Origin of the sequence: Sanguibacteroides sp. AM78-02pH3A, from assembly GCF_027666085.1 — a bacterium.
Taxonomy (GTDB): Bacteria; Bacteroidota; Bacteroidia; order Bacteroidales; family Marinifilaceae; genus Gabonibacter; species Gabonibacter massiliensis.
The window spans coordinates 173,014-253,997 of record NZ_JAQEHX010000005.1; the positions used below are offsets into that span (position 1 = coordinate 173,014).

Sequence of the window (80,984 nt, forward strand, 5' to 3'; positions counted from 1 at the left end):
CGCCATGTCAAACAACCGCCTCCTGCATGAACTGCCAAAGCAGCGATCGCCTTTGCAACACCTGGACTATCACCGAAAAGTCTTTTCCGCCCAAACGAATTAAAATCATCCTGATCAATGAATCTTTAGGTTTATAAAACATGCATACATATCTATTCGAATTAGAAATGAAAGTACGTGACTACGAGTGCGATATTCAAGGAGTAGTCAACAATGCCAATTATCAGCATTATTTAGAACACGCCAGGCATGAATTTTTGGAATCCACCGGTAAAAGTTTCTCCGATCTTCACGCTCAAGGGATAGATGCCATGGTCTCAAGAGTGGATATCTCCTACAAACACTCTCTCAAAGGAAGCGACCGCTTTTCGGTAAAGATCGCCTTAAAACGGGAAGGAATCAAACTGCTCTTTTTTGAAGACATCTATAAAATTCCTGATAACCAACTTTGTGCAAAAGGATGTGTCGAAGTCATATGCTTACAAAACGGGAAACTAACCCGAGGAGAACCATTCGACACGCTTTTCAGCAAAGAATTAGAGAGATCGGAAAAATAATTTTTCGATAAAAAATTCTTCATTTCTTTTGACAAATTAAAAATATAAATTAAATTTGCACCGCAATTCGATACACGGGCGCTTAGCTCAGTTGGTTCAGAGCATCTGGTTTACACCCAGAGGGTCGGGGGTTCGAATCCCTCAGCGCCCACAAAAAGAGGTTCCAAAAGGACCTCTTTTTTATTCTCCAAAAATTTACCCGTAACATTCAGGGATTCCGACGAAGGAATAAAAAAATTCTGTGATTCAATGATTCCGTGAGTAAGAGATTAAAAAGATAAATAGGCGTAATGACTTAAATAAAAAAGTTTAGGGTAATCTTGTATGTAGGTGCCTAAATTAATTTACGATAATTGTTACCTTTTACGACAAAAAAACGTAAATAGACATCGGATAACAAATAACAATCAGATGAAAAGAAATAAGAAAAATTACTGTATTTACATACTTATGCTCCTTATATTCGGAGTATTGATTTACGAAGCATTACTTACCGGAGAAAAATTTACCGGGCAAACCGATACGGAAACAGTTGCGGATTCGGGAGACAATGCTTTCAACATGTTTAAAAATATCATCATCGGCAACCTTCAAGGCCCGTTAACGGTTTTACTCTTTCAAATCATCATCATCCTGTTTTCGGTAAGAATTTTTTCTTACCTGTTTAAATACATGGGCCAACCGGGTGTTATCGGTGAAATCATAGCCGGAATCGTATTAGGCCCATCGGTTTTAGGGTTGTTTTTCCCGGATTTCTTTCACGCCTTATTTCCGGCAGACTCTTTAACAAACTTAGAGTTACTCAGTCAAATCGGATTAATCCTGTTTATGTTTGTCATCGGCATGGACGTTGATTTCAACCTCTTAAAAAACAAAATGAACGAAACCCTCGTGATCAGCCACGCGGGAATCATCGTTCCTTTTTTCTTAGGAATAGCCGCCTCTTTTTGGATATACGAAGAATACGCGGCCCATCAAACGGAATTCCTGCCGTTCGCCCTGTTTATAGGAATATCGATGAGTATAACGGCTTTCCCGGTACTGGCCCGTATCATACAGGAACGCAACATGACCAAAACTCCTATCGGGGTATTAGCCATCGCTTCCGCCGCTAATGACGACGTCACAGCTTGGTGCTTACTGGCTATCGTCATAGCGGTCGCCAAGGCGGGAACCTTTCTCAGTGCATTATACACGGTAGGTATAACGATACTATTCATAGCCTTCATGTTCGGCATTGTCCGGCCTTTTTTGCGTAAGGTCGGAGATTCCTACATCAACGCTGAAGTCATCAATAAAACATTCGTGGCTTTTATCTTTTTAATTTTAATCGCTTCTGCCGTTACGACCGAAATCATCGGGATCCATGCTTTGTTCGGTGCTTTCCTTACCGGCGTCGTCATGCCCACCAATCCGGGATTTCGAAAAGTAATGATGGAAAAAGTAGAGGATATCGCCTTGATTTTCTTTTTACCGCTCTTTTTTGCTTTTACCGGTCTTCGTACGGAGATCGGCTTAATCAATACACTCGAATTGTGGATGGTTTGCGCCCTATTGATTTTCATCGCCATATTGGGTAAACTGGGCGGTTGCACGATTGCCGCCCGTTTGGTCGGAGAAACATGGAAAGATAGTCTCACCGTCGGTACACTAATGAATACAAGGGGATTAATGGAACTCGTCGCCCTGAATATCGGTTATGAAATGGGAGTCCTCTCCCCGGAAATATTCGTCATTTTAATACTAATGGCTTTGATTACCACGTTTATGACCACTCCGATATTGAAAACGGTCGAAAAAATCTTCCAGACCACTTCTGAGGTCACCACGAATAAATTCAAACTCCTACTCTCTTTCGGGCGCCCCGAAAGCGGTAAACTTCTGCTCTCCGTCGCCGCACACCTATTCGGCAAACAATTAGAAGATACGGAAATCATTGCCGCCCACTACACGATCGGAACAGACGTGAACCCCCGGAAAGCCAAACAATATGCAGAGGAAAGCTTCGTTCCTCTCGAACAAGAAGCTTCCCGTTTAAACCTAAATGTCGATAAACGCTATAAAGTTACGGACCATCTGATCCGGGAAATAAGCCAACTGGCCAACAAAGAAAAAGCTCATCTATTACTTATCGGAGCAGGCCCGCAATTTTTGCAACCTGAAACATCACCCCCCGCACAAAATCAGGCATGTACGCTCTCTCAACGTACACTGAAAAACATACGGCAACGCTTTTTTCAATTACCTGGCGGGCTGATGAAAGACAAATTACAAGAGGTGATCAAAAATACGGACAGCCCCGTGGCCATATTCGTCAACAGGGGATATACGCGTATTCGCCGTCTATTTATGCTCCTCCTCGATGAAAAAGACTTTTCACTGCTACCTTACATTCAGAAATTATTCGCGGAAAACGAAACCGTCATCCATCTCTGTTTTTTAACACCCGTCCCACCGTCACCGCATCTGGAAGAGAACATGGAAAAAACAGTTAAGGCAACGCGACTATTCACCCGGGATCAAGCCCTCGTAAACAATCGCCAAATCAACCGGCCGGACAGCTTACTTATCGTAAGTTATTCCAGCTGTATCGAATTAACGCGTGACCCATCACTGTTTACCTCGTTACCTTCTTTACTCGTCATGAATCTACCGGAATAAAAGCAATCGAAAATATTTCAAAAGGGGCTTGGACAGCCCCTTAAATCATGTTTCTACAGGTTGAAAATAATAACGTATTCCTCACGGAAGAAACTATTTCGATAAATTCGTTCGTGTTTGTCAGAGTAATACATGAAAATAGGGTCCGTATACCCGATCTTCCTTATTTTATCCTCGGGAAATTTCCTACTTATTTTGAACTATTCTCCATTGTATTTATATTTGTTGATAATAAATGATCGAATATGAAATACATTATAATACTGACCGTATTTTATTACACGATTCCGGCATTCGCCCAAGAGATCACGGAAGAAAACTATTTGCAGGAAGATTCCCTCGTCTGGGAAAAGTACAAAGTCATCGAAACACGAATGTTCCAATTAACGGAAAAATATCCCGAGAAAAGAGACAGCTTACTTACCGTATTGTATGAAAAAGAACTTCCCTCCATCCTACGCGAAAGCCGGAATTTAGCCCTAAAATACGCGGCTGTCCCAAGCGGTTTGAAAAGGTTATTCATAGTAAGATTAGAGATCCCCAAAGATACGCTATCCCGCGTTCTTAAATCGCTCTCCCCGGAGATACGGGAATCCTTCTACGGGAAATGCCTGCATCGACATATCATCACGAAACAAATCGAAGAGGGAGATCTCTACTTCGATTTCCAAGGCTCAAAAGAGAACGGAACGGAGTTTCACCTCTCCTCATTAGCGGGCAAACGGATTCTACTTCTCTATGGAGGATTGGGCTGTATGGGAGAAAAAGGACGTACTTACTTGGCCGACCTCCATCAAAAATATTCCGACGACAATTTCGAAATCGTCGTTTTCTGGCCTTGTTCCTCTTTAGAGGAGCTAAAAGAGTACAAAAAACGGTATCCTTTCCCTTATACTTTTGTCTCCGACTTTTTTGAAGACCTGAGTCCGGTGAAAATCACCTACGGGACACAAGCAACTCCCACCTGCTTTTTTATCGATTCGCAAGGTATCGTCAAAATGAGATCCGAAGGCTTCAACCCGATTCTATGCGAACAATTGTTAAAAGAATAAAACAAACGGAACTCTATAACTCCGTTTGTCCTATTATCGCTTCTGTTTTTGTGTTCGTTTATCCATGGCAACACCCATGATAAAAGGCAACCCTTGAGGACGCACTCCACGTGCTATTCTGTTTTAAAGTAAAATAGTAAAGAGAGAGAAAGTATTATTACTGACTATTTATAAATTTCGTAAAATATATTATCCAACTACTCTTCCTTTCTCCAGAGGAATGTCATTCCCCGAGCCTCCTGTACAGAAGGGGTAGTGGCTAAACTCAAGGTATTCATACCCCTTACTCGTTCTCGCCCTTCCCCGCTCTGGATTTTTATTCCACTCTGATCCTCGTTTGTGACTAAAATCTCATCCGATTCCGGACCGGGTTGTCCAACACCATAATAATTTTCAACACTTACTCTAAAAACATACGTCCTTCCCTCTATTAAACCCTCAGGGGTATAAGGCGTATTTACATACTTTCCACCGACCCTCGGTACAAGAACTGTTCCATTTTTCCAGCTACACTCTTCATTTATTTCCCTGTATTCAACATGATAAACCATCAAACGGGAACCGCCATCCCGAAGCGGGGGGATGATAGTTAAAGTAACCTTACCCGCGGCAAACGCGATATTCGATACCAGTACCAAAATCAACACGATAAAAAATTTACTTGTTTTCATGATTTCATTTTTTTATTTGATCTCTCTCTAACTATTCAGTTCCAAACGATTCGATATTCCCGGCAACACGAGTCCTTTAGCACGACCCCGCCATCCCTTGTTCCCCCGGGGAGTATCTCACGATTACTTGACTTTTACCCATTTCACGGCATCCGCGTACAGGTATTGATGCCGATCGACGCCTTTCCCGCGCAGGGTAACCCTTGCCTTCCCGGCGGGAAAGCGATACCTCCCGAGCGATGCCCAACCGTCTTCCGCGTGCAACAGGTCGAGATCGACCTCTTTCACGCCACCGGCATGGACAAAACGGTATTTTTGCACCGGGTTTCTTTTTTTCTTCCCGCGACTGTAAAAAGAGACCATGTTCTTTCTATCGGCAAGAAGCTTGTTGTTGTAAACAAACAACTCGTACGCCCCGGCCTCCGGCAAGTCCACCTCCCACTCGACATCGGAATCTCCTTTCCCGGACTTTTTCTCTAAATAACTTCTGGAAAGTTCTCCATATGCGCCCTGACTAGTAGTCCAACGCCAACGTGTATTTTTATAACTCGTTTGCCGGCGCAACTTCTGCATAGCCCGGCTATCCTCGAGCACCCGGCAACCCGGGTCGTCGTTATCCACGATATACACGCCCGGTTCCGGAGCGAAAGCAAAGGTATCGGCGTCAAAAAATCCGTCTACAGGTTCTTTAATCCTACCTTTTTTAGCAAAAGGCTCAAAATCATAATGCGAAGGAACATTCTGAGACCCGTTTGTCTCTACCATGATTATCCAACGATCACTGGGTCCCTCGAAATAAACCTTGATCTCCTTGCAGGCTCCCGCCGGGACAAGATAATGGCGTCCTTCATTGACATACCTGCGTCTTATCGAGAGGATACCGCTACAGTTTCCCTTATTCCACGCTTTTATACTGAACACGAAACCCTCCTTTCCTCCCGGGGCTTCCACGTCGTCCACCCGGGCATCCCTGAAATAGTACGCGGGCAAACCTCGCTCGCGATACAATTCACGGGTTAACTCCAAAAGAGATACGCCGAATCGTTTCTCCAACTCTTCGCAATACTCTTCATAACTAAAGCCCCGAAACAGGTGACTTTGAATAAACCCAGTGTTAAAACGTTCCAATTCCTCGCGGGAAACACTACATAATATATACTTTAAAAAATTGTACCCCTTGAAAAATAGCACACGTTTCACGCCCACTTCATTATCCGGGGTCTGCAACGCGTCTTCCAGGCTCCGGTTTAAAAGATACCGGGCTGCCATTGAATTACCACTCCCTCCCCAACTGACAAAATCCGAGTCAAACCCCTCTTGCATATAGTGAAACAAGAGATTGATCCCGGCAAACTCGGGAGAGTACACGTTGTAATGATACTTTTGCAGCAAATAGGAAATATCACCTTCATTTCTCACGTTGCTTCTCCCGCTTTTCCCGGTCAATTGATTAAAAAACACGTTTCCCGCCGGGACGTATCGCTTATCACCGGTTAATTCCCTCATGTACATGTCCAAAAAACCACGCGACGGGCTAATCGTCCCGTTCCATTCAGTTCCCATTTTAAACGCCCGGGAGAATAACGCCTCCCTTTCCGGACGAAACACGATTTCCGGTTGTACCAGCTCGCTATTGGTCTTCCAGTCCCGGCCGTAAGCGCAAAAATGAACAGGCGTCTCCACGAGACACAGTTTATCGAAAGCGTACGTTACCTTGTTATCTTTCGACCTGTACCTGCACATGCCTTCCCAGAAGTCGACAGCTTCTTCTGCGGTTGTTTCCCCGGGAACGAGGTATTCATGCCCCTTGAATAAAAAGAGTTCATACCAAACGCCGCTTATTCGAGCGCTCTTCCGGGCATAATCGCCGGCACAAAGCGTTAAACCGGGCAAGGCAACCTTGTTCACGAAACGAGTGTCATCTCCTTCCCTCGTCTCCTTTCCCTGGGAGATCACCGCTCTCGAGCGTTCCCCTTTTACCCGTAACGTGAAACGAGTGTAATCCTGACCCGACAGGTAGGGAGAATTGACGTTAACAGGGGGTATACTCAAGGGATACCACAAGCATTCTGGCGTGAGCAAGGTATAGTCCGGTTGAAGGTAAAAACAATGTTGCCCCGTGTTGTACATGTAATAGCGACGCGTCGTGGCGAGAGAATCGATATTCGTTACTTCGGGGTAACAAACAGCCGGGGAGATCGAGCCCCCGTACTCGATCTCTACTTGTCTCGCCTCTCCCGCCTCCAGCACTAACGGGAGAATCAAAACCTGTCGCTCACGACGAAAGGGTAAAACCTCCCCTCCCGTGGTTAATTTCACGACCTTTAACCCCGGGTTTAAATACAAAACAACGGAATCTATCTTTTGGTTATGAATATTCTGCAAGTTTAGCTTGCTACACGCCGAGTAGGTGTAACCCTCCTGTTTAAACTCGATAGCATGATCGGCCACGCTAACCTTGGGCACGGACTCGTACCTGGCAAACGCATCCCGAACCGCCTTTCGCTCCCGGTCGCGACAAGCAAAATTTCCCGTGTAAAAACAGGAAAAAACGACGCCTAATACGAATAACCATAATCCCGGCCGACCGGATGCGAAATTACTTTTCGTCCCGGGAGGAAGACGGCGAACGAAAGTGACACTCAAGACGATCAATCCCCATCCAAAAACTAAAAAGGAGACCCGTTGCAACAGGTAACTCCCGAGACCGGCGAATCCCGTGACGTCGGAGAAAGTGTTTGGCAACGTGATGGCCAGCACGTCGAACACCCCGTGAAAGAGTTCACGGCCAAAATCCAAAAAGAAAAACAACAAGCCGAGCAATAAAACGCAAGACAAGGCCATGTTACCCGCCATCCCTTTAATGCCCGTCGTCAATCCCGTGAAAAAAAAGAGCAACGGGCAAGTCAACGTGAAAAAATAAAAAACATAAGGATAAAGAGCGAAAGGAGAGTCACTAAACAACAAGTGAATTAACATCGCAACCACTACAAGGAAAACGCTCAGGCCAAACATCAAAACTAAAAAACCCGCTGTTTTACCAAACGTCAGTTCCAGGTTCGAGAACGGGCGTGCCGACAGGGCCGCGTTAGCTCCCTCCACGCGACTTTTACGCTGAAAATTACCGGCAAAAAACACGATCACGATAAACAGGAACGCGTTTACCAGGCAAGCGTTCGTGTAAGGGATGGCCGAGGGTAACGACACGGTAACCCACTCCGGTTCCACCAGGTTACTTTGCGTGATCACGTGAAGAAAAATCATGATCAGCGCGACAAGTGCCGTGACCATTTTAAAACTCCACTCTCTCGAGATCGCTTTTATCTCGTAAAAGGCTATCAAACTAACATTCCTGGTATTCATATCTATAATCCTGACAAGGTGTTTAACATCAAAACGAATCAATCATCACGACAATATTGTAATCAATATTTTACAATAATATCATTCAATTTGCAAATATAGTATAATAATGATGACATATTGCAATATATTTCACAATTATAATATAAAATTCAGTTTACACCTCGATATGGAAGTTTATTGAAAACCATGCGGGAATCAGAAAAAACCACACAGGACTAAATCACGAAATAAAATATTAATAATCAGATATTTAAAATTATAACACCGAAGAAACACACGCGTAAACCTATAATCCAATATAGACAAATTAACGTTCGGGCCCCAGGCCATCCCGACCTGTTTTTGATCGATTCGCGAAGGATCGTCAAAATGAAAAACCGAAGGTTTTAACCCGATTCCACGCAAACAATCACGAAAAGAATAAACGGAGCTTAAAAGCTCCGTTTAATATCAAGATTTTTGTTTTCGTTTATCCATGGCGAAACTGATGATAAAAGGTATGGCGAAAAAGACCACGGTTCCGGTAACGACCAATCCCGTATAGAATGCCGGACTTCCGACAGGCAGCTGCGACGGGGGAAAAAACGTAACGGCAAAAGAGAAAAGAACGGCAAGGAAACCGATTCCCGCTATCAGCCACATTCCCAGGTTACCTCCCGGAATCCTGTAATTTCTCGGTAAATCGGGTTGAGTATATCTCAATCTTATCCCCGAGGCATACATCATCATGTACATCAACAAGTACAGGCCGATCGTCAAGGCACTCAACAGGAAAAAGGCCACACTCACGTCATCCATAACCATATACAACGACGATAAGACAGTAACGATACATCCCTGTATAATTAAAATATGAACCTGTATTCCGTTCTTGTTCGTCTTTTGCATAAAATTCGGCAGTTGCCCGTCCCGGGCCGTCCACAACAACCCCCGGCTGGGACCGGATATCCAGGACATTACCCCCGCCAATGCTCCGAACGCGACCAACAGTCCCATCACATTCGTCAACCAACCGATGTGATAATGATTGAATAACTCCTGAAACGTCACCAACAAACCGGCCTGCAGATTAATCTGATCGTAAGGTGTTACAACGGCCACGGCCAAAGAACCGAAAGTAAACAAAGCAAAAGAGATCAACGCGGCTAAAAACATAGCGGCAGGAAATTGTTTTTGCGGATTTTTCATCTCCTGTGCATGCACCGCGTGTACCTCCACTCCCGCAAATAAAAGTAAGATCCCGGCTAAAAAAGCGATATCGCTCATCCCTGATATATGAGGAAACAGTCGGGGATGTACGTGCTGTGCGGCATCCACGCTAACAACCTGACTTACCGTGGAGGGTATATGCTCGAAAGATACCGGATTTTTCCCGACAATCCAGATAATGGCCATAACAATAATCACGACACCCGGCAGTACCGTTCCCAACAAGAACCCCTGACTGGTTATCCGGGAAACGATAGAGGTTCCTTTAAGAGTTACCCAAGTTGCAAACCAATACATGATAATGGAAAACAAACCGACAAACATACCGTTTTGCGCCAAATCGGGTCTTCCGATCATATAAGCGATGGAAGCAGCCGCAAAACCTAATACCGTCGGATACCAAACCACATTTTGTATCCATTGCAAAAAAATAGCCGCAAATCCCATCCTTCGGTTAAAAGCTTCCTTTACCCAGGTATAAACTCCTCCGCCTTTATCAGCGAAAGCACTTCCCAACTCCGCTCCCACCAACGCCGCGGGAATAAGGAACAGAAAAGTAGCAAAAAATATATAAAAAAACATCGTCAGCTCTTCTTGAGCCATCATGGGTAATCCCCGCAAACTGATCACCGCGGCAGCCGTCATTAACGCTAATTGCCACGTGGAAATATTCCTTTTCCGTTTTTCCATCATCATAATTTTAAGTTAAATGCTAATTAGACTTCTAATTACAGAGTAATAACGTAACAGCACTTTTTTTTGTTTACCCTCCTCCCGTTAATAAATGCGGCGATCTAAAAAAAACAGGACCCTCAAAAATTGAAGGTCCTTGTTTTTTAATGGTAAGATAGGATTCTCATACATTATAAAATTTCGTAAACGCCTTAATTACGTAAAAATGATCCATCACCCCTCCGGTCTCCCGTACCGAATGCATTCCCCACATCGGATTACCTATATCAACACCTCTCATCTCCATCTGCGAAAGCAAAATATTGCCCAAGGTAGATCCTCCAGCCATATCCGAATGATTCACAAACTTCTGGCAAGGCACATCTGCCATCTTACAAATCGTTTCGAAAACAGCGGCAGAATCACCATCCGTCACATATTTTTGATTGGCATTAAATTTTATGACAGGACCACCGTTTATCACCGGATGATTCGTCGGGTCATGCTTCTCCACGTAATTCGGATGAAGGGCATGCGCCATATCGGCTGAAATCATAAATGAATTATGAATAGCCCGATAAAGATCTTCCGGAGTACCGCCTAATCCAAAAACGATCCGCTCTATGATCGTTCTCAAAATCGGCGAACCGGCCCCCTGTTTGGTTCCGCTACCCACCTCTTCATTATCGAAAATAGCTAACACCTTGGTTTTCGAACATTTTTCAGAAGCTAAGAATGCTTTCAACCCGGCATGAGCCATTGCCAAATCGTCTAACTTGCCGCAAGAGATAAATTCCTCGTCGATTCCCACCAAACAACCTTTTTGATACTCGTAAAGGGTTAAGTCGAAATCAAGAATCTCTTCTTTACCCACTTTCATCTCTTCAGCTATCAAACCCAACAAATAATTATCTTTTTCAAACGTGTCGTTGATCATTCCCAATACGGGCAACATATCCTTTTGCTTACTCAACGGATTCCCTTGGTCATTCACGGCACGATTAAAATGAATGGCAATATGCGGGATCACCAACACGGGACGCTTAAAGTTCACGAATTGAGTCGCGGGTTTCAACGGATTCAAACTCCGCAGCATAACTCTTCCGGCCATAGATAAAGGACGATCGAACCAAGTATACATGATCGGTCCCCCGTAAACTTCCGTGTTCAACTTCAAATATTTCCCGGCAACAAGCATTTCTGCATTCGGTTTTATTCTGAACGTCGGGGAGTCGCTATGCGCACACACCAACTTAAAACCCTCTTCGGCAATCTCACCGCTACCAATCTCAAAAGCAAAAAGAGAAGAGTGATTCTTCGTTACAAAATATTTTCCACCTTTTTCTATATGCCATGCCTCACCTGAAAACAGTTGCTTGAAGCCGTGATTCAACAACTCTTTTTTAGCATTCGCCACTACATGAAAATTGGTCGGGCTTTCATGTATAAATTCAATTAATTCTTTTGCTACCTGTTTTTCCATTTTATCCTGTTGTTATTATTTATTTCCCGATTTTTCACCCAACTGAAAATCATAAAAACGGGTATCTCCCGCCATAATCAAATCATGAATCCGTTTACTGAACATAATAAACGGAGGGCTTAACATATTCTCTTTATTATATACCAAATTTCTTCCGGTCTCCAAGTTCAGCACCACTCCTCCCGACGCTTCGACGATAGCATGACCGGCGGCCGTATCCCACTCCGAACATTTCCCGAATTTAGGACATATATCCATCTCCCCCTTAGCGATCATCACCTGCTTCAAAGAAGCTCCAAAGGGGAACAACTCGACTTCATATCCCAAACCCTTTAGATAATCGATATATTGAAATTCGTTTTCCGTCATATTGAATCGGCTGACCGCAACTTTCAATTTATTTCCTCCGGCCACGGAAGTTTTTAACTTTCCGACCCCTTCCCCGTCTTTAATTCCACACTCCACATCCGCACCTCCCCACACCAATTCCCCATCATTCACGTTATTTATCATTCCGAATACGGGAACTCCGTTCTCCACCAATGCAATATTCACGCAAAATCTCCCGTTCCGGTAAATAAACTCTTTCGTTCCGTCCAAAGGATCGACTATCCACAATTCCCGCCACCCGGAACGAATTTTATAATCCGGCAACGGAAGTTCCTCACTCACCACCGGAATCCCGGGAAAAAGCTTTTGTAAAGCCGACACGACATATTCACTCGACACCTTATCCGCCTCCGTCAACGGCGTCAAATCACTTTTCAACTCCACAGAAAAAGACTGCTTATTGTATATATCCAATATCAAACGCCCCGCCTCTTCTGCAATCTCTTGGATTCCAGCTATTTTACTTCCTATTACCATAACCTAATCTTAATACAAACGGTTTTATAAACTTACGAATAATATTAATTACAACCATAACAATCTATCATTTAATTAACAAAAAAACAATCCATTTCACACAGTCAAATTAACATTTCGCTATATATCAACAAGATGACTATTATTAGGTCAAAAAAACACAAAAAAATAAGTCCAAGATATTAAACAAGATTAACTATACATATAATATTTATTAACAATAAATATTATACCACAATAGAGATTGGCATTACCTTTGCAGTGTCTTTAAGAGATTGAAGATTTTTCATAAGTTTGTATGGTTTAGGTTAGTAGTTAGTAATGTAATCTTAAGAGTCGACATCCTGTCGACTCTTTTGTATTTAAAAAAAGGAGTAAAGTTATCATTTTTTTGTAAAGTAAATACACATGGAAGGAATTATTGAAATCGAAGGAATGGAATTTTTTGCTTATCATGGCTGTTATGAAACGGAGCGTAGTGTAGGCAACAAATTCAGGGTTTATGCCAAAATCATCGCAGACTGCGGAAAAGCGGCGGCAAGCGATGACATCAACGATGCCCTCAACTACTTCTCTGCCTATGAAATTATCGCCCGGGAAATGATGATCCCGTCCCATTTATTAGAGCACGTTGCCAAACGGATCATCGATGCCCTATACCTGGCTTTTCCCGAAATCCAAAACGTCACCATTAAAGTATCCAAATTAAACCCTCCCTTAGGAGGAAAAATCGCTGCAACCAGCGTGACTCTATCAAAATAATTACGGACAAGATTTGTATATTCCGAAAAACCCCTTATCTTTGCCACGCAAAATCGCGACAGGGTCGGTTGGCCGAGCGGTTAGGCAGCGGTCTGCAAAACCGTGTACAGCAGTTCAAATCTGCTACCGACCTCACAAAATCAGTCACTTACAAGGTGACTGATTTTTGTTTATAACCCTTTTTTGTCGTTTCCACTTCCTTCATCGCTATCATTATCAATTATTTATCACTTAATTTGCAATACAAGGCCGGTGAATATTATTCTCATTAGTTAATATACAATAAACTGATACCTTGGGTAAATTCAAACAGGTTATCATTGCCTCTATCATAAGGAAAAGGCGTTTAATATTTTTAGGATTCTCTCTCTCATGAACCAATATTTTATCCTGTTCTGCCGATCCTTTAGCGAAATCTTTCAACTACCCCTCTTCCACCAAATCAATTTCCTTGTGCAGAAGAGATCGTAAAACATTCACGATTCCGATATACTTGAAATAATTAATATTCGCATTCTTGTCAAAGCGTACAAGTATATTAATATCGCTTTCTTTCGATTCTTCTCCACGCAAGTAAGAACCAAACACCCATGCTTTCTCGACGGGTTGTAGCGCGAAAAACGTTCTTAGTTTGTTAATAAGAGCTTGTTCCATATAGGCTTTTCTGACAAAAGTAGTGAATGCTGACGAGAAATCTTTTCCTCCCACTCCGAGTTTCCAGTCCCTCCATCACTCTATCTTACCATTTATAAAAGTCATCTTAGTAGAAAAAACGACCTGTGTAAAGTATTTCTAATTAACAGAACAATTATGATAAGATTTGTTTTTTTTGAAAATATTTTTATTTTTGTAAAAATACAGAAAGTGATTTTGTCTTTACATTAATATGAACCTGCACGATATTTTTCATGTTGCCCGTTACGAAGCTAAAATTCAATCCCGGGATTGGATGCTTCGGGTTTTAGCTATCCTCACGCTATGCGGAATCACTTTCTTTCAATTAGGACTGCAAGGCAACGATATCATACCCCGCTGGAACATGATCGCCCTTCCTTCTTCAATGCCCTTTGTCAACGCTTACATGTTCAATATCGTGCAATCATTCATTGCCATTTTCATGGGAACAAGTATTTTTTACAGGGAAAAACACTCCGAAAGTTTAGAAAGCCTCTATCCCCGGCCTTTTGAAAACAATCGCTATATCATAGGAAAATTCTGCGGCATTCTTTCCATATTCGTGTTATTCAATATTTTTTCCATATTTATCAGTATATCTTTAAATCTCTTTTACAGCTTCTCTCCCTTTAACCTGTTTCTATACCTGTTTTATTTTTTCACGTTAACCTTACCGACTGTAATCTTCATTTTAGGCCTGGGATTCTGGTTATCAGGAATTTCCTCCTCGCGTCCTCTTGCACAGGTCCTACTATTAGGAGTCCTAACCTTTTCTCTGATTTTCGCTCCTTCATTCTCCCACGGTACCCTCGATTTTTCCGGAAACTCCTTGCCGAACCTGTTCAGTGCGATAACCGGTCACGTGAATTTAAAATTTTATCTGCTCCAAAGGTCTATCTATCTTCTGCTGGGAATGGGATTCCTGTTGTTAAGTACCCTGTCGTTCCACCGGTTGGTAAATTCCCCCTCCCAAACCCCGCAAATAACAAAAAACGGGATCTTTTTTCTTGTTTTGGGGATAGCGAATATTATCTTTTTAGAAGGCCTATACGCCAACGACGAACACGTTCGAAACGAGTACCGTAACAGCTTCACCCGTCACTGGGACCCCGTCACTTGTAGAATCACAAAACACTCTATCACATTAGAACAAAAAGGAAACAAACTGTTCATGGAAAGTAATCTCGTGGCGTATAACCCGAACAAAGAAACTTTACCCGAGCTGATTCTTTTTTTAAATCCCGGTTTAAAAATTAAAAAAATAACACAGGAGGGACATGAGATCGGGTGGGATCGGGATCAGCAGGTATTGAGGGTCAAAAAATCCCTTGTCCCGGGGGACAGTATTATTCTCGACATTGACTACGAAGGAAAAATAGACGACCGCTTCTGTGAACTCGGTTTAACCGAAAAGCAGCGACTGAATACGGACAGAGAAGACGAGTTTTTTAAGTTCGGCCGTAAAGGCTCTTTCACGAGAGGCAATTGCCTGCTGTTGACCCCGGCAGCCGCTTGGTACCCCGTGGCCATCCCACCGGAAAACCCGGTAACGCCCGTGCTGTCCCATTTAGATTTCACCCTGTTTAAATTAAAAGTGATTCATCCTCTGCAGCAAGTGATGATAGCTCCCGGCATCCCACAAGTAAACAAGAACAGGGACACGTTTTACTTCTTTCCCTCTTATCCCCTGCAGGGATTAACGCTATGCGGGGGCGATTACGCTTCAAAAAGAATAAAAATAAAAGACATCACTTTCCTTCTCTACTATTTTAAAGGACATGATTTTTTTACCCGACTTTATCCCTCCGCCAAACTCAAGGAGATGCAAAAATCTTTGCATCAAGAAATGCAAGATTTGATTTTTCGAAACTTCCCACAAATCTACTTGAGAGCGGACACGTTAAATATAAAACGGGTTTTAGCCCGCCGTCCCTGGTACGAACCTGAACTGCGTCAATTAACGTTTATAGAGACCCCCCTCGCTTTCGATTCCGACTGGCAAAACTGGAAAGGAGGCAACAACCGGTTACAACCCGGTCTCGTTTTATTACCGGAGTATGGCGTCGGCCTAAACTTCTTATATCGAAGTCCTCAAGTCAGGAGACGCAATCGTTGGGACGATGAATTCATCGATAATAGCTTGGTAAGAACTCTATTTCTCCAAAATCTATCTTCTCCTTACCTGAATATTCCTGCCAGTAACCCGTTTTTCCGGGTAATCATGAAGCCCAAGGGAAGGTTCGGGGAGAATCGTTTAAAGTCCCCGAGCAACCCGTACTATCTTTACCCGTTATTCGCCGAGCCGGAATCCTCCGTTTATTCGTTCGATTATCCTTTAATAGATATAGCCCTCAAAACAATACTACGGGAAAAAAAAGAATTATTATCCGGAGAACAATCTTATGACAAACCACGCACTCAAAAATTTTCGGCAGTTCCTTTTAGTAACAAACGGGACAAATCTGTTCCCCGTTCCTATCTACAAGGATACACCATCGAGGAAGTCATTCAAAACCGGGAATTACCGGAAGAGATTCTGCGTGCCATTTTCTACGTCAAATGCGAGGAACTATTAAATCGAATGACCACGTGTTCCAGACAGACCGTTTTTAGCTTTCTAACGGACTTTTACTCCCGTCATCGACAAGAAGTCCCTTTCGAGATCCTCGTAAAAGAGGCCCGGGAAAAATTGAATATCGACATGGAAAAGATTGTCCGGGAGTGGAGTACCTATCGGCATGACGCGCATTTCCGCCTGAAAGATTTATCAGGAATACGCTATTGTACCAACAAGCGGCTTCTTTTCCGCTTCAAATTATTTAACGATGGCGAATCCCCGGGAATCGTGACTATTCAATCAGGAGAGAATTACGATGATTTTAAAACACTATCCCTTGCCCCGGGAGAGGCAAAAGCTATCGAATTCATTGAAGAATACCGCTACAACCCGTATTCATGTGTTATCAACCTGGGTAACTCATCTCATCTACCGGACAAGTATACTGTAAAAACATCGCAAGAAATAGATCTCCCGGGACCTGAAACTGCTTTTTTCATCCATGATATCGATACCGTGGAGTTTGTTCGTCCGAATGATGAAATCATCGTCGACAACGAGGATCCCGGATTCCGATTAATAGAACCGAAACTAACCGTTTTACAAAGTCTCTGGAACAACGATCAACTATCGGGGAATCGATGGAATAGATTTATAAACGAACAGTCGTTCGGGGACCCCGTAAGAAGTTATCACTCCAAGCAAGGTAGCAATGGAGAAACGAAAGCTGAATGGAGTGTAAACCTTCCTGAAGCCGGTAAATACGAGGTTATGGCTCTCGTCTATCATAATCAATGTTATGCGGTCTGGGACTCGTTAGGTGATTACACGATTCCTCCCGGAAGAATCAAAGAGAGTTTAAAATTCCACTACACGATTTCACACGGTCCCCACGAGACGGCTGTCGAGATGGAAACAATAAATTATACCCCGTCAGGAAGCGCAGGTTCGGACAGAATATATACCGATGTTTCCAGCAGGTGGAAATACTTTTATGTCGGGTGGGAATCGCTCGGGGTATACGAGTTCCCTGAAGGGAAAGCGACCGTCGTCCTTGATGACCGGGGCGAACCCGAAGATACGATTATCGCCGATGCCGTAAAATGGGTTAAAATGTAGATGTACTTTCGTTAGCGAGTTAGCCTCTCTTGTATTTTCTCAAAAAACCGCGATAAATGTTCGCCGTCGACAAAGGCATGGTTCACATATACGGAGAAGGGCATAACCGATTGTTTTCCGCGTCGTATAACTTTACCCATCGTACTTAAAGGGTGAGTACATCCGTTCCCCGCTTCATAGATTGTATAAGTTATCGAGGTAAAATACATTTTGGGAACAGCACTTAAATGCATGACATCGAAATCACCTTTAGCGTACAGCTCTTTTTCCACACCGTAAGGATCTCCGTCAGCCTGAACATGGGAAATGAGTTCCCGTGCTTTGACCTGGAAGCGTTCGAAGTCCGGGTCGTAAGGGATTCTGACGGTCACGAACGTCTTTCCGGGAATCGCTACCGGAGTAATCATATCGACCGTATCATGCAGGACAACCCGTCCCTCTTTGTCGGTTCGATAACGTAATGCCTCAATCTCATTCGCGGCACATAATACGGCATGCAGGTAGCGCAAAAAGAACGATGTTCCGGTACTCTTCGCCGTAACGAACGCTTCCGTACACTCTATTTCGGTCGTTACCGAGTACCATGAGTTAACATACGAACGGAAAAAATTGAAATTATCTACACGTTCCCAATTTTCCAAATCAATCAAATGCTTCATGCTTTTTGTATTTTATACGAGAATCTTTTATTCCGTCCATTTATCACGCGGATTATACCGGAAATAATCACAACGAATCATCAAATCGGAAATCTTCCACGCTTCCTTGGCCCATTCGATTTCGCTCTCCGGCACGCCGGCGATATCCCCGTAAACCTGCATTTGAGGGCTTACCGCGAAAGCCTTTTTATCCGGGTCCAGAATACTCCGTCCCAAACCCGTCCATGAACAATCTCGCAGGCCTAACAAATCCAGCAAGGTCGGGTACATGTCGATTTGTCCCATCACTTTATCGTAACGCATTCCGACAGGAGAGTTCACCACGATAAAAGGGACATAAGGATCCGAAGAAACCACGTCTTTACCCTTCTCGGAACAACACAATGTTCCCCGGCTGTTGGCCAACCCTTCGTGATCACCCGTGATCACGATCAATGTTTTGTCAAACTTTCTTTGAGAACGCAAAAAGGCGATAAAATTTCCTATTGCCCGGTCCGTGTAATTCGCCATGGTCATGTAATCATTCATCCGCTTGGGAATTTTATCGGAGAAGGAGACCCTTTTCAGCTCTTCCGGCAGGATAAAAGGATTATGTCCGGAATAGGTGACGCATTGAAGGAAAACGAACGCGGAATCCGGCCATAGTTCCGGAGAAGAGATTTTCTCCCCGCATTGACGTAAAAAAGAGAGATCCCCTAATTTTTTCCGCGGCCCCACCTTTTCATCCAAAACGAAACTACGTCTCGAAATCAAAGAATCGAAACCCAAGGCCGGACAGATCACCTTCTGATTCCAAACGATCTCTTTATCTACCATCATCCCGTAAATTTTCGCATTTTCCGCATTCTTGAGGTATTTCAAAAAAGAAGGATAGAGGGAACGGGGAAATTTCGTACTGTAAGAACCATTACCGATGGGCAATAAACCGGAATACAACAGAAGTTGGGCATCAATCGAACGACCTCCTTTTACTTGCGTGAGTACTTTAGAGGCGTAAAGCGTCGACTTTTCTTTCAATAAGGCATTCATACAAGGGGTGATCTCCACTCCTTCCACCGTCTTTTCCAATACCCAACTCTCCAACGACTCTGCAAGAATCAATATACAACCGTTACGCTCTTCCAATTGAAAGGGTAATGTTTTATGCCGGGGGTGAAGTTTTAGCCAGGCTTCGATCTGTTGTTTTATTTCAGGCGTATAAGCTATGTTTTCTAACAGATAATCGTAATAAAGAGATCCGAAAACGGTATATATCGGGGTATCACAGGTATGTTTATTGGCCCCTTGCAAAGATTCGTAAGCAGCCTTAAAACCTCCCTTCGACCAGATAAAAGCACCCGAAAATAAGGTTGCGACCAAGATCAACAACAAATAACGTCCGGCCCTTTGCCGTTTTTTCCAAACGGGGAGGATAACTTTCTTTTGCTTATATTTTTTATAATAGAGGATGGCCGTCAAAAGGGTAGAAAGCGGAAAAACCGCATCGATCCAACACACCGAATCGTATACGCTCGCGGTAAAATCTTTCAGATTACCAACGAGTCCGTAGCTATCCAAAGGTATTGCCGTAAAATAGGTCCTGAAATACATCAAATTGACGATAAACAAAATATCCAATAAAAAAGCGATAAAAAGAGTCCATTTTACAGCACGGAAGCAAAATAACGGGATAAGAAAAAGCAGGGTAAACCACAGTTTATTCAAATATCCCTCCAAAAAAGAAAACGAAGTAAACGTGGTCTGCGACGACCAGATCAGGTCGAACAAAACAAACTTGAAATAAATGCAAATGAAAAATAGTAGATACGCTTGCCGATTTACTTCTTCCGGGAAAAAATAATTTACAACCTTTTTAAAAAATACTTTCATACAACCGTTTTACCTCATATATAATACGGAAGGCAAAGGTATAAAAAACAAACATTTTAATTGTAAACAGCAAATTTTTAATTGCAAACCGATATTTAAATCATAAAAATCATTACTAACACGTTTCAACACCCAAACGATTTATTCCGCCCAAGGCGAATAAAATAACTTTATACCCTTACGTTACCGACTAAATAACAACATATTAAACGTGATCCTATAATCCGGAATCAAACAAAACGGACAATTTCGGGAACCCTGTATCGAATTTTACGTTTGATTACAAAATCAAAATAGAATGATATGAAAAAAAAGAGTTATAAAATCTGGCAAGTCATCGGCGTTATCATCGCCATCGTTTTATTGATATACTGGCTATTAGCCGTAACCGTCTTAGAGGAAGACGAGAACGTCATCCCCGTGTTAGACGGCACGGAACAAACCACCTTCTAAAGGGATCAGTCATCCGTATTCCGGATGTTTACATTCCAATGCTTGGAAATCAGGGTATCCAAAGCGTAACGTCCCCCTCCGGTAAAAAAGAGTACCACGTATATGCCGAAATAGAGCAGCGGTAACTCTTTTACTTGAAACGGATCGCTGCCATGCACGACAAAAATGACGACAAGCATGGAAAATATCAAGGGTAAGGTAGCCAAGCGGGTAAATGCCCCTAATATCAACAAGACGGAGCAACCGACTTCCGCACCAATAATCATGAGCAAAGAGAGGGAATTTCCCAAGCCGATCGGATCGGGGAAGGTAGCCGACAGCTCTCCGAAAGAGAGCAATTTAGCAACACCATGGGTCATCATGGTTATTCCTACCAAAAAACGCAGCAACAAAAGAATCGTATCCGGGAAGCGACTTTCCGAAGAGAGGGTACGGGCAATTATTTTTTTCATAGTAAATTGTTTTTATTTCTTAAACGTTAAGGAATAGGACAAAGTTACAAAACACTTATCGCATACCCGGCCAATTGAAAAATTAATCGTACTTTTGCCGTAAAGAACAAAAAGTTATGATTATTGTTATCGGATTAATGGTATGCGGCATTGTCCTCGGATATATCTTCCGTGAAAGAAATTTGAAATTCGTGCATAAAGGAATCAACTATGCCATCTACCTACTGTTGTTTTTGTTAGGGCTTAGCGTCGGAGCCAATGACGATATCATGAATAATTTAGAGACGATCGGGTACGATGCGTTACTGATTACCTTGGGAGCCGCGGGAGGTAGCGTACTATGCGCATGGGCCGTTTATAAATTCTTTTTTACCGCCACTTCTAAATAAAAGGACCCGATAAAATGAAAGGAAGTATAACCATCGTTGCATTTTTTATAGCAGGCATCTTAATCGCCCGTTTTATCGATATTCCCTCTTCCGTTACGGGAGACGAACTTACGGTATACGCCCTCTACCTGCTTATGTTTATAGTAGGAATCAGTATCGGAAGCGATAAAAAAGCGTTACAGGCATTAAGGCAACAAGACCTGAAACTCGCACTCGTTCCGTTAGCCACAATCTTGGGAACCCTTGCCGGTTCCGTTCTGATCAGTTTCGCATTACAAGGCAGGAGTATCACGGATTGTTTAGCCGTGGGGGCCGGTTTCGGCTACTACTCCCTCTCTTCTATTTTTATCACCCAATACAAAGGTGCGGAATTGGGAACGATCGCTTTAGTATCTAACATCATGCGGGAGCTTATCGCTTTATTAGCCGCCCCTCTGCTGGTTCGTTACTTCGGGAAGTTAGCTCCCATATCGGTCGGGGGAGCCACGACCGCAGACACCACGTTACCGATCATCACTAAGTTCAGCGGAAAAGAGTTTGTCATCATCTCCATCATCCACGGGATCACGGTAGACCTAAGCGTACCTTTTTTGGTCACGTTTTTCTGTACAATCTGATCAACGTTTGGGCTTAATCAGTAACAGATTCCGTTTCACACTATAAGTATATCGCGTCTCCCGTAAGCATTGTTTCAGGGCCCTTTTCACCGAAACCTCCTTAAAGCTCCCTGAAATCAATGGGACTTGCTTTATCTCTTCGTCACAATATAAAAAACGAAGTCCCGTCTCTTCCTGAAAAAATTCCAATACCTCCGTTATCGGGGTATTGAAGAACTCCGCACTTATCCGTTTTTCCGTCTCCCAATAACGAAAAGACAACAAAGTTCCCGACAACAAAATTCCTGTCAACAACACGAAACACATTCTCTTTTTACTTACCACTTTCTTCATACTCTCAATTACAGGTTTAAAATACCCGAAAAGCATTTTCCACCGGAATACATCCACCCAACTTCCTCCGCGTACTCCCATTTTCAAACACTTCCCGGGCTTACTTCAAAACTATTACTATCTACACTCGATTCCCAATAATCATATTTTTATCCCTATTCTTTTCTCAAAACATTATACTGAATTATGCCAATAATCGTTTCAGCATAATCTATCTATTCATACCGGTGCTCGATTCGAATGATCTCCCCGTTCGGATCACGGAACGTGTCCCTCACGTGTTTTAAAGGGCGTGTTTTATGATATTGAACGGTTTTTATCTGCCGTTTCTCCTTCTCGGTAAGAGTATCATAATTTTCAATACAGACAGTACCTCCAAATTCTATATAAAAAACTTTACCAGTATCCTTCCAAATAAATACTTTAGCAGAATAAACTCCCCAAAATATTTCCTCTTTTTTATTATAAGGATATTCTACAGTGTAATAGGAACGACCTTTATACTTTTTTCTTAGGTTAATCCGCAAATCTCCATTTTTATCCGATACACGTTGACTTTTAATTACCGGAGGTTTATACTCTCTATAAAAACCCGGTCCATGCCGTAACACCACCTCTTTTGCCAGTTTTATCAGCTTTTTATTACGTTTTTTCGTGGACAAAGAATCCAAATTCTCTGCCGTAACCACCTCCGATAAACTTAATAAGCCTATCGTCATACAAAATAATAGCAATAATCGTTTCATAACCTATCTATCTAAATTTAAGGGGTTGCTCGCCGTTCTTTACCATAAGTATAATATTTTTTAGGATTATTCTCCATATCTACAGGGTCATTTGCAAATATTTTATCAGCATAATCATATACAATTCCCGGTAGTTCACATTCATGATCCTTTTCAGACGGTCCGACATTTCTTACAAGACCACCTTTTGCCCAAGTCAACGGATAATGCGAATGGATACATCCCACGACCAATAAATTGGCTTCCGTGGGGTCCGGGGTATGTTCGGGATACACAAAATTAACAGTAGCTGTCACATCACGATCCAGCGTTACCTCTTCTCCCAACACGTCCTCTCCCGTGGAATATTCGCCGGTTGCCGTGTTCAGGTAGATCAGGCTTCCGTATTCCCGAACTGTTCGAGTCTCTTTATTAGCAGTAGCAAACGCCACCGTTTTATTCCAAAGATCGACGGCCCGGGATTTCACCGCGGCATGATCTTTAAATTTAGCGATTCCAGGGTATTTTTCCTCCACCCTTACCACATTGGAAAATAGAACACTACCGCTCGGAAGACGAACTTCAGCCCGCACTTCAAAAAAACTGGGAGATATAGCCGTCCTTCTACAATCAAAAGGATTACGGTTAGGTTCCTCTGCAATGACCTGCCATCGCGGCATGCCCTCCCGCCGCATCATCACCTCGACATGAGCCACCGACGGATAAACATTCCCGGAAGGCGTACGAGTCATTACTTCAACTTTTATGTCATATCTTTCCATCAATTCAACAGAGGTTATATTAACATTCAGCACCACTTGAAGATTTTCCTCTCCCCCGCCGCCGGTCCCCGGGTCCGTAGTTGTACCGCTACCGCTTCCCCCGGAACCGCCAGAAGACCCACCGCCTTCATCTCCCGGATCGACAGGATCGCCGCCACCCACACCGGGATTCGTTGTCGAACCTCCTCCGCCACTGCCATACACATCTATAACATATAAAACATCCGAAACCCCATAGACAGATTTAAAATCGTACCTACATCTTTCCATATAATTTTGAAAGGTCTGAATGACCTTTTTCCTTTCAACATAATGAAATGAAAAAAAAGTTACATCTAAAAATTCCATCTCAACATAAATTTCCGGATATTTTACACTTCCGGCATATTCAAAAAGAAATTTACCGTGACGTCTAAAAATTTCACTTCTATCCTCCAAAGAAATGCCGTTAGCACAAGGTTCGTCCTCTCCACTCTCCATTCCGTTATAAATCTCTATATAATAGTCGATATGCCCCCTGTATTCCAAAGGCTCCGTTGAAGCCTGCACAACATTCTCATTTTCGGCTGTTTGGGTTTTCACTTTTGTACCCACATTTTCGATACTCAAATCCTGAGAAACACATAACAAAGAATCAACCTTTAATCCGCGTTGTTTCCATTTCCTGAAAAAAACAGAGCGCATCTCTTTTTGGACGGAAGGCAATTTTACAAACATCCCCCTATCCACCAAGCGGGGAATACCGAGCAGAATCTCCGGTTGCGGATTCCCCGCTATATCCGTAATCACGGGAAAGATTACACAAGCGTCGATTACTCCGGATTTTTCACTTTGAACCGGAATAAGGTAATGAAATCCCTCTCCAAAACCGACACCGTATTGGACATAGTCCATTACCAACTTTCCTCCGCACGAATCGAGTAACTGTTTTATCTCTTCTTCCTTATTCTGTTCGTTCACCTTCTCTATGAAAGAAAGCCCCACCCGGTTCTCGCCTTTATAATTCAATCCTACATCCGTATCTATAATCTCTATGTCATCGTTACATCCATATAAAAACACTTCTATCAGTACAATGCAGCACAAATAAATTAATTTTTTCATACTAAATTTTTATAATAATTCGAACTTCATACATTCATCATTATTACTCGTTTGTCTTTTTCCAAATAACAAACACAAAAAAATTAGTACACAGTATATTACAACAACTAAAAGCATACATACAGTAGCTTTTTAATAAAAGCTACCGTAGTTATATTTCTGGTCGATTCCCCTTTCGTTCACATGAATCCCCTCTTTCATCCAGCGAGGCATAGGAAGTCCTTTCAAATAGTGATCGAAGAACTGTTGCATGCGGAAGGTCCAGTCCCGCTCTGCCGCTTTATTGTAGAGGAAATGGCGTTCACCCTTGTAATTCAACAGCCAGGCCGGTTTTTGCAGCCTCCGCATGGCTAAGAACAAGTTGAGTCCTTCCGCATAGGGCACGGCCTCGTCCGCATCGCAATGGAAAATCAACAGCGGGGTCTGAATCCTATCGGCGTACAGGATCGGAGAGTGTTTGATATACATCTCGGGGTCCTCCCATAAGGATTTTCCCAAACGGCTTTGTGTCTCTTCGTACATAAACATACGGGGCATACCGCTACCCGTACGGATTCCCGTGTAGGCCGATATCATACTGGAAACCGCCGCTCCGGGACTGGCACATTTAAACATATTCGTCCGGGTTACCAAATAGGCCACCTGATAGCCGGACCAACTGTGTCCCTGTATCCCGATACGATCCTTGTCCGCTATTCCCCGGTCGATCAACATCTGCGTCCCGCTGACCACGGCATTGTAACTGCTCTCCCCGGGATTTCCCACGGTGAAATGCACGTCCGGCATAAACACCACATACCCGTTGCTCACGTAAGTCACGACATTGATCATCCCACTACTTAAAGCAGGAACGATATAACTATGCAGATCGCCCGAGTGCGTCTCGTAAAAATTCACGATCGTAGGATAGGTCTTTGTCGAGTCGTAATTTTCAGGCAAATAGAGCAATCCGGCATTCTCCTTCCCCTCGAAATTGTTCCACTTCACTAACCTCACGTTTCCCCATTTATAGTTTTTCTGCTGCGGATTAGCGTCCGTGATCCGTCGGGGATGTTTGAAGTCGCTCCTGCTCCACCACAAATCCCGGAATTCCGTGTAACTCTGTTTCGTCCAGATACAATTTTTTCCATCTTTCGAAAGCTGATAGACATTGACGGAAAACGGCCCCTCTATCAGACGGACGAATTTACCTCCGGGAATAAAACGGTATATCCCCTGATCCCCGTTATCCACCTTGGTGAACTCCAACAAAAGGTCTTTTTTCAGATCGACGATCTTTTCATCGTAATCCCGTTTCAACCAACGGAATGTTCTTTGGGTCTCCCGGCCGTATCCCTTTGTCAAACAATACGTCTCTGCATTTCCCGTCAGGTCCACCACCCACAAATCGTAACGATCGTAAAGGATCACCCGGTCTCCGTCGGCCGTCCATCCCGCGATACCGTAGGGATCGGCAGGTTTGGGCAGATCATGCAATTCGTTATGTACCGGATGACCGATAGCCTTGGAAATATTCTCCTGTTTCCCGGTTTTCGGGTCCACCTTATACCACGCCTTCTCTTTCGCGTGATAAAGCACGGCATATTTCCCGTTCGGACTCCAGACGGGCTCGGTTTCAAAATCCTTTTCCAAAACACGGGCCTCTCCGGTATTCAGATCTATCAGGTAGATATCGGCATTGACATCGCTCTTCCAATCTGCAAAACGTTTGTAAGGTCCCCTGTCCACGGCAAAAGCGTAATCGTAATAAGTACTCGCGGGAAGGATCAGTTTCTCCATGTTCTGTGTCGTGATCCGGTAACATTTTCGACGTTCCACATCATAGGCGAACTTGACGTTACTCGGATTATAGCTGCTTTTACTTTGCTGCAAGGAAGAAACCTCATCGTTCCACGTCCATAATTCCAACTCAAAACTCGTATCCGGTCTCTCCTCCCTTTTCCTTCTTCTTGAAGAGATCGTATCCACATCGATAATTACCCGGTTCCCTCCGTTCGACAAACGGTAGGGACGGTTCCGGGCAATATATTGTTTGGGTATTCCTATTTTCGTGTAATCCAACAAAAAACGCACGGTCCCGTCCCGTAACGAAAAAACATACAATAGATCCGGATTTTTGATCCTCGAGGTATCCGAGGCTGCCACAAAAGAGCCTTCCGCATTTTGGGGTTGTAAAGTAAAATCCGTAACGAAGGCTTTCGCATCATTAAAAAGCACCGCGTGACGACCTTTTAAAGGACCGTAATACAGAATCCCCTCTTTTACATAAAGGACATTTTTTCCCTTGTCCAACAGCTTATAATCGCCGATACTATCTATCGCTACCGTATCTCCGGTTTCTATATTCCAACATACCAATCGTTTGGGAGCATCCTTTTCCTCCGACAGTTTATAAGTATAGGTAACTAAATGGCAACCGGAAGATTCCGAAAAATCATACTTCCGGTTCCAGTATATTTTTTTCATATCCCTCAAACGCAGTAAAAAGGTCGAATCCTGCATTCCCGTGGTATCGGCTTCCGGCTTCATCACCGTGTACTTTAACCATTTTCCCCCGGCAAAAAAATTCGGACGGGTCACGCGAGGAAGTTCCCGGGTCTCGCGGGTAACCGTATTATATAAAAAAGTCGTCGGATCTTTCGGATTGTAATCGCTATCGATAAAAGTAAACTGATAGGTGACCCATTTCCCGTCTTCGGACATGTTCTGGGCATCCACCCGTTTCCACAGCTTATAATCCTCCATCGTCAACCTCTTTTTCTGGGCATACCCCTGAAAGCAACAAGCCGTCATCAAAAGAAATAAAAAGATATTTTTTGTCTTCATCAACGTGAATTATTGTGCCCGATTTAAGATCGTACCACGGGAATAAAACCCGTGGTACGAATCGGACTATTATGAAAAATGGATTAACTAATTTTTCTTCAATGCTTTTTTTATTCTGTAAAGCATCAATTCATAATGCAATTTGGTTTCGCCGGAGCTGTTTACGAGAGCCCGATTAATCAAATCCCTCGTTTTAAACAACATTTCCAGATAGATATGCGCCGTGGAGCCGTTTAAGGCTTCAAAATAAGGAATAGACGAATATCCGGCGATCTCCTCTTCCGAAGAATGATCGAGAGCAAAACGGTTTTGCTCGACAGACTGCATCCGATGAACCAATTCCGTTTCCCAAGGATTCAGCGAACGAAGTCCGTCGGAGAATTGCGGGGCAAAAACAGTTGCCGGAGCATCCACGCAGGAGGTGGCGATAATACTGGCTAAAAACAATTGTTCCATATCCATATCGTGTTTCGTCAACGGACGGTTCCGGATGGTATTTTTCCACACCTCGTCATAAATATCCTGAATAAACTCCTCCTGAGTATAATCTCCTCCCGATTTCTGGGCTGCAATTCCCACGTAACGGAAACGGGACATAATACCGTTGAAAATTTCATTTCTCATCTTCAAGGAGGGGAGATCGCTGATCTGCATTTGGGTCAACACCTCTTTGTTGTCGATCCAGGAGAGATCTTTCGACAAATCGAACAGGTACTTCAACACCTTTCTTTGTGTCGCTTTCGGGATAACCTTATAGCTTGGCGCCTGATCCCCCTCTTCCACGTCGAAGATCTCGATACCTCCGATATAGATCATCAAAGGGCGGATGGTCGTTGTAAACAAACCCGTCAACTCCATGTTGAACAGACGACGGGCCTCCATATCCAAATCCCCCTCTTTATACCATTCAAAGAAGTTTTTGATAGCCCCTTTCATATTGGGCAACATATAATTCATTGCCTTAATCGGGTCGTCGCCCAAATCTCCCCGGACTACCTTCGGATCGAACTTGGCCCAGGAATCGGGATTCCGTCTATAAACACAATAGGGTTTTGCCTGCATCTCTTTGATCCATTTCTCCAACACGGGCTTTTCGGCCTTTACCTCTTTTACTCCCGGTATCGGCTTATACAAATACTTAATCACCTCGTAATCGTACTCGCCCAAACGATCCTGTACCAATAAAACCCCGTTCTTCACGTCTTCCGGCTGAGCAATACGGTTACAGGGAAAATCATCCATGACGGAAGGAACGATTCCGTATTTTCTCGTGAAAGAAGCCGAACGTAACGAATCCACCGGGTAGGCTGAAGAGGCGGCATAATTATCGGTCAACCCCAGGCAACGCCCGATGACCTGCATCATTTTCGCTTTAATCATCTCCCCGGTCTGTTCGTCGGACAACCGTGCTTTCCGCACGCTCGGGTCTGCCACCATGGTCTCTTCCGTGCGCGATGTATAAAAAACGGAAGCCATATTGGCATGCATATACACGGAGGCATTCAGAATCTCTCCCGTCCGGGGATCCGTATGCATGGAAGTTTGCGGGAAATACATCCACAAAGGAGAGTACCGGATGGTCGAATTCCTGATGTTATTGGCATCGAAAGAGGGATCTTTCGGAAATTCCACGGCTTGTATCGCATTTTTCAAACCGATCTTTTCAAAAGCGTCATTCCAGGCTTCGGCTCCCTCTTTCACGTATTTTTTCCAGGCTTCAGGCATAAGCGTGTCGATATAAAAAACGATCGGTTTCTTCACGTCCACCAACTCTCCCCGGCTATACCTCTCCTCGTCAACCGGCTCCAGTCTCCACCGTTTCGTGAGGTAATCCTGTTTAATTCCCTCGCATACTCCGCGCAACTCCGATTGTACGACAGGACTCACCCCGATGCGGGAATCGGCTAACCGAGGGCGCATGGGCTCCTCCGGCAGTATCAACAGAATTTTGTTTACCGTAACGGAAACGGGAACGTCCTTCGCTTGCAGAAAAGCACCAAAAACCAAGCGATCCACGTTAAATCCCAAGTTACAGGTCACCACGATATTGTCTTCATTCGCTTTTATTCCCAGTAATCCGGAACGGTGTTCTTGAAATTTATGTACCCGCTGTATAAAACCGAACAACGAATTGCCGGCATAACCGGAAAAAGGATTGGTAAAGCGGGAACTCTCCATAAAGAATTTGGTCATATCCACCACGACAGCAGTACTATCGGGTGTATAAGCCTCGATCTTGTAGCTCTGGAAAATACCGGGAGTATTGGAACGTTCGATCATATCGTCGGCATTCTCTCCCATTCCCAGGTTCTTCACCTTACGGCGCAAGACCAACCGGGCTTGCAGCAGCGAATCCAGTTTCGTAAAACGGAAATGGTTGCCCCGGCCGGCAAATTGACCGACAACCCCCTCCCCGTTATCGCTGATATCTTCAATAGAGGAGGTCAACATCATATCCTTATTCAACAAATTCAAAGGGAACTCCACGTACACCTTTCCATTCATCAGGTGCATCTTCATGAGCCCGTCTGCCGTAACCGCCTTTTTCCCCTTAAACAGCTTGTCGTAAGCCGTCAGGGTCTCCTTTTTTTCCGCCTTCTTTTCTCCTTTTTTCTTTCTGGCCCAAGCATCATGGCTTACACCTATCAATAAAAGAGAAATAAAGCCTATATACATCAATTTTTTCATCTAATTCTCGTTTTTGATTTATGATTGACAAATAACCCGTTTCAAATATTTAGATTCTAAAAGTATCGGACTATTTCTCCAACGCCTTTTCAATCTTATAAATCAACAATTTATAATGTTGTTTCGTATCTGTCGATCCCGTGCCGGCTTTACTTTTCAACAAAGCCAATGTTTTTTTCAACGTATCGAAATAGATATGATCCGTTGCGACATAGGGAGCCGTAATCCCCAGGAAAGAACCGAAGCCCATTTGTTCGGCTTTCTCTATCAACCGTTCGGAAATTTCCGGAGCCTCTGTTTTCCGGTTGGTATACATTCCCACAAACTCTTCGGACAAAATTCCGTAAGTCGCCCGGCTTTGTTCTTTCACGAACTCCGGAATGCGAATCATATTCGTTGTCAAGGCGAAAGGAGTCGCTTTCTGAACCGTAGCGATACCTGCCTTACCCATAATCGTACTCAACAAGCCGACCTGAAGATTTTTTTCCAACTGGCTCAATGTTTTACCCTGCCGGGTCGGCGCCCACACGAAATCATAAATATCCTTCATGTACTCCTCCGCCGTGTAAGGATTATCGAACGTCTTGCTGGCACAAACCATCACGTTAGCCGTCTGTTGGATCAGGGCAAAAAACATCTCATCCTGTATATAGGAAGCGATGTTCCCCCGTAAAGGATAACCCTCCTGCATCTCCTTGGCGTCCAACCAATCCATATCCTTCAATTGGGACAACAGGAATCGAACGGCGCGTTTCTGTTTCTCCTTAGCCACCGGAGCATAACTCGGCAGAGCGTCACCGTCATACCGCTCGTTGATATAGATTCCCCCGATATTCATCAACACGTTATTCAGGTAACGGAAGTATTGATACAAGACCTCGTTGTACATATTCAAACGGTATTTATACTCCGGATCGTCTTTTCCTACCCACTCATTCAAATGAGCCAAAATGACCTTCAGGTTTTTAATACCGTAAGCACCTGCCCTCATCGCATCGTCTCCCAAATCCTCTTCCAAAGAGCTCGGATCGATGCGCGTGCGGAATTGTTGTTTGCCGTAACGATAGATAGGATCTCCCGATTTTTCAGAAATCCATTTAGCCAAAGTCGGAACCTCGTCTTTCGGAGTTGCGGCGTCTAAAAGAGGAGTATACAGCCAGGCGATAGAAAAATAATCGTATACGCCCAATTCAGGCGGTGTCAGTTTCACTCCTCTCTCCTTATCTCCCGGCTGTGCCACGTAATTATTCCGGGCATAATCCATGATGGAGTAAGTCGTACCGTATTTCCGAGTGAAAGAGGGAGAACGCAACGAATCTACCGGAACCGCGGCAGAAGCAGACATATCGTGCATCAAGGAGAGACAATGTCCCACCTCGTGAGAAACGACATAACGAATACAATCGCCGATCACATCGTCATCCAAAATCACCTTTCTCACGTCCGGATCAACAGCGGCCGTGTGCAAGAAACGCCAATCCTGCACCAACTTTATCACGTTGTGGTATACATAAACCGAAGCATTGATGATCTCTCCCGTCCTCGGGTCCGTCCAGGAAGGGCCCATAGCATTGGCAACCGGAGAAGGCGAATAGCGAATACAGGAATATTTCAAATTATCCGGATCGAAATCCGGATCATCCGTCGGAAAATCTTTGGCAACGATGGCATTCTTAAAACCGATCTTCTCGAACGTCTTTTGCCAGACCTCCACAGCCTGTTTCATGTAAGGCTTCCACATTTCAGGAAAGGCACTGTCGATATAAAAAACAATCTGTTTTTTAGGTTCCACCAATTCACCCCGACGATAGGCAGCCTCATCTTTCGGTTCCAATCTCCAGCGATTGGCATAGTAAAGAGGTTTCATGCCGTTTCCCTCGTTACTGAATTCCGATCTCCCCTGCCAGAAAATATTGATGCGGGGATCGGCAATCCTCGGACGCATCGGCTCTTCCGGCAAAAGCATAAAAGTACGGGTCATCACAGCCGTGAACGGCTCCTTGTACCAGTAATAAAATTTTCTATCCCTTAAGCTAACTAAATAAGTCAAGGAGGACTGTACACTGATATTATCATCAAAAGCCTTTATTTTAGCAATTTGAGAATCTCCCTTTTTAAACTCCTTTTCAACCCAGGCACCGCCCCACGTGATAGGTGCATAAGGAGAGAAGGGATTCAGCTGACCGTTATCGCTCAACAGGAAATCGGTCATATCGATCACCACGGCCGTACTGTCGGTATTGTAAGCCTTAATCTCAAAATTTTCGATAATGGCCGGAACCGTACTGGTCGCTATCCGCTCCATCAGGTTTTTATCTTCCGAGGTATACGCGCAAACTACCTGGCGCAGGTTAATCGTAGAGTCCATCTTAGTAAACCGGACGTGCATCGGGTCATGCGGCTTTTCTCCCACGTTCGCAAAACCGTTATTGGTGATTTCCGTCACGGTAGAACCGATCAACATATCCTTTCCCAATATATTCAAGGGCAATTCGAAATAGATCTTATTATCCATCTTGTGAAGGGTTATCAACCCTCTCTCGGTCTCACACTTTTTTCCCTTGAACAATTTGTCGTAAGAAGTCTCTTTCTTCTTCTCTACTTTTTCCTCCTTGTTATCCTTTTTCTTTTTTCTGGACGCCCCGTAAACCGGTATCACAGCACTTTGGACAAGCAAAAGGCTCGCTAAAAAAATGACCGTTTTTAGTCTCATAATAACTACATTTAATGATTTTATATAAATTACAATACAAACTTTATCGCTTCATGAAATAATCCAGATCGGTCTGATAACCGGCCGAATCGTCACCCAAAAGGTATTTGGCAAAGTGATGCCACAACTGGTATTCGAAAAAACGACCGGCATTACCAAACCCGTGATTACAGCCGGGAAGAACATACATATCGAAATTTTTCCGGGCTTTGATCAAGGCATCAGCCATCCGTAAAGTATGAGCCGGATGAACATTATCGTCCATATCGCCTGTCACAAGCAAAAGATGGCCTTTCAGATTTTCGGCTAATGCCTGATTGATAGGGACACTCACCGTGTATTCAAATTCTTTCTCCCGCATCATTTGTACGTCGATCATCTCGTGGGCAGGACGCAAGCGTTCCCATCCCCCGGACTTTCTTTTTTGCTTTTTCTCCGGTTCCATCCCCCGACGAGTCTCTTTCACCCCGTGATGCGTTTCCACCCATCCCGAATTATAAATCCGGTTGTCGTGATTACCGGCAGAAGAGACTGCTGCGGTGTAAAAATCCGGATAGGTACAGATGGCAGCTACCGACATAAATCCTCCTCCCGAATGGCCGTAAATTCCCACCCTCGAAGCATCGATAAAAGAATAACGATCGGCCAGTTGCTCAATAGCATATTTATCGTCGGCCAAAGGGTAATCGCGCAAATTCCCGTATCCGTAGCGGTGGTAGAATTTCCCCCTCAAAGGACTTCCTCCCCGATGTCCCATAGCCACCACGATAAATCCCAGTTGTGCCAGCTCGGTATTATACCCGTCATCCAACGAGAATGTCGTATTTACATACTCGAAAAAAGGGCCCGGATAGACAGAAGAGATAATCGGGTATTTCTTGTCGGGATTGAAGTCCGCCGGTTTCCACATGATACCGTAAAGGTCGGTCATGCCATCGGCAGCTTTCACCGTAAAACGTTCCGGGGCCCGCCATCCCATCTCGTACAGACGCCGTAGATCGGGTTTGGCCAACTCCATCATGACTTTGCCTTTCCTATCCCGCAAAAGGATTTCAGGTTCGTCGCTTACCGTCGCGTAAATATCTACAAAATAGCGATGCGTGGGAGAGAAAAAGGCCCGATGCCGGGCGTTTTCTCCTCCTAACAATTTAACATTTCCCTTGTCGATGTGCGCCCGGTAGATCAGACTGTAATAGGGATCTACCCCTTTTTCGCGGCCGTAGCCGTAAAAATATACCTCTCTTCTCAACGTATCGACGGAAATTATCGTCCCGGCAACCCAATCGCCGGCCGTGATTACATTCTTCAACACCCCATTCCCGTCGTAATGATAATAATGGCCCCATCCGGTACGTTCCGAACGATAAAGGATATCGTCCCCATCATGAAGAAAGGTGATGTTTTTCATCTGATAATCCACGAACGGCCGATCCTCCTCGTGGATCAGCACTTTCACCTCTCCTGTCTCCGTATCGGCCACACACAGCTCCACCTGGTCCATCGTCCGTTTATACCGTTCGAAATAAATTCTATCGCCTTTCTCCGCCGCATACACCACCTGTATCTCCTGATCCTGCCATTTATCGGCTTTTACCTTCACCACCTGACGTTTTTCCACGTCGACGATAACCAGTTCCGGCTGAGAAATTTCTTTTGCCCCGGCCATATCGTATTTGTAGCGTTTTAATACCGGACGAGACTTCGAAAGGACATCAACTAAAAACAGCTCTTCCACCCGTCGGCTGTCGTAACGCACGATATAAGCCTTTTTAGAATTTTTAAACCAACGGACTTTACTCTCCTGCTCCCCGTCTCCTGTTTGCGAACCGTCCTTGGCATAAGAAAAATAAAGCTCCCCATCCACGGTCAACTGTGTTTCCGTCGTATCTTTCCCCTTTTCCGGTATCCCTTTCATGTACAGGTTATGCTCTTTCGCGTATAAAATACAACTGCTATCCGGAGCGATAACCATCCAGGAATAACGCTCTCCATCGGCCTGTTCAGGCCTGGCTATCCGTTTTAGCTTCTTTGTCTCCAAATGATACTCGCAATGAAGCGTGTCCAGCCTGAACGTGATCGTTTTTCCGTCCGGAGAGAATTTCAAACCGGAAATTTCCAGTTCCCGCGCATGGTAAGCCACTCGGGTAATCTCACTCGCCTGTCGTGCCACATCTTCATTTTCAAACAGGAGTCGTTTTACCCCTTTTACCGGGTCCACGTAATAAAAGCTTTTCCCTTCCTCCGTGGTAAAATCAAACCAGAAACGATCCGAATTATTGATATACCTCGGGTACATGTCTAAACTAAACTTGGACAAATGTCCGAAAGAAAGATTCCGAAACTTCTCTGCCAATTCGTAATTGGCCTTTTGCTGAGCCGTAACCGTCAAAACCATCCCCAACAGCAAAACAGATATTAAAATTCCTCGTACCATATAAATTATTTTTGATTCTGCGATTAAGTGATTCCGAGATTGAGTGATCTAATCACAGAATCTTTTAATCGAATAATCACAGAATCTTATCAATTTTTATATTCTTCAATCCCGGAAAAGTAATCTCCGGAGGTATCCTTCAATAGGTATTTTGCAAAATGGAACCATAATTTCCGCTCGTAAAACAGTTCGGCATCGCCACTGAAACCGTGATCCTGTCCCGGCAAGACGATCATATCGAAATTCTTTCCGGCCTTAATCAAAGCATCTGCCATCCGTAACGTATGAGCCGGATGGACATTATCATCCATATCGCCCGTCACCAAAAGCAGTCCGCCTTTGTAGTTTTTAGCCAACTCCTGATTGGTACGTACCTGGAATTTAAAAATATGCTCTTCCCGGTCGCCGTTCACGCTATCCTTAATCGCCTTTTTCTCTTCCGTTACCCCGTTATGGGTTTCGGTAAACCATTTATTATAAATCCGATTATCGTGATTACCGGCTGCCGCCACGGCGGCCTTGTAAAAATCGGGATAGGTACAAATGGCTGCCGTCGACATAAATCCTCCCCCGGAATGACCGTATATACCGACTTTTGTCGCATCGATAAAAGGGTAACGATCGGCCAGTTGCTCGATGGCGTATTTATCGTCGGCCAAGGGGTAATCCCGCAAATTTCCGGCGCCATACGTGTTGTAATACTTTCCTCTCATAGGCGTTCCTCCCCGGTGTCCCACGGCAATTACGATAAAACCCAGCTGAGCCAATTGGGTATTCCGGTCATGAATAACAGCAAATTGAGTAGGCACGTATTCATAAAAGGGCCCGGGATAAACCGAAGAGATAATCGGATAGTGTTTGGTAGAATCAAAATCAAAAGGTTTCCACATCACCCCGTACAAATCGGTTATCCCGTCGGCCGCTTTTACTTTAAAACGTTCAGGAGCCTTCCAGCCCATCTCTTTCACCCGGGAAATATCGGCTTTACCCAAGTCTATTATTTTTTTCCCTTTTTTATTCCTCACGACGAAGTGAGGTTCCATATCCACCCGTTGATAAGTATCCACAAAATAGTTAAAGGTTTTAGACCAATCCACCATGTGCGTGGCATTGTCAAAAGTCAACTGTACCACCCGATCAGGTTTATCCAAGTCCGCTTTACACAACGTATAATAGTAAGGATCGATATGCTTATCCTTGCCTAAGGCGTAAAAATAAATCGTACGTCCCACGGTATCGATCTCCGCGATAGGCCCGGCAGTCCAATCTCCGGCCGTAACCGTATTCTTCAGGTTTCCCTCGCCGTCATACAGGTAATAATGTCCCCACCCGGTACGGTTGGAACGAAATAATATATCCTGACCGTCATTCAAAAAAGAGACGCTTGCCATCTTAAAATCCAAAAACGGTTTATCCACTTCATGAATCAATACTTTCACTTTTCCCGTCTTAGCATCGATGACGCAGATCTCTTTTTCATTGAAAGCCCGGTTGACCCGCTCAAAATAAATTTTCTCCGCTTTCTTATCGGTATACAAAACATCCACGTATTGATCGGGCCATCTATCGATGTCTATTTCCGTGATCTTCCGGGTTTCAATATCGATTATCAGAAATTGGCTTTGGGAAATCTCCTTATCCCCCGGCATATCATAACGATAGGTCTTTAACTTCGGACGAGGTTTAGCCAGATGATCGATCAGGAACAGCTCCTCCACCTTACGGGCATCTTCCCGGACGGCATAAACTTTTTTCGAATCCTTCATCCACGAAGCGATCGTCTCCACCTCCGTGTCCGAATCCGCAAACTCTTTGGCAAAGGTATAATCCTTCTCCGCATCAAAAGTCAACTGAATAGCCGTGGTATCTTTTCCCTTTGCCTTATTCCCCATCACATACAAATTGTGATTCCGGGCATACAGGATATAACAGCTATCCGGTGAATACTTCATCCATGAAGCATACCCCGACCAGGGTTTTATCGTATCGATCTTCTCCACCGAAGCGGTCTTAAAGGTATAACGGTATTTCGCCTCGTCAAACTCAAACGTGAAAGACTTTTCGTCTTGGGCAAACTCTATATCCTGCAGGGAAAAATCTTTAGGATTATAGGCCTTCCGGGTCTCTTTACTGAGCTGCGCAAACAAACGTTCATGATCGAAAAGCGGTTTCTTGTCTTTTTTCGCCGGATCTACCAGGTAATACTTCTTCCCTTCTTCAGTAGTAAAACTATACCAAAAACGATCCGACTTATGAATAAACTCCGGATGAATGGCCATACTCATTTCTGAGACTCCCGTCATCGCTCTTTTATTAAATTTCTCGGCCAGTTTATAATTGGCTTTCTGCTGGGCAGTAGCACCCAAGACAAACCCCAACAGCAAAATATAAAATAAAATATAACGCATATATTATTTATTTATAATTCTGTAATTTAGTGATTAGGCGATTCTGTGATTAACACATTTTCCCAATCACTTAATCTTCGAATCATTGAATCACTTAATTATTTATGTTTTCCCAATAATCGGCAGAGTCATCTCCCAAAAGGTATTTGGCAAAATGAGCCCAGAGTTTATACTCGAAAAAGGCCTCGGCTGCTCCGCGGAAACCGTGTCCGTTTCCCGGAAGCACGACCATATCGAAATTCTTACCCGCCTTTATCAAAGCATCGACCATACGAAGTGTATTGGCAGGGTGTACGGTTTTATCCATATCTCCCGTAACCAACAGCAGGTGTCCTTTCAAATTTTTAGCCAGCTCCATGTTGGTCGGCACTTTACAAGTATACTCGTAAACGGTACTATCCTTTCCGTCAGCCCCTTTTACCGTTTTGACCGTCTCTTTTACTCCATGATATATCTCGGACCAACCCCGGTTAAAGATATTATTGTCATGGTTTCCGGCGGAAGAAACTGCTGCCGTGTAAAAGTCGGGATAGGTGCAGATAGCAGCCGTCGACATAAAACCGCCGCCGGAATGACCGAATATCCCCACCTTCGTCCCATCGATAAAAGAGTAACGGGCAGCCAACTGTTCAATGGCATACTTATCGTCTGCCAGCGGATAATCCCGTAAACTCCCGTAACCGTACCGGTGGTAGAATTTTCCCCGCATGGGACTGCCTCCCCGGTGCCCCATGGCAACGACTATAAATCCGAGCTGCGCTAATTTCGTATTATGGCTGTCGTTGATCGTAAAGCTCGTGTTTACGTATTCAAAGAAAGGACCGGGATAAACCGAAGAGATAATGGGATACTTTTTATTCGGGTCGAAATCGGCCGGCTTCCACATGATCCCGTATATATCGGTCAACCCGTCGGCCGCCTTTACTTTAAAACGCTCCGGGGCGATCCATCCGATCTCTTTCAACAACCGGGTATCGGGCTTAGCTAACTCCATAATTACCTTCCCCTGATTGTTTTTCAACACGATCTTAGGTTCCATATCCACCCGGGAGTAGGTATCCACGTAATACTTCCGGGAAGGGGTGAATTTTGCCGAATGCTGGGCATTCTCCCCGCTTAATAAGGTTACCCCCTCCTTATCGATATGTGCTTTATAAAGCATGTAGTAATAAGGGTCCGTTCCCTTTTCCCGGCCGTGCCCGTAAAAATAGATCGCACGACCGACCGTATCGATAGTGGCCATTTGTCCGGCCACCCAAGAACCGGATGTGATGGTGTTCAACAACCGGCCGTTTCCGTCGTAATGGTAATAATGGGCCCACCCCGTACGCTCCGAGCGGAACAGGATGTCTTTTCCGTCATTCAGAATTACCGTATTCTGCATGTGGTAATCGCGGTAAGGCTTATCCACCTCGTGAATCAGCTCTTTTACCTCCATGGTCTCCGTGTTGGCCACGCAAATATCCACCTCGTCCCAAGTACGTTTAAAACGCTGAAAGAATATCTTATCCCCGTTTTTACCCGGCTCGATCACCTGAATGTACTGATCCGTCCATTTATCGGCCGGAACCCGTTTCGCTGTCTTTTTTTCCACGTCCATGATCCACAATTCGTATTGACAAAGATTCTTCTCTCCCGGCATCTCGTAACGGTATCTTTCCAAGGTAGGCCGTTTCGTCAAAGAATTGATCACGAACATATCCTGCAATTTCCGGCTATCCTCCCTGACCATAAAAATATGCCGGGAATCCTTAAACCAACGGGCATTGGTTTCCGTTTCCCCCTTGGAGTCTTGTTCAGCATCCCGGGCAAAGGAATAATATTTTTCGCCGTCGGTGGTCAACCGGATCTCTGTCGTATCCATTCCCTTGTATTTGTTGCCCCGTACATACAGATTATGATCCTTAGCATACAGGATGTATTTCTCATCCGGAGAAAAGACCATCCAGGAGTAGCGGGTCTGCCTATCCTCTTCCGATACCTCTTTCTCCGGCAAAGCTTTTACTTTTTTAGTCTTAAAATCAAATTCGTAATTACCGTCCATTGAAAAGGTCATTTTCGTCAGGTCTTTTGAAAACTCGATACTCGAAATCCTCAAATCTTTTTCGTTATAAGCCTTTCGGGTAATCCGGCTCACTCCTTGTGCGATATCCGAATTATTGAAAAGCAACCGCTTTTCTCCCTTCGCCGGATCGACGAAATAAAACAACCTCCCCTCTTCCGTGTAAAACTCGAACCAAAACTTATCCGTACCGTTAATAGCCTTCGGAAAAATACTCATACTATTCTTCCCTACCACACTTCCGAATGAAATGTTCCTAAACTTCTTTGCCAATTTATAATTTGCTTTCTGCTGGGCATCCCCTCCCATAAAAGCAAACACCAAGGACAGTAATAACAATAATTTTTTCATACGTTTTTTCTGATTTACTTACGATTACCCACACGAACAAATAAAAAGGAATAGACCGAAGGGAGTTTTTACTCCCCTCGACTATTTATCGAAATACTAAAACAACATATTAATATAAATAATTTGCTCTTGGTCTTGTTCCCGAACCGAATTTATATTCCAGATCCACGATCTCTCCGAATCCTTCTTTATGATAAATCTCCAACAACTCTACTGTCTCTTCCTTTTTATCATATTTCACCTCGTATACATAAATTTCACCGGACTTTAAAGCTACAGCCAAATGTGCATTATTCTTATCTGAATTATAATCTTTTACAGCTATATCCACAATCTCGGAACCATAAGTTGGAGCATTCAGCATCTGAACTAACCCTGGAATACTTCTAATATAATCAAAACCATACAAAGTATTTCCACTCGCAATCATCAATAATTTTTTCCAAGGCAATACGCTTGCCGCTTGATATCCATTCATTACAGAAGCATCCAGAATACCACTCTTACTCTTCGATACAATCATTTTCATTCCGGGTTTGTAACGATACCCATCAAGTTCAAATGTATAGTTATGCCAATAATAACTATTCCCTCTTTTCAAAATAGAAATATAAGGTCCCTTATTACGTGGATTGTCTTCCCACGCATGGAAAATGTATTCACCATTGATGTTTTTAAACAAAGATTCGTCTGCCCCCTTAAGACTCCCTAACTCCATAAAACTACCCGTGTAATTTCCACCGGCAACGATTGTAAAATCATTCTCATAATAATCTTTAACGGAACATTGATCTACAATTCCGAAGAAAGTATTGTTTTCATCAATTCCAATAACTGCAATATTCCCATAAGGAGAAGCTTTCCAATAAGGTAATAATTGCTTTATTTTTTTCCCGTTGAAAATCGGTTCCCCAAAGTACCGACCGGAATGTAAATCCGTAGCGACGGACATAGTCGCTCCATACACATAATTATCACTGTTTAACAGCCATTTCCCCCCCCAAGAAAGAGCGGCGTTGACAGGATCAAAGCTACCGGGTATTCCATCAAAAAACTCATCCTTTGCCATACCGACTACACTCAAGTCATTTCCATTTAATTCCACGGGACCACTCGCTTGTAGCACCATTACCTCATCTTGCAGTTCAATATCAGAAGTATACTCTTCATAAATAAAGTTTTCTACCAATTTACGCGGTCCCCTACCTAAATTAGGAACAATATTTATATCTTGTCCGACATAAACCACCGTATCCACTCTCTTCTCCTTTCCGGTCTCAACATCCACTACAAATTTAGATTGCTTTTTAGAACGAATCACAGAGAGTTGCGATTCGCCAGATCCTCCTTTTGACAGTACCATCCATCCGTTTTTCCAAGGAGATACAACCTCTATACCTATGTCTTCACTAAAAGTAACTCCTGTCTTATTATCAATTGCGGTCAGTACCAATGTATAATCTCCGATTGTCGTTGCTTCATGCGTATAAAACAGTTGATCGCAAACTTTCGTCAGTTTCTTATCTTTCTCTATATACCACGCATAAGTAGCATCAGGATTCAACGTATCTATCGAAAAGCGTACTTTGGGTTCCAATGTTACCGACTCTCCGGGATAGAGCGTATAACTACTTTGTACGTTCTTTACTCCCACATTCTGCCAATTATCAAAATCGTTTATATCTTTATAATCGTAATTGCTTTTATCATCCAAACAACCGACAACCAAGAATACAATCACTATCCATAATACATTATTTTTCATAACTTTGCTTTTTTAACCTACCACAGGAATAACTATTTTCTCGCCTTTTTCATCTTTCAACGGGGTCAACCCGGCAGCTTGATTAGCCGGATCATTATTAAAAGCTTCTACCCTATATTTCAATCGAAGCGAATATTTTTTTAACACCAAGCGGTCTCTCCCGTCGAAAACGATATCATCCTTGGCCAACTCTTCTAAAAACATAATGTATTTAGTTTCTGAATAGCTACCAAGGTAATACGCTTCCGCAACGTTAAATATTGGATCACCACTATATCCACCATCCAACTCCGTCCACCATTTCGGGCGCTCCAATTTATCAGACACCTGAAATATAGCTCGTTGATATTTTACATCGGCAGCAACTTTCACCTCTTCACTTTCGTCTATTTGCAATACAAAACGATATGCTTTCTCGGCTAACCGGGGATCATTCAAAAAAGTAACCGTTATCGTATCTAATTCCTGTCCGGCAGAAAACTCACATTTTTCCGGTAATTCATATAACTCAGCCGGCAATGTCGTCAACTTGGGATCAGCGGACACACTAAATGCCCGGTTTTCTGTTAACCATTTTCCTTTGGTTCTTATTGGAATCTCGACTGAAACTCTATCTTCATTATAGGTTCTAAAGGATAATACAGTACTATCTACCGTCGCATCCGCTACAAAAGAAAGAAATACCTTATTATCGGAAAACTCTTCGATTCCTTTTCTATCACAAGAAGTCAATCCTCCTGTCAATATTAACGCAAAAACAATAAAAGATCTCATAACTGTATTAATTAATATTAGTTTCACTATCCGGCAAAGGCACAACAAAATGTTCCTCCGAAGCCATTATCGTTTTACCCGACTCTGCCGGAATATTTTTATTCAAACGCTTATACAGGTAAAAAGTCTGACCTTCACCGATCCAATCCCTACGCATATCATTAATTAACAAACGATTGAATGTTTCCATGGTTGCATTTGTCACATCTATTATGGATTGATCCGTTTTCTTCAAACCCCGTCCCTCTTTTACATAATTTAAATAAGTCTTAGCTTTTGCAAGTCCGTCTGCATCTTTTTTAGCTAAAATCTCAGCAGCCATATAATAGATCTCACTCATTCGAATCAACGGAACCAATGTTTTACTAATCTCTATCTGTGTAGAACCACCAGTAGTAGGAGCATCATATTTTTTCAGTCGATAATAAGAGTTATAATTTTCCCAGTCATGTATCCAGTACGTATACCGATAATCATTAGAAATAAATGTCTCCAAATTATTATTAAATGTTAAATCCTTTTCGAAATAATTATTCTCGATCTCGGATACACACAAGAAGGTTGCATTGTCTTCATTCGTAATATCATTTATTTTTTGATTTAATTCCGGTAGATCGATCACATATAAACCGAACATCACATCCGTATACAATTTTGAACCGCCGGAAGAGGTATTAAACGGAAAAGCACGATTTTTGGCAACAAAAGTGATAATTTCATTGGCTTGTTCCAATGCCTCCGTCTCTTTCTGGGCATACAAATAGACTCGTGCCAATAAAGCTGTTGCGGCCCAATAATTCATATGATATCCTCTTCGATAAAAAAAGATATTATCTCCCGTTCCAGACATTTCAAAAGTCACCGACGGACTAAACGACTTAGCGGTATCAATTTGCCAAAGCAATTTTTTAGCTTCTTTCAAATCCTCTGTAATCAATGTCAGACACTCATCCACTGTTTTTTTATTTGAAACATAAGATGGATACATATTTATATAAGGAATAAATTTTCTACCTCCAGGCTGAGTTACAGGTGCCGGGGCAAACAAACGTAGCATATCGAACTGCAAAAATGCACGTAAAGCCAAGGCTTCTCCCCAAATCATCGATTTTTCCCGATTTTTCAAGGGAAACATATCCGGATCGGTATTTTCTATATTTTTTATAAGATTGTTGCAATTGGCCACGATATTGTACGTCTCGTTCCATATGGATTCGATTTTCGGTTTCAGATGCTCATAATCCCAGTCATACACGGCTGCCCCCCTTTCCATGGCATTCAACTCACTGGAACCATACGTGTAATCGTACACTTGGCCTAAAGCATCCACTATACCCCAACTCATATTCATCCCGTACAAATTCCCTGTTCCCATTGTATAATAAATACCATTCAGAGCATGGCGAAAACCGTCAGCAGAATCAAAAAGATCCTCTTCATCAATTTCATCCTCCGGTTTCACGTTCAACCATTCATTACATCCCGATATAAAGAATGGTAAAAACAATAACAATAAAAATCTATATTTTTTCATATTACCTAAGTTCTAAAAAGTTGCACGTAAGGTGAAATTTATACTTCTTGCAAACGGGTAACTGGTTCCCCGTTCCTGTTTCACACTGGACAAACGGAAAATATCGTTCATTTGAAATTCCAAATTCAGCGTTCTCAAATAGATTTTTCGTAACAAATCCTGATTAAAATCGTAACTGAGGGTCAACGTACTTAATGATAATACATTTTCATCCTGTACAAAACGGGAAGTAGGCAGAGTTACCGCATCTCTGTTTTTAATATCTTTTAACGGTGCTATATCTCCCGGTTTCTCCCAACGCTGAGTCAGCACGCGTTTATCCACGTTGCTATTTTCGATATCCGCATTTTCTACGCTATTCACCAAAGTTTCATTGTAGATCTGTTTTCCCCATTCATAAGAGAAAGAAGCAAACAAGCTAAATCCTTTATAGGTGGCATTTACCCCGAAAGATCCACTGGCATCCGGCTCTGTATTTCCCAAAACAACTTGTTGCGATGCCTTCCACTGATTACTAACCTGACCGTTTCGATAGAGGTACAACTCTTTACCGGTAGTCGGATCAATACCCAAAGAACGGACTCCGTAAATAGAGGTCAGGGAAGCCCCCTCTTCGTATTTCATCAATGGCTTGGCATATTCTTCCATAGTCTTATCCCACCAAGCGACTGACTCCTGACTCTCTTCTGCATCCGCATAATAATCGTCTACCTGATTGTTATATTGCCTTAGAGCATCAGAAATTTTTAAAATTTTATTTTTATTATGGCTCATATTTCCCCATAACGCGACGTACCAATTTCCATCTTTCACAACATCAAATTGAGTCCTGATTTCAAAACCCTCATTTAAGGTTTCTCCCATATTACTTTTATACGAAGTAAATCCGGACGAACCGGGCAAAGTTACATCCGTAATCAAATCCACGGTCTTATCCCTATAATAATCAAAATTCAAAGCGATACGTTCGTTCCAGAAACCCAAATCCGTACCGATATTCATCTTATTCGTCGTTTCCCACTTTAAGTCTTTATTTCCCAATGCTCTTAATGCGACACCGAATCCGGCTATGTACCAACGGTCAAAAGTCTTATAAATAGTTTTTGCATTGTAAGGGGCGAAGTTAGTTTTTCCGGTCTGTCCGTAAGAACCTCTTAATTTTAAACGGGTTATTACTTCATTGCCCTTTAAAAAACTGTAATTATGAACATTGATTCCCAAACCTCCGGACCAAAAAGGCGCCCATTTCTGATCCAATCCGAATTCGGAAGACCCGTCGAAACGAACGGAAAGATCCGCTAAATAGATATCATTCCAGGTATAGTTAGCTAACAAAAGAAAACCGACCAAGCGAGTTAAATTTTCAGATTTCGAAGGTTTATTATAAACCTCTGCCGCAAAATTCGGAGAGTGATATTCTCCGGACGGAAAACCCCGATAGTGAGACGAAGTACTCTCTGTTTTGGTATTCGTCGCATTCATCACCAAAGAAGCATTTAAGGCATGCGCATTTCCCAATACTTTAGAATAATAAGCCCCAACCTGAGCATCCCATTTGGTAGACTCTCCTTTTGTAATATAAAGATCACCCATAAATTCCGTAGAAGATATATTCGAAGACTTAGGATCTATAAAACGTTCATTCTTAGATATAGTTTTCGTTATGGCAAACTGACCTTTTAATTGAAAATGATCCGTCACATATATCTGAGCCATCAAACGTTCTATAAAGGTATCCGATTTATCGTACTGGAAATTATTTAATAACGCCTCATATAAAGGATTATTCTTTCCTCGCCCATCATTGTTTCTCATTTTAGAAAATTCCAGTTCCTGAATAAGATTACCTTGTTTATCATACGGACGGTCATACGGTTGCAAATGCGAATAATCACTAAAATCCCCATAGGGAGAGTCTTGGGCATCCGTATAGGTATATTCTATATAATTAACAACCTGTAACCAATTTCCAATTCGATAATCCACATGAAAACCCAAATCTAAATTATCCCGATAAGAGTCTTTCATCACTCCATTATCGTTTTTATAACTGACATCGAGTCCATACCGCAAATCTTTGTTACCGCCTTCAACAGATAACGAATGCTTGTGCATAAAAGCATTACGTAAAGGTAAAGAAAGCCAGTCCGTAGTAACACCTTCTTTTACACGAACCAAGCGCTCATTATAAGCATTCATCGCCTGTGTCCAAGTTCCACCGAAAGCAATATTCGGATCATACAATCCTGCCCGTTTTTCTATTTCCAATTTTTCGGCAGCATTTGCTAAATTGTAGTCAGAAAGATCCGGCATTTCAATTTCTCCGGTCAAACTATAAGTAATCACCACCTCTCCCGGTTTAGGAGCAACCGTTGTAATAACCACGACGCCGTTTGCAGCACGAGAACCGTACATCGCCGTAGCCGAAGCATCCTTTAGAATTTGTATATTCTCTATTCGCATCGGGTCCATATCGTATACCTTCTGTACGCTTACTTCAAATCCATCCATAATAAATACCGGAAGATTCGGATTATTTTTTAACGAAGATTTCGACAAAGCATCCTTATCCAAATCCTTTACCCCGATACCGGAACGTCCCCGGATATACATTTCAGGAACGGCATTCGGATCCGAACCCCATTTATTACTTTGTTGTATCCGGAAAGAGGGATCGAAAGTAGATAATGCTTTTATTACATTCGTTTTAGAAACCTTCAATAAGTCTTCCCTCTTGATAGAAACCGAACTACCCGTAAAACTCTCCTTTTTAATATTCGCATACCCGGTAACCACCACCTCTTCCACCTCTTTTACCTCCTCTTTCATCGTGATGACCAACTCTTTCTCGTCGTCTTTCGGGTCCTTGCTAAGACGATGTTCCACCTTTTCCATGCCGATAAAAGTGAATACAAGGATGGTCGTGTCCTGTTTGGGAATTTCGATGGTAAATTTTCCGTCGAGATCTGTCGAAACGCCTAAAGTCGTACCTTTAATCACCACCGTTACGCCGGGTAAAGGTATCTTTTGAGTATCAATGACCTTTCCTTTGATTACTCTTTTCTTTTCCTCTTTTTTCTCGTCTTTTACAGGGGTAATGATCACTACCTCGTTCTGGATTTCATAAGAAAGGGAGGTTCCTTTCAACAGCTGATTTAAAACTTCTTCCAAAGCCGCATTTTTTACATTGAGGTCCCTTTTGCCGTATTTCAGAACCTCTTCCACCTGATACAAGAAACGATAGCTCGTCTCTTTACTCATGTTCGTAATGATTTCATCGATGGTAGCGTCTTTCATATTCATAGTCAATTTCACGACCTGCTGAGCGGCATTGACCTGCAGAAAAAAGACCGACATGAACAGAAGAAGAACGCAACGTTTAAAAATAAATCGCATTTTTAGCAATCTTTGATTCTCATCAAAGACCCCGATTCCGTTTTTTTTCATACTTTTACATGCTTAATGATTAATGATCGATTTGTTAATCGTTATCTAAACTCAATTTTCAAGCAGAAGATAGGACCAGTATCTTCTGCTTTTTATTTTTTAATACTCGAATTCCATTACATCCTTTTACGCACCACCACATTGTTTTTATTGACCTCGAAAGAGATCTTCGCCGATTTCTCTAACATCCGTAAAGCTTCCGAAAAATCTTCATACCGTTCCAACTCTCCGGAGAAATGATAATTTTTCACTTCCGGATTCATGTAGAAAACACGAATATCATACCATCTGCTCAATCGGGCCATAATCGATTCCAAGGTCTCGTTTTTCATCACGAAACGTCCGTCTTTCCAAGCCGAATAGGCTTCTGCATCCACTTCTCGAGAAGAGAGCTTCCCGCTTTTTTTATTATAAACAGCTTGCTGATTCGGATGCAATTCCACGGACTGATTACCTAAAACGACCCGAACCGCTCCCTGATTCAAAGTCGCTTCGACATCCTCCTCATCAACATAAGCCTGTACGTTAAATTCCGTTCCCAAAACTTCTACCTGCAACTTATTCGGCGTGTTGACAACAAATGGATGACTTTTATCTTTCGCTACCACAAAAAAAGCTTCTCCCTTCAAAAATACCTCCCGTTTTCCCTCTCCAAATTGCTCCGGGAAACGAATCTCCGAATCAGAGTTCAAATAAACCCTCGAACCGTCGGACAAAGTCAGATTATATTCCCCTCCCCGGGGAATACGGATCGTAGAATAACGAATCTCCCGCACTACCGTATCCTGTTTCCCTCCTTGCAAGGCCACACTCTTTCCGGTATTTAAGGCCACGACACCGTTATTTAAAACGATCTGCTGGACATTACTATCCTGCAATTCGATCTGCTCTCCTCCGGACGTAATCAAAATCGCCTTGGATGTTCCTACCTGAATACCGGTAAATTCGACAGGCGGTACGATCTCTTCCCGTTGTTGAAAAAACCACAAGCCGACACCGACCAACAAAGCAATCGAAGCGGCGATCCCGATCCCCCAACCTAATTTCCGGTTTTTCTTTTTAAAAGGAGATAACTGTTGCTCGAGCGCTCTCCACTCCTTTTCAATATCCAATCCCTCCACGTACTTATCCCGCTCCGCTTTGTTATCCGAATCCATAATCCGGTCATACAATCTCCGATTGTCCGGGTCAGCAGCCAACCAACGCTCCAATTTCTCCTCCTCCCCGGAGGAAAGTCCGTGAACAAATTGCCTGGCTATCAAACGGGATATTTTATAATCTTTAGGTTCTAACATAAAACTTCTCTCCTTCATTTACAGAACGACTAAGAAACTCAAAAGGATGACTCGCTCTCTCTATTATTTTCATTTTTAACATTTCAATAGCACTTGGGGACGGGGTAAAAGTGCTATATCGACTGTTTTCAAAAACAACATAGAAGCAATATTTATCTAATTTAGCTTAGACGGAGCGATGGCAAACAAATCAAGCATCTCTATTGGTAAACCTTCGAGAAATGTTTTATACTTTTGCGCAAAACGAGAAACGATACGGAATATTCCCCGACCGCAATATTCGCATAAACAATATTTGTGATATATCTATGTACGAAGACCATGAATTCAGAGGTTGTTATCGGATTTTGCGCTCAAACGGTTCAATGTTGCCAAGCCTTTAACCGTTAGCAAATATTTCTGCCGTGGATGTCGTGGCTTATCTGGATAGAGCATACAAACAAATTCCTCTTTGATGGCAGGATTAAGTGAGTATTCCATAAAGTTTTCACGATTTTTTAATCCTATAGCCAGCATCAGTTCTTTTACAGACAGGCGATTGCCGGAAAGAGCCTTAATCAGGCGAATGATATTTTCATTGTCCGTATGCCATGCATCTTCGGTACTTGTCGGGGTACTTGTCGGGGTACTTGTCGGGGAGAGTGCAATTGCGTTCTCCAGAGTATCAACGACCAAATATCGGTTCTTCAACTCATTGTTTTCACCCATTAACAAATTGCGGAAAAAACGTTCCAGATATTCGGATTCCCGTTTTACACCTTTCTGAATATTTTGGTAGTTAGCTCTTACCAATGCATTACGGAAATACCAAGAATGATTGGCAAAAAGGTTATTTTCCACATCAAATCCCATGGAACGTAAATACTGAATGGTAAATACAGCAGTTGTACGTGTATTGCCCTCTCCAAACGGATGTATCTGCCATAAGCCTGATACGAAATTGGTTATATGTCTAACTATTTGGCTGATGTTTAATCCTGTATAGTCAAAGGCTCTTTCTTGTTCAAAGTCATATTCAATAGCCCTTCGAATGTCGGGAGCAGATACGTACAATATAGTATCTCCACGAAGTACCCATTCCTTTTTCGTTATATTATAATTGCGAATTTGTCCTGCAAATTCGAACACATCGTCGAATATGCGCCGATGTACAGCAGTTAGTCCGGCTATGTTAAAAGCAAAAGATCGTTCATTAAGTAACTTAGTTATGTTGGTAGAAACCTTATCCGCTTCTTCTGTTCCATTATCCTTTTCAGTATAAATATCTTTTGACTCATAGTAACTCTTGATAAGTTCCTGCACTTCATCAATAGTTATATCCCCCTCGATGTGTCTACGAGCCGTATTAATAAGATATTCAGAGGGCTTTAAGCCATCTACTGCCTGTAAACCAATAGCTGTCTGCCACGCATAGCCTTTTTCTCGTTTCTGAGGTTCACTCTGACGGATATATTCGTCGAAATTAGTCATATCAATTTGTCTATATAGTTCCATTGATCGCTGATCTTTTGTTGTGGAGGATTCCGAGAAAGCAATTCGCAAAACAGCTTGATCGATACACAATTTTTATGTTCAAAAAACGTATCGAGTAATGTTTTGTCCGAATTTCCACGAGAATATCCCATGATAAGCACTCACAATAAACGTCCGGCAAATTTTATTGCTTATAAATGCGTATTGAGTACTTTTCGGATCACCATCGATTAGAAATGCCGTTCCCGTTTTACCCATGATTTAAATCCGATGCAGAAAATATAAAGTCCTCTGAAAACGTCCCAATCTGATGTTTTATCTGTTCTGCTATTTTCATATTTTATCTTGTATGCAGATGTAAAGATACAAAAAACATCCCGTTATTTATGTAAAAAACGGGACGTTTATTCTACCACCTTATCCTTTTCCGTTCTTCGTCCATATATTCATCTGTCTATTTTAATGCTTTTATGATGCGCTCCTTCTGCATTCGTTATCGACCAATACGAAGTCGTAAATAGCACTTTTACCCCGTCCCCAAGTGCTATAGTTTGTTTTTTACGGGATGGCGAAAACGGAGCCTGTCGTCGCCGAGGTATCAATTCGCCCGTCTGTATTCATTAGGCGTTACGCCTGCATATCTTTTAAAAAAACGTACGAAATGCTGCGGATATTGGAAACCCAACTCATAAGCGACTTGGGTGATCGATTTGCTATAATCAAACAAGATTTCCTTCGCCACGTCCAACATTTTCAATTGTATATATTCTTTTGCCGTTTTCCCTGTTTCCTTTTTGATCAAATCACCGAAATAATTGGGCGAGAGACAAATCTTGTCCGCAAAATATTGAACGGACGGCACACCTTTTTCCGAAGCAATCCCCGTACTCAAATAGTCATCAAGAAGTCTCTCGAAACGAGCCAACACGTCGAGGTTCATATCCTGCCTCGTGATAAATTGCCGTTCATAGAATCGTAGACAATAATCCAGCAATAATTCTATATTCGTGCAAATCAGTCCTCTGGTATGTTTATCTATGGCATGTTGCAATTCCGTTTTTATTATAGACATACAGTTGAGAACGATCGTTCGCTCCTCTTTCGAGAGGTGTAGTGCCTCATTAGACTCGTAAGCAAAAAACGAATATTTTTTAATTTTCTGCCCCAATGAAGTACCGCGAATGAAATCAGGATGGAACAGCAAGCCTTTGGCTTTGGTCGGGATTCCCTCGATCGTGGAATAGCCGACGGTTTGTCCCGGAGCAATGCTGACTATTGTCCAATCGTCGAAATCATATTTGGTCTTTCCGTAGTTTATCGTACAGGCTACCGTCTCTTTCAAAAAGATCGAATAGAAACCGACCGTCATGCGATACGGTTTCTGACTCTCCACCGTGTCGAAATCGACGAAGTTGACTTGCGGATGTCGAGTCTCGAAATCGAAGAGGTTATTGTATTGTTCGATCGTATCTACTTTCAATATAGGGGATTCATTCATATCCATAGCGACGACTTTTATTCAGAACAAAGATAGTGTTTTTATCGTATCCGAACCGGGATCACATCCGAAAACGGTAATCGGGGTAATTCTTTCCGTATATTCCGTGATTCAGGTAATATCGTTGAACATCAAACAATAGTAAAAATTGCAAAATCCGTAAATAAGGTAAATCGAACCTTGTTTTTGGTATGATACGATATATAGCTACTCCGTATTTTTGTATTAAAACAATAAGATATGAAGAGCAATATGAAACGAATTTTATTTTTAACGGTATTGACAATTACAGCCTTATGCGTCCCATGTCACGGAAAAGACAGAGAACGGACACCAAAATCGATAAAGAGAGTCGAAGCAAACGAAAATCATTTTAAAGCCGATACGAATATGAAGGAGAATTTGAATTTATCTCAAAAGTGGGACAAAGTATTCCCGCAAAGCGACAAAGTAAATCACAGCAAAGTAACTTTCCGTAACCGCTACGGCATCACGCTCGCGGCCGATCTGTATATACCGAAAAAAGTAGAGGGGAAATTACCGGCCATAGCCGTTTGCGGGCCGTTCGGAGCCGTAAAAGAACAATCATCCGGCCTGTACGCTCAAACTATGGCCGAACGCGGTTTCTTAACCATAGCCTTCGACCCATCGTTCACAGGCGAGAGCGGCGGCGAACCCCGTTACGTGGCGTCGCCGGACATCAACACAGAAGACTTTTGCGCGGCAGTCGATTTCCTCTCGACACGCGACGATGTCGATCCAGAACGAATCGGCATTATCGGTATTTGCGGCTGGGGAGGGATGGCGATCAACGCAGCCGCTATCGACACTCGCATCAAAGCAACGGTAGCTTCGACGATGTACGATATGAGCCGTGTAAACGCTAACGGTTATTTCGATGCAACGGATGCCGATGCTCGCCACGAACTACGTAAGCAACTTAACGCACAACGGACCGCAGATTACCGGAACGGCACTTATGCACTTGCCGGAGGCGTGATCGATCCGTTGCCTGAAGATGCTCCGCAATTCGTGAAAGACTATCATGCTTATTACAAGACCGAACGCGGTTATCATCCCCGCTCGTTAAACTCCAACCGCGGCTGGAACAAAACATCGGCCCTGTCATTTATCAACATGCCTATCCTTTCTTACAGCGATGAAATCCGTAGTGCCGTACTCTTGATACACGGAGAAAAAGCCCATTCTCGTTATTTCAGCGAGGACGCTTTCAAAAAGCTGAAAGGCGACAACAAGAAGTTAACGATCATACCCGGTGCAAATCACACGGATTTATACGACCGTACGGATACAATACCCTTCGATCAGTTGGAAACATTTTTCAACAATTACCTGAAATGATATACGCGTAAAAAAGCGATGATTACCTACGCGTAAATTTTTCCGGCTTCATTTGTCCGACACGGTTCGACAGATGAAGCCGGTCATCCATCCGTAACCCACCACCCAAAACAAAAAAAATAATACGACAAGAAAACCGAAGAGCTTAAATCCCTAATAAAATTAGAAGAATATAGAAATAATCCTTTAAGGAGGTTTTTAATGATTCTAACGAACGGTATTTCAATGTTTTAACAGTATTCACCGAAATCCCCAACAATTCCGCAATCTCTTTATTTTGTTTTCCGTCCAAAGAGAGCTTAATGACCCGGGCGCTTTGCGGGGGCAAGGCATCAATGGCTTGGGAAATAATTCGATAAGACTCTTCCTCTATCAATAGATCTCTAAAAAAACTTTCATTGCCGACGACTTCCGAATCCATATAGTCAACCGTATCTTTCCGCGATTTCAAATAGTCAAAACAGCGATTACGTACCAATACATACAAAAAGATTTCCAAGTTAGGGATCGTGTCATACTCTTCCCGTTTCTCCCATAGTTTGATAAAAATCTCCTGAGCAATATCTTTAGCCGCATCCCCATCTCCTATATACCGTTTGGCGACGGTACACATGGACGCGTAATATTGCTGAAACAAAGTCTTATAGGCTTTTATATCACCCCGCTTTATCGCATCAAAAGAGACTTTATCCACCATAGTATATAAAAACTACCCTATTTATTTCCAACACGAAAAAAATGATCGCTAATCAAAACTTCAAAAATTCCACAACAAAATCACCCCGTCAAAGATAATATCTTTATCTTGTTATTATCCATCAGCACGTTAAAAAGATTCAATTTCACCAGAATCAAGAGGTCATTTTAGCCGTATACCCTCTTGCAAAAAAACGACAACCAACTTATTCTCTTCTTTCTTCTCAAAAAAGCGTTTTCTTCAATTCGTAACACAATCTGAAAAGTACCTTCATTTTTCTTTCCGGTACATCAACTTTACACGACACGGGGCCATAGAAACAATACCCCGGGAAAAACAATGTCATTATAAAACGGATAATTCAGATCGACAAACACTTCAGATGTCCTTTCTTCTCATATATAGAAATATTTTCTAAATTCGGTGTTATCAAAAAGCTCTTTGGACACCGTATGTTTATGTAAATAGTTATTTATATCCTCAAAATTATCATTATTTTTATGGAATTATCCGTTGAATAGCATCTATAGAACAACTATTCAGCTTTAAAAACGAATAATAAATTGATTATTGACGAAAAAATAAAGGAAATGAAAACAATAAGATTACTTGTAGCCATACTTTTCGTTCTGTTCGTAACAGAAGGATTCGGACAGTCAGAAAATGCAGAAGAAAATCCGAGGACAGCTTTGACCGAAGCTCGTAAGACGTATGAACAAGCCTTAAAAAAGAAAAACTCTCCTCTTTTGATTAAGTCGATTATCCTACAGATCAAATACCAAAGCTTAATCGACCAAGACAGTATACCGACGTTGCTGTCCAATTTAGAAAGTCTTACAGCGACAAGTAATAATCCGGTTGAAAAAAGTATTTTACACTCGCTTTTAGCCGAATTATACAAATCCTATTATATAAACAGGGCCTTTGAAATCAACAGGCAGACTCCAATCAGCGGATACACACCTGAAGATATGAAAATTTGGACGGGTAACATCTTTATTGAAAAGATTTTCCATCATATAGAAGCTTCTCTAAAACCGTCTAAAGAACTAATCGCCACAAACAGCCTGCAATACAAAGATATTTTAATCTTAGGAAAAGACTCCCGGGAATTCAGTCCGACACTTTATGATTTACTTGTTTATCGCAGTATCAAACTGCTCTCTTCCATAAGCTACTACGTTTCCGACTTCTTTGAGCAAAAACCTCTCACGAACGATAAGCTGTTTGCTCCCGCAGACGAATTTGTCCAATTGCCCCTACCCGAAGAACCTTATAATTGCGATCAATACATCATCCGCTTATACCAATCTTTACTTCAGGTTCAATTTAATTCGGGACAAAAAAATACATTATTATGGGCCAATCTACAACGGCTGAATTTCGTATCGACTCATATTACGAGCGTAAATGCCAGCTCTCTCTTTGAAAAAGCCCTATTCGAGTTAAACGAAGAATACCGGAACGATCCGCTTCGAGTAGAGATATTGCATACTCTTGCCCAATTATACCTTCAAAAAAATATCGAACGATTGAAATCTAAAATCCATATAGAGAATCCGGAAAACCCGACAAAATCCGAAGAGGAAAAAGAGACGCGCAAAGCCCTTCGATTATGCCAGGAAGGAATTCGACTTTTTCCCCATTATTTTAGGATCAATATCTTAAAAGATTTGGAAACAACAATCAAAAGAAGCCGAGTGAGTGTCAATCTCCTTCAAACGGTATATCCGGGAAAAGACCAGATTATCCACGTAAACTACAAAAATACCTCTTCCATCAAATTCGAATTGTATAAATTAAACGTAAAAATGAACGACTATCTTACCGGTACCTCCAAAGCCTATCCGAAAGAAAAAATTTCAACCCGTTCATACAAACTTCCCTCCTGGCTGATTGCATACGACACGACTTTTCAGATCCCGATCTCCCGGATCGGTCTTTACGAACTGATTATCAGCAGTCAGGGAAACACGTTAGAAAAAGATACTCTTTATTTCAGTTCCAGCCATTTCGCCGGATTCCCTCGCCAAATAAAGAAAAATACCAATTCCCTATTGGTATGCGATATGGAGAGCGGAAAACCCATACCCGGAGCGACGGTAAATATTTATAATCGGACGGGAAATGAAACTTACCAGTACATTTCTCAATATCGTACAGATAAATACGGCATGGCTTCTATTCCCACGGACCATAGAAATACGCTCTGTTTTCAAATATCTTCAGGAGAAGACATTTACGGTGCTATTCATTATCTACCTTCATACTATTCCAATTATCAAAATCCCACACAACTATCCGAGGTAAACCTGTTTACAGACAGGGCCATTTACCGGCCGGGGCAGACGATCTATTTCTGCGGAATAGCCTGGGAAGCCAATAAAGAAAATTCAAAAGCAATCGCGGGAAAAGAGTATACCGTAACCTTCCACGATGCCAACAACCAGGAGATCGCCAGTAAACGGTTCACCTCTAACGAGTTCGGATCATTTGCCGGAAATTTCACGATTCCCAAAGATATATTAAACGGCCACGTATCGATCCGTACTGACGGAGCCCGACATTTTGTAAGCGTTGCCGAATACCAACGTCCCAAATTCGAGATCACGTTCGATCCTGTAACGGGAAGTTATCAATCGGGCGACACGATAACCGTAAAAGGGAAAGCAAAAACCTATTCCGGAGTAAGTTTATCCGACTGTCAAGTCTCCTACACGTTATCCAAAAATAATTTCTACCGATTTAATCCCAAACGTTTTATATCCCACGGTGAAGTAATGACGGATCGCAACGGAAATTTCCAAATTCGATTTGCCACAGACACGACAACACAAGATACGCCTTATACCGGAGTATACAACACTTACTACACGGTTTCGGTTACCATTACCTCTCCGAACGGAGAAACACAAACAAAAGAATTTACACTCCGTATCGACAAGACCCCTTACCAACTAAGCATACAACTACCCACGCGGTGGAACAAGCATAACCCTCTCGATGTAGAAATCACAGCTGTCAATGCTAACGGTAATCCATTAGCTCAGACGGTAAACTACTCCATCGCACAACTCAAACCTCTCTCTAATTTAAAAGAGTCCTATTCGATAAACAATGCCATCATTGAAAAAGAGATTCTCCAGGGAGTCTATAAAACCGGGAATAACCCGTTACATATCGATTTATCCATTTATCCTTCCGGAGCTTACCTGTTCACGGCAGAAGGCAGTACCTCCAACGGGCAGAAGATCCGCAGACAAAGAATCTTTTATCTCTACGACCCATCGGACAAACGTCCGCCGATATTGACTTATAACTGGCTTATAGAAGAAAAAACGACTTGTAAGCCCGGAGAAGAGGCCAAAATCACATTGGGTTCTTCCGCCTCCGACGTATACGTTTTATACGAAATATACGATCGGGGACAATTTATACAAAGAAAACGTTTTGAGCTAACAGACGAGAACATCACGCTATCCGTCCCTTATAAGGCAGATTACGGAAAATCGATCCAATTACTTATCACCTACGTGAAGGATCGACAACTATTCTATAATGCCATCACGATTAAACGACAGGAGCCCGACAAGCAACTGGATATCTTCACCGAGTCATTCCGGGATCATCTTTCTCCCGGACAAAAAGAGGAGTGGAGTTTTACGGTTCGCAACAAGGCGGAACAACCCGTGTTCGCCGAATTTATGGCCGGAATGTACGATGCATCCTTAGATCAATTCGCCTCGAACAGATGGTATTTCAATCCTGTGCTCCGGTACTACGAAATAACACCGCAATGGGACGCCAACACTCTTTCGTTCAACATATACAGATCTATCGATTTCAAATCAAAAAATTACAAGATCCCCGCATTCAAATTCGACCGGTTGAACCTTTTCGGGTTGAAATTCAATCAGCCCATCGTCGTTCGCGGATACGCTGCCGGCCGGGCAGCCAAAACGGTCATGCAGGATGCCGTATTGGAAGAGAACAGTGTTACAGAATATGACTATGCCGGTGAATATTCGGACGAAGCAAAATCGGAAGAACAGCAAACTCCCCCGGTACAAATCCGACAAAACTTACAGGAAACGGCCTTTTTCTATCCGCAATTACGCACGGACTCCGCCGGAAATATTAGTATCAGATTTACCGTCCCTGAAGCTACGACCACCTGGCGTTTTATGGCTTTAGCCCACACTCCCGACATGGACTTCGGCCAATTGGAGAAATCCGTACTCACCAATAAAAATTTCATGGTAAGCACGAACCTTCCCCGTTTTGTCCGTACCGGAGATCAGGTAATACTCAAGGCTACCGTGAATAATCTCTCCCCGTCTCAACAACAAGGCAATATTTATTTGGAGTTATTCGATCCTATAACGGACAAAACGATTAGCAGACAAACGCAATCATTCAACGTAGCTACCGATCAAAACCAAACTTTCAGCTTCTCTTTTACAGTTCCGGAAGGGTTCGATATGTTGGGATGCAGAACCGTGGCCTCCTCTTCCCTCTTCAGCGACGGAGAACAGCAAGTGATAGTAGTCGTTCCGAATGAAATAGCGATAACCAGAACCTTACCCATTTATATGATTCGCAAAGGAGAAGAGACGTTCGCGATGAACCTACCTAAAAAGATTACTCCGTATCGGTTGACGCTTGAAATGACAGCCAATCCGATCTGGTACGCGGTACTGGCCCTACCGAGCATCAACACCCCTCAAACGGACAATGTCACCGAAATCACGGCATCCTATTATGTCAGCACATTAGCTACCGCTATCGCAAATGCCAATCCAGAAATTACCCGGACAATAAAAGAATGGCTTAGAAAACCGGGCAATACCCTGACCTCTCCTTTAGAAAAAAATGAAGAATTAAAATCCATCCTTCTCCAATTGACACCCTGGGTAAGAGAGGCTCAAAACGAAACCGGGCAAATGCACCTATTGGGAGAATTATTAGATATCAATCGTCAAAACTACATCCGTAAACAAGCCCTGACCCAATTAGCCCGACTGCAAAACAGCGATGGAGGCTGGAGTTGGTTTAAAGGATCCAAGTCCAATACCTTTATTACCGAGAACGTATTAGAAGCCATGGCAAGATTAGTTAGAACCGGAGCGACGGAACTATCTCAAGAAGAAAAAACGATGCAAATTCAGGCTTTAAAATACTTAGACGATCAAATCGAAAGAGAATATAGTGAAAAAAACGAATACGGATATTCGCAATTACTGTACCTCTATACAAGGAGTTCGTTCCGGGATATTCCTCTAACAAACGCCTTAGAAGCCCACAAACACTATCTATCGAAATTCCAAGATTCCTGGGCCGATCTATCTCTTTATGAAAAAGCCCTTGTCGCCATGACATTGTACCGTTACGGTGAAACAGAAACGGCTAAACGCATTCTTCATTCGCTGAAAGAATACGCTACCATCACTCCGGAAATGGGCATGTTTTGGGCCAATAACCGTTCGAATTTATTTACCAATTCGGCCATTCAAACCCAGGTGGCGCTCATGAGTGCTTTTCACGAGATCGAAGGAGATTCCAAGGATACCGAACTCATGAAACAGTGGCTATTACGTCAGAAACAAACCCAAAACTGGGGAAGTACGCCAACAACCGTGGATGCCATTTACGCCCTTGTCCTCACGGGAAAAGATCAACTTTCCCAACAAGATCATCTGGCGATAAAATTGGGAAACAAAAATATCAATGTCACGCCGGAAGAGGCGAAATTGGGATACATAAAGAAAAGCTATACGGCAAAGGAGATCACATCCAAAATGACGAAGGCAAGTATTACTAAAACCACCGATCAGGCCTCCTGGGGCGGTCTCTATCTGCAATATTTTGAAAAATTAGACAGGATAACGTCTCATTCCGGTGGGGTATCCGTGAACAAGCAACTTTTCATAGAAGAAACAGGAAAGAACGGGAAAACCCTGATACCTTTAGCCGATCAGAAACTACGGATCGGAAATAAAATCAATGTTCGAATCACCGTACAAACAGGGCAGGATATGCAGTTCGTTCATTTAAAAGATTTACGTGCCGGTTGCCTTGAACCGACAGAACAGCTTTCCGGTTACCGTTGGCAAAACGGCATCTCCTACTACCAGGAGACCACGGATGCAGCCATGAATTTCTTCTTCGAATTCCTTCCCAAAGGAACCCATGTATTCGAATACACGTTATGGGTTGCACAAGACGGAGTCTACCAGGGAGGAATTGCCACCTTGCAATGTATATACGCGCCGCAATATTCAGCCAACAGCAAAGCTTCAATATTAAAAATCGAAGAATAATTAAAAATGCCGTCCGAAACATCAACGGACGGCATTTATAATTTAGGGACATTGCGATTGCTATTCCAGGATAAGCCGAAATCCCGAACCATGTACATTTTCAATTTTGATAGAAGGATCATCCTTAAAATACTTACGTAGTTTCGTCACGTAAACATCCATACTCCTCGCCGTGAAATAATCGTTCGAACCCCATATCTCATTCAACGCTTTTTCCCGCTGCAGTAATCCGTCCTTATGGTAGTATAGCAACTCCAATAAACGGGATTCTTTCGGGGTAAGCTTTATTACCTCATCATTTTTCGTGATCGTTCTTAATTCCGTGTTGAAAACGTAAGCACCCAACTCTATAAATTTCGGTTTTACTTCCGTCTCGTCGTGCTCGCATCTGCTGAGAATCGCTTTTATTTTAAAAATAAGCAATTCGGAATCAAACGGTTTAACGATATAATCATCCGCCCCGATTTCGTATCCTTGTTTCATATCATCTTTCATGCTTTTAGCCGTAATATACACAAAGGGTACGGCCATATCGATCTCCCGAATTTTCTTACCCAGTGTAAATCCATCCATTTCAGGCATCATCACGTCTAAAAGACACAGATCAAATTTCTCTTTCCGGAAAGCTTCAAATCCGTCATGTCCATTCACGCAATGGACCACATCATAATCGGACAACTCCAAATAGGATTTCAGAACAGATCCGAAACAAGGATCATCTTCTACCAAAAGTATTTTATGTCCCATACACTCAATTTTTAATTTATGGTTCAGGTTATAGTTTGTCTACTCTATTTTAAAAATAATCTCCACTAACGTCCCTTTGTTTTTCTTAGAAGTCAAGCGTATCGTCCCGTTATGCAACTCCACGATCGACTTCACGTAACTCAATCCCAATCCGAAACCTTTTACATTATGCAAGTTCCCGCTCGGTACACGGTAAAATCGCTTAAACACTTTTTTCTGAGATTCTTTAGGTATTCCGATACCGCTATCTAAAACCCCAATAATAAAGTGTCCGTCGACACGACGTGTAAATATATAAATATTCAACGAATCATACGAATACTTGATCGCATTATCTAACAAATTACACACGACATTTAACATATGTACCTCATCGGCCTCCATGACAAATCCTTCCGGATCCAACTCTTCCTTAATTTCTCCTCCCCGTTCTTCAACCTGTAACCGGAAATGTTGTACGGCCTCATCTACCAATATATTCAAATCGGCCTCTACTTTATTCAAATGAATCTCTCTGCGGTCCAATTTGGCCTGAAGCAAAATACGTTCCACATATTTATTCATCCGGTCATTCTCCTTACGGATCATCGTATTAAATTTCAACAGCTGATTTTTATCATTCAATACCTTTTCCTTTTCGATTGCCGATGTCGCTAAAGATATGGTCGCCAAAGGCGTTTTAAACTCATGCGTCATATTATTGATGAAATCATTTTTAATGACAGATACTTTTTGCTGACGCGTAAGTACTACTATGGTGAAAATAAACACCCCCATTAAGCCGAAAATGCAAAAAGCAGAGGCGATCAACATCCAACCGATATTTTCGTAAATCAACGAATCTGCCGATTCTAAGGTAATGCCCAAAATCGCATCCTTGACAATCCAATCCCTCGGGAATAAATCCGTACAATAGAAATTTTTCTTCAGGTCATCCCTTATGGCTTTTTGTTTCAACTCCTTTTTTCTTATGATCTCGTACTTAAAAGGAAGACGGATGTCCTTAGCATCCAATGTCATTCGCAAAAGCCTATTGATGTCTACACCTTCCAACCGCTTTTCGACAGAGACATTTTCCGGATCCTTCTCTTTAATCAATTTCAACATGAGATCCTCCAATCTCTTGTACAGAGCCTGTTGACTCAAATTACTCGTCGTATCTTGGATTCCAAACCCCAATGTCTTAATGCTTTGCTCCAAAAGGTCCTGATTCAGGTATCTTCTTTGCGGCAAATTATGAGGAGGGATGCTACCCGGCGTTTCGATCACGAAAGTAGTACTCTTGTTGGAGGATTTACTACCGTATTCCCATACTTGCGTAATAAAAGAAAAAGCCGGAAAATTTTCTCCTTCCATATTCGTCGAATCCCAGGGAATCACCTCTTTACTCTGCTCTTCAATACGCTTCATGTGTTCTGTTATTTCGGTAAGATAACGAACATTATTAATATCATCAATCGTATTTACCACCTGCTCCAGGGCCGCATGCACCTTTGAGGAGAAACGGATCTCGCTTTCTCTCATGCTGTATTTTATCCAAAACCACTGTACACCGACGACAGCAATAAAGGCGACCAACATAACGACGGTTAATATTCTGATTATTATTTTTTTGATCATACCAACAGAAATAGATTTAGCGAAAATAGTATTTTTTACGTCATCATGCAACAAAAAAGAGGTACCCGGGAAAGGCACCTCTCAAAAACAACTAAGTAATAAAAACGGGAAAATAAACCATAAAATGGTTTTTTACTTTAATTTGTCTTCTAATACTTTGTATATATTACTTTCTTTATTCTCGATCATCATCTTTTTGAAAAGAGCTTTCTGTGCATCCAAGCTATCAACCAACTCATCTTTTAAGATAAATAAAGAAACTTCCTTACCCGGATTTGCCTCGATTAAAGCTTTTGCCCAGTTGGCCCGCATTTTCAAATAACGTTGAATCCTCAATTGATTGACGCCCATCAACATTTCATAATCCTTGCTCTTTTTCTTGCTATTGGCGATCTTCTCGTTCTTAGCCTCTAACTCCTTAATAGGTTCTTCGTATTTTTCTTTGAATTGCTTCTTAATATTCTCGTATTCATCCATCAATCCGGAACCGTTTGCTTCAATTTCAGTCGGAAATTTGATCTTACCTTTAATCCAGATCATGTCCTTCGTATCCAGAATAATTTCAAGGGTCCTTTTCCCGTCAATATCCACCCAAACACGTGCCGGAATTTTCAGACTATCCGTTCTCAGATCTATATTACCATCTTTCACTTCCTGTTCAGCAAGAATGGTCAAGCCCGGTCTCCCCGGCATCTCAGCCATTAATTTTACAGGCCCATTCAAGCCTTCCACTTTTCCCCGAACTTTAACCTGATCACTATTGCATGCACTTAATAGAAATGCGATAAGCACTAAAATTAAATTAATTCTTCTCATAATAAACATATTTGGTCTTTATTACTTAAAATACACATCCTGAGGATGTAATGGTATCTTCATGAGATATCCGCTAATTTACGACAAATATACAAAAATATCATTCATAAAAGAATTATCTGTCGGAAAGCTTCAAAAAATCTTAAGTATTACAGATCAAGCGTCTTAAAAAGCAATTCGGTTCCGTCAGGAGCGGGAGCCGTGGGCGTAATAATCTTTCCCATGGGATCTATCAATAAAAAACGAGGAAAAGTGTAAGCCATATAACGGGCGCAAAACTCGTCCCGTTTTTGAAGGATATAGTGTTCACCCGGAATATTATTTTCCACTATATACTTCTCCCAAAGATGTTTAAGTTGTACATCATCCAACGAGAGAACGACAAAACGTATTTTTTTCTCTTTAAACTTCTCTTGCAAAAGCCTTAAAGCTTCAAATTTTTCCCTGGAAGCTTCATTCCAGGTCGCCCATACATAGACATAAACGTATTGGCCGGCAAACGAGCGCAAAGAAAACTCCTCGCCCTGTTGATTCATCATCCCGAAATCAGGTGCGGTAGCCCCGGCCGAAAGTCGCCGCCAACGATCCACCAACCTCTCTATTCTCGATATTTTCGCCGTATCCGTCACCTCTTTCCAACAAAGCGAGAGTAAATAATCCGAATCCCTTAATCCTTTCGTTGTCACATGATTCATGATTACCTCCGACAACAAATAGTTTTTTATCGTCTGATTATGAATATTCTCCAATACATAATTTACAAGCTCGCGTATATCCATACTACGTCCTTTGTAATATATGTAGTTCAACACGTATCGGGAAAAATCCCGTGAACCAATCAGGTCTCCATTGTCCAAAGAGAAGCCGGAAACAAATTCATCGAATACAGGACCCGGAACATATTTCCCATGCAATGAATCCATCCGGTGGAAATTAGGGTAGTAAAGAGCCCATCCGGCAACAACGTATTTGATCCGTTCCCGTTCCAAATCCGAAAAGGTCTCCCCAAAATTTTTAGCTTCCAACAGTAATATTTTTTCCCGAATCAGATTCTGCATCTCTTTTACGAACTCCTCTTCATCCAAATCAAAAAGTTTAAATTTCAATTCATTTTCTATTTCCCGTTCGTACAAATAATTATTGATGGCTCCCAACGTCCCGCGAAATTGTAAAGTTCCCCCAAAGTCCATCGAATTTACATTGATTTCCAGATCTTCACCGGGACTTAAAAACAAACTGATGCCGTATCGATCCATACTCGCGTAAGTAGCACGCTCCAAACCTATTTTTCCGGAAAAAAAATTCTTATCATCCAAAGGAAAGGTAAATTCACGATTGTTGGCGGTAATCCGGACAACCGAGTCTTGCACGTCAAAACGCCCTCCCACCTGTACACTATCAGAATGTGTACACGCAACCAATGTCAAAAAATATATTGCCGCAAGCAGTACCCTCATACTTTCAAACCTAAAATGGGATACAAAGATAAATATTCGCGCAATCACAATATGTTAAAGAAAAGGTAAATAAAAAGACCAAAAACAATTTTTTGAAGTAAAAAATAACATTACGAATATAAAAAATATTGCATTCCCTCAAGAAAAAAAGCGGGTAAAAAGAAAAGACTATCTGAAAAATTACAGATAGCCTTTTCCAAATTATCAGAAATTAATTATTTTACGATCGAAGTAAAATCCGCATTATCGAAATATTTTGCAAACTCCATGTCTGTTGCGGCCAATTGTTTCAAATCAGCATCCATGGCACATGCTTTCTTCAAGTTATCCAATACCATGGCATCGTCATTTGTTCTGGCTCCAATTACAGCCTTCAAATAAGAAGCCATAGCCGAATTTTCACCTGCATTCAATTTCTTTAAAGCCTCATTATTATTTCCGGCCAAAATATTAGCTAAAGCAGCGTTCACACAACTACAATTTCCAAAATATCGAACTGCATTATCATAATCACCCTTCATGATAGCGACAACACCTTTATTGTAATCTACTTCATTACCCACTCCGGTAGCAGCTCCGAAATAAACTTCAGCCTGTCCGATATTACCCTCTTTCAAAGCAATAGCACCCAAGTTATTCTGAATTGTTTTATTGTTGGCTGACAAAGAGTTGGCTTTCTCGAAATTAGCTTTTGCCAAATCTACTTGTCCCATTTCGAACTGAATCATACCGGCATCATTATAACCTCTCCAATCACTCGGGAACTGACTGATACAAAGATTATAAATAGCTAATTTGTCTGCATTGTCATCGAATAGGGTAGCAGAATACAGTAACTCCTCTACATTCAATTCAGCAGGATTAGACTTAGCCAAACCTTTCAATTCTTCGTCCGATTTACCGATTAACTCAGCATTTACCACAAACATGGATCTTCTCAATTTCGGAAGAATTTGATCGGCAATGATCGTGAAAGCAGAAGCAATATTTTTGATCTCTCTTTCTCTCACTTCCGGATCAGAATACATAGAAAGAACGCGAAGGATCAACTCCTTATCTTGAATATTAGAAGCTTCCATAGCTTTCTGGAATCCTTCCCAATCTTCTGCCACCACGTATTTTTTGAAAAATTCAGCATCCTTATATTGTTGAATTTTATCTTTTTTCATTTGTTTCTTCATGAAAGTAGAAGAATTAGCCTCGCGTTTGTTAGCTAACTTCTCGTTCCAATCATAGCTACCGTCCGGAGAAGCATATGATCTAACATCGATACCGTTTAATTTCATATTTTCCTTAGAAGCCGCTTCCTTAACAAATTTCTGCAAGTTCTTCATCTCTTCGGAAGTCATCTCTTTGGAACGAATATTGGCTGCATTGATTAAGAAATAGATCGCAGCCTCTTCTTGTTGTTTAATAATTCTCTGGAAGGCATCAGCTCCTAAAGCGATAGCCGGTTGATTCTCTACTAAAGTTTCCGTAGCAATCACACCATCACCGATTTTTCTCGGTTCAAATTTCCGAGATGCCTCTCCCTTAGAACCAAGAATGTCGATCTCTAAATTTGAAAGTCTCATGGCATCTTCAAAAGGAATCCGGCTCACGTAAGAAACCGTTTTTCCTGCCTCGTAAGGAATCACTTCGTTATTGCCCTGTACTTTTTCTCCTTGAATGGCTTTTGCCGCAAAGGCTTTTTCGCCTCCTTCATATCTCAATACCGGAGTGGCTTCAATTGTTACTTTTTTATGGAAATATTTTTCCGGGAAAGTAACATCAATTTTCAAATCAACCATACCGCCCTTCGTAACCAAAGTTTCAGGAGTTACCACATACGTAACTTCATTTGCACGTTTTTCCATCTTTTTCAAAGAAGAACAAGACACAGCAACAAGTCCGGTCAAACCAATAACCGCAACCAATCCAAAAGTTCTTTTCATAGAATTCTTAATTTTATTTGTAATACTCAAATTAGTTTTCACTTTTCCACAAAACAAATGTATAATTTTTTTTTAACATTACACATCGAAGTGCAAATTTTATACCAAATCCACTTTAATTTTGTCTAATATTAACCTCTCGGCTCTTTGGATCGCGTGCTCTACACCGTCAGGATCTGAACCTCCGGCAGTTGCAAAAAACGGTTGGCCGCCTCCACCGCCTTTCATTTCCTGTGCCGCATCTTTGACAATTTGTCCTGCATGCAAATCATATTCCTTTACCAAGGATTCACTGATCATCACCGTTAAATGGGGTTTCCCGTTGTATACGCCTCCTATGATCAAAACCAGTCTATCCACTTCTCCCTTCAGCTGAAAAGCCAAATCCTTCACCTTCGTAGACGGGAACGAGAGATTTTTAGATATAAAATTAATATCCCTTACTACCCGTTTACTGTTTTTCAGACCGTTTTTGGCTATTTTTAGCGACTCATTCTCAAACTTTTCAATATCTTTTTTCAATTCCACGTTCTCTTCCAACAGACTCCGAATATTCTCCAAAACCCCGCGATTGGACTTGAACATATTCTCCACCTCGTTAAACATATGGAAATGATTCAAAATGTACTCTTCGGCCTTTGCTGCCGTTATCGCTTCAATCCTACGTATCCCCGCGGCGACAGAACTTTCGGAAACGATTTTAAAAAATCCGAGTTGTCCGGTAGCATGGGCATGCGTTCCTCCACACAACTCCACAGATTCCCCAAATTTCACCACGCGTACCAAATCCCCGTATTTTTCGCCGAAAATCGCCATTGCTCCCATTTTCTTCGCCTCCCCTATAGGTATGGAACGATTCTCTTCCAGCAGCGAATTTTCCCGTATCCTACGATTCACGATAGCAGCGACCTTGTCCAACTCCTCATTCGTAACCTTCTGGAAATGGGAGAAATCAAAACGCAGATAGTCGTTACTCACGAATGACCCCTTTTGTTCCACATGCGTTCCCAACACTTCCCGCAAAGCATGATGCAACAAATGAGTCGCCGTATGGTTGTTTGCAATAGCCGTCCGTCTTTCCGTGTCAACCCGTGCCGTAAACGTCTGGGTCAGATCTCCCGGTAATTTATCCGTAATATGTACCGTCAATCCGTTTTCTTTCTGGGTATCGATGATCCGTATTTTTTCAACATCAGAAACAAGATAACCGCTATCACCTACCTGACCACCCCCTTCTCCATAAAAAGGAGTAATATTAAACACAAGTTGATAAAAGGTTTTTCCCTTGGTGATTATTCTTCTGTAACGGGCTATCCGTACTTCTGTCTCCGTGTAATCGTAACCCACGAACTCTTGCGTATCGTCCGCGATCAATTCTACCCAATCGTCTGTATCGACAGCGGCAGCTGATCTGGAACGTTCTTTTTGAGCCTCCATTTCCGCTTTAAATTCCCGGCGATTTACAACTAATCCGTTTTCACGAAGAATCAATTCCGTCAAATCCAAAGGAAAACCATACGTATCATAAAGTTCAAAAGCTACATTCCCCGGAACCGTCACGTAATCCTCTTCCTTCGTTTTGGCAATAATTCTGTCCAACAACTTTATCCCCTTATCCAACGTCTTAAAGAAAGCCTGTTCCTCTTCCTGGATCACACGCTCTATTAACACCCGTTGGTTAGATAATTCGGGATAATGTTGCCCCATAACTTCTATCAACACGGGAACCAACCTAAACATAAAAGCCTCTTTCTGGCCTAAAAAGGTATACGCATAACGTACCGCTCTCCGCAAAATACGACGAATGACATAACCCGCCTTCACATTGGACGGCAATTGCCCGTCGGTAATCGAAAAAGCTATGGTTCTCAAATGGTCGGCTACCACCCTCATGGCGATATCCGCCTTTTCATCCTTACCGTAGCGAATTCCACTAAGCTCGGAAATCTCTTCAAGAATGGGAGTGAATACATCCGTATCGTAATTGGAACGTTTACCTTGAACAGCCATACACAACCGTTCAAATCCCATACCCGTATCCACATGGTGATTGGGAAGATTCTCCAAACTACCATCTGCTTTCCGGTTATATTGCATGAATACCAGATTCCATATCTCGATAACGAGAGGATGATCTTTATTCACTAATTCGCACCCCGGCTTCAATTTTCGTTCTTCTTCGGGACGCAAATCAATGTGGATCTCCGAACAGGGACCGCAAGGCCCCATATCTCCCATCTCCCAGAAATTATCCTTCTTATTCCCGAAGAGGATACGTTCCCGGGGTAAATAATCGGACCAAAATGTTAAAGCTTCCGTGTCCGCATCCAGATGATCCTCTTTACTACCTTCGAACACCGTAGCATATAATCTCTCTTTATCCAATTTCATCTCCTCCGTCAGGAACTCCCACGCGTAAGCAATCGCCTCCTTTTTGAAATAATCACCGAACGACCAATTTCCCAACATCTCGAACATCGTATGATGATAGGTATCATGTCCCACCTCTTCCAGATCGTTATGTTTACCTGAAACCCGTAAACATTTCTGAGAATCGGCCACCCTCGTCGCTTTCGGCCGCACGTTTCCCAAAATAATATCCTTGAACTGATTCATCCCAGCATTTGTAAACATCAACGTGGGATCTCCCTTAATTACCATCGGGGCGGAAGGGACTATCATATGAGACTTCTTCTCAAAAAAATCCAGAAATTTTTGTCTGATCTCTGCCGACTTCATATAGCTATTTTTCTAAATAATTAAACTCCGCTAACGAACTGCAATCGTGTCCGAAAGGCCATAGAATTATAAGGTTGCAAATTTAGATTATTTCTTTTAACTTTGCGCCGGAAACAATAAATTTATTACAAACAAACCAGATTATGCCAAAAGCTGGGTATCATTTTAATTCAGAAACATTATCTTTTGATAAAATAGAGACAACGATAAGAAAAAGAATCAGAAAGGCCATTCAAAAATTCATCTCAAGTTTCTCTTTAGCCATCGTGATGCTTCTTCTTATATTTGCTTTTATGGATTCGCCCAAGGAGAAAGCCCTGAAAAGGGAAAACGAAGAGATCCTTACCCAATATCATCTATTAAGTAACGAAGTTAAACGGTTAGACAATATTTTAAAAGATCTCGAGCAGAGAGATGATAACATATACCGCGTCATCTTCGAAACGGACCCGATTGCAACTTCCATACGCCGGGCCGGCACGGGAGGAGTCAACAAATACGAGTACTTGGAGCACCTGAAAAATTCAGATCTGATTATAGAAACAGCCCGGAAAATCGATCAATTATCCAAAGCCATCTATATTCAGAGCAAATCGTACGACGAAGTCGAAAAGCTGGCCAAAAACAAGATCGAAATGTTAGCTTCTATCCCGGCCATCCTACCCGTTTCTAAAAATGCAGCACATCCTGTCTCTTCTTCGTACGGATGGCGCATGCACCCCATCTACAAAACGGTAAAATTTCATGCAGGAATGGATTTCACCGGTATCGTGGGAACTCCCATCTATGCCACGGGAGACGGAATCGTGGAGAGCAACACATTCGACAAAGGATATGGACGCCATGTCGTTATCGACCACGGCTTTAATTATAAAACCCTTTACGCTCACATGAAAGAGTCTTACGTGAAAAAAGGGCAAAAAATAAAAAGGGGTGATGTCATCGGATATTTAGGGAATACGGGGCTTTCCACAGGTCCTCATTTACACTACGAGGTCCGGAAAAACGGAAAACCTGTAGATCCGATAAACTACTATTTTAACGACCTTACCGCGGAAGAATTCGATGCCATGGTTGAGGCGGCTAACAATACGGGGCAGAGTATGGACTAAATCACTTTGTAATCCAGACTAAAAATCATACGGGATTATGAAAAAAGAAGAACAAGATTTAAAAGTATATTACTCCATCGGAGAAGTAGCCGGTATGTTCGGCGTAAATGCTTCTTTGATCCGTTTCTGGGAAAAAGAATTCGATATCATAAAGCCGCACAAAAACAAAAAGGGTAACCGACAATTCACCAAAAACGACGTGGATAATTTTCATTTGATCTATCATCTAGTAAAAGAAAAAGGAATGACCCTGAAAGGAGCCCAGTTACAACTAAAAGACAGAAAAGAAGAAACGGAACTCCGGTTCGAGATCATTAAGAAATTAAAAAACATAAAGGAAGAACTGATTTCCATCAAGGATAACCTGAAGTAAAACGAACCTTTCTACGATTTAAACCCATTCGTCATGAAAATACAGGAGATTATTCAGATCATCGAAGCGTATGCACCAAGAGAGTTACAGGCCGATTTTGATAACTCCGGGCTGATTTGTGGGGATGTCGAGCAAGAAGTCACTTCGATTTTACTTTGTATCGACGTAACAGAGGATGTCGTACGGGAAGCAATCCAAAAAGGACACAATCTTATCATCTCCCATCATCCTCTTATATTCAAAGGACTAAAACAAATCACCCCTTCAACTTACGTCGAAAGATCCATTATACTTGCCGTTAAGAACGAGATCGCGATCTACGCGGCCCACACGAACATGGACGTTATCGCCCAGGGAGTCAGCGGCAGAATGGCGGATAAACTATGTTTGAAAGATCAGGAAATATTGCAACAGGAAGGAGAGACGCCCTATCCATACGGATATGGCATCATCGGAACGCTGGATTCCCCTGTCGATCCCATCTTTTTCCTCCAACACGTGAAGGAGACTTTTCATTGTAAAGGCATCCGTTACACGACCCCATCCAAAAAACAAATCCAACGGGTAGCCGTATGCGGGGGAGCCGGGGCTTCATTTCTGCCAACAGCGATTCTTAAAAAGGCAGACCTATATATTACGGGAGATCTCAAATACCATGATTTTTTCTTAACGGAGAACCGGATCATTTTAGCCGATATCGGACATTATGAAAGTGAACAATTCACAAAAGATATCTTTTATGAGTTAGTTACAAAAAAAATGCCTAAATTTGCCGTTCAGTTTTCTGATATTAATACAAATCCGATAAACTATTTATAATATATGGTGACGAATAACAATGAAAAAATGCAAGATCTGACAATTGAAGAGAAATTGCAGAACCTGTATGAATTACAACGAATTGACACCGAGATCGACAAAATCAAAACACTCAGGGGCGAGTTGCCGTTGGAAGTTCAGGACCTTGAGGACGAGATCGCAGGTTTAGAAACTCGTATCGAAAACTTTAAAACGGAATTGAGTGAATTGGACAAAACAACCGCTCAAAGAAAACAAGATATAAAGAAGGCTGAAGATGCCATCAAAAAATACAGCGAACAATTGGATAATGTTCGCAACAATCGGGAATACGACGCTTTGAGCAAGGAAGTCGAATTCCAAAAATTAGAAATCGAACTTCAGGACAAACGAATTCGCGAATCGCAAAAAAACAAAACGGAAAAAGAAGCTTTAATGGCAGAAGCCACCAAACGATATGAAGACAAAGTCGCTGATTTGGAAGCTAAAAAAAGTGAATTGAACGATATCATCCAAGAGACACATAAAGATGAAGAGTCTTTGACGGCCAAATCGGAACAATTGGCTGCCACTATCGATGAGCGTCTCGTCACGGCTTACCGCAGGATTCGCGCCAATGCTCGCAACGGTTTAGCCGTCGTCACCGTGGACCGGGATGCCTGCGGAGGATGTTTCAACAAAATTCCTCCTCAAAGACAATTGGACATCCGTTCCCGGAAAAAAATCATCGTCTGTGAATATTGCGGCCGTATATTAATTGACAAATACATCTGTGACTACGACGGTTCACAGCAACAGGCAGACCTGGAAGCAGCACTTGAATCTCAGAAGAAGAAGAGCAGAAGAGTAAAAAAAGCGGATGAGTAAAAGAAGCTGAATATTTAAATAAAATAAAGAGGTTGCCGGCAAAACATTCGGACAACCTCTTTTTTCAATTAAAAATTAGAAATCGTAAATTTAAAACTGTAAATGAAAATGGTTCCCACAAACTATGACCCGAAAACGAGCGAAGAGAAATGGTATCGATACTGGATGGAACACAAGCTCTTTCATTCTTCGGTCGACAAAACAAGAACTCCTTACTGCATAGTAATTCCTCCTCCCAACGTGACCGGAGTGTTGCACATGGGACATATGTTGAACAATACTATTCAGGATGTTCTCGTCAGAAGGGCCCGTTTATCCGGTAAAAATGCCTGTTGGGTGCCGGGAACCGATCATGCCTCCATTGCCACGGAAGCTAAAGTAGTAAACAGATTAGCCCAGAAAGGGATCAAAAAAACAGATTTAACGCGAGACGAATTTTTGAAACACGCCTGGGATTGGACGGAAGAGCACGGGGGTATTATTTTAAAACAACTTCGCAAATTAGGGGCTTCCTGCGACTGGGAAAGGACAGCCTTTACCATGGACGACAAACGTTCGGAAAGCGTTATCAAGGTTTTCGTCGACCTGTATAACAAAGGATTGATATATCGCGGAGTGAGAATGGTAAATTGGGATCCCAAAGCCTTGACCGCCCTCTCCGACGAAGAGGTTATCTACAAAGAGGAGCATAGCAAACTATACTATCTTCGTTACAAAATCGAAGGAGAAGAGGGGTACGCCATCGTGGCGACCACCCGTCCGGAAACCATCATGGGAGACACGGCCATGTGCATCAACCCCAACGATCCGAAAAATCAACATTTAAAAGGTAAAAAAGTGATCGTGCCTTTAGTAAACCGCGTCATTCCAGTTATCGAGGATGAGTACGTGGATACTGAATTCGGAACCGGTTGTTTGAAAGTGACTCCCGCCCATGACGTGAACGATTATATGTTAGGCGAAAAATACAACCTGCCTTCCATCGATATTTTCAACGACAACGGAACTCTTAGCGAGGCCGCGGGACTGTATATCGGCATGGACCGCTTCGAGGTCCGTACGCAGATCGAACAAGATCTGAGAGCCGCGGGGCTGCTGGAGAAGGTCGAATCCTACGAAAACAAAGTAGGTTATTCCGAACGCACGAATGTACCGATAGAGCCCAAACTCTCCATGCAGTGGTTTCTGAAAATGGCCGATTTAGCCAAACCGGCATTAGATGCCGTTATGAAGGACGATATCAAATTCTATCCTGCCAAATTCAAAAACACATACCGGCATTGGATGGAAAACGTCAAAGACTGGTGTATCAGCCGACAGTTGTGGTGGGGACATCGGATCCCGGCCTGGTTCCTCCCGGAAGGAGGATTCGTGGTGGCGGAAACAGCTGAAAAAGCGTTAGAATTAGCGAAGGTAAAAAGCAACAACAAAAGCCTCACGCTTGCCGATCTTCGGGAAGACGAGGACTGCCTCGATACCTGGTTCTCCTCCTGGTTATGGCCTATCTCCCTATTCGATGGCATCAATCATCCGGACAACGATGAAATCAACTACTATTATCCGACGAGTGACCTCGTCACGGCTCCGGATATCATTTTCTTTTGGGTTGCCCGCATGATTATGGCCGGATACGAATACCGAAAAGCTATGCCCTTCCGAAGTGTCTATTTCACGGGAATTGTCCGGGATAAGATCGGAAGAAAAATGTCCAAATCTTTAGGGAACTCTCCCGATCCTTTAGATCTGATTGAACAATACGGAGCCGATGGCGTCCGCGTAGGCATGTTGTTATGCTCTCCGGCCGGAGGAGATTTGTTATTCGACGAAAGCCTACCGGAACAAGGACGAAACTTTACAACAAAAATGTGGAATGCTTTCCGTCTCGTTAACAACTGGAAGGTTGCCGACATTGAACAACCTCTTCACTCGAAGTTAGCGATCGAATGGTTCGAACAATACTTACGAAAAAGCGTAGAGACCCTGAACGCCCAATTCGACCAGTATCGGATATCAGAAGCCTTAATGACTGTTTATACCGGTTTCCGCGACGAATTCTCTTCCTGGTTACTCGAGATTATCAAACCTGCTTACGAGCAACCGATAGATCGGATGACTTACGAGAAAACATTGCGCCTATTTGAAGAGATGTTACAGCTCCTCCACCCTTTCATGCCGTTTATCACGGAAGAGATCTGGCAAAATTTACGGGAAAGAAAAAGCGGAGAAAGCATTATGGTTTCCGTATTGCCGACGCTGGAAGAATACGACAATCGTTTTCTAACCGAATTCGAGCACGCCAAAGAAGTAATTGCCGGCATCCGCAACATACGTAAACAAAATAACGTCGCTTTTAAAGAGGCTATCGTTCTAAAGATAAAAAGTAATGAACGCTATCCGAAAAAATTCGAATCCATTATCCGAAAGATGGGAAATATAGAACGGGTAGAGGAGGTTAGCGACAGCGTTAAAGGAGCATGGAGTTTCATTGCCGATACCGTGGAATATTTTATTCCCGCCGTCGGGCAACTGAACACGGAAGAGATAAAAGCAAAATTAGAAGCGGACCTGGCTTACGCCAAAGGTTTTCTGGCTTCCGTCATGAAAAAACTCGGCAACGAGAAATTCGTGAACGGAGCCCCGGCACAAGTAATCGAAAACGAAAAAAAGAAGCAGGCGGATGCCGAAGCCAGAATTAAAGCCATCGAGCAACAGTTAGCCGAATTATAAAAATAAAGGTCGCTCGGCGACCTTTATTTTTTCCTGTTATACTCATCAATTTCCCGATAAGTTTCCGACGTGTAATCTCCTAAAAGATGCTTGGCAAAATGAAACCACATCTTACGCTGGAAGAAATCATCCTGAATCCCGGAAAACCCGTGACGAATACCCGGGAGCACCACCAAATCGAAATTTTTTCCGGCCTTCAGCAATGCATCTGCCATCCGAAGGGTATTACCCGGATGCACGTTATTATCCACATCTCCCGTCACCAACAATAAATACCCTCTCAGCTGTTTCGCTAACTCTATATTAGTCGGAACGCGGGTTTTAAAATAAGTCTCCCGACGAACGATCGTCGTGTCCTTCCCGGTAAGAGAATCCTTTACCGTTTCCCGGATTTCACGAACTTCTTCTTTTATTCCATGGTGGGTCTCTCCCCACCATTGGTTATAGATATTATTATCGTGATTACCGGCAGAAGATACCGCTGCCGTATAAAAATCAGGATACGTACACAAGGCGGCCGTAGACATAAAACCACCTCCGGAATGCCCGAAAATACCCACCCGCGAAATATCGATAAAAGGATGACGGGATGCCAACTGTTCTATACCGTACTTATCATCCGCCAAAGGGTAATCCCTCAAGTTTCCGTAACCGAAAGTATGATACCATTTATCCCTCAAGGGAGTTCCCCCGCGGTGCCCGAACGAGACTACGACAAAACCGACCTGAGCCAACCCCGCGTTGTAAACGGAAGTAACGCTAAAGACTAACGGGAAAGCTTCTGTCTGCGGTCCCGGATAGACGTAGGAGATAACCGGATAAGTCTTGGTCGAATCAAAATCAAAAGGTTTCCACATGAAACCGTACAGATCGGTCACCCCATCGGCCGCCTTCACGGTAAAAGGTTCCGGCATTTTCCACCCCGTTTCATACAAACGGGAAAGATCAGGCTTCGGTAATTCGAACACGACTTTACCTCTGTTGTCTCTCAACACACTCCTCGGTTCCAAATCCGCCCGGGAATAATTGTCCACAAAATAGCGTCCGGAGGGAGAAAAATCGGCGGCATGGGTTGCCATCTCCGGTGTCAATATCTCAACACCTTTTTTCCCGTCTATATCGGCCTTGTTAATCCGTGCATAATAAGGAGGCTCTCCCTTTACTTGCCCATAGGCTGCAAAATACATCGTTCGATGGACCGTATCGATTTTTATCATTTTTCCGGCTGTCCATTCCCCCGAAGTAATTTCGTTTTTTAAATTTCCCCCTCCGTCATAATGATAGAAGTGTCCGTGTCCCGTACGCTCGGACCACCATATGATATCCTCCCCGTCATTCAGAAAAGAGATATGGTAAAAATCATCGTTAAAATAAGGCTTATCCGTCTCATTTATCAAAACCTTCACCTCACCGGTAATCGCATCGACCTCACAAATATCCAATTCGTCACACGTCCGCTTTTTACGTTGTACATAAAATTTATCCGTTTTCTTCGCCACATATAAAACACTCAGTTTCTGATCCTTCCACTTCTCAATCGGAACCCGAATCTGTTTTTTGGCATCCACATCGAAAACAGAGAGATCGTACTGCGTCACGTGCTCGTCTCCGGCAAAAACATATTTATATTTTTGCAAGCGAGGACGTTCTCCCAGGACATTAACAACAAATAAAGAATTTACTTTCCTGTCATCCGACCGTCTCACGTAAAACCGATTGGAATTTTTAAACCACACAATTTTGGCAGCCATCTTCTGAGCGGAAGTATCCTCTTCCGCGTAAGCATAGGAATGGTAAATTTCCCCGTCGGTAGTCAACTGGGTTTCAACGGAATCCTTTACCCGCATCGCGTACAGGTTATGCTTTTTAGCATACACCACGTAAGTACTGTCAGGAGAATAGCTACCGATAAGCCCCGGAGCACGGGATTTCGACTTTTCTTCTTTCTCTAAAGAATCCAATTTAACCAATCGCCGGGCAAATATATCATAAGAAAATGCAAAAGTATCCATCTGAAAAGTCATTGTTTTTTCATCTTTCTTGAATCGGATATTCTGTAAAGTTAAATTTTTACTATTCATCGGTTTGTGAATGATCTTGCTTAACTCCCTCGCCATAAAATCACGATCGAAAAGTTCTTGCTTTTTCCGGGCCTTCGGATCGACGAAATAGTAGCGCAAGCCGTCTCCCGTTTTGTACGTAAACCAAAATTTATCACTCTCTTTAAGAAATCGGGGTTCGACTTTCGTTGAGCCGATCAAATCATTTCCCCTTCCCCGCATAAATTGCTCGGCACGTTTATAGTTGGCTTGTTGACCGGTACAAATTAAAACAAAGAAACAAGGAAATAACCATAGAAAACATCTCATCATCATTATACTATTTTTTAAATAAACCTTTTTTCTCGAAATGGGAACGAAGATAGAAACATCTATGGGAATAATTTATTTTTTATAAAGACTTAATAATTTTTTAACAAACAAAGTTGAGTGATAAAACTCATCTACTCAAACGTTTGCATATGCTACAAAACATATTTGTAAATAAAAAAATCTAAATTCTTATCGCTAACTTTGTGAAGTATAAAAATAACATGCAGACTTCATATTTACCGGATTATGGAAATACGCCCGATCAATAAAGAGCTGGAACAATTGTTTCACCAGATTCGTCACCGGATACGCCGGTTGCAGAACGGAAAAGGATTAGACAGCTTGGAAAGAATCGGGGCGGATACCCAAGGACAAGTCGGAGCCAGCTATATATCCCTGAAAACGCTATCCCGGAACTATCCCCGAAATCTGGAACTCGCTCTCTTGTTATGGGGTACCCAAAGACGCGAAGAACAAATCTTGGCATGTTTCTTGTTACCTCCTTCTTTGGCAATTAAAGAAAAAATTACACAATTATTATCTTTGTGTTTCCATTTCGAAATCGCCGAATATTTTGGAACCCTCGTGTTATCCAAACGAGAAGATTTAGAAGAAATAGTAGATGAATTTTTGGAATCGGGCGTCCCCTACCTTCAAGTAGCCGCCTTAACCGCTATCGCAAGAAATCGGATCGAAAAAAAGCTAAATACCCCGTTTTCGGCTAATTATATCCAAAACATCGCTTCTAAAATCGGGACGGATAAATACGTTCGACTGATTTTCGAACGTTTGAGAAGCGGTGTAAATATAGAATGAAAATTGAATGTTAATAAAGCATAAAGGAGAAGAGGAAAAAGGAAGAAGACAATTTTATAACGAAATGTTTCCTACATTTGCAAAGTAATTACAGAAAAAAAGTATTAATAAATGGTTTATATAAATTTACTATTATGTCAAAATTAGATTTAAGCAAGTACGGAATTACCGGTGTAACAGAGATCTTACACAATCCTTCCTACGAAACTCTTTTCGAGGAAGAGACGAAACCGGGTTTAACCGGCTACGATAAGGGTGTCGTAACCGAATTAGGGGCTGTAAACGTAATGACCGGCATCTACACGGGCCGTTCTCCCAAAGATAAATTCTTTGTAAAAAATGCAGCAAGTGAAGATTCAGTATGGTGGACCTCCGATGAATATAAAAACGATAACAAACCGACCTCCGAAGCTACCTGGAAAGCATTGAAAGAATTAGCTGTCAAAGAGCTGTCCGGAAAAAGATTGTTTGTGGTAGATACATTCTGCGGTGCAAATCCCAGTACCCGTTTGAAGGTTCGTTTTATCATGGAAGTAGCCTGGCAGGCACACTTCGTTAAAAATATGTTCATCCGTCCCACGGAAGAAGAGTTAGCTAACTACGGGGAACCCGATTTTGTTTGTTTCAACGCTTCCAAAGCAAAAGTCGAAAACTACAAAGAGTTAGGTTTAAACTCCGAAACAGCGACCGTATTCAATTTGGCCACGAAGGAACAAGTTATCCTGAACACTTGGTATGGCGGAGAGATGAAAAAGGGATTGTTCTCCATCATGAACTATCTGAATCCGTTAAGAGGTATTGCTTCCATGCACTGTTCCGCCAACACGGATTTGAACGGAGAAAACACAGCCATCTTTTTCGGTTTATCGGGAACGGGTAAAACGACCCTGTCTACCGATCCGAAACGTCTGTTGATCGGGGACGATGAACACGGTTGGGACGATGAGGGAGTATTCAACTATGAAGGCGGTTGCTATGCCAAAGTCATCAACCTATCCAAGGAAGCCGAACCGGATATTTACAATGCCATTACCCGCGATGCGTTGCTCGAAAACGTTACGGTAGATGCTAACGGAAAGATCGATTTTGCAGACAAGTCGGTTACTGAAAACACCCGTGTTTCTTATCCTATTTATCATATTAAGAATATCGTAAAACCGATCTCCAAAGGGGGACATGCTAAAAAAGTAATCTTCCTGACAGCCGATGCTTTCGGAGTATTACCTCCCGTTTCCAAATTAACTCCGGAACAAACCCAATACTACTTCTTGAGTGGTTTCACCGCCAAATTAGCCGGGACAGAAAGAGGAATCACCGAACCGACACCGACCTTCTCCGCTTGTTTCGGAGCAGCATTCCTCTCTTTGCACCCGACCAAATACGGCCAGGAGCTGGTGAAGAGAATGGAAGCGGTCGGAGCTACCGCTTATTTAGTGAATACCGGATGGAACGGTACAGGAAAACGTATCTCCATCAAAGATACACGCGGTATCATCGACGCGATCTTAGACGGCTCTATCGATAAGGCCGAAATGAAGGAGATTCCCTATTTTAACTTGGCTGTTCCGACGGCTCTTCCGGGTGTTGACACCCAAATTCTGGATCCGCGCAACACCTATGCCAACGTTGCCGATTGGGACACAAAAGCCAAAGACCTCGCCGGACGTTTCGTTAAGAATTTCGAAAAATTCACCGGAAACCCTCATGGAAAATCCTTAGTCACTGCCGGACCGAAATTGTAATTCGATATTACGCCATATACTTAAAAGACCTTGCCGCTAAGCGGCAAGGTCTTTTTTATCCATACGACCGTGATTCAAAAAACGATTAAAATCCGATACAAAACTTAAGTCATTACCCGCGGTATTGATATCAAACCAACCATTCGACACAAGTATCTATATATATATAATTTATATAACTAT

Annotated in this window: 51 protein-coding genes, 2 tRNA genes and 1 pseudogene (1 of these 54 running past the window's edge); 20 read left to right on the top strand and 34 right to left on the bottom strand. The window is 42.5% G+C overall.

Annotated features, from left to right (window positions below):
* From PGR74_RS09555 to PGR74_RS09575, 5 genes are all read left to right on the top strand, one after another.
* Nucleotides 1–137, top strand: partial view of a lactate utilization protein gene (locus PGR74_RS09555; protein ID WP_041502809.1) — the end only. Its footprint begins 499 nt before the window's first position; 137 of the gene's 636 nt are visible here — the last part of the coding sequence; the start codon falls outside the window, past its left edge; the stop codon is at nt 135–137.
* Nucleotides 138–140: 3 nt separating this feature from the next.
* Entirely contained in the window at nt 141–557 is a 417-nt protein-coding gene (locus tag PGR74_RS09560) for an acyl-CoA thioesterase (protein ID WP_041502808.1), read from the top strand.
* 76 nt (nt 558–633) lie between these two features.
* A tRNA-Val gene (locus PGR74_RS09565) sits at nt 634–708 on the top strand.
* 260 nt (nt 709–968) lie between these two features.
* Entirely contained in the window at nt 969–3,218 is a 2,250-nt protein-coding gene (locus PGR74_RS09570; protein ID WP_041505532.1) for a cation:proton antiporter, read from the top strand.
* A gap of 245 nt (nt 3,219–3,463) precedes the next feature.
* Nucleotides 3,464–4,270: a peroxiredoxin family protein gene (locus PGR74_RS09575; protein WP_270516994.1), complete on the top strand. Its 807-nt coding sequence runs from the start codon at nt 3,464–3,466 to the stop codon at nt 4,268–4,270.
* 197 nt (nt 4,271–4,467) lie between these two features.
* On the opposite strand, the gene PGR74_RS09580 is transcribed toward PGR74_RS09575, so the two are convergent.
* The 5 genes from PGR74_RS09580 to PGR74_RS09600 form a co-directional block, all read right to left on the bottom strand.
* A complete protein-coding gene (locus PGR74_RS09580; protein ID WP_270516996.1) occupies nt 4,468–4,941 on the bottom strand; it encodes a fibronectin type III domain-containing protein in 474 nt (157 codons plus the stop codon).
* Nucleotides 4,942–5,064: 123 nt separating this feature from the next.
* Nucleotides 5,065–8,304 carry a golvesin C-terminal-like domain-containing protein gene (locus PGR74_RS09585; RefSeq protein ID WP_270516997.1) on the bottom strand — a complete coding sequence of 1,080 codons (3,240 nt, stop codon included), beginning with the start codon at nt 8,302–8,304 and terminating at the stop codon, nt 5,065–5,067.
* Nucleotides 8,305–8,757: 453 nt separating this feature from the next.
* On the bottom strand, nt 8,758–10,206 hold the full coding sequence (locus PGR74_RS09590) for an amino acid permease (protein WP_270517023.1): 1,449 nt from the start codon (nt 10,204–10,206) through the stop codon (nt 8,758–8,760).
* Between the two features lie 166 nt (nt 10,207–10,372).
* Nucleotides 10,373–11,671 (bottom strand): M18 family aminopeptidase, encoded by a 1,299-nt coding sequence (locus tag PGR74_RS09595; protein WP_110688581.1) that lies wholly within the window; start codon nt 11,669–11,671, stop codon nt 10,373–10,375.
* Between the two features lie 15 nt (nt 11,672–11,686).
* The gene (locus PGR74_RS09600; RefSeq protein WP_270516999.1) at nt 11,687–12,538 is read right to left on the bottom strand and encodes a 3'(2'),5'-bisphosphate nucleotidase CysQ family protein; all 852 of its coding nucleotides are present in this window, start codon (nt 12,536–12,538) and stop codon (nt 11,687–11,689) included.
* 408 nt (nt 12,539–12,946) lie between these two features.
* Between PGR74_RS09600 and folB the strand changes: the two genes are divergently transcribed.
* Together folB and PGR74_RS09610 are read left to right on the top strand one after the other, a co-directional pair.
* Nucleotides 12,947–13,300 carry a dihydroneopterin aldolase gene (gene folB, locus PGR74_RS09605; protein WP_041502802.1) on the top strand — a complete coding sequence of 118 codons (354 nt, stop codon included), beginning with the start codon at nt 12,947–12,949 and terminating at the stop codon, nt 13,298–13,300.
* A 62-nt stretch (nt 13,301–13,362) separates the two neighbouring features.
* Nucleotides 13,363–13,433, top strand: a tRNA-Cys gene (locus PGR74_RS09610).
* A 290-nt stretch (nt 13,434–13,723) separates the two neighbouring features.
* On the opposite strand, the gene PGR74_RS09615 is transcribed toward PGR74_RS09610, so the two are convergent.
* Nucleotides 13,724–13,954, bottom strand: a complete 231-nt coding sequence (locus tag PGR74_RS09615; RefSeq protein ID WP_236685017.1) for a nucleotidyltransferase family protein — start codon at nt 13,952–13,954, stop codon at nt 13,724–13,726.
* A 232-nt stretch (nt 13,955–14,186) separates the two neighbouring features.
* Here PGR74_RS09615 and PGR74_RS09620 point away from each other — a divergent pair, with 232 nt between their 5' ends.
* Complete coding sequence (locus PGR74_RS09620) at nt 14,187–17,651, top strand: ABC transporter permease subunit (RefSeq protein ID WP_110688579.1); 3,465 nt, start codon at nt 14,187–14,189, stop codon at nt 17,649–17,651.
* An 11-nt stretch (nt 17,652–17,662) separates the two neighbouring features.
* Here PGR74_RS09620 and PGR74_RS09625 read toward each other — a convergent pair whose 3' ends face one another.
* Nucleotides 17,663–18,310: a CatA-like O-acetyltransferase gene (locus tag PGR74_RS09625; RefSeq protein WP_110688578.1), complete on the bottom strand. Its 648-nt coding sequence runs from the start codon at nt 18,308–18,310 to the stop codon at nt 17,663–17,665.
* A gap of 27 nt (nt 18,311–18,337) precedes the next feature.
* On the bottom strand, nt 18,338–20,179 hold the full coding sequence (locus PGR74_RS09630; RefSeq protein ID WP_110688577.1) for an LTA synthase family protein: 1,842 nt from the start codon (nt 20,177–20,179) through the stop codon (nt 18,338–18,340).
* Between the two features lie 303 nt (nt 20,180–20,482).
* Here PGR74_RS09630 and PGR74_RS09635 point away from each other — a divergent pair, with 303 nt between their 5' ends.
* Nucleotides 20,483–20,632, top strand: coding sequence for a hypothetical protein (locus PGR74_RS09635; protein ID WP_162835846.1), 150 nt, complete (start codon nt 20,483–20,485; stop codon nt 20,630–20,632).
* A gap of 5 nt (nt 20,633–20,637) precedes the next feature.
* Here PGR74_RS09635 and PGR74_RS09640 read toward each other — a convergent pair whose 3' ends face one another.
* Complete coding sequence (locus PGR74_RS09640) at nt 20,638–21,084, bottom strand: DoxX family protein (RefSeq protein ID WP_110688576.1); 447 nt, start codon at nt 21,082–21,084, stop codon at nt 20,638–20,640.
* 116 nt (nt 21,085–21,200) lie between these two features.
* On the opposite strand from PGR74_RS09640, the gene PGR74_RS09645 reads away from it, so the two are divergent.
* Entirely contained in the window at nt 21,201–21,473 is a 273-nt protein-coding gene (locus PGR74_RS09645; protein WP_041502797.1) for a LysO family transporter, read from the top strand.
* A gap of 14 nt (nt 21,474–21,487) precedes the next feature.
* Nucleotides 21,488–22,090, top strand: a complete 603-nt coding sequence (locus PGR74_RS09650) for a lysine exporter LysO family protein (protein WP_110688575.1) — start codon at nt 21,488–21,490, stop codon at nt 22,088–22,090.
* Here the strand turns inward: PGR74_RS09650 and PGR74_RS09655 are convergent, their stop codons facing one another.
* The 17 genes and pseudogenes from PGR74_RS09655 to PGR74_RS09735 all read right to left on the bottom strand — a co-directional run bounded on the left by PGR74_RS09655 (nt 22,091) and on the right by PGR74_RS09735 (nt 52,302).
* Nucleotides 22,091–22,504, bottom strand: coding sequence for an STN domain-containing protein (locus PGR74_RS09655; RefSeq protein ID WP_041502795.1), 414 nt, complete (start codon nt 22,502–22,504; stop codon nt 22,091–22,093). It abuts the gene before it with no gap.
* A gap of 134 nt (nt 22,505–22,638) precedes the next feature.
* Entirely contained in the window at nt 22,639–23,169 is a 531-nt protein-coding gene (locus PGR74_RS09660; RefSeq protein ID WP_041505522.1) for a hypothetical protein, read from the bottom strand.
* Nucleotides 23,170–23,186: 17 nt separating this feature from the next.
* Entirely contained in the window at nt 23,187–25,034 is a 1,848-nt protein-coding gene (locus PGR74_RS09665) for a hypothetical protein (RefSeq protein WP_270517005.1), read from the bottom strand.
* Nucleotides 25,035–25,166: 132 nt separating this feature from the next.
* Entirely contained in the window at nt 25,167–27,860 is a 2,694-nt protein-coding gene (locus PGR74_RS09670; protein ID WP_270517008.1) for a S9 family peptidase, read from the bottom strand.
* 87 nt (nt 27,861–27,947) lie between these two features.
* Entirely contained in the window at nt 27,948–30,548 is a 2,601-nt protein-coding gene (locus PGR74_RS09675) for a zinc-dependent metalloprotease (protein ID WP_110688566.1), read from the bottom strand.
* Nucleotides 30,549–30,618: 70 nt separating this feature from the next.
* Nucleotides 30,619–33,261 (bottom strand): zinc-dependent metalloprotease, encoded by a 2,643-nt coding sequence (locus PGR74_RS09680; protein WP_270517011.1) that lies wholly within the window; start codon nt 33,259–33,261, stop codon nt 30,619–30,621.
* Nucleotides 33,262–33,304: 43 nt separating this feature from the next.
* Nucleotides 33,305–35,695 (bottom strand): S9 family peptidase, encoded by a 2,391-nt coding sequence (locus PGR74_RS09685; RefSeq protein ID WP_041502784.1) that lies wholly within the window; start codon nt 35,693–35,695, stop codon nt 33,305–33,307.
* Between the two features lie 89 nt (nt 35,696–35,784).
* On the bottom strand, nt 35,785–38,103 hold the full coding sequence (locus PGR74_RS09690; protein WP_270517014.1) for a S9 family peptidase: 2,319 nt from the start codon (nt 38,101–38,103) through the stop codon (nt 35,785–35,787).
* A 94-nt stretch (nt 38,104–38,197) separates the two neighbouring features.
* Nucleotides 38,198–40,516 carry a S9 family peptidase gene (locus PGR74_RS09695; RefSeq protein WP_041502782.1) on the bottom strand — a complete coding sequence of 773 codons (2,319 nt, stop codon included), beginning with the start codon at nt 40,514–40,516 and terminating at the stop codon, nt 38,198–38,200.
* A gap of 109 nt (nt 40,517–40,625) precedes the next feature.
* On the bottom strand, nt 40,626–42,281 hold the full coding sequence (locus tag PGR74_RS09700) for a PKD-like family lipoprotein (protein WP_041502781.1): 1,656 nt from the start codon (nt 42,279–42,281) through the stop codon (nt 40,626–40,628).
* 12 nt (nt 42,282–42,293) lie between these two features.
* Nucleotides 42,294–43,055: a DUF4843 domain-containing protein gene (locus PGR74_RS09705; protein WP_041502780.1), complete on the bottom strand. Its 762-nt coding sequence runs from the start codon at nt 43,053–43,055 to the stop codon at nt 42,294–42,296.
* 7 nt (nt 43,056–43,062) lie between these two features.
* Nucleotides 43,063–44,589: a RagB/SusD family nutrient uptake outer membrane protein gene (locus PGR74_RS09710; protein ID WP_041502779.1), complete on the bottom strand. Its 1,527-nt coding sequence runs from the start codon at nt 44,587–44,589 to the stop codon at nt 43,063–43,065.
* Between the two features lie 12 nt (nt 44,590–44,601).
* On the bottom strand, nt 44,602–48,036 hold the full coding sequence (locus PGR74_RS09715) for a SusC/RagA family TonB-linked outer membrane protein (protein ID WP_082027572.1): 3,435 nt from the start codon (nt 48,034–48,036) through the stop codon (nt 44,602–44,604).
* 116 nt (nt 48,037–48,152) lie between these two features.
* Complete coding sequence (locus PGR74_RS09720; RefSeq protein ID WP_082027571.1) at nt 48,153–49,349, bottom strand: FecR family protein; 1,197 nt, start codon at nt 49,347–49,349, stop codon at nt 48,153–48,155.
* Nucleotides 49,350–49,658: 309 nt separating this feature from the next.
* Nucleotides 49,659–50,825: a Fic family protein gene (locus PGR74_RS09725; protein ID WP_394341855.1), complete on the bottom strand. Its 1,167-nt coding sequence runs from the start codon at nt 50,823–50,825 to the stop codon at nt 49,659–49,661.
* 141 nt (nt 50,826–50,966) lie between these two features.
* A pseudogene (locus PGR74_RS09730) lies at nt 50,967–51,062 on the bottom strand (DUF4357 domain-containing protein); the annotation flags it as partial.
* 340 nt (nt 51,063–51,402) lie between these two features.
* Nucleotides 51,403–52,302, bottom strand: a complete 900-nt coding sequence (locus PGR74_RS09735; protein WP_041505559.1) for a helix-turn-helix domain-containing protein — start codon at nt 52,300–52,302, stop codon at nt 51,403–51,405.
* Between the two features lie 240 nt (nt 52,303–52,542).
* Between PGR74_RS09735 and PGR74_RS09740 the strand changes: the two genes are divergently transcribed.
* Entirely contained in the window at nt 52,543–53,664 is a 1,122-nt protein-coding gene (locus tag PGR74_RS09740) for an alpha/beta hydrolase (RefSeq protein ID WP_442985417.1), read from the top strand.
* Nucleotides 53,665–53,809: 145 nt separating this feature from the next.
* Here the strand turns inward: PGR74_RS09740 and PGR74_RS09745 are convergent, their stop codons facing one another.
* Nucleotides 53,810–54,361 carry an RNA polymerase sigma-70 factor gene (locus tag PGR74_RS09745; protein WP_041502775.1) on the bottom strand — a complete coding sequence of 184 codons (552 nt, stop codon included), beginning with the start codon at nt 54,359–54,361 and terminating at the stop codon, nt 53,810–53,812.
* 590 nt (nt 54,362–54,951) lie between these two features.
* Between PGR74_RS09745 and PGR74_RS09750 the strand changes: the two genes are divergently transcribed.
* Nucleotides 54,952–60,681: an alpha-2-macroglobulin family protein gene (locus PGR74_RS09750; RefSeq protein WP_270517018.1), complete on the top strand. Its 5,730-nt coding sequence runs from the start codon at nt 54,952–54,954 to the stop codon at nt 60,679–60,681.
* Between the two features lie 60 nt (nt 60,682–60,741).
* On the opposite strand, the gene PGR74_RS09755 is transcribed toward PGR74_RS09750, so the two are convergent.
* The 6 genes from PGR74_RS09755 to alaS form a co-directional block, all read right to left on the bottom strand.
* Nucleotides 60,742–61,428, bottom strand: coding sequence for a response regulator transcription factor (locus PGR74_RS09755; RefSeq protein WP_041502773.1), 687 nt, complete (start codon nt 61,426–61,428; stop codon nt 60,742–60,744).
* 39 nt (nt 61,429–61,467) lie between these two features.
* Complete coding sequence (locus tag PGR74_RS09760; RefSeq protein WP_041502772.1) at nt 61,468–63,048, bottom strand: sensor histidine kinase; 1,581 nt, start codon at nt 63,046–63,048, stop codon at nt 61,468–61,470.
* Nucleotides 63,049–63,180: 132 nt separating this feature from the next.
* A complete protein-coding gene (locus PGR74_RS09765) occupies nt 63,181–63,864 on the bottom strand; it encodes a hypothetical protein (protein ID WP_041502948.1) in 684 nt (227 codons plus the stop codon).
* A gap of 149 nt (nt 63,865–64,013) precedes the next feature.
* A complete protein-coding gene (locus PGR74_RS09770) occupies nt 64,014–65,321 on the bottom strand; it encodes a TlpA family protein disulfide reductase (RefSeq protein WP_041502771.1) in 1,308 nt (435 codons plus the stop codon).
* A 215-nt stretch (nt 65,322–65,536) separates the two neighbouring features.
* Nucleotides 65,537–67,255 (bottom strand): tetratricopeptide repeat protein, encoded by a 1,719-nt coding sequence (locus tag PGR74_RS09775; RefSeq protein WP_041502770.1) that lies wholly within the window; start codon nt 67,253–67,255, stop codon nt 65,537–65,539.
* 99 nt (nt 67,256–67,354) lie between these two features.
* A complete protein-coding gene (alaS, locus tag PGR74_RS09780; RefSeq protein ID WP_041502769.1) occupies nt 67,355–69,994 on the bottom strand; it encodes an alanine--tRNA ligase in 2,640 nt (879 codons plus the stop codon).
* A 143-nt stretch (nt 69,995–70,137) separates the two neighbouring features.
* Between alaS and PGR74_RS09785 the strand changes: the two genes are divergently transcribed.
* The 5 genes from PGR74_RS09785 (at nt 70,138) to PGR74_RS09805 (ending at nt 75,871) form a co-directional block, all read left to right on the top strand.
* Nucleotides 70,138–71,106 (top strand): M23 family metallopeptidase, encoded by a 969-nt coding sequence (locus PGR74_RS09785; RefSeq protein ID WP_041502768.1) that lies wholly within the window; start codon nt 70,138–70,140, stop codon nt 71,104–71,106.
* Nucleotides 71,107–71,143: 37 nt separating this feature from the next.
* Nucleotides 71,144–71,479 (top strand): MerR family transcriptional regulator, encoded by a 336-nt coding sequence (locus PGR74_RS09790; protein ID WP_041502767.1) that lies wholly within the window; start codon nt 71,144–71,146, stop codon nt 71,477–71,479.
* Between the two features lie 33 nt (nt 71,480–71,512).
* Entirely contained in the window at nt 71,513–72,298 is a 786-nt protein-coding gene (locus PGR74_RS09795) for a Nif3-like dinuclear metal center hexameric protein (protein WP_041502766.1), read from the top strand.
* 3 nt (nt 72,299–72,301) lie between these two features.
* Nucleotides 72,302–73,144: a zinc ribbon domain-containing protein gene (locus PGR74_RS09800; RefSeq protein ID WP_041502765.1), complete on the top strand. Its 843-nt coding sequence runs from the start codon at nt 72,302–72,304 to the stop codon at nt 73,142–73,144.
* 108 nt (nt 73,145–73,252) lie between these two features.
* A complete protein-coding gene (locus PGR74_RS09805) occupies nt 73,253–75,871 on the top strand; it encodes a valine--tRNA ligase (protein ID WP_270517025.1) in 2,619 nt (872 codons plus the stop codon).
* A gap of 23 nt (nt 75,872–75,894) precedes the next feature.
* Here the strand turns inward: PGR74_RS09805 and PGR74_RS09810 are convergent, their stop codons facing one another.
* The gene (locus PGR74_RS09810; protein ID WP_333492323.1) at nt 75,895–78,246 is read right to left on the bottom strand and encodes a S9 family peptidase; all 2,352 of its coding nucleotides are present in this window, start codon (nt 78,244–78,246) and stop codon (nt 75,895–75,897) included.
* Nucleotides 78,247–78,489: 243 nt separating this feature from the next.
* On the opposite strand from PGR74_RS09810, the gene PGR74_RS09815 reads away from it, so the two are divergent.
* Both PGR74_RS09815 and pckA read left to right on the top strand, forming a co-directional pair.
* On the top strand, nt 78,490–79,059 hold the full coding sequence (locus PGR74_RS09815; RefSeq protein ID WP_041502764.1) for a hypothetical protein: 570 nt from the start codon (nt 78,490–78,492) through the stop codon (nt 79,057–79,059).
* Between the two features lie 134 nt (nt 79,060–79,193).
* Entirely contained in the window at nt 79,194–80,801 is a 1,608-nt protein-coding gene (gene pckA, locus PGR74_RS09820) for a phosphoenolpyruvate carboxykinase (ATP) (RefSeq protein WP_041502763.1), read from the top strand.
* The last annotated feature ends 183 nt before the right edge of the window (nt 80,802–80,984 follow it).

Bases quoted from the DNA above. Each gene is read 5' to 3' on its own strand.
- PGR74_RS09755 (WP_041502773.1), bottom strand. From the start codon at position 61,428: ATGGGACATAAAATACTTTTGGTAGAAGATGATCCTTGTTTCGGATCT.
- PGR74_RS09625 (WP_110688578.1), bottom strand. From the start codon at position 18,310: ATGAAGCATTTGATTGATTTGGAAAATTGGGAACGTGTAGATAATTTC.
- PGR74_RS09665 (WP_270517005.1), bottom strand. From the start codon at position 25,034: ATGAAAAAATTAATTTATTTGTGCTGCATTGTACTGATAGAAGTGTTT.
- PGR74_RS09580 (WP_270516996.1), bottom strand. From the start codon at position 4,941: ATGAAAACAAGTAAATTTTTTATCGTGTTGATTTTGGTACTGGTATCG.
- PGR74_RS09710 (WP_041502779.1), bottom strand. From the start codon at position 44,589: ATGAAAAAATATAGATTTTTATTGTTATTGTTTTTACCATTCTTTATA.
- PGR74_RS09655 (WP_041502795.1), bottom strand. From the start codon at position 22,504: ATGGGAGTACGCGGAGGAAGTTGGGTGGATGTATTCCGGTGGAAAATG.
- alaS (WP_041502769.1), bottom strand. From the start codon at position 69,994: ATGAAGTCGGCAGAGATCAGACAAAAATTTCTGGATTTTTTTGAGAAG.
- PGR74_RS09645 (WP_041502797.1), top strand. From the start codon at position 21,201: ATGATTATTGTTATCGGATTAATGGTATGCGGCATTGTCCTCGGATAT.
- PGR74_RS09795 (WP_041502766.1), top strand. From the start codon at position 71,513: ATGAAAATACAGGAGATTATTCAGATCATCGAAGCGTATGCACCAAGA.
- PGR74_RS09775 (WP_041502770.1), bottom strand. From the start codon at position 67,255: ATGAAAAGAACTTTTGGATTGGTTGCGGTTATTGGTTTGACCGGACTT.
- PGR74_RS09685 (WP_041502784.1), bottom strand. From the start codon at position 35,695: ATGGTACGAGGAATTTTAATATCTGTTTTGCTGTTGGGGATGGTTTTG.
- PGR74_RS09630 (WP_110688577.1), bottom strand. From the start codon at position 20,179: ATGAAAGTATTTTTTAAAAAGGTTGTAAATTATTTTTTCCCGGAAGAA.
- PGR74_RS09815 (WP_041502764.1), top strand. From the start codon at position 78,490: ATGGAAATACGCCCGATCAATAAAGAGCTGGAACAATTGTTTCACCAG.
- PGR74_RS09615 (WP_236685017.1), bottom strand. From the start codon at position 13,954: ATGGAACAAGCTCTTATTAACAAACTAAGAACGTTTTTCGCGCTACAA.
- PGR74_RS09715 (WP_082027572.1), bottom strand. From the start codon at position 48,036: ATGAAAAAAAACGGAATCGGGGTCTTTGATGAGAATCAAAGATTGCTA.
- PGR74_RS09640 (WP_110688576.1), bottom strand. From the start codon at position 21,084: ATGAAAAAAATAATTGCCCGTACCCTCTCTTCGGAAAGTCGCTTCCCG.
- PGR74_RS09735 (WP_041505559.1), bottom strand. From the start codon at position 52,302: ATGAATGAATCCCCTATATTGAAAGTAGATACGATCGAACAATACAAT.
- PGR74_RS09765 (WP_041502948.1), bottom strand. From the start codon at position 63,864: ATGAGAAGAATTAATTTAATTTTAGTGCTTATCGCATTTCTATTAAGT.
- PGR74_RS09590 (WP_270517023.1), bottom strand. From the start codon at position 10,206: ATGGAAAAACGGAAAAGGAATATTTCCACGTGGCAATTAGCGTTAATG.
- pckA (WP_041502763.1), top strand. From the start codon at position 79,194: ATGTCAAAATTAGATTTAAGCAAGTACGGAATTACCGGTGTAACAGAG.
- PGR74_RS09560 (WP_041502808.1), top strand. From the start codon at position 141: ATGCATACATATCTATTCGAATTAGAAATGAAAGTACGTGACTACGAG.
- PGR74_RS09725 (WP_394341855.1), bottom strand. From the start codon at position 50,825: ATGGAACTATATAGACAAATTGATATGACTAATTTCGACGAATATATC.
- PGR74_RS09690 (WP_270517014.1), bottom strand. From the start codon at position 38,103: ATGCGTTATATTTTATTTTATATTTTGCTGTTGGGGTTTGTCTTGGGT.
- PGR74_RS09680 (WP_270517011.1), bottom strand. From the start codon at position 33,261: ATGAGACTAAAAACGGTCATTTTTTTAGCGAGCCTTTTGCTTGTCCAA.
- PGR74_RS09740 (WP_442985417.1), top strand. From the start codon at position 52,543: ATGAAGAGCAATATGAAACGAATTTTATTTTTAACGGTATTGACAATT.
- PGR74_RS09805 (WP_270517025.1), top strand. From the start codon at position 73,253: ATGGTTCCCACAAACTATGACCCGAAAACGAGCGAAGAGAAATGGTAT.
- PGR74_RS09785 (WP_041502768.1), top strand. From the start codon at position 70,138: ATGCCAAAAGCTGGGTATCATTTTAATTCAGAAACATTATCTTTTGAT.
- PGR74_RS09585 (WP_270516997.1), bottom strand. From the start codon at position 8,304: ATGAATACCAGGAATGTTAGTTTGATAGCCTTTTACGAGATAAAAGCG.
- PGR74_RS09790 (WP_041502767.1), top strand. From the start codon at position 71,144: ATGAAAAAAGAAGAACAAGATTTAAAAGTATATTACTCCATCGGAGAA.
- PGR74_RS09700 (WP_041502781.1), bottom strand. From the start codon at position 42,281: ATGAAAAATAATGTATTATGGATAGTGATTGTATTCTTGGTTGTCGGT.
- PGR74_RS09600 (WP_270516999.1), bottom strand. From the start codon at position 12,538: ATGGTAATAGGAAGTAAAATAGCTGGAATCCAAGAGATTGCAGAAGAG.
- PGR74_RS09750 (WP_270517018.1), top strand. From the start codon at position 54,952: ATGAAAACAATAAGATTACTTGTAGCCATACTTTTCGTTCTGTTCGTA.
- PGR74_RS09705 (WP_041502780.1), bottom strand. From the start codon at position 43,055: ATGAGATCTTTTATTGTTTTTGCGTTAATATTGACAGGAGGATTGACT.
- PGR74_RS09800 (WP_041502765.1), top strand. From the start codon at position 72,302: ATGGTGACGAATAACAATGAAAAAATGCAAGATCTGACAATTGAAGAG.
- PGR74_RS09675 (WP_110688566.1), bottom strand. From the start codon at position 30,548: ATGAAAAAATTGATGTATATAGGCTTTATTTCTCTTTTATTGATAGGT.
- PGR74_RS09670 (WP_270517008.1), bottom strand. From the start codon at position 27,860: ATGAAGACAAAAAATATCTTTTTATTTCTTTTGATGACGGCTTGTTGC.
- PGR74_RS09810 (WP_333492323.1), bottom strand. From the start codon at position 78,246: ATGATGATGAGATGTTTTCTATGGTTATTTCCTTGTTTCTTTGTTTTA.
- PGR74_RS09620 (WP_110688579.1), top strand. From the start codon at position 14,187: ATGAACCTGCACGATATTTTTCATGTTGCCCGTTACGAAGCTAAAATT.
- PGR74_RS09570 (WP_041505532.1), top strand. From the start codon at position 969: ATGAAAAGAAATAAGAAAAATTACTGTATTTACATACTTATGCTCCTT.
- PGR74_RS09695 (WP_041502782.1), bottom strand. From the start codon at position 40,516: ATGAAAAAATTATTGTTATTACTGTCCTTGGTGTTTGCTTTTATGGGA.
- PGR74_RS09635 (WP_162835846.1), top strand. From the start codon at position 20,483: ATGAAAAAAAAGAGTTATAAAATCTGGCAAGTCATCGGCGTTATCATC.
- PGR74_RS09770 (WP_041502771.1), bottom strand. From the start codon at position 65,321: ATGAGGGTACTGCTTGCGGCAATATATTTTTTGACATTGGTTGCGTGT.
- PGR74_RS09650 (WP_110688575.1), top strand. From the start codon at position 21,488: ATGAAAGGAAGTATAACCATCGTTGCATTTTTTATAGCAGGCATCTTA.
- PGR74_RS09660 (WP_041505522.1), bottom strand. From the start codon at position 23,169: ATGAAACGATTATTGCTATTATTTTGTATGACGATAGGCTTATTAAGT.
- PGR74_RS09745 (WP_041502775.1), bottom strand. From the start codon at position 54,361: ATGGTGGATAAAGTCTCTTTTGATGCGATAAAGCGGGGTGATATAAAA.
- PGR74_RS09720 (WP_082027571.1), bottom strand. From the start codon at position 49,349: ATGAAGGAGAGAAGTTTTATGTTAGAACCTAAAGATTATAAAATATCC.
- PGR74_RS09760 (WP_041502772.1), bottom strand. From the start codon at position 63,048: ATGATCAAAAAAATAATAATCAGAATATTAACCGTCGTTATGTTGGTC.
- PGR74_RS09595 (WP_110688581.1), bottom strand. From the start codon at position 11,671: ATGGAAAAACAGGTAGCAAAAGAATTAATTGAATTTATACATGAAAGC.
- folB (WP_041502802.1), top strand. From the start codon at position 12,947: ATGGAAGGAATTATTGAAATCGAAGGAATGGAATTTTTTGCTTATCAT.
- PGR74_RS09575 (WP_270516994.1), top strand. From the start codon at position 3,464: ATGAAATACATTATAATACTGACCGTATTTTATTACACGATTCCGGCA.